Annotated in this window: 104 protein-coding genes and 1 pseudogene (1 of these 105 only partly in view); 69 read left to right on the top strand and 36 right to left on the bottom strand. The window is 68.5% G+C overall.

All coding sequences use genetic code 11. From position 1 onward, the window contains the following. On the bottom strand, nt 1-96 hold the beginning of the coding sequence (gene gatA, locus JJL56_RS01065; protein ID WP_200483850.1) for an Asp-tRNA(Asn)/Glu-tRNA(Gln) amidotransferase subunit GatA. It extends 1,386 nt beyond the left edge of the window; 96 of the gene's 1,482 nt are visible here — the first part of the coding sequence; its start codon is at nt 94-96; its stop codon lies off the left edge, out of view. Further along, the gene (gene gatC / locus JJL56_RS01060; RefSeq protein WP_014198426.1) at nt 96-383 is read right to left on the bottom strand and encodes an Asp-tRNA(Asn)/Glu-tRNA(Gln) amidotransferase subunit GatC; all 288 of its coding nucleotides are present in this window, start codon (nt 381-383) and stop codon (nt 96-98) included. The genes gatA and gatC overlap by 1 nt, the downstream gene beginning before the upstream one ends. A 267-nt stretch (nt 384-650) precedes the next feature. Here gatC and JJL56_RS01055 point away from each other — a divergent pair, with 267 nt between their 5' ends. The 6 genes and pseudogenes from JJL56_RS01055 (at nt 651) to JJL56_RS01035 (ending at nt 6,065) form a co-directional block, all read left to right on the top strand. Continuing rightward, nucleotides 651-2,327 (top strand): methyl-accepting chemotaxis protein, encoded by a 1,677-nt coding sequence (locus tag JJL56_RS01055; protein ID WP_200483849.1) that lies wholly within the window; start codon nt 651-653, stop codon nt 2,325-2,327. Nucleotides 2,328-2,390: 63 nt separating this feature from the next. Beyond that, complete coding sequence (gene ruvX, locus JJL56_RS01050; protein ID WP_200483848.1) at nt 2,391-2,972, top strand: Holliday junction resolvase RuvX; 582 nt, start codon at nt 2,391-2,393, stop codon at nt 2,970-2,972. A gap of 7 nt (nt 2,973-2,979) precedes the next feature. Beyond that, a complete protein-coding gene (locus tag JJL56_RS01045) occupies nt 2,980-3,909 on the top strand; it encodes an AEC family transporter (RefSeq protein ID WP_200483847.1) in 930 nt (309 codons plus the stop codon). A gap of 334 nt (nt 3,910-4,243) precedes the next feature. Further along, nucleotides 4,244-5,134, top strand: coding sequence for a hypothetical protein (locus tag JJL56_RS01040; protein ID WP_200483846.1), 891 nt, complete (start codon nt 4,244-4,246; stop codon nt 5,132-5,134). Between the two features lie 337 nt (nt 5,135-5,471). Next, nucleotides 5,472-5,570: pseudogene (locus JJL56_RS34035) on the top strand (calcium-binding protein); the annotation flags it as partial. A 9-nt stretch (nt 5,571-5,579) separates the two neighbouring features. Further along, nucleotides 5,580-6,065, top strand: a complete 486-nt coding sequence (locus JJL56_RS01035) for a calcium-binding protein (protein WP_200483845.1) — start codon at nt 5,580-5,582, stop codon at nt 6,063-6,065. Nucleotides 6,066-6,145: 80 nt separating this feature from the next. Here JJL56_RS01035 and JJL56_RS01030 read toward each other — a convergent pair whose 3' ends face one another. After that, entirely contained in the window at nt 6,146-6,559 is a 414-nt protein-coding gene (locus tag JJL56_RS01030; protein ID WP_145623919.1) for a GFA family protein, read from the bottom strand. A 36-nt stretch (nt 6,560-6,595) separates the two neighbouring features. After that, nucleotides 6,596-6,838, bottom strand: coding sequence for a DUF1127 domain-containing protein (locus JJL56_RS01025; protein WP_145623921.1), 243 nt, complete (start codon nt 6,836-6,838; stop codon nt 6,596-6,598). 167 nt (nt 6,839-7,005) lie between these two features. Between JJL56_RS01025 and JJL56_RS01020 the strand changes: the two genes are divergently transcribed. The 6 genes from JJL56_RS01020 to plsY are packed head-to-tail and all read left to right on the top strand — an operon-like array spanning nt 7,006 to nt 11,820. Continuing rightward, nucleotides 7,006-7,983: a transcriptional regulator GcvA gene (locus JJL56_RS01020; RefSeq protein ID WP_200483844.1), complete on the top strand. Its 978-nt coding sequence runs from the start codon at nt 7,006-7,008 to the stop codon at nt 7,981-7,983. Between the two features lie 18 nt (nt 7,984-8,001). Then, the gene (locus JJL56_RS01015; protein ID WP_200483843.1) at nt 8,002-8,358 is read left to right on the top strand and encodes a DUF6152 family protein; all 357 of its coding nucleotides are present in this window, start codon (nt 8,002-8,004) and stop codon (nt 8,356-8,358) included. Nucleotides 8,359-8,384: 26 nt separating this feature from the next. Beyond that, nucleotides 8,385-8,891 carry a hypothetical protein gene (locus JJL56_RS01010; RefSeq protein ID WP_145623926.1) on the top strand — a complete coding sequence of 169 codons (507 nt, stop codon included), beginning with the start codon at nt 8,385-8,387 and terminating at the stop codon, nt 8,889-8,891. Between the two features lie 56 nt (nt 8,892-8,947). After that, entirely contained in the window at nt 8,948-9,925 is a 978-nt protein-coding gene (locus JJL56_RS01005) for an aspartate carbamoyltransferase catalytic subunit (RefSeq protein ID WP_145623928.1), read from the top strand. Then, nucleotides 9,918-11,222 carry a dihydroorotase gene (locus JJL56_RS01000; RefSeq protein ID WP_145623931.1) on the top strand — a complete coding sequence of 435 codons (1,305 nt, stop codon included), beginning with the start codon at nt 9,918-9,920 and terminating at the stop codon, nt 11,220-11,222. The genes JJL56_RS01005 and JJL56_RS01000 overlap by 8 nt, the downstream gene beginning before the upstream one ends. Before the next feature lie 4 nt (nt 11,223-11,226). Next, nucleotides 11,227-11,820: a glycerol-3-phosphate 1-O-acyltransferase PlsY gene (plsY, locus tag JJL56_RS00995; protein WP_145623934.1), complete on the top strand. Its 594-nt coding sequence runs from the start codon at nt 11,227-11,229 to the stop codon at nt 11,818-11,820. Between the two features lie 11 nt (nt 11,821-11,831). Here plsY and JJL56_RS00990 read toward each other — a convergent pair whose 3' ends face one another. Continuing rightward, the gene (locus JJL56_RS00990) at nt 11,832-12,215 is read right to left on the bottom strand and encodes a response regulator (RefSeq protein ID WP_200483842.1); all 384 of its coding nucleotides are present in this window, start codon (nt 12,213-12,215) and stop codon (nt 11,832-11,834) included. Between the two features lie 90 nt (nt 12,216-12,305). Next, nucleotides 12,306-14,177, bottom strand: coding sequence for a DEAD/DEAH box helicase (locus JJL56_RS00985; RefSeq protein ID WP_247890893.1), 1,872 nt, complete (start codon nt 14,175-14,177; stop codon nt 12,306-12,308). A 271-nt stretch (nt 14,178-14,448) separates the two neighbouring features. Here JJL56_RS00985 and JJL56_RS00980 point away from each other — a divergent pair, with 271 nt between their 5' ends. From JJL56_RS00980 to JJL56_RS00950, 7 genes are all read left to right on the top strand, one after another. Then, complete coding sequence (locus JJL56_RS00980) at nt 14,449-14,748, top strand: cupin domain-containing protein (RefSeq protein WP_200483840.1); 300 nt, start codon at nt 14,449-14,451, stop codon at nt 14,746-14,748. Nucleotides 14,749-14,774: 26 nt separating this feature from the next. Further along, nucleotides 14,775-15,194 carry a hypothetical protein gene (locus JJL56_RS00975; RefSeq protein WP_145623940.1) on the top strand — a complete coding sequence of 140 codons (420 nt, stop codon included), beginning with the start codon at nt 14,775-14,777 and terminating at the stop codon, nt 15,192-15,194. 215 nt (nt 15,195-15,409) lie between these two features. Further along, nucleotides 15,410-16,063 (top strand): metal-dependent hydrolase, encoded by a 654-nt coding sequence (locus tag JJL56_RS00970; protein WP_145623942.1) that lies wholly within the window; start codon nt 15,410-15,412, stop codon nt 16,061-16,063. 215 nt (nt 16,064-16,278) lie between these two features. Continuing rightward, complete coding sequence (locus JJL56_RS00965) at nt 16,279-17,892, top strand: hypothetical protein (protein ID WP_145623943.1); 1,614 nt, start codon at nt 16,279-16,281, stop codon at nt 17,890-17,892. 180 nt (nt 17,893-18,072) lie between these two features. Then, complete coding sequence (locus tag JJL56_RS00960; RefSeq protein WP_145623945.1) at nt 18,073-18,609, top strand: (2Fe-2S)-binding protein; 537 nt, start codon at nt 18,073-18,075, stop codon at nt 18,607-18,609. Next, complete coding sequence (locus tag JJL56_RS00955) at nt 18,606-19,604, top strand: FAD binding domain-containing protein (RefSeq protein WP_200483839.1); 999 nt, start codon at nt 18,606-18,608, stop codon at nt 19,602-19,604. Before JJL56_RS00960 ends, JJL56_RS00955 begins: the two co-directional genes overlap by 4 nt. After that, complete coding sequence (locus JJL56_RS00950) at nt 19,601-21,877, top strand: xanthine dehydrogenase family protein molybdopterin-binding subunit (RefSeq protein WP_200483838.1); 2,277 nt, start codon at nt 19,601-19,603, stop codon at nt 21,875-21,877. Before JJL56_RS00955 ends, JJL56_RS00950 begins: the two co-directional genes overlap by 4 nt. Before the next feature lie 109 nt (nt 21,878-21,986). Here JJL56_RS00950 and ahpF read toward each other — a convergent pair whose 3' ends face one another. Next, nucleotides 21,987-23,567 carry an alkyl hydroperoxide reductase subunit F gene (gene ahpF / locus JJL56_RS00945; protein ID WP_200483837.1) on the bottom strand — a complete coding sequence of 527 codons (1,581 nt, stop codon included), beginning with the start codon at nt 23,565-23,567 and terminating at the stop codon, nt 21,987-21,989. A gap of 230 nt (nt 23,568-23,797) precedes the next feature. Continuing rightward, nucleotides 23,798-24,361: an alkyl hydroperoxide reductase subunit C gene (gene ahpC / locus JJL56_RS00940; RefSeq protein ID WP_200483836.1), complete on the bottom strand. Its 564-nt coding sequence runs from the start codon at nt 24,359-24,361 to the stop codon at nt 23,798-23,800. A 222-nt stretch (nt 24,362-24,583) separates the two neighbouring features. On the opposite strand from ahpC, the gene JJL56_RS00935 reads away from it, so the two are divergent. Beyond that, a complete protein-coding gene (locus tag JJL56_RS00935; RefSeq protein WP_200483835.1) occupies nt 24,584-25,540 on the top strand; it encodes a hydrogen peroxide-inducible genes activator in 957 nt (318 codons plus the stop codon). A 7-nt stretch (nt 25,541-25,547) separates the two neighbouring features. Here JJL56_RS00935 and JJL56_RS00930 read toward each other — a convergent pair whose 3' ends face one another. The 5 genes from JJL56_RS00930 to JJL56_RS00910 all read right to left on the bottom strand — a co-directional run bounded on the left by JJL56_RS00930 (nt 25,548) and on the right by JJL56_RS00910 (nt 30,491). Continuing rightward, nucleotides 25,548-26,144 carry a helix-turn-helix domain-containing protein gene (locus tag JJL56_RS00930; RefSeq protein WP_145623956.1) on the bottom strand — a complete coding sequence of 199 codons (597 nt, stop codon included), beginning with the start codon at nt 26,142-26,144 and terminating at the stop codon, nt 25,548-25,550. A gap of 48 nt (nt 26,145-26,192) precedes the next feature. Then, nucleotides 26,193-27,209 carry a sulfate ABC transporter substrate-binding protein gene (locus tag JJL56_RS00925; RefSeq protein ID WP_145623957.1) on the bottom strand — a complete coding sequence of 339 codons (1,017 nt, stop codon included), beginning with the start codon at nt 27,207-27,209 and terminating at the stop codon, nt 26,193-26,195. 193 nt (nt 27,210-27,402) lie between these two features. Then, the gene (locus tag JJL56_RS00920; protein WP_145623959.1) at nt 27,403-28,296 is read right to left on the bottom strand and encodes a prephenate/arogenate dehydrogenase family protein; all 894 of its coding nucleotides are present in this window, start codon (nt 28,294-28,296) and stop codon (nt 27,403-27,405) included. A 164-nt stretch (nt 28,297-28,460) separates the two neighbouring features. After that, nucleotides 28,461-29,555 carry a histidinol-phosphate transaminase gene (hisC, locus tag JJL56_RS00915; protein ID WP_145623961.1) on the bottom strand — a complete coding sequence of 365 codons (1,095 nt, stop codon included), beginning with the start codon at nt 29,553-29,555 and terminating at the stop codon, nt 28,461-28,463. Between the two features lie 24 nt (nt 29,556-29,579). Then, complete coding sequence (locus tag JJL56_RS00910; protein WP_145623963.1) at nt 29,580-30,491, bottom strand: chorismate mutase; 912 nt, start codon at nt 30,489-30,491, stop codon at nt 29,580-29,582. 145 nt (nt 30,492-30,636) lie between these two features. Here JJL56_RS00910 and metX point away from each other — a divergent pair, with 145 nt between their 5' ends. The 3 genes from metX (at nt 30,637) to JJL56_RS00895 (ending at nt 33,156) form a co-directional block, all read left to right on the top strand. Continuing rightward, nucleotides 30,637-31,833 carry a homoserine O-acetyltransferase MetX gene (gene metX / locus JJL56_RS00905; RefSeq protein WP_200483834.1) on the top strand — a complete coding sequence of 399 codons (1,197 nt, stop codon included), beginning with the start codon at nt 30,637-30,639 and terminating at the stop codon, nt 31,831-31,833. Then, on the top strand, nt 31,830-32,480 hold the full coding sequence (metW, locus tag JJL56_RS00900) for a methionine biosynthesis protein MetW (RefSeq protein ID WP_145623965.1): 651 nt from the start codon (nt 31,830-31,832) through the stop codon (nt 32,478-32,480). Before metX ends, metW begins: the two co-directional genes overlap by 4 nt. Before the next feature lie 97 nt (nt 32,481-32,577). Next, nucleotides 32,578-33,156: a PRC-barrel domain-containing protein gene (locus tag JJL56_RS00895; RefSeq protein WP_145623967.1), complete on the top strand. Its 579-nt coding sequence runs from the start codon at nt 32,578-32,580 to the stop codon at nt 33,154-33,156. Nucleotides 33,157-33,160: 4 nt separating this feature from the next. On the opposite strand, the gene JJL56_RS00890 is transcribed toward JJL56_RS00895, so the two are convergent. Further along, nucleotides 33,161-33,724: an RBBP9/YdeN family alpha/beta hydrolase gene (locus JJL56_RS00890; RefSeq protein WP_145623969.1), complete on the bottom strand. Its 564-nt coding sequence runs from the start codon at nt 33,722-33,724 to the stop codon at nt 33,161-33,163. A 61-nt stretch (nt 33,725-33,785) separates the two neighbouring features. After that, entirely contained in the window at nt 33,786-34,562 is a 777-nt protein-coding gene (locus JJL56_RS00885) for a class I SAM-dependent methyltransferase (protein WP_186452843.1), read from the bottom strand. Nucleotides 34,563-34,623: 61 nt separating this feature from the next. On the opposite strand from JJL56_RS00885, the gene gloB reads away from it, so the two are divergent. The 4 genes from gloB to catB all read left to right on the top strand — a co-directional run bounded on the left by gloB (nt 34,624) and on the right by catB (nt 37,192). Then, on the top strand, nt 34,624-35,385 hold the full coding sequence (gene gloB / locus JJL56_RS00880) for a hydroxyacylglutathione hydrolase (protein ID WP_200483833.1): 762 nt from the start codon (nt 34,624-34,626) through the stop codon (nt 35,383-35,385). Nucleotides 35,386-35,439: 54 nt separating this feature from the next. After that, on the top strand, nt 35,440-36,045 hold the full coding sequence (locus tag JJL56_RS00875) for a glutathione S-transferase N-terminal domain-containing protein (protein ID WP_145623975.1): 606 nt from the start codon (nt 35,440-35,442) through the stop codon (nt 36,043-36,045). Nucleotides 36,046-36,059: 14 nt separating this feature from the next. Continuing rightward, nucleotides 36,060-36,488 carry a cupin domain-containing protein gene (locus JJL56_RS00870; protein ID WP_200483832.1) on the top strand — a complete coding sequence of 143 codons (429 nt, stop codon included), beginning with the start codon at nt 36,060-36,062 and terminating at the stop codon, nt 36,486-36,488. Between the two features lie 62 nt (nt 36,489-36,550). Continuing rightward, entirely contained in the window at nt 36,551-37,192 is a 642-nt protein-coding gene (gene catB, locus JJL56_RS00865; RefSeq protein WP_145623979.1) for a type B chloramphenicol O-acetyltransferase, read from the top strand. A 5-nt stretch (nt 37,193-37,197) separates the two neighbouring features. Here the strand turns inward: catB and yddG are convergent, their stop codons facing one another. Next, nucleotides 37,198-38,130, bottom strand: coding sequence for an aromatic amino acid exporter YddG (gene yddG, locus JJL56_RS00860; RefSeq protein WP_145623981.1), 933 nt, complete (start codon nt 38,128-38,130; stop codon nt 37,198-37,200). Nucleotides 38,131-38,276: 146 nt separating this feature from the next. On the opposite strand from yddG, the gene JJL56_RS00855 reads away from it, so the two are divergent. Next, nucleotides 38,277-39,125, top strand: a complete 849-nt coding sequence (locus JJL56_RS00855) for a DMT family transporter (RefSeq protein ID WP_186452834.1) — start codon at nt 38,277-38,279, stop codon at nt 39,123-39,125. 63 nt (nt 39,126-39,188) lie between these two features. Here JJL56_RS00855 and JJL56_RS00850 read toward each other — a convergent pair whose 3' ends face one another. From JJL56_RS00850 to JJL56_RS00840, 3 genes are all read right to left on the bottom strand, one after another. After that, entirely contained in the window at nt 39,189-39,905 is a 717-nt protein-coding gene (locus JJL56_RS00850) for a hypothetical protein (protein ID WP_145623985.1), read from the bottom strand. Between the two features lie 155 nt (nt 39,906-40,060). After that, nucleotides 40,061-41,770, bottom strand: a complete 1,710-nt coding sequence (gene ade, locus JJL56_RS00845) for an adenine deaminase (protein ID WP_145623987.1) — start codon at nt 41,768-41,770, stop codon at nt 40,061-40,063. Between the two features lie 94 nt (nt 41,771-41,864). Next, nucleotides 41,865-42,122 (bottom strand): hypothetical protein, encoded by a 258-nt coding sequence (locus tag JJL56_RS00840; RefSeq protein WP_145623989.1) that lies wholly within the window; start codon nt 42,120-42,122, stop codon nt 41,865-41,867. A gap of 235 nt (nt 42,123-42,357) precedes the next feature. Between JJL56_RS00840 and JJL56_RS00835 the strand changes: the two genes are divergently transcribed. From JJL56_RS00835 to JJL56_RS00810, 6 genes are all read left to right on the top strand, one after another. Next, a complete protein-coding gene (locus tag JJL56_RS00835) occupies nt 42,358-44,049 on the top strand; it encodes a methyl-accepting chemotaxis protein (RefSeq protein WP_145623991.1) in 1,692 nt (563 codons plus the stop codon). A gap of 319 nt (nt 44,050-44,368) precedes the next feature. After that, nucleotides 44,369-45,532: a hydrogenase small subunit gene (locus JJL56_RS00830; protein ID WP_186452835.1), complete on the top strand. Its 1,164-nt coding sequence runs from the start codon at nt 44,369-44,371 to the stop codon at nt 45,530-45,532. A 9-nt stretch (nt 45,533-45,541) separates the two neighbouring features. Next, the gene (gene hybA, locus JJL56_RS00825) at nt 45,542-46,612 is read left to right on the top strand and encodes a hydrogenase 2 operon protein HybA (protein ID WP_200483830.1); all 1,071 of its coding nucleotides are present in this window, start codon (nt 45,542-45,544) and stop codon (nt 46,610-46,612) included. Between the two features lie 12 nt (nt 46,613-46,624). Then, nucleotides 46,625-47,794 (top strand): Ni/Fe-hydrogenase cytochrome b subunit, encoded by a 1,170-nt coding sequence (hybB, locus tag JJL56_RS00820; RefSeq protein ID WP_200483829.1) that lies wholly within the window; start codon nt 46,625-46,627, stop codon nt 47,792-47,794. A gap of 18 nt (nt 47,795-47,812) precedes the next feature. Further along, entirely contained in the window at nt 47,813-49,519 is a 1,707-nt protein-coding gene (locus JJL56_RS00815; protein ID WP_145623995.1) for a nickel-dependent hydrogenase large subunit, read from the top strand. A gap of 153 nt (nt 49,520-49,672) precedes the next feature. After that, entirely contained in the window at nt 49,673-50,152 is a 480-nt protein-coding gene (locus JJL56_RS00810; RefSeq protein WP_200483828.1) for a HyaD/HybD family hydrogenase maturation endopeptidase, read from the top strand. A 22-nt stretch (nt 50,153-50,174) separates the two neighbouring features. Here the strand turns inward: JJL56_RS00810 and JJL56_RS00805 are convergent, their stop codons facing one another. Beyond that, complete coding sequence (locus tag JJL56_RS00805) at nt 50,175-51,191, bottom strand: MBL fold metallo-hydrolase (RefSeq protein WP_145624000.1); 1,017 nt, start codon at nt 51,189-51,191, stop codon at nt 50,175-50,177. A 596-nt stretch (nt 51,192-51,787) separates the two neighbouring features. Between JJL56_RS00805 and JJL56_RS00800 the strand changes: the two genes are divergently transcribed. Beyond that, entirely contained in the window at nt 51,788-53,812 is a 2,025-nt protein-coding gene (locus tag JJL56_RS00800) for a methyl-accepting chemotaxis protein (RefSeq protein ID WP_247890892.1), read from the top strand. A gap of 106 nt (nt 53,813-53,918) precedes the next feature. On the opposite strand, the gene JJL56_RS00795 is transcribed toward JJL56_RS00800, so the two are convergent. Continuing rightward, nucleotides 53,919-54,521, bottom strand: a complete 603-nt coding sequence (locus JJL56_RS00795; protein ID WP_145627131.1) for a HupE/UreJ family protein — start codon at nt 54,519-54,521, stop codon at nt 53,919-53,921. Between the two features lie 235 nt (nt 54,522-54,756). Between JJL56_RS00795 and JJL56_RS00790 the strand changes: the two genes are divergently transcribed. The 11 genes from JJL56_RS00790 to JJL56_RS00740 all read left to right on the top strand — a co-directional run bounded on the left by JJL56_RS00790 (nt 54,757) and on the right by JJL56_RS00740 (nt 65,115). Beyond that, nucleotides 54,757-55,035, top strand: a complete 279-nt coding sequence (locus tag JJL56_RS00790) for a HypC/HybG/HupF family hydrogenase formation chaperone (protein WP_200483826.1) — start codon at nt 54,757-54,759, stop codon at nt 55,033-55,035. Continuing rightward, the gene (hybE, locus tag JJL56_RS00785; protein ID WP_200483825.1) at nt 55,032-55,736 is read left to right on the top strand and encodes a [NiFe]-hydrogenase assembly chaperone HybE; all 705 of its coding nucleotides are present in this window, start codon (nt 55,032-55,034) and stop codon (nt 55,734-55,736) included. The genes JJL56_RS00790 and hybE overlap by 4 nt, the downstream gene beginning before the upstream one ends. After that, on the top strand, nt 55,733-56,902 hold the full coding sequence (locus JJL56_RS00780) for a nickel-dependent hydrogenase large subunit (RefSeq protein WP_200483824.1): 1,170 nt from the start codon (nt 55,733-55,735) through the stop codon (nt 56,900-56,902). Before hybE ends, JJL56_RS00780 begins: the two co-directional genes overlap by 4 nt. A gap of 3 nt (nt 56,903-56,905) precedes the next feature. After that, nucleotides 56,906-57,247 carry a hydrogenase maturation nickel metallochaperone HypA gene (hypA, locus tag JJL56_RS00775; protein ID WP_145627136.1) on the top strand — a complete coding sequence of 114 codons (342 nt, stop codon included), beginning with the start codon at nt 56,906-56,908 and terminating at the stop codon, nt 57,245-57,247. After that, the gene (gene hypB / locus JJL56_RS00770) at nt 57,247-58,182 is read left to right on the top strand and encodes a hydrogenase nickel incorporation protein HypB (RefSeq protein WP_200483823.1); all 936 of its coding nucleotides are present in this window, start codon (nt 57,247-57,249) and stop codon (nt 58,180-58,182) included. Before hypA ends, hypB begins: the two co-directional genes overlap by 1 nt. After that, nucleotides 58,179-58,790 carry a LysE family translocator gene (locus tag JJL56_RS00765; RefSeq protein WP_145627139.1) on the top strand — a complete coding sequence of 204 codons (612 nt, stop codon included), beginning with the start codon at nt 58,179-58,181 and terminating at the stop codon, nt 58,788-58,790. Before hypB ends, JJL56_RS00765 begins: the two co-directional genes overlap by 4 nt. Then, nucleotides 58,787-61,162 carry a Kae1-like domain-containing protein gene (locus tag JJL56_RS32870; protein ID WP_200483822.1) on the top strand — a complete coding sequence of 792 codons (2,376 nt, stop codon included), beginning with the start codon at nt 58,787-58,789 and terminating at the stop codon, nt 61,160-61,162. Before JJL56_RS00765 ends, JJL56_RS32870 begins: the two co-directional genes overlap by 4 nt. Then, entirely contained in the window at nt 61,135-61,386 is a 252-nt protein-coding gene (locus JJL56_RS00755; RefSeq protein WP_145627143.1) for a HypC/HybG/HupF family hydrogenase formation chaperone, read from the top strand. The genes JJL56_RS32870 and JJL56_RS00755 overlap by 28 nt, the downstream gene beginning before the upstream one ends. 16 nt (nt 61,387-61,402) lie before the next feature. Further along, nucleotides 61,403-62,449, top strand: coding sequence for a hydrogenase expression/formation protein HypE (hypE, locus tag JJL56_RS00750; RefSeq protein ID WP_200483821.1), 1,047 nt, complete (start codon nt 61,403-61,405; stop codon nt 62,447-62,449). A 174-nt stretch (nt 62,450-62,623) separates the two neighbouring features. Then, nucleotides 62,624-63,346, top strand: a complete 723-nt coding sequence (locus JJL56_RS00745) for a sugar transferase (RefSeq protein WP_145627147.1) — start codon at nt 62,624-62,626, stop codon at nt 63,344-63,346. Between the two features lie 317 nt (nt 63,347-63,663). Beyond that, nucleotides 63,664-65,115, top strand: coding sequence for a S41 family peptidase (locus JJL56_RS00740; protein ID WP_145627148.1), 1,452 nt, complete (start codon nt 63,664-63,666; stop codon nt 65,113-65,115). A 189-nt stretch (nt 65,116-65,304) separates the two neighbouring features. On the opposite strand, the gene JJL56_RS00735 is transcribed toward JJL56_RS00740, so the two are convergent. Beyond that, nucleotides 65,305-65,901 (bottom strand): cold-shock protein, encoded by a 597-nt coding sequence (locus JJL56_RS00735; RefSeq protein WP_145627150.1) that lies wholly within the window; start codon nt 65,899-65,901, stop codon nt 65,305-65,307. 214 nt (nt 65,902-66,115) lie between these two features. Beyond that, nucleotides 66,116-66,613, bottom strand: coding sequence for a YchJ family protein (locus JJL56_RS00730; RefSeq protein ID WP_200483820.1), 498 nt, complete (start codon nt 66,611-66,613; stop codon nt 66,116-66,118). Nucleotides 66,614-66,761: 148 nt separating this feature from the next. Here JJL56_RS00730 and JJL56_RS00725 point away from each other — a divergent pair, with 148 nt between their 5' ends. The 4 genes from JJL56_RS00725 to JJL56_RS00710 all read left to right on the top strand — a co-directional run bounded on the left by JJL56_RS00725 (nt 66,762) and on the right by JJL56_RS00710 (nt 69,902). Next, complete coding sequence (locus tag JJL56_RS00725; protein WP_247890891.1) at nt 66,762-67,538, top strand: cyclic nucleotide-binding domain-containing protein; 777 nt, start codon at nt 66,762-66,764, stop codon at nt 67,536-67,538. Next, a complete protein-coding gene (locus tag JJL56_RS00720; protein ID WP_200483818.1) occupies nt 67,535-68,209 on the top strand; it encodes a ribonuclease HII in 675 nt (224 codons plus the stop codon). The genes JJL56_RS00725 and JJL56_RS00720 overlap by 4 nt, the downstream gene beginning before the upstream one ends. A gap of 90 nt (nt 68,210-68,299) precedes the next feature. Next, a complete protein-coding gene (locus JJL56_RS00715) occupies nt 68,300-69,385 on the top strand; it encodes a site-specific DNA-methyltransferase (protein ID WP_145627156.1) in 1,086 nt (361 codons plus the stop codon). Between the two features lie 133 nt (nt 69,386-69,518). Then, nucleotides 69,519-69,902 carry a dihydroneopterin aldolase gene (locus tag JJL56_RS00710; RefSeq protein WP_247889536.1) on the top strand — a complete coding sequence of 128 codons (384 nt, stop codon included), beginning with the start codon at nt 69,519-69,521 and terminating at the stop codon, nt 69,900-69,902. Nucleotides 69,903-70,154: 252 nt separating this feature from the next. Here JJL56_RS00710 and JJL56_RS00705 read toward each other — a convergent pair whose 3' ends face one another. Both JJL56_RS00705 and mutY read right to left on the bottom strand, forming a co-directional pair. Continuing rightward, entirely contained in the window at nt 70,155-70,898 is a 744-nt protein-coding gene (locus JJL56_RS00705; protein ID WP_200483817.1) for a DUF1194 domain-containing protein, read from the bottom strand. 21 nt (nt 70,899-70,919) lie between these two features. Further along, nucleotides 70,920-72,002: an A/G-specific adenine glycosylase gene (gene mutY, locus JJL56_RS00700; protein WP_145627160.1), complete on the bottom strand. Its 1,083-nt coding sequence runs from the start codon at nt 72,000-72,002 to the stop codon at nt 70,920-70,922. Between the two features lie 128 nt (nt 72,003-72,130). Between mutY and JJL56_RS00695 the strand changes: the two genes are divergently transcribed. The 7 genes from JJL56_RS00695 to JJL56_RS00665 all read left to right on the top strand — a co-directional run bounded on the left by JJL56_RS00695 (nt 72,131) and on the right by JJL56_RS00665 (nt 80,102). Further along, a complete protein-coding gene (locus JJL56_RS00695; RefSeq protein WP_200483816.1) occupies nt 72,131-72,610 on the top strand; it encodes a DUF721 domain-containing protein in 480 nt (159 codons plus the stop codon). 109 nt (nt 72,611-72,719) lie between these two features. Further along, nucleotides 72,720-73,415, top strand: a complete 696-nt coding sequence (locus tag JJL56_RS00690) for a DsbA family protein (protein ID WP_247889537.1) — start codon at nt 72,720-72,722, stop codon at nt 73,413-73,415. Nucleotides 73,416-73,440: 25 nt separating this feature from the next. Continuing rightward, nucleotides 73,441-76,902 carry an AAA family ATPase gene (locus JJL56_RS00685; RefSeq protein ID WP_200483815.1) on the top strand — a complete coding sequence of 1,154 codons (3,462 nt, stop codon included), beginning with the start codon at nt 73,441-73,443 and terminating at the stop codon, nt 76,900-76,902. A 110-nt stretch (nt 76,903-77,012) separates the two neighbouring features. Beyond that, nucleotides 77,013-78,158, top strand: a complete 1,146-nt coding sequence (locus JJL56_RS00680; RefSeq protein WP_200483814.1) for an FAD-dependent oxidoreductase — start codon at nt 77,013-77,015, stop codon at nt 78,156-78,158. 26 nt (nt 78,159-78,184) lie between these two features. Continuing rightward, nucleotides 78,185-78,646, top strand: coding sequence for a hypothetical protein (locus JJL56_RS00675; RefSeq protein ID WP_247889538.1), 462 nt, complete (start codon nt 78,185-78,187; stop codon nt 78,644-78,646). A 160-nt stretch (nt 78,647-78,806) separates the two neighbouring features. Then, nucleotides 78,807-79,505, top strand: a complete 699-nt coding sequence (locus tag JJL56_RS00670) for an OmpW/AlkL family protein (RefSeq protein ID WP_145627166.1) — start codon at nt 78,807-78,809, stop codon at nt 79,503-79,505. 162 nt (nt 79,506-79,667) lie between these two features. Then, nucleotides 79,668-80,102, top strand: coding sequence for a CBS domain-containing protein (locus JJL56_RS00665; protein WP_200483813.1), 435 nt, complete (start codon nt 79,668-79,670; stop codon nt 80,100-80,102). Between the two features lie 104 nt (nt 80,103-80,206). Here JJL56_RS00665 and JJL56_RS00660 read toward each other — a convergent pair whose 3' ends face one another. From JJL56_RS00660 to JJL56_RS00640, 5 genes are all read right to left on the bottom strand, one after another. Further along, nucleotides 80,207-80,851 (bottom strand): response regulator, encoded by a 645-nt coding sequence (locus tag JJL56_RS00660; RefSeq protein WP_014198344.1) that lies wholly within the window; start codon nt 80,849-80,851, stop codon nt 80,207-80,209. Between the two features lie 448 nt (nt 80,852-81,299). Next, complete coding sequence (locus JJL56_RS00655; RefSeq protein ID WP_200483812.1) at nt 81,300-83,090, bottom strand: acyl-CoA dehydrogenase C-terminal domain-containing protein; 1,791 nt, start codon at nt 83,088-83,090, stop codon at nt 81,300-81,302. Between the two features lie 17 nt (nt 83,091-83,107). Then, nucleotides 83,108-85,441: a 3-hydroxyacyl-CoA dehydrogenase/enoyl-CoA hydratase family protein gene (locus tag JJL56_RS00650; protein ID WP_200483811.1), complete on the bottom strand. Its 2,334-nt coding sequence runs from the start codon at nt 85,439-85,441 to the stop codon at nt 83,108-83,110. 27 nt (nt 85,442-85,468) lie between these two features. Beyond that, nucleotides 85,469-86,632, bottom strand: a complete 1,164-nt coding sequence (locus JJL56_RS00645; RefSeq protein ID WP_211110865.1) for a thiolase family protein — start codon at nt 86,630-86,632, stop codon at nt 85,469-85,471. Then, nucleotides 86,629-87,114 carry a MerR family transcriptional regulator gene (locus tag JJL56_RS00640; RefSeq protein ID WP_145627174.1) on the bottom strand — a complete coding sequence of 162 codons (486 nt, stop codon included), beginning with the start codon at nt 87,112-87,114 and terminating at the stop codon, nt 86,629-86,631. Before JJL56_RS00640 ends, JJL56_RS00645 begins: the two co-directional genes overlap by 4 nt. A 311-nt stretch (nt 87,115-87,425) precedes the next feature. On the opposite strand from JJL56_RS00640, the gene JJL56_RS00635 reads away from it, so the two are divergent. Continuing rightward, nucleotides 87,426-87,608 carry a hypothetical protein gene (locus tag JJL56_RS00635; RefSeq protein WP_145627176.1) on the top strand — a complete coding sequence of 61 codons (183 nt, stop codon included), beginning with the start codon at nt 87,426-87,428 and terminating at the stop codon, nt 87,606-87,608. Between the two features lie 91 nt (nt 87,609-87,699). Here JJL56_RS00635 and JJL56_RS00630 read toward each other — a convergent pair whose 3' ends face one another. The 4 genes from JJL56_RS00630 to JJL56_RS00615 form a co-directional block, all read right to left on the bottom strand. Continuing rightward, entirely contained in the window at nt 87,700-92,580 is a 4,881-nt protein-coding gene (locus tag JJL56_RS00630; RefSeq protein ID WP_200483810.1) for an alpha-2-macroglobulin family protein, read from the bottom strand. A gap of 186 nt (nt 92,581-92,766) precedes the next feature. After that, a complete protein-coding gene (locus JJL56_RS00625) occupies nt 92,767-94,395 on the bottom strand; it encodes a sensor histidine kinase (protein ID WP_200483809.1) in 1,629 nt (542 codons plus the stop codon). 147 nt (nt 94,396-94,542) lie between these two features. Next, entirely contained in the window at nt 94,543-95,730 is a 1,188-nt protein-coding gene (locus JJL56_RS00620; protein WP_200483808.1) for an aminotransferase, read from the bottom strand. 525 nt (nt 95,731-96,255) lie between these two features. After that, nucleotides 96,256-96,780, bottom strand: a complete 525-nt coding sequence (locus JJL56_RS00615; protein ID WP_145627183.1) for a helix-turn-helix domain-containing protein — start codon at nt 96,778-96,780, stop codon at nt 96,256-96,258. A 540-nt stretch (nt 96,781-97,320) separates the two neighbouring features. On the opposite strand from JJL56_RS00615, the gene fliF reads away from it, so the two are divergent. The 11 genes from fliF to JJL56_RS00560 all read left to right on the top strand — a co-directional run bounded on the left by fliF (nt 97,321) and on the right by JJL56_RS00560 (nt 110,829). Next, nucleotides 97,321-98,985 carry a flagellar basal-body MS-ring/collar protein FliF gene (gene fliF, locus JJL56_RS00610; protein WP_145627185.1) on the top strand — a complete coding sequence of 555 codons (1,665 nt, stop codon included), beginning with the start codon at nt 97,321-97,323 and terminating at the stop codon, nt 98,983-98,985. A gap of 4 nt (nt 98,986-98,989) precedes the next feature. Next, nucleotides 98,990-99,760: a FliH/SctL family protein gene (locus JJL56_RS00605; protein WP_200483807.1), complete on the top strand. Its 771-nt coding sequence runs from the start codon at nt 98,990-98,992 to the stop codon at nt 99,758-99,760. Between the two features lie 64 nt (nt 99,761-99,824). After that, nucleotides 99,825-100,154 (top strand): flagellar motor switch protein FliN, encoded by a 330-nt coding sequence (gene fliN, locus JJL56_RS00600; protein WP_014198330.1) that lies wholly within the window; start codon nt 99,825-99,827, stop codon nt 100,152-100,154. Next, nucleotides 100,151-101,017: a motility protein A gene (locus JJL56_RS00595; RefSeq protein WP_145627189.1), complete on the top strand. Its 867-nt coding sequence runs from the start codon at nt 100,151-100,153 to the stop codon at nt 101,015-101,017. The genes fliN and JJL56_RS00595 overlap by 4 nt, the downstream gene beginning before the upstream one ends. 1 nt (nt 101,018) lies before the next feature. Further along, entirely contained in the window at nt 101,019-102,557 is a 1,539-nt protein-coding gene (locus JJL56_RS00590) for a sigma-54-dependent transcriptional regulator (protein WP_200483806.1), read from the top strand. A 35-nt stretch (nt 102,558-102,592) separates the two neighbouring features. Beyond that, a complete protein-coding gene (flhA, locus tag JJL56_RS00585; RefSeq protein WP_200483805.1) occupies nt 102,593-104,755 on the top strand; it encodes a flagellar biosynthesis protein FlhA in 2,163 nt (720 codons plus the stop codon). Between the two features lie 43 nt (nt 104,756-104,798). Further along, on the top strand, nt 104,799-105,860 hold the full coding sequence (locus tag JJL56_RS00580; protein WP_145627194.1) for a flagellar biosynthesis protein FlhF: 1,062 nt from the start codon (nt 104,799-104,801) through the stop codon (nt 105,858-105,860). Then, nucleotides 105,857-106,651, top strand: coding sequence for a MinD/ParA family protein (locus JJL56_RS00575; protein ID WP_014198325.1), 795 nt, complete (start codon nt 105,857-105,859; stop codon nt 106,649-106,651). The genes JJL56_RS00580 and JJL56_RS00575 overlap by 4 nt, the downstream gene beginning before the upstream one ends. Before the next feature lie 7 nt (nt 106,652-106,658). After that, nucleotides 106,659-108,701, top strand: a complete 2,043-nt coding sequence (locus JJL56_RS00570) for a hypothetical protein (RefSeq protein ID WP_211111735.1) — start codon at nt 106,659-106,661, stop codon at nt 108,699-108,701. A gap of 14 nt (nt 108,702-108,715) precedes the next feature. After that, nucleotides 108,716-109,078, top strand: coding sequence for a hypothetical protein (locus JJL56_RS00565; protein ID WP_200483804.1), 363 nt, complete (start codon nt 108,716-108,718; stop codon nt 109,076-109,078). Nucleotides 109,079-109,203: 125 nt separating this feature from the next. Further along, nucleotides 109,204-110,829 (top strand): sensor domain-containing diguanylate cyclase, encoded by a 1,626-nt coding sequence (locus JJL56_RS00560; protein WP_200483803.1) that lies wholly within the window; start codon nt 109,204-109,206, stop codon nt 110,827-110,829. An 18-nt stretch (nt 110,830-110,847) separates the two neighbouring features. Here the strand turns inward: JJL56_RS00560 and JJL56_RS00555 are convergent, their stop codons facing one another. After that, complete coding sequence (locus JJL56_RS00555; protein WP_200483802.1) at nt 110,848-111,285, bottom strand: flagellar FliJ family protein; 438 nt, start codon at nt 111,283-111,285, stop codon at nt 110,848-110,850. Beyond that, nucleotides 111,282-112,628: a flagellar protein export ATPase FliI gene (gene fliI, locus JJL56_RS00550; protein ID WP_145627326.1), complete on the bottom strand. Its 1,347-nt coding sequence runs from the start codon at nt 112,626-112,628 to the stop codon at nt 111,282-111,284. Before fliI ends, JJL56_RS00555 begins: the two co-directional genes overlap by 4 nt. Nucleotides 112,629-112,885 lie beyond the last annotated feature (257 nt).

Raw genomic sequence — 112,885 nt, 5'->3', positions numbered from 1 at the left:
CTTGACGTGGGCCTCGGTCAGCTCAACCGCGGTGAATTCCTTCTTGGCGAGGCCGTCGAGGGCCGCCGCCATGGTCAGATGCGTAAGACCGGTCATCACTCGACCACCTTCGGAACGACGTAGAAGCCTTCGGCCGTCTCCGGGCCGTTGGAGAGGACGGCGTCGCGGTAACCGCCGTCGGTCACCTCGTCCTTGCGGCGGCGCAGCGTCTGCGCGGCCACGCTGGTCATCGGCGGCACGTCCTGCGTGTCGACCTCGCCCAATTGTTCGACGAAGGTCAGGATTTGGCTCAGCTCACCCGCCAGGTGATCCAGTTCATCGTCCGGCACCTTGATGCGGGCCAGATGCGCGATCTTGGCCACGGTGGCCTTGTCGAGCGACATGCCTTCCACTCTCTTCCGAAACGTCTGGAAAAACGGCTTGGAAGCTATCACCCGAATTCTATTACCGCAATGATTCAGGGATATCCCTTCCATCGGCGGCCCAGCCCCGGACAAGCGGCGGGAAGGCGCCGCGAGGAGGAAGCGCGGCAAAAGGTTTCCGGAACCGACGCCGCATGGCGCGGGGGCGGGTTCCCTGTTAGATTGTCCAACATACGAATCGAATTCGCGCCGAAGCCATCTCATCGCACCCAACCCGACAGGCTCCCAATGATGGCATCACTGACGCTGGCGAAACGCCTTTTCCTTGGCTTCGGCATCGGCGTGGCGGGTTTCGCCGCCGTCGCCCTGTTCAACAACATCGCCATGACGCAGCTGAGCGACCTTCAGCAGGAGGGGATGCGGCGGGTCGCCGACGCCACGACGCTGACCGAACTCGCCGGCTACGACGGGCGCCTCTACAAGATCGTGGCCGACGCGCAAATCAACGGCTATGGCCCACGACACGGCGAGCAGTGGAAGACCGTCCGCCAGAACGCCGAACTCTACATCCGCAAGACCGCCGCGGTGATGGACACGCCGGACGAGCGCGCTTGGGCGGAGAAGGCGGAACGACATTTCACGGCCGCCGTGGACATCTTCGAGAAGGAGATGCTGCCCATCCTGCGCAGCGGCCCCGCCGACGCGCGGACCCGCGCCATGGACGACCGGATCGACGGCGAGTTGGCCGCCATGTCCGACCTGTACGAGAAGATCAAGGCTTCCACCGCCCGCGAGGCCAGGGAGGCCGATGAGGAGTATGACGACACCGCCCGGCGTTACGGCGTGATCGGGGTGTCGATCTCGCTGGCGATGACGGCGATCCTGCTGCTGACCGCGCTGCTGACCACCCGCGCGGTGGCCGGGCCGGTGCGCGCCATGACGGAGGCCATGCGCCGGCTGGCCGATGGCGATCTCACCATCGCCATTCCCGCACAGAACCGGCGCGACGAGATCGGCGCGATGGCCGGCGCCATGCTGGTCTTCAAGGACAGCCTCCAGCGCAACCGCGCCATGGAGGAGGAAGCCCGGCAGGCCGACCAACGCGCCGCGGCGGAAAAGCGGCGGCTGATGAACGAATTGGCGGACTCCTTCCGGACCGGCGTCCAGGACTTGGTCAGCGCGGTCGCGGCGGCGGCGGGACAGCTTCAGGGCAGCGCGCGCAGCATGACGGCCAGCGCCGAACGGACGACGCGTCAGGCATCCTCCGTCGCCACGGTGACGGAGGATGCGTCGGGCAACGTCCAGACCGTCGCCTCCGCCACCGAGGAGTTGAGCGGCTCCATCGCCGAGATCGCCCAACAGGTCGACAGCGCCGCGCGCACCAGCCGGGCCGCGCTTGAGGAGACGCAACGCACCAACGCCACAGTGGAAAGCCTGTCCGGCACGGCGGAGCGCATCGGCAGCGTGGTTCAGCTCATCCAGCAGATCGCCTCGCAGACCAACCTGCTGGCGTTGAACGCCACCATCGAGGCCGCCCGCGCCGGCGAGGCGGGCAAGGGCTTTGCCGTCGTCGCCAACGAGGTGAAGGGCCTCGCCAACCAGACCGCGCGCGCCACCGAGGAGATCGCCGCCCAGATCCAGGCGATCCAGAAGGAGACCCACGACGCCGTGGCGGCGATCCGCGACATTGCCGACACGGTGCGGCAGGTGAACGACATCGCCGGGGCCATCGCCCTGGCCGTGGAGCGCCAGTCCACGGCGACCGGGGCGATTTCGCGCAACGTTCAGCAGGCCGCCCAGGGCACCGCCGACGCTTCGCGCAGCATTCTGGAGGTGAACGACGCTTCCCGCGCGGCCGGGCAGGCTGCGGCGGATGTGCTGGAGGCGGCCAACAGCCTGGGCGACCACGCCCAGGCCATGCGCCGGTCGGTGGACGAGTTCGTTCAGCGCATCCGCAGCGCCTGAGGCGCCCTGCTCCCTGCGCCGCCGGGCTTGCCGTTCAGGCTTGCGGCTTCTATGGTTCGCGGCATGATCCACACGCTTCCCGAACTGGCCGCCCGTTTGGGCCGGGGCCAGCGCCTGCTTGGCCTCGACGTCGGCACCAAGACCGTCGGCATGGCCGTGTCCGACCCGAACTTCGTCGTCGCCTCGCCGATCGGCACGCTGAAGCGCACGAAATTCACGCAGGACGCCCGCGAGCTGTCGCGGACGCTGCGCGACTACGGGATCGGCGGGCTGGTGATCGGGTTGCCGCTGAACATGGACGGGTCGGAGGGGCCGCGCGCCGAATCCACCCGCGCCTTCGCCAAAAATCTGATGGAACGGTCCGACCTGCTGGGCTGGGACGCCGAGATCGCCTTCTGGGACGAGCGGCTGTCGACCTCCGCCGTCGAGCGTTTCATGATCGGCGAGGCCGACATGACCCGCAAGCGCCGGGACGAGGTGGTGGACAAGATGGCCGCCGCCTACATCCTGCAAGGCGCGCTGGACGCGCTGGCCCACATCCGGCGGATGGAGCGGGAACAGCGGGAACGCGACGAGTACGACAACGACATTGGCGGCGACAGCGGCGGCGGCCACAGCGGCGGCGGCGACAACGGGGACGCCTGACGGCGCCATGCTGCCCATCGCCGGAGCGCTGGCCCCGATCTTCCTGCTGATCCTGTTCGGACAGGGATTGCGCCGCCGCGCCGTGATCCCCGAGACTGCCTGGCCGTCGCTCGACCGTCTGACCTATTTGCTGTTCTTTCCCTGCCTGATCGTGGACGAGCTGACGCGAACCGACTTGCGCGCTCTGTCCATGGGTCCCATGGGCGGAACGATGGCGGCGGGCATTTTCGCCGGGGCCGCCCTGGCGATCGCCATCCGACGCCCGATCGGGCTGGACGGTCCGGCCTTCACCTCGGTCTTCCAGGGGGCCATCCGGCCCAACACCTATGTGGGGCTGGCGGGGGCCGCCGCGCTCTACGGGTCCGCCGGGCTGACGCTGACGGCGGTGGGCATCGCCGTGGTGGTGCCGCTGGTCAACCTCCTCTGCGTCACGGCGATGGTGCGCTATGGGCGCGTGGCGGACGGAGCAGCGCAGCGCAGCGGCGTCGGCGCGGTCGTCTCCGGCATCCTGCGCAACCCGATCATCATCGCCGTCGCCGTCGGCGCCGCCCTGAACCTCAGCGGGGTCGGCCGCATTCCAGTGGTCGGGGACGTGGTGGGCATCCTGGCGCGGGCCGCCCTGCCCATGGGGCTGCTCTCGGTCGGCGCTGGGCTGGACCTCGCCGCCGCGCGCGGCGCCGGACTCGGCGTGGCGCTGTCCAGCGTCCTGAAGCTGCTGCTGGTCCCCGCCGCGACGGCGCTCGCCGGGCTGTGGCTGGGGGTGGACGGCCTGCCGCTGACCGTCGCGGTGCTGTTCAACGCCCTGCCCTGCTCGGCCAGCTCCTATGTCCTGGCCCGGCAGATGGGCGGCGACCATGTCCTGATCGCCGGCATCATCACCATTCAGACGCTCGCCTCCGCCGCCACGCTGCCGCTGGTCGTCGCCCTGGCGGGCTGACGGTTGATTTCCAGACATCCAATCCTTTGCAGCGCCATCATTACAGATGAGGCGCACTGATCACTTCAAGAAATCACGCAGAACAGAACACCATCAGTGCGTTCTGTCTATATTTTGTATGTCTAAATTATACAATAATATGCATAGAAAAAGATAGTTATATTTAGATATTACTTGATTTCATAAAAGAAATTTGAAAAATGTTGTTGGGAATTACAATAATATGCATTCTAACGATTAGATATCTAATCAAATAATTTTCCGCCGTTAACGATTCGTTGGGAATTTCGCACAATTCTACTTTTGGTAGATATTGTTAGCGATCGGGGTAACCATGAGCATCAACGCCACATCGGGATACACCCAGCCCACTCCACAGATGAACACGGGGAAAAGCTCAGGAACCGCCCCGGTTGCAAGCCCTTCGCCCTCGGCCACGCCGCCACTGACGGGAGCGCCAGCCTCCGGGCCTCTTGACACGGTCAGCCTCTCTGTCGAAGCGCAGTTCAAGATGAACGGCGCGACCAAGTTTTCCGTGACCGCCGACTCGCTGGCTCAAGCCGCGACGGCAGCAAAGAATGTACCGGGACTGAACGCGGATGCGGAACTCTTCACACCCGAAGCGTTGGCGGCCCATGCCGAGTGGCGGGAAAAGCACACCGAGTACCGGGGGAAGGTGCGCAGCCTCGTCGACCAGACCTTCGGTTTGAGCGCAGACGGGAACAGTTGGGCGGCGGGCGGAGCCGCGCTGACCGCCATAAAGAATCTGGCGGAAAAGAACGGACTGATCGAACCGGAAATGCCGCCGGCCGTAGCCAAAATGCTGCATACGACGGGTGAAAGCATGTGGACTGATAAAAGCGGCGGGTCCACCGGCATGTTCGATATCGTTTTCACGAAGAAGGGCGCGGAAAGTGGCGGAAATCTTCGCATCCTGTTTGATGGCAGCATGAAGCCCAGCGTAAACAGCTCTCCGGTCGATTTGAAAGATGGAAGCACGAATGCTCAAAGTGCTCTGTCCAAAATCAGGAACTCGGCGCTTGGCAAGCAGTTGGACACGGTGGGCGGCTGGAATCCGGGCAGTGCGGCCAATGCCTACGCCCTCACAAGTGGCAAGAACGGCGGCGACGCTGGGGTCTTTGGCATGGTCTTAACCAACAACACGGATGCTTATGCCAAAGCCAACGCCTCAAAAATACTCGAAACCATATACAAGTATCTATAGCACACGCCAGGTCATTACCGCATTCACTCACCACTGCATGAATTAACAAAACCAGAATCATGAACAGCGTCGCCAGGGCACATCCTCTGGCGACGTCACCGCTTTTAACTTTCCAAGAATAATGCAATTTTATTAGATAGCTAATAAACTAAAATATCTATTTTTATTTTAGTTTACGAGGCCAAGTTTTTTGGTAAAACATAATCTCCACCTAAAGGTGGAAAATAACAGACCGCCAGTACACAAAGGAATGAAAATGATTCACGTCCCCTTATCGAATGGAAACGATCTTTACCCTGGCTATTGATGGCCCTCGCCGCCCAACGAGGCGTGCTATATTGACGGTTTTGATGGAGACGATACAATCGCTGGCACGCCATACAGCGATGTAATCGATGGTGGAAACGGTCACGATAACCTGTTCGGGGGAAGTGGCAATGATACCATGTACGGTGCCAACGGCAACGATCGCCTTGATGGCGATTATGGCAACGATGAATTGTGGGGTGAGGCCGGATCGGATACTATCTACGGCAGCTTTGGAAACGACACCCTGATCGGAGGCGGCGCCCCGGCGGGTACAGCGGATTACCTGTACGGCGGGGAAGGGAATGACGTCTATCTTCACAACGCCAACCTGGGGGGCGTCTCTTATATTTATGACACCGACAATTATAGCCCAGGAACACAGGATCTCCTAATATTTTCAGGAGACTCGTCAATCTACGATCTTCAGTTTTTCCAAGTTAGCAACGTCGATCTGTACATTATGACAGCCACTGACGCCGCCGATTCTGTGAATGATAACGGGGTTATCATTCACAGATATTTTAACAACTCTGGAACGCCCTCGGGTATTTCCGAAGTCGAATACCTCAGGGTTGGCAGCTCAACGTATGATCTGTCCGCGCTTCTCGGCTTCGGAGCCTGATTGCCGAACCTGCGGGCGCCCTGCGGTGGAAGAGCGTTCCACCGCAGGGCGCCTTGCGTGCCGACGATCTGCCGAACGCTTCACGGCGGTTCCGGCGCACCCTGGGGGAACCGCTCCAACCCATCGTCGAGGGTGTAATAGTCCCCCTTGTCCGCCGCATAGATATGCCGCAGCGTCGTCAGGCTGGTCGGCTGGTCCAGCGTGCCGGCGGCGATGTCGAGCAACGCGCCCTCGTCGCCACTCCAGAACAGCGACGAACCGCAGCGCGAGCAGAAACCCCGCTGCGCCTTCGCCGAGGAACGGTACCAGGACAGGGTGTCCTGCGCCTCGATGACGACCGTCTCGCGCGGAATGGTGATGTAGGCTCCGAAATGGCCGTGGAAGCGCCGGCATTGGCCGCAGTGGCAGTTCACCACCCCCATGGGCCGCTCGGTCGCCCTGTACCGCACGCCACCACACAGACAACCGCCCGTCAGATCTCCGCCGTCGCTCATCGGCCCGCTCCCGTCCGTTTCCTCGATAAGATTCCGTCAGCCCTGCCAGAAGGGCTTGTCGGCCTCGGTCACCGCGTCGGCGCGGGACAGGCCGATGTCCTGCAACAGATGGTCGGGCAAAGCCTCCAGCGCACGCCGCTGGCGCCGCCGCTCGTTCCAGGTCGCCACCGTGTCGAACAGGGCGACCACCGCACCACCAATGCCCTGCCCGGGCCGGTCCTGCGCGTCGGTGCGGGTGTTCATGCTGCCGTTCATGCCGTCATTCATGCTCTGGGCCATGACCGCGTCTCCTCTTGTGTCCGGTCGTTGTCGGTGCGTGTCGCCCGACGTTCCGGACTGTGTTCCGTGACTGGAGGATGGGCCACCCGGTCCTTGCGCACAAACGACGCTTTCTCATAGTTTGGATTAGGAAAACTAATCCGAAGTTCGCTTCCCGGAGTCGCTCCATGGCCCGCCGCCTGCCGCCGCTGAACGCCCTGCGCGCCTTCGAATCCGCCGCCCGGCACCTGTCCTTCACCAAGGCGGCCGAGGAGCTTCACGTCACCCAGGCCGCCGTCAGCCACCAGATCAAGGGGCTGGAGGAATGGCTGGGCATGCCGCTGTTCCGCCGGATGAACCGCGCGCTGATCCTGACCGAGACCGGGCAATCCTATCTGCCGCCGGTGCGCGATGCGCTCGACACGCTGTCGCACGCCACGGAGCGGCTGTTCCGCATGGACGGGTCCGGCGCGCTGACCATCTCCACCATGCCCAGCTTCGCCGCGAAGTGGCTGGTCATGCGGCTCGGCCGCTTCCAGGCCCGCCATCCCGAGCTGGAGGTGCGGCTGCACACCACCCCGCAGCTCGTGGATTTCACCCAGCAGGACGTGGACATCGGCATCCGCTTCGGCGCCGGCAACTGGCCCGGCCTGCGGTGCGAGCGGCTGATGACCGAGGACATCTACCCGGTGTGCAGCCCGTCGCTTCTCAACGGCCCCCGCCCGCTGTGCTGTCCGGAGGATCTGCGCCACCACACGCTGCTCCACGATGACTATTTCATCACCTGGGGCACCTGGGGAGAGGCCGCGGGAATCGAAGGGCTGGACCACGCCCGCGGCCCGCGCTTCGACGATTCGGCGCTGCTGCTCCAGGTCGCAGCCGAGGGCGGCGGCGTCGCGCTGGCCCGCGGCGTCCTGGTGGCGGACGACGTGGCCGCCGGGCGGCTGGTCCGGCTGTTCGACGTCCATCTGCCGGGCAACTACGCCTATTACGTGGCCGCCCCGCCCCATTACTTCTCGCGCCCGAAGGTGAAGGCGTTCCGCGACTGGCTGTTCGAGGAAGCCGCCGCCGATCCCGCCTCCAAAGCCGCCCCCAAACCTGACGCCGGCCACAGCCGGGCCTTGTCCGCGGCCGAGTCCGCCACAACCTTTTCCCCAGACGCCTGAACGGGGAAAGGTTGCGCCATGACGCCCGCACGTCCACTCGCTCTCGCCGCCCTCCTGATTGCCGCCACCGTGCTGCCCGCCGCAGCCCACCATGGCTGGGGCGGCTACGAGTCGGGCAAGGAGATGACGCTGACCGGCACCGTGCAGCAAATCGCCTTCAGCAACCCGCACGCCATGCTGAACCTCCAGGCCGACGGCAAGCTCTGGCACATCGTGCTCGCCCCGCCCAGCCGCATGAGCACGCGCGGCCTGCCCGCCGATTCGATCAAGCCCGGCCAGACCGTGACGGTGGTCGGCTATCCCGCCAAGTCCGACCCGGCGGAGCTGCGGGCGGAGCGCATCACCGCCGCCGACAAGACCATCGAGCTGCGCTGACGGCGGCCCCCGCGCCCGGTCGCAGCATGGACCACGATCTCGCCCCCACCGGCCCCGGCTGGCTCGTCGCGCTGGAGACGTCCGGACTCGGCGAGTCGCTGCGTCAGTCGATCTGGCTCTACCCGATGGTCGAGATCGCGCACATCCTCGGATTTGCGCTTCTGGTCGGGGCGATCCTGGCCTTCGACCTGCGACTGATGGGGGTTCGGGCGCCGCTGCTGCCGGCGGACGCGCTGGCGCGGCTTCTGCTGCCGGTGGCGGTGGCGGGATTCGCCCTGGCGGTGCCGACCGGCCTCCTCCTCTTCACGACGGAGGCGACGGCGCTGGCCGGCAACCCGGCCTTCCTGGCGAAGCTGGCGCTGATCGGGCTGGCCTTGCTGAACATCCTGGCGTTCCACGGCCTCGCCGGGCGTCGCATGGCGGCGTGGAGTCTGTCGGACCGGCCTCCGCCGGGCGCCCGTTTCGCCGGGGCGGCCTCGCTCGCGCTGTGGGTCGGCGTCCTGGCCTGCGGGCGGCTCATCGCTTACCTGTAGAAAAGGTCATAGGGCGCGCTTGCGGGCGTCCGGGACCGCTCCTATAGTCGCGGCCCATGACCGGATCGCCCCATTCCACGACGGTTTTCCCGCACCGCCACCTCCTTGGCATCGAGGGGCTGACGGCAGGCGAGATCACCACCATCCTCGACCTCGCCGACGGCTACGTCGAGCAGAACCGCCAGCCTTCGAAGAAATCGTCGCTCCTCGACGGGCGGACGATCGTCAACCTGTTCTTCGAGAACTCGACCCGCACCCGCACCAGCTTCGAGCTGGCCGGCAAGCGGCTCGGCGCCGACGTCATCAACATGTCGTCGGACGGCAGCTCGGTGAAGAAGGGCGAGACGCTGATCGACACGGCGATGACGCTGAACGCCATGCACCTCGACGCGCTGGTCGTTCGCCACGCCGATTCGGGGGCGGTGAAGCTGCTGGCCGACAAGGTCAACTGCTCGGTCATCAACGCCGGCGACGGCCATCACGAGCACCCGACGCAAGGGTTGCTGGACGCGCTGGCGATCCGTCGCCGGCTGGGTAGCCTCGACGGGCTGATCGTGGCGATCTGCGGCGACATCCTGCACAGCCGCGTCGCGCGCTCCAACATCCACCTGCTGAACGCCATGGGCGCCCGCGTCCGCGTCGTGGCGCCGCCGACGCTGATCCCCTCGCAGATCGACCGGCTGGGCGTCGAGGTCCACCACTCCATGGCGACCGGCCTGAAGGACGCCGACGTGGTGATGATGCTGCGCCTCCAGACCGAGCGGATGAGCGGCCAATACGTCCCCTCGACCCGCGAATACTTCTACTTCTACGGCCTGGACTACGAGAAGCTGGCGGTGGCGAAGCCGCACGCCGTGGTGATGCATCCCGGCCCGATGAACCGCGGCGTCGAGATCGATTCGGAGGTCGCAGACGACCTCAAGCGCTCCATGATCCTTGATCAGGTGGAGCTGGGCGTGGCCGTCCGCATGGCCGTGCTCGACCTTCTCACCCGAGACCCTAACAGTAACGAAGGCCGGGGCACCGATGTCTAACGCCAACGCCCGCGTCGCCTACCGCAACGCCCGCCTGCTCGACCCCGCCAGCGGCCTGGACCAGCGCGGCGACCTGCTGACCGAAGGCGCGAAGATCGCCGACTTCGGCCCGTCCCTGTTCGCCGACGGCGTGCCGGAGGGGGTCGAGGTGGTGGACCTCCAGGGCCAATGCCTCGCCCCCGGCCTCGTCGACATGCGCGTCCTGATCGGCGAGCCCGGCGAGGAGGAAAAGGACACCATCAAGAGCGCGTCCCGCGCCGCGGTGGCCGGCGGCATCACCGCCGTGGTCCTGCTGCCCAACACCGACCCGGTGACCGACGAGGTGGCGAGCCTGGAGTTCATCGCCCGGCGCGCCCGCGAGGTGCGTCTGGTCAAGGTCTTCGCCTATGCCGCCGCCACCCGCGGGACCGAGGGCAACGAGATCACCGAGATGGGCCTCCTGTCCCGCGCCGGGGCCGTGGCCTTCACCGACGGCACCAAGGCGATCGCCAGCGCCAAGGCGATGCGCCGCGCGCTGAGCTACGCCCGCACCTTCGACAAGCTGATCGTCCAGCATCCGGAGGAGCCGAGCCTGGCCAGCGGCGGCATGATGAACTCGGGCGAGCGCGCCACCCGCCTCGGCCTCGTCGGCATCCCGCGGGAGGCCGAGATCATCATGATCGAGCGCGATCTGCGCCTTCTCGAACTCTCCGGCGGACGCCTGCACTTCGCCCACGTCTCGACGGGCGAGTCGGTCGACCTGATCCGCCGCGCCAAGGCGCGCGGTCTGAAGGTCACCTGCGACACCGCCCCGCATTACTTCGCGCTGACCGAGACGGACGTCGGCGACTACCGCACCTTCGCCAAGGTCTCCCCGCCGCTGCGCGGCGAGATGGACCGGCGGGCCATCGTGGAAGGTCTGGCCGACGGCACCATCGACGCCATCGCGTCCGACCACACGCCGCAGGACCAGGACCAGAAGCGCCTGCCCTTCGCCCAGGCCGCCTGCGGCGTGATCGGGCTGGAGACGCTGTTCCCGCTGACGCTGGAGTTGGTGCACAAGGGCGCGATGCCGCTGCTGAAGGCGCTGGCCTGCGTGACCGTGAAGCCGGCCGAACTCCTCGGCCTGCCACTCGGCCGCATCGCCAAGGGGGCGCCCGCCGACCTGATCGCCTTCGACCTGGACGTGCCGTGGAAGGTGGATGTGACGGCCTTCAAGTCGAAGTCGAAGAACAGCCCCTTCGAGGACCGCCCCGTCCAGGGCCGTCCGCTGCGCACCGTGGTGGACGGGCGCACCGTCTGGCAGTTCGAGGGCTGATCGGGTGACTCTCCTCATCTCGGCCCTTCTGGGCTATCTTCTGGGCTCGATCCCCTTCGGGCTGGTGCTGACGCGGCTGGCCGGTCTGGGCGACATCCGCAAGATCGGCTCCGGCAACATCGGCGCCACCAACGTGCTGCGCACCGGCAACAAGCCGCTGGCCGCCGCCACCCTGATCCTGGACAGCGGCAAGGGCGCCATCGCCGCCCTGCTCGCCCTCGCCTGGGCGGGGCCGGAAGCGGCGGTCTTCGCGGCGGGCGGCGCCATGCTGGGCCACAGCTTCCCGGTCTGGCTCGGCTTCAAGGGCGGCAAGGGCGTGGCGACCGCGCTCGGCGTGCTGCTGGCCGTGTCCTGGCCGGTCGGCGTGATCGCCTGCGCGACGTGGCTGGCGATGGCCTTCCTGTTCAAGATCTCGTCGCTGTCGGCCCTGACCGCGCTGGGCCTCAGCCCGATCTTCGGCTGGATCTTCGGCGGGCCGCTGGTGGCGGGCTTGTGCCTGTTCATCGCCGTGCTGGTCGCCATCCGCCATTCCGCGAACATCAAGCGCCTGCTGAAGGGCGAGGAGCCGAAGATCAGCTTCGGCAAGAAGAAGGCCTGATCGCCCCCCATTCAGGTCTTCAGGAACACCTGCTCCATCGCCGTCAGCAATTCCCCCGCCAGGACGGGCTTCCTCAGGATCACCAGCGGTCCGCCCTCCCCGTCCTGCAAGCCGGGGATTCCATCCTCGGGCGGCGAAGCCGACAGGACGACAATGGGCAGGTCGGGCCAGTCGAAGCGCAATTGACGGATCATCGCTTCGCCGCCCAGCCTGGGCATCACCAAGTCGGTGATCAGCGCATCGAAAGAGCCCTCGGCCAGGGCGCTCAGCCCCGCCTCCCCATCCGTCACGGTGGTGACCGTGCAATGGGCCATTTCCAGCATGCGGGCCATCGCCATGGCGGTGAGCGAGTCATCCTCCACGAGAAGAATATTGAGTGACCTCGCGAAACGCACCGGTAACCTCCACGGGTGGCGAACGGGCCGACACTCTCCACGAAGGCCGGTTGCTTCGCTCCTGCAAAAAAGTGTGGCGGCGTGCGTTATTTAGGACGCCGGCTTCACGGTACCATGGGGCGGCGTCCGGCGGGATGGTTTTGAAAAGGCCGTGACCGAACCCGCCCCACGGGCCTTGCGGCGGCTCGACCAGCGGTACTGCGGGTCGTCGGCGATCAGATGCAGATGGTCGGAAATGCGGTTGCGCTCCAGCCAGCCGAGGGCGGCCTCCAGTTCCGACAGGGTCATCTCCGACCGCGCCTTGTTCATGCAGCGCTTCAGCACGGCGTTGTAGGTGTGGTAGCTGACCGGCCCGTCGGCGACGAGGTTGTTGTCCTGGTCCTCGATCACCTGGGCCGCCACGATCTGGCCGATGCGTTGGCGCAGATGATGCTCCACGGCGCTGGGCACCTGCACCCCATCCTTCGACGGATGGTCGGCAGGATGGCCGTTGGCGGGGGGGCGGTCGGCGGAATCGCGCCCCGGCGACGGGTTGCCGAAATCGGGACCGGGTGCGACCACGGCGAAGCGCAGGGCCGTCGCGTTGGATTCCAGCGGGATGATCTCCGGCTCCGCCTCCACCGTGCGCTCGAAGGGCAGTTCATGCTGGCGCCGCGTCTTCACCATGGCCCGTGTGCCCTGCTGGGTTTCCACCATCTGGCGGAACCGCTCGAACATCATGTCGGAGGGGTGGTAGATCACCGCCCGCTGCTGCTCGTAGGCGCCGGCGTGGGGATCGACGCGGGTGGCCCGCGCGATGGCCTGTTCCAGCCAGGGGCGGGAGCGGATGTGGGTCAGGCAGGCGACGTGCGAGATGGCCGGCGCGTCCAGCCCCTCGTAGGCCATGGCGACGGACACCAGCACGGCGGGTTCGGGGCGCAGGCGGAAGGCGGCCACCACCTCCTGGGCGTCGCGCCGCTCGGAAATGGCGATCTGCGCCATCCGCGCCGCCTGAGCGCCGGGCATCCAGCCGCGCAGCGTGTCGAGGTAGTTGCGGGCGGTTTCCTGGTCCGGCGCGATCACCAGCAGCTTGCCCAGCCCTGCGCCCTCCGACCCCGGACCGTTCCCCGCCGCACGCCGCTTCGCCCGGTGCTCACGGCAGGAGCGGTAGGCCTCGCGCAGCATGGCCTGGGCGAAACCGGTGCGCAGCGCGGTGAACAGGGCGTCGCGGGTGTTCTCCCCGGCGCGGGACAGCGCGTCGACGCTGCGCGTCGTCCGCTCGGCGTCCAGCCATGTCGCGGTGCCGTCCATCGCGCCGAAGGTCACCGGCAGGATCGCCTTCTCGGCCAGCGCCTGCCGCCGCGAATAGCCGACGATGGCCCAGCCCGGCGCCTTGAAGTCGATCTCACGCACTCGCCGCACCCCCTTCGGGGTGCGGTAGGGCAGCCAGAGGATCGGGCGCCCGTCCGCCCGCTCCAGCGTGCCGCTCATCAGCAACCGGGCGGCGGCGCTTTCCATAAGCGGCAGGATGGAGCGGCTCCAGGCGGTCTCATCCTCCGCCGCGGTCGCCGTTCCGGTGTCGGCGACAGCGGGGAGGTGGTGCAACTCGTCCACGGCCAGCAGATAGCGGTGGCGGCGGAACTCCTGAAGGTGCAGGTCCGGGGCCGCGGCGACCGCCTGATAGGTGGTGACGTAGCCCTGGAGGCCGCGGCAGAGGTCGCGCCCGTTCTCCGCCGCACGCAACGCGATCCCGTGGCCCAGCGCCTCGCGCCAGCGCGGGTCCGCGAAGGCTTCCTCCGCCTGCCGGCGCAGGCTGTCGCGCGGCACGATCCAGCAGATGCGGTCGATCAGCCCGGCGCGCATCAGCGCCGCCCCCATGATCACCGGCAGCAGCGACTTGCCCCCACCCGGCGTCACCGCGGCCAGAACGTCCCGCACGTCCGTCTGCCGCTGCGCGATGGCCGCGGCGATACCGGCGACCATGGTCTGGTGGCTCCTCAACGCTGGCATGCCGGCCTGTCGCCCCTCCCTGACGGTTTTGCGCGGTACGGACCGGCAAGGCTAAGCTGCGGGGAGTCACCGGGTCACGGATTCAATCGTAGGTAGACATCCCCCAAAGGAGGGGGGCGCTCGCCAAAGGAGTCCGAAGGAAAGACGCCGGGTGCGCTTCGGTCTGGGCGCGGATCGGGCTTCGTGGTACACGAATTGTTCTTTTGAAAAGACCCAACGGGAAGAGCAAGGAGGGCACCGAGAAATGAGCACCCGTCCGCAGGCGGTTTCCACCCAGCATGTCGAGAACGAGCGCACCCGCGTCACCGAATGGCGCCTTGTGCCGGGGGCCGAGACCGGCGCCCATGTGCACGGCTACGACTATGTGATCGTTCCGGTGACGGCCGGCGCCTTCACCATCGTCGATCCGGACGGCAACGCCCGCCAATTCCCGCTGGAGCCGGGCCGCTCCTATTTCCGTAAGGCCGGTGTCAGCCACAACGTCATCAACGACGGCGACGGCGACATCGTCTTCGTCGAGGTCGAATTCCTCCAGCCCGGCTGACCCCGCAAGCCCGATCCGACTGACCAATGCACCGCGGCTCCACCATGTTCGACTATGGCCAGGACGGCGACGAGCCGCTTCCCGATGCCGTCATCCGCACCGGCGGGCCGCGGTCCGTCCAGCATTTGCTGCTCTCCCTGTCGCCGGAAAACCCGCTCTACCTCTACGCCGACGCGGCGGACGCCGGGGGCGGGGCCTATTTCCGGGACTCCCGCGAAGTCTGGCAATCGCTGGCCGACGGGGAGGGCCAGCGCTGGCGCTGGTTCGTCGGCAGCCAGGGCCGCGTCGTCGAGGCCGCCCCCGGCGACGTGCACGGCCTGCGCCGCGCCGCGCCGGTCGCACTGACCATCACCTGGTACAGCCTGCCGGACCGCGAGAGCGTCGGGCGGGTGCGCAACGCCCTGCGCGCCATCGGGGCCACCTGCAGCCGAGGCCCGGCGGGCTGACGGCGCGGGCATTTCGCAAGCACCGGCGCGAACGCATGGGCGCCATGTTATTTCGGAATCCCTCTTGATCAGGCCGTTATTGTGTGGGCGCGACTTCTGTCCTAATGTTAGGAACCAGGAATCCGGGAGCATCCGACAGAGTGGCCGTCACCCAGGCACAGCCTTTGCGCGTTCTGACGCCCTGTGCCTCATCGCTCGTTCTGCGGTGACCGGCCATGATGGCCTCTTCCCACATGATCGTCGGCGGGGCGGCGTGGTTCTACGCGTCGGCGCGCTTCGGCCTGCCTTTCGACGTGGTGGCGTTCGGGGCGGCGGTGATCGGGTCGCTGGCGCCGGACATCGACCACCCCAAATCGACGCTCGGGCAATTGATGCGGCCCCTGTCGAACGTGATTTCCGCCGTCTTCGGGCATCGCGGCGTCACCCATTCCACGCTGGCCATCGTGGGCTGCCTGTGGGTCCTGCACGAATACGCGGACTACTCGCATCTGATCCTGCCCTTCCTGATCGGCTATCTGACCCATCTGGCGGGTGACCTGCTGACCCCGGCGGGGCTGCCTCTGCTCTGGCCGATCAAGCGGCGGCGCAACTTCGCGCTCCCCATCCTGAAGACCGGCGGATTCTCGGAGCAGCTGGCGGTCACTCTGCTGGCCGGCTGGATGATCTCCGGCCTGTTTTCCGCATCCTGGCCGGGCCTGCCCCTCGACCGCCTGCCCTTCGAGAACTGGATGGCGATGGACCGCCCGTGGCGTTCCGCCGTCGTCGCGGCGCAGGGCTTCCTCGGGGAGGAAGGGCGGGAGCGTAGCGCGCCACCCATCCCCGCCCGCAAGCCCGTGGAGCCGGCAAGAAGCCGCCCGCTGAAAGGATGAGGCATGAGCGCTTGGGTTGTGTTTTTAATGTAACGGTCAATGACTCATCTTTGCTTTCGTTTCGTCAACCTTGTCACATTTCGTCATAGAGACCGCGGAAATCTGTCTTTGTCACCGCTTAGCGATTCGTTAGGCTTTTTAGGCATATTCTAACGACCATATCCAATCGATCTTAGATTGAATTTCCACACGCTTCGATGCGGATGGGTCCGACCATGGCAAAGCTCCGGATGTCGAAAGAGACGCAGGCGGCCGACGGCATGCCGCCCGATACGGCGACGGCGATGCCGCTCCACCTCGCGCTGCCCGATTTGCCCGGCGGACAGGACAACAGCCTGAAGCGTGTCTCCGACGTGCTGGCCCCGCTGGACCATGGGCAGAAGCTCCAGCTCTACAAGATGATCCGGGACGGGTATCTGGACGACATGGCCGAGCCGGTCGCCCAGATGCTGGTCACCATGCTGAACGGACGGCGATCCGAACACGCGCGCCGCGTCTGGACCGGCCTGTTCGACGCGCTGATCCTGCGCGACGATTCCCTGCTGACCAGCGGTGTCCGGCTGGCCGGCGCCCTGCATCTGGCGGATGTCAGCGCCTGGTGGTTCGCCCTGGCCCCGCGCATGGAGCCGCTGGTCGGCCGCGTCCAGGAGACGGTGGCCCGGCTCGCCAAGGACCAGCCGCTGAACGAGATCTTCGCTTCCGCCGAGGCGCAGGGCTGGGCGGATGAGTTGCGGCAGCGCAGCCTCGCCGTGCTGGCCCGCCTGCGCGCCACGCCGGCGGAAGCGACCGCCTTCCTGGCCGAGGTGTCGGGCTTCCGTGCGCAGATGTTGAAACGTCACGGCGTGCGCCAGCGCGAAGGCGTCTCCCGCGCGGAGCTGGAGCGGATGGAAACCATCCTTCAGGCCGCCCCCGCCTGGGCCGGCCAGCCCTTGCCCTCGCTGCTGCACGGCGATCCGGTGCGCCTGGCGCGGGAGATGGCGCGGCGCGGCGACTGCACGCGCGACGGGGCGGCCATGTTCGCGGTGGCCGGCCTGCACCGGCGCGACGACGCCGCCCTGGCGATCCGCCTGTTCGAAGCCTTTCCCGTCGCCGTGGCGAAGGACGCGATCATCGGCCGGCTTCTGGTCGCCGCCGAGGCGCTGAAGGCCACGCTGACCGGCAGCTTCCTCAGCAAGCCGGGCCTGCTGGTGGCGGACGCGGTGGACGACCGCGACCATCCCTCGTCCCAGCTGCAGCATTTCCTGGCCTGGTACGACGCCGTCCACGCGCTGGAGTTGGACACCACCGACCGCGAACGCAACATGGTCCATCAGGCGTTCCGCGAGCTGAGCAACGCGGTGCATGAGGATCTCGCCCCCGTCCTCGCCCGGCGGATCGAGGCGCTGACCATGCACAGCGTGCTGGACCCGCTGATGGAGCGCGTGCGCTTCGTGAACGAGTTCCAGGCGCAGCTGGCGCGGCGCGGCATCGTTTCGTCCGGCAAGCCGTGGCGGGCCGAGGACGGCAACCACGTCGCCACGGTCTTCCGCCGCCTGTCATCCACCGGCGCCGCGGAAGGGCTCAGGATGCTGGGGCAGCTCGCCGATCTGGCGGACATGCTGAGCTACCCCATCGAAATCACCGCGCTCGACATAACGCTCGCCGGGGTGATCGAGGCGGCCTTGCGGCAGCAGAAGACGTTCGGCGCCTCCGAAACCCGCCTGATCGACCGCGTGATCGCCGTGTCGAGCGACGAGCGCAAGCGCTGCCGCTGGTGGGTCGCCCCGGAGGTCGTCACCCTGCTGGACGCCGCGGAAAAGTCCGGCATATCCGGCACCGCGAAGAAGTAACGGCGACCGCCGCAACCCCGTCTTTCCCCCAGTGCGCAGGATGCGGCCTCACCCGTTCCCGGCTCGTTCATGCCGGTTGCGGAACGGCGGTGCAAACCTTCTGTTGGTCCGGACATGTGAAGCCGGCGCAGCCCTTGTTCGTGGCGGCGTCCGGCGCTCCCCCGCAGATCCGGAGTCTCCATGGCACCGCTCAAGGCCAGCCTGCGCCCGGCCCCCGCGCCGCCCCCAGCACCGATTCCAGTCACATTGAACGTCAACGGGGTGGAGCGGACACTTCACCTCGCGCCGTGGACGACGCTGCTGGACGCGCTGCGCCTGCATCTCGACCTGACCGGCACCAAGAAAGGCTGCGACCACGGCCAGTGCGGGGCCTGCACCGTCCTGGTGGACGGGCGGCGCATCAACTCCTGCCTGACGCTGGCGGCGATGCAGGACGGTCGCAAGGTCACCACCATCGAGGGGCTGACAACCGGCGACGCGCTCCACCCGCTCCAGGAAGCCTTCATCGAGCATGACGCCTTCCAGTGCGGCTACTGCACGCCCGGACAGATCTGTTCCGCCGCCGGGCTGATCGCCGAGGGCAAGGCCACCACCGACGACGAGATCCGCGAGTTGATGAGCGGCAACCTGTGCCGCTGCGGGGCCTATCCCAACATCGTCGCGGCGATCCGGCAGGCCATGGCCACCGTCGCTCCGAAGGCGGAGGGCGCGCCATGAGATCCTTCACCTATTCCCGCGCCGGCAGCGCGGCGGAGGCGGTCGGACGGGCCGCCGCCAACGGGACCGCCTTCGTCGCCGGGGGGACGAACCTGCTCGACCTGATGAAGGCCGATGTGCTGCGGCCGGAAGGGCTGGTCGACATCTCCCGCCTGCCGCTGGACCGGATCGAGGAGACGGCGGAGGGCGGCCTGCGGCTGGGCGCGCTGGCCCGCAACGCCGACACCGCTTACGACGAGCGCGTGCAGACCCGCTACCCCATGCTGTCCAAGGCGATTCTCGCGGGAGCTTCGGCGCAGCTCCGCAACATGGCGACCAACGGCGGAAATTTGCTGCAGCGGACCCGCTGCTACTACTTCTACGACACGGCCACCCCCTGCAACAAACGGCAGCCGGGGTCGGGCTGCGGGGCGATCGGCGGGGTGAACCGCATCCACGCCATCCTGGGCGCCAGCGACCAGTGCATCGCCGTCCACCCCTCCGACCTCTGCGTCGCTTTGGCCGCCCTCGAAGCGGTCGTCCGGGTGACCGGGCCGGACGGTGAGCGCAGCATCCCCTTCGCCGAATTCCACCGCCTGCCCGGCGACCGCCCGGAGATCGACACGGTCCTGCGGCCGGGCGACCTCGTCACCGCCATCGACCTGCCGGCCAGGGGCTACGCCGAGCATTCGACCTATCTGAAGATCCGCGACCGCGCCTCCTACGCCTTCGCGCTGGTGTCGGTCGCGGCGGGGTTGGAGATGGATGGGGACACCGTCCGCGACGCCCGTCTGGCGCTGGGCGGCGTCGCCCACAAGCCCTGGCGCGACCCGGAGGCGGAAGCCGCCCTCATCGGAAAGCCCGCCACGCCCGACCGGTTCCGCGCCGCCGCGCGCGTGCTGCTGCGCGACGCCAAAGGGCACGAGCACAACAGTTTCAAGATCGAACTGGCCGAGCGCGCCATCGTCCGCGCCCTGACCGAAGCCGCCGAACGCAAGGGAGCGTCCCGCCCATGATCGCCATTCCCAGCATTCCCGGCTTCCTGACGGAGCCCAACGGCCCCATCGGCAAGCCCGTCAGCCGGGTGGACGGGCGGAAGAAGGTGACCGGCAACGCCCATTACGCCGCCGAGTTCACCTTGCCGGACCTCGCCCACGGCTGCATCGTCTCCAGCGCCATCGCGCGCGGGCGGATCACCCGCATCGACACGGCGGCGGCGCTGGCCCTGCCCGGCGTCATCCACGTCTTCACCCACGAGAACCGGCCGAGCCTCGCCTGGTTCGACCGCAAATGGAAGGACGACGACGCGCCCAAGGGAGCGCCCTTCCGCCCGCTCTACGACGCGGAGATCCACCACGCGCTCCAACCGGTGGCCCTGGTGGTCGCGGACAGCTTCGAGCTGGCCCGCTACGCCGCCCGCCTCGTCCACATCGAGTATGAGGCGGCCCTCCACCAGACCGACCTGCGCGCCAACCGCGCGAACAGCTTCACCCCCGGCAAGGACAAGGGCGGCTTCCAGCCCCCGCCGAAGCCACGCGGTGACCCGGAGCAGGCCTTCCTGGCCTCGCCCGTCCGAGTGGACGCGGAGTTCACCCAGGCGGCGGAATACCACAACCCGGTGGAGATGCACGCCACCACCGTCCTGCACCACGACGACGGCACGCTGACCGTCCACGACAAGACCCAGGGCGTGCAGAACTGCCACACCTACATCTGCAACGTCTTCGGCCTGGCCAAATCCGCCGTGCGGGTAATGTCGCCCTTCGTCGGCGGTGCCTTCGGCTCCGGATTGCGGCCGCAGCATCAGCTCTTCATGGCCATGCTGGCGGCGACGCAGTTGAAACGCTCCATCCGGGTGGAGCTGTCGCGCCCGCAGATGTTCAGCTTCGGCCACCGGCCCGAAACCATCCAGCGGGTGGCGCTGGGCGCCGACCGCGACGGCACGCTGCGCGCGCTGATCCACGAGGCGGTGCAGGAAAGCTCCCGGAACGAGAACTATGTGGAGATCGTCGTCAACTGGTCGGGCCAGCAGTACGCCTGCGACAACGTCCGGCTGGACTACACGCTGTCGCGGCTGGACGTGCACACGCCGCTGGACCAGCGCGCCCCCGGTGCGGCGACCGGCGTTCCGGCGCTGGAGATCGCCATGGACGAGCTGGCCTGCAAGCTCGGCATGGACCCGCTGGAGCTTCGGCTGAAGAACTACGCGGAGACCGATCCGAACACCGGAAACCCTTTCTCCAGCAAGGAGCTGCGCGCCTGTTTCCGGCACGGGGCGGAGCGGTTCGGCTGGGCGAAGCGCAGTCCCGCGCCGCGCTCCATGCGGGACGGGCGGGAACTGATCGGCTGGGGCATGGCGGCGGGCGTATGGGACGCCATGCAGGGGCAGGCCGCCGCCAAGGCGGTCCTGGGCGTTGATGGAAAGCTGGTGGTGTCCAGCGCCACCGCCGACATCGGCACCGGCACCTACACCGTCATGACGCAGATCGCCGCCGACGTGCTGGGGCTGCCGATCGAGGAGGTGACCTTCTGCCTGGGCGATTCCTCGCTTCCCACCGCCCCCGTCGAAGGCGGGTCCTGGACCGTCTCCACCGTCGGGTCAGCGGTGAAGGCGGTGTGCGACCGGGTGCGGTCACAGCTGATCGCATTGGCCGGAAAGCTGGAGAACAGCCCGCTGAAGGGCGTGGCCGAGGAGGATATGGTCTTCGCCGACAGTCACCTGATCGTCCGGAACGACCGGTCGCGGCGGCTGTCCATCACCGAGGTGATGCGCGGCTCCGGCACCCTGTCCATCGAGGAGGAGGCGCGCGCCCTGCCCTATCTATTGGCGCGGGCCCGCCACACCTTCGCCACCCATTCCGCCGTCTTCGTGGAGGTCCGGGTGGACGAGGATCTCGGCACCGTCCGGGTGGCCCGTGTGGTCAGCGCCATCGCCGCCGGGCGCATCATCAACCCCAAGACGGCGCGCAGCCAGATCCAGGGCGCCGTGGTCTGGGGCATCGGCATGGGTCTGGAGGAGGAAGCCTTCACCGATCACCGGCTGGGCCGCGTGATGAACCACGACTACGCGGAGTACCATATCCCGGTGAATGCGGACGTGCCGAAGATCGACGTGCTGTTCGTCGAGGAGCACGACGACATGGTCAACGCGCTGGGCGCCAAGGGGGTCGGCGAGATCGGCATCGTCGGCGTTCCCGCCGCCATCGCCAACGCCATCCATCACGCGACCGGCGTGCGCGTGCGCGATTTTCCGATCACGCTGGACAAGGTGCTGGCGGGTCTGCACTGACGAGAGGGCGGGTGGTCGCGACAGGCCCCCACCCAACCGTCCCCCTGCGAAAGCGGGGGGAGGCCGGGAGGGGGGCCCTATACGACCACCCCCCAAACCATCCGCCCGCTTACGCCGCAGCGACGGCCTCGACCGGCGCCATGCGGATCAGGTAGTCGAAGGCCGACAGGGCGGCCTTCGAGCCCTCGCCCATGGCGATGATGATCTGCTTGTAGGGCACCGTCGTCGCGTCGCCCGCCGCGAACACGCCGGGGACGGAGGTCTGGCCGCGCGCGTCCACCTCGATCTCGCCGCGCGGGCTCAGCGCCACAGACCCCTTCAGCCATTCGGTGTTGGGGACGAGGCCGATCTGCACGAAGATGCCTTCCAGGTCGATCCGGTGCACCTCGCCGGTGTTGCGGTTCTTGTAGCTGAGGCCGGTCACCTTGGTGCCGTCGCCATGCACCTCGGTCGTCAGGCCCGAGGTGATGACGCGCACGTTGGGCAGGCTGCGCAGCTTTCGCTGGAGCACCTCGTCGGCGCGGAGCTGGCTGTCGAACTCGATCAGAGTCACCTCGGCGACGATGCCGGCGAGATCGATCGCCGCCTCGACGCCGGAGTTGCCGCCGCCGATGACCGACACGCGCTTGCCCTTGAACAGCGGGCCGTCGCAGTGCGGGCAGTAGGCCACGCCCTTGTTCCGGTACTCGTCCTCGCCGGGGACGCCCATCTGGCGCCAGCGGGCGCCGGTGGACAGGATCACCGTCTTCGACTTCAGCGAGGCCCCGTTGGCGAGCCGGACCTCGATCAGGCCGCCCGGACCCGAGGCGGGGATCAGCGCCTCCGCCCGCTGCAGGTTCATCACGTCGACCTCATACTCCTTGACGTGCTGCTCCAGCGCGGTGGCCAGCTTCGGACCCTCGGTGTGGGAGACGGAGATGAAGTTCTCGATGGCCATGGTGTCGAGCACCTGACCGCCGAAGCGCTCCGCCGCGACGCCGGTGCGGATGCCCTTGCGGGCCGCGTAGATCGCCGCCGCGGCGCCGGCCGGGCCGCCGCCGATCACCAGAACGTCGAAGGCGTCCTTGGCCTTGATCTTCTCCGCGTCGCGCTGCGCGGCGCCGGTGTCGATCTTGGCGAGAATCTGCTCAAGCCCCATGCGGCCCTGGCCGAACGGCTCGCCGTTCAGGAAGATGGACGGGACGGCCATGATCTTGCGCGATTCGACCTCCTGCTGGAACAGCGCGCCGTCGATGGCGACATGCTTGATCCGCGGGTTCAGAACGCTCATCAGGTTCAGGGCCTGCACCACGTCGGGGCAGTTCTGGCAGGACAGCGAGAAATAGGTCTCGAAGCTGTACTCACCCTCCAGCGCCTTCACCTGCTCGATGACCTCCGCCGACTCCTTGGAGGGGTGGCCGCCGACCTGCAGCAGGGCGAGGATGAGGGAATTGAATTCGTGGCCCATCGGCAGGCCGGCGAAGCGGACGCCGATGTCGGTGCCGGTGCGCTTGATCGCGAAGGAGGGCTTGCGCGCGTCGTCGTCGCTGCGGACGAAGGTGATCTTGTCCGACAGGGACGCGATGTCCTGCAGCAGAGCCAGCATTTCCTGCGATTTGGCGCCGTCGTCCAGGGAGGCGGCCAGTTCGATGGGCTGCGTGATCTTGTCGAAATAGGCCTTGAGCTGGCCTTTGACGTTGCTATCCAACACGGCGAGGGCTCCCGAAAGTGGTTTTTCGAAGCGAGCCCGGTGGCGCCTGGGCGGGTCCGGGCAGCAGAATCTCGTTGAAGCGTTTCTTGTTGAACGGATGACGGCCACTCGCGATCCGGGCCCGGAATCATCCGGGCCCGAAGCCGTGGCGCCGCGGCCGGCGTGGCCGCGGCCGAACCGTCCGACCGCGGTTGCGGCCGGCGGTTCCCAGAGGATCAAGCCGGAGAGGCTTAGATCTTGCCGACGAGGTCGAGCGACGGGGCCAGGGTCTTCTCACCCTCTTCCCACTTGGCCGGGCAGACTTCGCCCGGGTGCGAGGCGACGTACTGGGCGGCCTTCACCTTGCGGAGCAGCTCGCGGGCGTCGCGGCCGATGCCGCCGGCGGTGATCTCGATGATCTGGATCTTGCCGTCCGGGTCGACGACGAAGGTGCCGCGGTCGGCGAGGCCCTTCTCCTCGATCAGGATCTCGAAGTTGCGGCAGATCGTGGCGGTCGGGTCGCCGACCATGGTGTAGCCGATCTTGCCGATGGCCGGCGAGGTGTCGTGCCAGGCCTTGTGGCAGAAGTGGGTGTCGGTCGAAACGCTGTAGATCTCAACGCCGAGCTTCTGGAACTCGCCGTAGTTATCGGCCAGGTCTTCCAGCTCGGTCGGGCACACGAAGGTGAAGTCCGCCGGGTAGAAGAAGACGACCGACCACTTTCCCTTCAGGTCGGCGTCGCTGACGTCGATAAACTTGCCGCCCTTGAAAGCGGTCGCCTTGAACGGCTTAATCTCGGTGTTGATCAAGGACATGATTTCTCCATCAGTCTGAATGATTGGAGCAAGCGTCACTCCGGTGTCCTGCCAGCCTGGCGCCGTTTCCCAAATGGGCTACCGGTGCCGCGGCATCCCTGCCGGAAGTCTGCTCCCCCCTCGTTGGTCGCTTGACACCAGGGAAGTTAGGGGCAATGGGTCAGCGATGGAAGCGAAAAATACCAATCGCTTTGATCGATAAAACCGATTATTGTGCAGTGCATGAAGCCGCTTCCCACCCTGCGTCAGCTCCACTACCTCGTCGCCGTCGTCGATCGCTGCCATTTCGGCAAGGCGGCGGAGGCGTGCCTCGTCAGCCAGTCCACGCTCAGCGCAGGCATCCAGGAATTGGAGAATCTGCTGGGCGCCCCGCTGCTGGAACGCACGCGGCGCACCGTCCTGCCGACTCCGCTGGGACGGGAGATCGCCGACCGCGCCCGCACCGTCCTGAAGGGGGCGGAGGAGCTGGTGGACATGGCCCGCTCGGTGGAGGACCCGATGTCCGGGCCGCTCCATCTGGGCGTGATCCCGACCATCGGCCCCTTCCTGATCCCCCGCGTGATGCCGGCCCTGCGCGACAGCTTCCCCAAGTTGAAGCTGTTCCTGCGCGAGGACCAGACCGCCCGTCTGCTCGACCGGTTGGAATCGGGGGAGCTGGACGCGGCCATCCTCGCCCTGCCCTATCCGTCCGGCGACGTGGAATCGATCGACCTCGCCGAAGACCGCTTTTCCGTGATCTGCACGCCCGAGCACCGGCTGAGCGACGTCACGGCGCCCCGCCCGTCCGACGTGGCGCTGGAGGATCTGCTGCTGCTGGAGGATGGGCATTGCCTGCGCGACCACGCGCTGGCCGCCTGCTCGATGGAGGGGGCGCGGCAAAGCGCCACGTTCCAGGGCACCAGCCTGCACACGCTGGTCCAGATGGTCGCCAACGGTCTGGGGGTGACGCTGCTGCCGCAGATGGCGCTCGACTCGGGGATTTTGCGCGGTTTGGATGTGGTGGTCCGCCCGCTCGGCGGGGAGCGGCCGTTCCGCCGCATCGGGCTGGTCTGGCGCCGCACCTCTGGCCGCAAGGAAACCTTCCGGCAGCTCGCCGCCGCCCTGAAGACGGAGATGTCCCGCGACAGCGGACCGCAGGCCCCCGCCAACGGCGACGCCAGCGTGCGGACCGCCGCCTGACCCGATCTCAGAAGACGTAGGTCATCACGAGATACAGCAGCGCCTCGCCGTCGCCGACATTGCGGTAGGCGTGGGGCGCGTCGGCGTCAAACTGGATCGTGTCGCCCTCCTCCAGCCGGTGGGTGCCGTCGCCGGTTTCAATCTCGACCACGCCGCGCCCGACCAGGATGTTCTCCACCGTGCCGATGGTGTGGGCGTCGGCCCGCTCGTCGGTGCCGGGCGCGAGGCGCAGCTCGTAGAACTCCACCTGCCGCTCCCCACGGAAGGGAAACAGCGCCCGCGAGCTGAACCGCCCGTCACGCGAGGCCAGCGGCCGGCTGTCCACCCGCCGGATCACCGTAGTCCCGCCGCTGCCCCCGCTGCTGAGCAGGCTGGAGAAGGGAACGTCGAGCGCGCGGGCGATGGTCCACAGGAAATCGATGTTGGACGGACCCTGCCCGGCCTCGACCGCCGTCAGCTCCGCCCGGCTGTTTCCCGACAGCTTGGCGAGCGCATCGACGGACAGCCCCTGGCGGAGCCGGAAGTTGCGGATGTTCTCGGCGATCACGCCGGTCAGCGGGTTGGCGTCGCCATCCGTGGTCCGGGGGGTCGATGTCGTGCTCATGGTGTCTGGCCCTCCCGTTCTGTTGAATCCGTGCTCAAATCCTCTGGGTCAGCGGGGCGCCTGCTGGATCTGGTCGAACAGGGCGCCGTTGGCGAAGTGGGTCGCCTGGGCCTTGCGCCAGCCGCCGAAGACGTCGTCCACGGTCACCAGTGCCACCGGCGAGAAGCGCCCGGCATACTGCCGCGCCAGTTCGGGATGGCGGGGCCGGTAGAAGTTCCTCGCGGCGATCTCCTGCCCCTCGCGGGTGTAGAGATACTGCACATAGGCCTCGGCCACCTTGCGGGTGCCCTTGCGGTCGACCACGCTGTCCACCACGGCCACCGGCGGTTCGGTGAGGATGGACAGGGACGGCACGACGATCTCGAACTGGTCGGCGCCGAACTCCTGGAGCGACAGGAAGGCCTCGTTCTCCCAGGCCAGCAGAACATCGCCGACGCCCTTGCGGGTGAAGGTCAGCGCGGCCCCACGGGCGCCACTGTCCAGCACCGGGACGTGCCGATACAGCTCGGTGATGAACTGCCTGGCCTTCGCCTCGTCGTTGCCGTTGGTCTTCAGCGCGTAGGCCCAGGCGGCGAGGTAGTTCCAGCGCGCCCCGCCCGAGGTCTTCGGGTTGGGCGTGACCACCTCCACGTCCGGCTTCACCAGATCGTCCCAGTCCTTGATCCGCTTCGGGTTGCCCTTGCGGACCAGGAACACGATGGTCGAGGTGTAGGGGGAACTGTTGTTCGGCAGGCGGGTCCGCCAGTCCTTCGCGATCAGCCCGGCGTCGGCGATGGCGTCCACGTCGTAGCCCAGGGCCAGCGTCACCACGTCGGCATCCAGCCCGTCGATGACCGAGCGCGCCTGCGCGCCCGATCCGCCGTGCGACTGGTGAATGACCACCGTCTCCCCCGACGCCTCCGACCAGGTCCGGGCGAAGGCCGGGTTGAACTCCTCATACAGCTCCCGCGTCGGGTCGTAGGAGACGTTCAGGATCGTGCTGCGGCTTGCGGCGCTGGCGGTCGCCAGGGCGGCCAAGGTCACCAGCCCAACGGCGATGAGGCTCTGGCTGAAGCGGGACGGCATGAACGGTGTTCCCCAGGCTGACGGTCGATGGCGTGGTGCCGGGGATTATTGAACACGGGCGATCCCTATCAGGCAAGTCGTCTTTTGCTATTTGGTGTGTAATTAATATATGAACGATGGTCATTTATCAAAATTATAATGTGAAAACTGAGCAGCAGAAGGCGGCACCGGCCGAACGGCGCAACCGGACCGGTCAAGCTTGCTTGGCGTCGATGATGCCGCGGCGGATGGCGCGGGTCTTGGTGAAATGGTCCTGCAACTGCTCCCCCTCGCCCCAGCGGATGGCGCGCTGGAGGGCGGTCAGGTCCTCGGTGAAGCGCTGGAGGATTTCCAAGACCGCTTCCCGGTTGTTCAGGAACACGTCGCGCCACATCACCGGGTCGCTGGCGGCGATGCGGGTGAAGTCACGGAAACCGCCGGCCGAGAATTTGATGACCTCGGACTTGGTGTCGTCCTCCAGGTCGGACGCCGTGCCGACGATGGTGTAGGCGATCAGGTGCGGCAGGTGCGAGGTGATGGCCAGCACGCGGTCATGGTGGTTGGCGTCCATCAGTTCCACGGTGGAACCGATGCGGCGCCACATCGCCACCACCTTGTCCACCGCGCCCTCGTTGGCGCCGGGCGGCGGGGTGACGATGCACCAGCGGCCCTGGAACAGGGTGGCGAAGCCGGCCTCCGGCCCCGAATGCTCGGTGCCCGCCACCGGGTGGCCAGGAATCAGATGCACGCCGTCCGGGATGTGCGGCCCGACGTCGCGCAGCACCGCCTGCTTCACCGAGCCGACGTCCGTCACGATCATGCCGGGGCGCAGCAGCGGCCCGAGCTGCTCCCCCACCTCGGCGAAGGCGCCGACGGGCGTCGCCAGGACCACCACGTCCGCACCCTCCAGCGCTTCGGCCAGATCGGTGGTGGCCCGTTCGACGATGCCCAGTTCCATCGCCTTGGCGCAATGCTCCGGGCTGCGGTCCGCGCAGACGACCTGACGCGCCACCCCGTAATGCGTGAGCGCCCGCGCCAGGGACGAACCGATCAGACCGACGCCGACGATGGCGACGCGGTCGAACAAGGGAGTGGCGGTCTCGCTCATGATCTTAAGGCACCGGCTGCGGATGGGTTGCAGAACGCACCGCTATAAAGCACCAAGGCGCCCGTCGACCAAGGGAAAGTTTGGTTGGCCGGATGCTTGCCACGGCCGAAACGAAAAGGCCGGGCGCATGGCCCGGCCTGTTTCAGCTTGATCCGACGGCCCAGTTACGCCGCCAGGAAGTCCTTCAGCGCCTGCACCACCTCGCGCATTTCGGCCTCCGTGCCGATGGTGACGCGCAGGCAGCTCGGCAGGCCGTAGGCGGGCATCTGGCGGACCAGGATGCCGCGGCCTTTCAGGAACAGGCGTGCCGCCTCGGCGTCGTCCTTGCCGGCGGTCTGTCCGGCGAAATCGACCAGGACGAAGTTCGTCACGCTGGGGTGGGTCTTCAGCCCCAGCCCCTGGACCTGCTGGACGAACCACTCCCGCCATTCGGTGTTGTGGCTGCGCGAGCGCTCCAGGAACGCGGTGTCCTCCAGCGCCGCCACCCCGGCGATCTGCGCCGCGGAGGAGACGTTGAAGGGGCCGCGCACGCGGTTCAGCACATCGGCGATCCCCGCCGGGCAATAGGCCCAGCCGAGCCGGACCGAGCCCAGCGCGAAGATCTTCGAGAAGGTGCGGGTCATCACCACGTTGGGGAAGCGGTCCACCAGCTCCTGCCCCGCCGAATAGTCGTTGTGGTTCATGTACTCGGCATAGGCCGCGTCGATGACCAGGATGGCGTTCTCCGGCAGGCCGGCGTGCAGGCGGGCCATCTCGTCAGCGGTGATGTAGGTGCCGGTCGGGTTGTTCGGGTTGGCGACGAAGACCAGCCGGGTGCGCGGCGTGACGTGGGCCAGCAGCGAATCCACGTCGGTGGTCAGGTTCGTCTCCGGCGCCTGGACCGGGGTGGCGCCGACCGACTTGGCGCCGATCGGGTACATCAGGAAACCGTGCTGCGAATACAGCACCTCGTCCCCCGGACCGGCATAGGCGCGGATCAGCAGGGCGATCAGCTCGTCGGAGCCGGCGCCGCAGACCACGCGGTCGGCGTCCAGGCCGAAGCGCTCGGCGATGGCCTTGCGCAGCTTGGCGGAGCCGCCGTCCGGGTAGCGGTGCAGTTCGCCCGCGGCGGCCTTGTAGGCCTCCACGGCGCGCGGGCTGGGGCCGAGCGCGCCTTCGTTGGAGGCGAGGCGGATGTGGCCCGCATGCTCGCCGCCGACATAGGGGGCGATGTCGAGAATCCCCGGGCGGGGCGCCGGGCCGTTGTTCGGCTGGGTCATGTCAGGTCTCAGACCTTGCGGGCGTTATTGGAAAGATGAGGTGGAGAGATGGAGCGGGACGGCGTAGCCGCCCACGATGTTGATCCGCACCGGGATCTCGCCAAGCCGGCCGGCGAAGGCGGACAGGCGCGGGTCGGTGTGATCGACGAAGTCGGCGACCTCGACCAGATGGATGGACGGGCCGGACGGGTCGCGGGCGTGCCAGGTGCAGAAATAGGTCGGGGCGAGGCCGCTCGTCTCCAGATGGTCCTTGAGCCGGCCGCGGCTGAGGTCATGCCCCAGTTCGATCCCCAGGAGGGTGCGGTCGTCGCCTGTCGGCTCGTGCGGGACCAGCGCGATGGCCAGCGCGTCGCGGTCCTCGCCGCGGGCGTTGCCGCGCCCGGCGAAGGGCAGCCGCGCCACCACGCGCGGCGTGCGCGCGTCGGACGACACCAGGAAGCGCCACCAGGGGTCCGCGTCGTCCTCCGCCGGATAGGGAACGACGCCGACGGTGGCCGTGCCCTCCGACACCGCGCGGATCGCCGCGGCGGGGGAATTGACGGCGGTCATCGGAACGACGCTGCCGAAATGGTCGCGCGCCACGTCCCAGAATCCACGGCGGTCCTCCGGCGCGTAGACCGCGACGGCGAAGGGTCCCTGGAGCCGGGTGAAGGCCGTGATCATCTCCCGCCACATGCGCACGACGGCCATCGCCGGGAAGGAGCCGGCGTGGCGCGCCATCAGGCGGCGCAGGATCACCGCCTCGCGCGCCGGGCGCAGATAGATCGGGGTCTGGGGATTCCCGCTGACCTGACCTTCCGCGGCCTCGATCTGGCTTTTGACCACGCCGACGCGCTCCACCACCGCCGTGCGGCGCATCAGCAGGTCGTGGATCGTATCGTCGATGTGATCGATCTCGCGGCGCAGATCGTCAAGCGGGGACTTGGGCGGAGGCATGGTGCGGGAAACCGTCAAATCCAGGGCGAATCCAAAGCCGGATAGTAGTAGTCCGCAAGCGCCGCGAAATCAAAGAAAACGTTGACACTCCCAACCGACGATCCGTAGCTATACCGTCCCGTTTTCCGGAGGCCCCTGACCCGTCATGTCCGCGCCGAACCCCGCCGCCGTGCCTGCCAAACCCGCGACGATGCCCGGCCACCGGGTCACGCTCGGGGTGGACAAGCCCATGCGGCTGGACAGCGGGGCGGAGCTGGGTCCCTTCGAGGTCGCCTACCAGACCTACGGCGCGCTGAACGCCGACCGGTCGAACGCCATCCTGATCTGCCACGCCCTGACCGGCGACCATTACGTGCTCGACCAGCATCCGGTGACCGGCAAGTCCGGCTGGTGGGAGATGCTGGTCGGTCCGGGCAAGCCGGTCGACACCGACCGCTATTTCGTCATCTGCTCCAACGTGATCGGCGGCTGCATGGGCTCCACCGGCCCGAAGGAGATCGACCCGGCGACCGGCAAGCCCTACGGCCTCGGCTTCCCCGTCATCACCATCGGCGACATGGTGCGCGCGCAGAAGCTGCTGGTGGAGCATCTCGGGATTGACCAACTCTTCTGCGTGATCGGCGGCTCTATGGGCGGCATGCAGGTGCTGCAATGGGCCGTCGCCTATCCGGAGTCGGTCTTCGCCGCGGTGCCCATCGCCACGGCGGCCCGCCACTCGGCGCAGAACATCGCCTTCCACGAGGTCGGCCGGCAGGCGATCATGGCCGACCCGGACTGGGCCGGCGGCAATTACCTGCTGGAGGGCACCCGCCCCCACCGCGGGCTGGCGGTGGCGCGCATGGCCGCGCACATCACCTACCTGTCGGAGCCGGCGCTGCACCGCAAGTTCGGGCGCAACCTGCAGAACCGCCAGACCGTCACCTACGGCTTCGACGCCGATTTCCAGGTGGAGAGTTACCTGCGCCACCAGGGCATCACCTTCGTGGAGCGGTTCGACGCCAACTCCTACCTCTACATCACGCGGGCGATGGACTATTTCGACCTCGCGGCGGACTACGGGGGCGGCACCCTGTCCAACGCTTTCCGCAAGGACGGCAAGGGCACGCCGGTGCGCTTCTGCCTGGCCAGCTTCTCCAGCGACTGGCTGTTCCCGACCTCCGAATCGCGGGCCATCGTGCACGCGCTGAACGCGGTGGCGGCCAACGTCAGCTTCGTGGAGATCCGCACCGACAAGGGCCACGACTCCTTCCTGCTGGACGAGCCGGAATTCCATCAGGTGATCCGCGGCTTCCTGGAGGGATGCGCCGAGCACCGCGGCCTGACACGGACATCCAGACCATGAGCCCCCTCGACGACAATCAGCCATCCGCCCGCACCGCCTCCGGCAACGGCATCCGCACCGACCTGAAGCTGATCGCGGAAATGGTGGAGCCGGGCAGCCGCGTGCTGGACGTCGGCTGCGGCGACGGTGCCTTGCTGGCCTTCCTGTCCCGGCAGAAGGGGGTGGACGGGCGCGGGATCGAGTTGTCGATGGACGGCGTGCACCAGTGCGTGGTCCAGGGTCTGTCGGTCATCCAGGGCGACGCCGAAACCGACCTGAAGGACTACCCGCCGGGCGCCTTCGACTACGTGATCCTCAGCCAGACCCTCCAGGCGATGCGCGAGCCGCGGACGGTCCTGGAGACGATGACCCGCATCGGGCGGCGGGCCATCGTGTCGGTGCCCAACTTCGGCTATTGGCGCATCCGCACACAGCTTCTGCTGACCGGGCGGATGCCGGTGACGGAAAAGCTGGGCTACCAGTGGTGGGAAACGCCCAACATCCACTTCTGCACGATCAAGGACTTCGTCGTCCTGGCGGAGGAAATGGGCATCCGCATCGAGCGCTGCATGATCGTGAACCGCGCCGGCCGGGTCACCGGCCACGCCCATTCCGGGCTCGCCAACCTGCTGGGCGAACAGGGCGTCTTCCTGCTGCGCCGCGACTGATCGGTCCCCGCCGGTTCCCGGCGATGCAACCCCTGCCCCGCTGCCGCTGTTGATAGGCGAAGTCCGTTCAACATCCGTCCCGCGGGAGCCACGCACCATGCGCCTCGTCCCCCCGTCCGTCCTGGCCGCATCGGCCGCCGCCCTGCTGCTGTCCGCCGCCGCGTCGGCCCAGACTCCGCAGGCCCCGCAGGCGTCACCGGACGCCGCCCGTCCCCCGCTGATGACGGCACCGCGCCCCGACGACACCCCGGCCACCCCGCCCGCAGTCTCGCCGGAGGGAATGGGCGGCGCGGCGCCGTCGGACGAGATGCAGCGCGCGGCCCCGTCGGTCGCCGCGATCCCCCATCTGCTGACTCCCGACGAGGCGCGGACCCTGATCGGCAAGGAGGTGCGCACCCGCGACGGCCAGCCCGGCGGCTCCATCAAGGATTTCACATTGGATGGCAGCGCCGCCTCGATCGAACGGATCGTGCTGGCGCCCGCCGAGGGGAGCGGCGCGGACGGGAAATTGCGGTCCCTGCCGGTCAGCATGCTGCGCACCGACATCGCGGGCGCGGCGGCCGGTGCCGACGGCTCCACACCGCCGACGTTGGACCTTCCGGCGGCCGAACTCGCGCGGGCGCCGGAATTCACCTATGGCGAGGGCGTGAAGACGGTGACCGGTCAGCCGCAATAGCGGCTCAAGCGCCGCTGTCCACCGCGCGCAGCAAATCGAGCACGAGCCGCTCGCCGTCCGGCCAGGAACCGTAGCCGGCGGCGGTGTTGATGTGTCCAAGGTCGCCGGCATCGATGAAGTCGGCGCCCCACCCCACCGCGAACCCGCAGGAGCGCTCGGCGCGGGCATAGGGATCGTTGCGGCTGGCCAGCACCACCGTGTGGAAGGGCAGCGGGTCCGTCGGCACCGGGGCGAAGCCGTGAACCTCCGGCGGCGTGTGCTCCGCCGATTCGACGTCGGGCGGGGCAACCAGCAGGGCGGCGGCGATCTTGGCCACCGACGATCCGCTCCGCAAAGCCCAATGGGCCACCGTCATGCAGCCCAGGCTGTGGGCGACCAGAACCACCGGTTCTGCCGCGGCCGCCACGGCCTCCTCCAGCGACCGCACCCAATCCTCCAGGGCCGGCGCGTCCCAATCGGCCTGCTCGACCCGTATGAAGGACGGATGGCGCTGTTGCAGCCAGCTTTGCCAGTGGTCCAAACCGGAATTGCCGAGTCCGGGGACGATGAGAACGCTCGCCTTCGCCATGGGGTCCGATCCGCTGCGGTGAACCGAGATGTTACAAACCGCAACGGCTCGGGAGCAAGACTTACGGCTCCTCCGACACCCGCCACGCGCCGGACCCCGCCGGGCGGCGGGCCGGGGCAGCACCACCGGGAAGGGGGACGATCAGGCGGCGCTTGGCCGGCTGCTGGGTCTTGCGCGACACCCCGGCGAAGATCTGCTTGGACGCCTCGATCATCGTGACCCCGGCGAAGGCCTTGAACCAGCGGCAACCAACCTCCTCCCAGGCCGGGGCGGTCTTCATCAGGAAGCGGGAGCGCAGCGGCGGCAGGAACAGGGCGTGCCCGGTGCGCTCCGGCACGAACATGGTGTCGCGCAGAACCTGCTTCAGTTGCGAGGCCGAATAGGGGAAGCCATGGCCGAAGGGCGTCCAGTCGGCCCGCGCCCACAGGCCGCGGCGGTTCGGCACCACCACCAGCACCCGTCCGCCGCCGGCCAGCACGCGCCAGATCTCCCGCATCATCGGGCGGAGTTGTTCCGTCCCCTCCAGCCCGTGGACGAGCAGCACGCGGTCCACCGACATGTCGGCCAGCGGCAGGTCCGCCTCATCGCCCAGCGCCACCAGCCCCGGCCCGCCGGGCGGCCAGAAGGTCACGCCCTGGGTCGCCGGCATGATGGAGAACACCCGCTCCGCCTCGTCGCGGAAGGGTTGCAGGTACGGCGTCGTGTAGCCGATCCCCAGCACGATCTGCCCGCGCAGGTCGGGCCAGATGGTGCGGATGCGCCGGCGGATCATCCGCCGAGCCGCCTGACCCAGCCCGGACTCGTAGAATTCACGGAGATCGACGATATCGGTGTACATGGTCATCCCAGGCTATCACGTTTCGATCAAACGTCCATTCATGCGGGAGGGGCCCAAGGCCATGGACATCCACCTGATTCCGGCGTTCGCCGACAACTACATCTACCTCCTGCGCGACCCGGCCAGCGGCGCCGTGGGTGTCGTCGACCCCGGCGACGCGCAGCCCGTGCTGGCGGAGTTGGAACGGCGCAACTGGACGCTGACGCACATCTTCAACACCCACCATCACAACGACCACATCGGCGGCAACCACGCGCTGAAGGCGCGATACGGCGCTGACGTGATCGGCCCGCGCGCCGACGTCGCCCGCATTCCCGATATGGAGACGTGCCTGGGCGAAGGCGAGACCATTTCGTTCGGATCGCTCACCGCAAAGGTGTTTTTCGTCCCCGGCCACACCTCCGGCCACATCGCCTTCTGGTTTCCGGAGGCCAGGGCGCTGTTCTCCGGCGACACGCTGTTCGCGCTCGGCTGCGGGCGGCTGTTCGAGGGCACGCCCGCCCAGATGTGGGACTCGCTGGTCAAGCTGCGCGGCCTGCCGGACGACACGCGCGTCTATTGCGGCCACGAATACACCCTGTCCAACGCCCGCTTCGCCGTGACGGTGGAACCGGACAACACCGCCCTGACGGCCCGCGCGGCGGACATCGCCGCCCAGCGCGGGCGCGGGGAGCCGACCATCCCCTCCACGCTGGGCGTCGAGAAGGCCACCAACCCCTTCCTGCGCGCCGACGTGCCGGAGGTCCAGGCCGCCCTCGGCATGCCCGGCGCCGACCCGGTGGCGGTCTTCGCCGAGATCCGCAGCCGCAAGGATCGCTTTTGAAAATCGGCGCCGCCGCATTACCCTGACGCCCACCGAACGGGAGGAGAGATTTTCATGAAGCTGCGCTGGAGCCCGACCTCGCCCTATGTCCGCAAGGTCGCGATGGTCCTCATCGAATGCGGGCTGGATTCGACGGTCGAGAAGCAGGTGACCAACGCCTGGGCGCCCGACACCGACCTGCCGGGGGACAACCCGCTGGGCAAGGTGCCGGCCCTGATCCTGGATGACGGCTCGGCGCTCTACGACAGCCCGGTGATCGCCGAGTATCTGGACTCGCTGCACGACGGATCGCGCCTGTTCCCGCTCTCCGGCCCGGCGCGCTGGACGGCGTTGCGCCAGCAGGCCCTGGCCGACGGCATCTGCGACGCCGCCATCCTGCGCCGCCTGGAGCTTCAGCGACCGGACGGCGAGCGCTCCGACTCCTGGGCGGACCGCCAGCGCCGCGCCGTCGCCCGCGCGCTCGACGTTCTGGAGACCGAGGCCGCGGGGCTGGACAGCACGCTGACCATCGGCACACTGTCCATCCTGGTGGCGCTCGGCTACCTCGACTTCCGGTTCGGTCATGAGGATTGGCGGGTGGGCCGCCCGGAGCTGGCTGTGTGGTTCGCCTCGGCTTCCGACCTCGACAGCTTCCGCCGCACCGCGCCGCCTCCGGCGTGAAAAGGGACGACGCCATGGAGTCCCTGACCCCCGACCGCATCATCGCGATGCTGGGCATGCAGCCCCATCCGGAAGGCGGCCACTATGTGGAAACCTTCCGGGACGCTCCGCCGGGCGGTGGACGCGGGGTCAAGACCGGCATCCACTACCTGCTGCAGGCGGGCGAACGCTCCCACTGGCACCGTGTGGACGCGGTGGAGATGTGGCACTGGCACGCCGGGGGGCCGCTGGAGTTGTCCATCTCGACCGATGGGCGGTCGGTGGAGCGGGTAATCCTCGGGATGGACCTTGCGGGCGGCCAGCGCCCGCAGGGGGTCGTTCCGGCTCACGCTTGGCAGGCGGCGCGGCCCACGGAGGGTTGGGTTCTGGTGGGCTGCACCGTGTCCCCCGCCTTCGAATTCTCCGGCTTCGAAATGGCGCCGGAAGGATGGGAGCCGGGGTGAGCCATCTGCGGGCGCTTCATCGTCTTTATACTTGCCTGCATCGGTAACGGAAAATAGCAATTATGTCGAATTTTTTCGAATCACCCTTCAAAGGAAAGATGCTGTCTGAACAGGTGAGGAATCCAAATATTATCGTTGGGCGTTACAGCTATTATTCAGGGTATTATCACGGCCACTCTTTTGACGACTGCGCCCGGTACCTGATACCCGACCGAACCGATGTGGACAAGCTGATCATCGGAAGCTTCTGCTCGATTGGTTCGGGTGCCTCCTTCATCATGGCGGGCAATCAGGGACATCGAAACGATTGGGTTTCGACCTTCCCCTTCTTCTACATGAAGGAAGAAGCCGCTTTTGCCGGAGCACGCGACGGATACGCGCCCGCCGGAGACACGGTCATCGGAAACGATGTCTGGATCGGCTCGGAAGCCATGATCATGGCGGGCGTCAAAATCGGTCACGGCGCCATCATCGGCAGCCGGGCGCTCGTCACCAAAGACGTCGAGCCCTATACGATCGTCGGCGGGAACCCGGCGAAGCCGATCCGCAAGCGGTTCCCTGACTCCGACATCGCCCAACTTCTGGAGATGGCTTGGTGGGATTGGCCGATCGAACAGATCGCCGAGGCCATGCCGCTGCTCTGCGCGGGCGACATCGCCGCCCTCCACACGCAGTGGTCAAGGACCGCCGACCGCGCGCCGTAAAAGCCTCACCCGCGCAGAACGTCACGGCTGGCCAGCACGGCGCCGCCCATGATGAGCGCGCAGGCGGCCCAGACGGTCCAGCCCCCCGCCGCCTGTCCGAACAGGATCAGCAGCAGCGTGGAGGTCAGCGGCGTGGCGTAGGACAGCACGCCCAGCGCCCGGATGTCGCCGCGCTTCACCCCGTGATCCCAGACGAAGAAGGCCGCGCCGACCGGCCCGATCCCCATGGCGAGCACCGCCAGCCACTCGCCGCCCGACGGCGCCACGGTGGTTTCGAACAGCAGGTGCGACAGCCCGGCCAGCACCGCCGTGGCGAGGCAGAAGCCGCCGACCGCCTCGGTCGGGACATCGCCGAAACGGCGCGACAGCACCGAATAGGACGCCCAGAGCACCGCCGCGGCCATCGCCGACAGGTAGCCCGGCGTGTCCCCGGCGTCGAGCGACAGGCCGCGCGCGCCGCCGGTCACGATCAGCACCGTCCCGGCCAGCCCGCACAGCGCGCCCAGCACATGGCCGCGCTTCAACCGCTCCCCCGGCAGAAGGGCGGAGAACAGCACGATCAGCAGCGGCCAGAGATAATTCAGCAGATTGACCTCGACCGCCGCACCGGGAGCGAGGCGGAAGGCCAGGAAATAGAAGAAGTGGTAGCCGAACAGCCCGGCGACGCCGAGCAGCCAGACCTGCCAGGGCTGGCGCAGCACGCCGATCACGTCCTTGCCCCGCGCGGCCCCTGCCGCCGTCCCGACGATGAAGGCGACGCCGAAGGACATCGCCACGAGTTGGAACGGCGGAATGGTTCCCGACAGCGCCGTCAACAGCGCCAGCGTGGACCACATCAGGATGGCCAGCCCGCCAATGGCGGTGGCGCGGCGGACGGCGGCCGGGGCTGACGCCGCGGCGGACGGGAGGCTTTCGGTCGGGAGGCTTTCGGTCGACATGGCGAACGCTTAACGCAAAGAACGCCGCCGGGCAATCGGACTGTCGGACACCGGACCTATGCGTGTATCCTGCCATCCGGCGGGCCGCATGCGTCCCTCCTCCCGTGCCGCCCCATCCCTTCACCACTCGCCAACCGGCTCCCGCCTTGCCCACCGAAGCCCTTCTCGCCGTCCTGGCCGGCGCCCTTCTTCATGCCGGCTGGAACACCGCGCTGAAGGCCGGCGGCGGCAGCCGTTCCGACGCGGTCCTGGTGGTCGCCGGGTCCGCCTTCATCGCCCTGCTGCTGCTTCCCTTCCTTCCCTCACCATCGCTCGCCAGCGCACCTTACCTCTGTGTGACGGCGGTGCTGCACGTCGCCTATTTCCGCCTGCTCGCCGCCGCCTATCGCGACGGGGCGATGAGCCACGCCTATCCCCTGATGCGCGGCACGCCGCCGCTGATCGTGGCCCTGTGCAGCGGCGCCCTGCTGGGCGAGGGCCTGTCCGCCGGTGCCTGGACGGGAACGGTGCTGGTCTGCGGCGGCATCCTCGGGCTGACCCTGCTGGGGCGGGGATCGGCCCCGTCGGGATCGTGGCGGGGCAACGCCTGCGCGCTCGCCAACGCCCTGGTGATCGCCGCCTACACGGTGGTGGACGGCATCGGCGTGCGGCTGTCCGGCGCGCCGGCCGGCTACACGCTGTGGTGCTTCCTGCTGTTGAGCGTGCCCATGGTGGGGGGTGCGCTGCTGCGCGATGCCAAGGGCTTCCTGAGCCACGCCCGCCGGCGCTGGATGGTGACGCTGGGCGGCGGGGCGGCCAGCATCGCCTCTTACGGCCTCGCCCTGTGGGCGATGACCCTGGCGCCGGTCGCCGTGGTGGCGGCGCTGCGCGAAACCTCGATCCTGTTCGCCATGGCGCTGGCCGCCCTGGTGCTCAAGGAACGGGTCGGGCCGGTGCGTCTGGCCTCCGGTGTGGTCATCGTGCTCGGCGCCGCGTCGCTGCGCCTCGCGGCCTGACGGCGCACCAACGACAACGGATCAGCCTCGTCTGCAGGCGGAAGATGAGAACGTTCCGGCGCCTCAGAAAAGCCCGTTCAGCAGAGACCCGCGCCCGCTGTAGCCGCTGCTTCCCCCGGTGAGGATGCCCAGCGCGCCGGAGCTGGTCGTGGTGCCGCCGGTCAGCAGGGAGGTCAGGCGCTGGAGCTGCGGCGTCTGCTGGAGCGGGTTGTCGCCCTTGACCGGCTGCTTGGCGATGGTGTCGTAGTCCTTGCTGTAGTCGCCCATGCGGAGCTGGAGGCCGTAATTCTTCTCCTCCTTGGCCGCCACGCCCTTGTCGCGGGAGACGCGCAGCGTGTAGTCGCCGCGGTCGAGCGACAGGGTGCCCGCCTCGAACTTCTTATAAGCGTCGTAGGTTGAGCCGGCCTCGCTGTTGCTGTCGGCGACGATCTTGCCCTGCTTGTCCATCAACTGGACGCGCACGCCCGTGTCGCCGACCCGGCCGAGGGTGGCCTCCCCCGGCGTCGCCAGCGTGAATTTGTAGAAGTCCGCCGGATCGTTGGCGGCCAGCGTGCTGAGCACGTTGAGGCGGCTGGTGTCCTTCACCAGCGTGCCGACGTTGGTGGCGAAGGGTGCCGCGTTCAGGGCGGACTTGCGGACGGTCTGCTCATACTCCTGGACCTGGCCGCTGGGCTTGGCGTCGGTCGCCTGCTTGGCCTGCTCCTGGACGCGCTTCATCGCCGCGTCGATGGACGTCTGAAGGCTCTGCGCCAAGCCGCTGATGTCGCTCATTCCAACCATGGCACGCCCCTCCGACCGGCATTCTTCGCGTTCGTCGGGCCGCTCCTTGCAGGCGGCGGGCCAATTGGCATTCCATGATTTTCAACGGGTTGAGCCGGGGCTCCTGCCGAAGGGGCCGGCAAGATCCGCACCCCGTCCGGCAGGAATTGCCGGGGTCACGCTTCCACCAGCGCGAATGCGTCGACGTCCACCAGCCCGCGGTCGGTGATCTTCAGATGCGGGATCACCGGCAGCGGCAGGAAGGCCAGTTGCAGGAAGGGTTCGGCCAGCGGGCAGCCCATCTCCTTCACCGAGGCGCGCAGGCGGCGCAGATGGCGCTCCACCGTCTCGAAGGGCTCCAGGCTCATCAGCCCGGCCAGCGGCAGGGCGAGTTCCCCCACCACCCGACCGTTGCGCACCGCGACGAAGCCGCCCTGAAGCTCGATCAGGCGGTTGACGGCGATGGCCATGTCCTCGTCCGAGGCGCCGACCACGCAGATGTTGTGGCTGTCGTGCCCGACCGAGGAAGCCAAAGCGCCCTCGCGGATGTGGAAGCCGCTGGCGAAGCCGCGACCGACATTCTGGTTGGTGCCGTGGCGGGCGAAGACGCAGATCTTCAGGATATCGCGGTCGGGATCGGCCACCAGCTTGCCGTCCCTGGCCGGCACCTCCAGCCGCAGATGGGCGGTGATGATCTTGCCGGGCAGCACGCCGATCACCGACTGGACGGAGCCGCGGGCCGGCACCGCGAAGTCCTCCGCCGTCACCGGCTGGAGCTTGACGGAGCGCAGGCCCACCGGGCTGACCGCCGGACGGCCGGCGAAAATCTCCGGCGTCACCACCCGCCCGTTGCGGATGACCCGGTTGACCGCGCACTCCTCCAGATCATCCAGCAGGACGAGGTCGGCGCGCTGGCCCGGCGCCACCAGCCCACGGTCGAACAGGCCGAAGCCGCGCGCCGCCGACCATGTGGCCGCGCGGTAGACATGGGTCAGCGGGGCGCCCAGCCGGATCGCGCTGCGGATCAGGTGATCCATATGCCCCTCCTCGGCGATGTCGAGGGGGTTGCGGTCGTCGGTGCAGAAACCGAGGAAGGGCGAGGTTTCCGGCTGGATCACCGGGGCCAGGGCGTGCACGTCCTTCGACACCGACCCGTCGCGGATCAGCACCTGCATGCCCTTGCGCAGCTTCTCCATCGCCTCCGGGGCGCTGGTCGTCTCGTGGCAGTTGCGGATGCCGCAGGACAGGTAGGCGTTCAGCTCCCGCCCACTGAGCAGCGGGGCGTGGCCGTCGATGTGGCGCCCGTCGAAGGCGGCCAGCTTGTCCAGCACCCCGTCCACCTTGTGGAAGACACCGGGGAAGTTCATGAATTCCGCCAGCCCCAGCACCTTCGGGTGGTCCTTGTGGCGCAGCAGGTCCGCCGCCTCCAGCCGCGCGCCGGACGTCTCCAGCTCCGTCGCCGGAACGCAGGAGGAGAGCTGCACCCGCAGGTCCAGCACCGTCCCCTCGGCACAGTCGAGGAAGTAGCGCAAGCCCTTCTCGCCCAGCACGTTGCAGATCTCGTGCGGGTCGCAGATGGCCGTGGTGGTGCCGCGCGGCAGGACGCAGCGGTCGAACTCCATCGGCGTGACGCAGGTGGATTCGCAATGGACGTGGGTGTCGATGAAGCCCGGAACGACGGTCAGCCCGCGCCCGTCGATCTCCTCCGCCCCGTCGTACGACTCATAGGTGCCGACGATCCGGTCGCCACAGATGGCGATGTCGCCCGCGGCGGTCTCGCCGGTGACGACATTGAGGAAACGGGTGTTCTTGATGACCAGATCGGCCTTGGTCTCGCCCAGGGCCTGACCGATGCGCGTCTTCAGTTCGTCCCGTGTGACCGCCATCGCTCCGCCTCGTCCTGACCGTTCCAATTCATCTTTAGGTAAATGGCCGGGCGAGGCCCTTCAATCGGATTTTCCGTAACATCAAGTCGCGCGGTCAGGTCCCTGGACGACTCGCCATTTCAATCACCGGCCCGGAGCCACGGTAGTCCGGATAGTTCCAATAGCTGCGCGGCTCCAGCCGGTACGCCGGAAGGCCGAGGCCCAGCGTGTAGACCGGCTCGCTTCCGCCATAGCCGACGCCGTAACGCGCCCAACGGGTCCCGCCGTCGTCTCCGCAAGCCGTCATCGCCAGCAGCAGAACGGCAACGAAGGATTGAGCGATCTTTCCGATGATGGAGGCGATGGGTTTCATGATCCACCAGCCCGGTCCAATGCGTTGCCCCTACATGAAGACAAACACGCCGGGACCTTCGCTATTCCTCAAAAAATTAGTTCGCCTAAAAAACAATATGCGTTTCGCCCAGTTGCCGCCCAATGATGACGCGGCAACGTGTCATAGAACGATTTAACGCTTCGGAAACCTATGGGCACCTCATTATCGTCATGCACAGAGGCGGCCCAAGACCGCCGCAATGGGGACGTCCAGCATGTTGAAAGCGCTTAAGAAGCTAAAGATCGGACCAAAGGTCTATCTTCTCGTGGGGCTGCAGGCGGCGGTGGCCGCGGTGACCGGCCTGATGGGACTGGCCGCCATGCAGGATCTGGCCGGCAAGTCCGAGGCGATCGAACGCGCGTCGGACCGGCAGGTGCTGGGCGAGCAGCTCAACGGCCTCGTCCTGGCCGTCGTCATGGATTCGCGCGGGGTCTACATGGCCCGCGACCGGGCCGAGGTGGACAAGTTCGGCAAGCCCCTGCTGGACAGCCTGAACACCCTTGGCGAGCGGCTCGGCACCTTGAAGCGCCTCACCCCGGCGGAGGGGCAGGCCGCGCTGGCCCCGGTGGCGGCGAAGGCGGAGGAGTTCATCCGCTTCCGCACGGAGCTGGTGCGCCTCGCCCGTGAGAAGGGATCGGCGGAAGCCCGGACCTACGGCGACAACGACGCCAACCGCAGCAACCGTCAGGCGCTCAACGCCGCGATCCAGACGCTCAGCGCCGATCATGACGGCATGATCGACCGCCTGCACGACGAGTTGGTGTCGGCGCGCCGGCATTGGACCACCCTGATGCTCGCCATCGGCGTCGGCGGCGTGCTCTTCGGCATCCTGCTGGCCGTGCTGGTCGCCCGCGACATGATCGCGCGCCCCATCGCCCGCATGACCGCGGCGATGAAGACCATCGCCGCCGGCAACACCACGGCCGAGGTGCCCGGCACCGGCCAGGGCGACGAGGTCGGCGACATGGCCGAGGCCGTGCTGGTCTTCCGCGACGGGCTGCGGCGCGCCACCGATCTGGCCGAGCAGGAGCGCCGCGAGATCGAGGTGCGCCGCCAGCGTCAGGAACGGCTGGAAGCCCTGACCCACGGCTTCGCCCAGAAGATCGAGGGGCTGTGCCGGACCCTGAACGGGGAGGCCGACAACATCCGCAGCAGCGCCGAATCGCTCACCCATTCCGCCGCCGACGCCTCGCGCCGCAGCTCGACCGTCGCCGCGGCGGCGGAACAGGCCACCGGCAACGTCCAGACCGTGGCGGCGGCGACCGAGGAGCTGTCCACCTCCATCGGCTCGATCAGCCAACGCCTCGGCGAGGCCGCCCGCATCGCCAGCGAAGCGGAGCGGGAGGCCCAGCGCACCAACAGCACCATCCAGGGCCTCGCCCAGGCGGCGGAGAAGATCGGCGCGGTGGTCAACCTCATCACCGAGATCGCCAGCCAGACCAACCTGCTGGCGCTGAACGCGACCATCGAGGCGGCGCGCGCCGGCGAGGCGGGCAAGGGCTTCGCCGTGGTGGCGCAGGAGGTGAAGAGCCTCGCCAACCAGACCGCCCGCGCCACCGAGGAGATCTCGGCGCAGATCGTCGCCATCCAGAGCGAGACCCAGCAGGCGGTCGGCGCGATCAGCGGCATCGTCGGCACCATCGAGCGGATCAGCGACATCAGCACCAACGTCGCCGCCGCGGTGGAGCAGCAGGGCTCCGCCACCCAGGAAATCGCCCGCAACGTGCAGGAAGCCGCGATCGGCACGCAGGAGGTTTCCTCGACCATCTCCGGCGTGTCGCAGTCCGCCGACCACACCGGGGAAGCCGCCGGTGGCCTGCTGAGCGCCGCCAAGGGCCTGTCGGTCCACGCGCGCACCCTGCAAACCGATGTGGACGACTTCACCCGTCAGATGAAGGCGGTCTGACCTCCTCCCCTCCTCTCCGGCTTTCGCGCCGGAGAGGAGGCTTTTCCCGACGCATCCTTTCCGCTTATGCGTTCTCCGCGTTCGAAGCTTACCCGCCTCATACTCTATTTGATGTAGATCAATGCCGCGCCCGCATCGAAACTGGTGCAATGCCGGCGAGCGTTTCGCGCCCAAATACCCCTACAATTGATAGGGATTACGCCGCACCATGGGTTTCCCGCCTCGGGGGTTCCCAGGACGCGTCGTGGCGTGCTGCGCATCCGGCGTCCGGCAACCGGGCAGCCAGCAGATCAATGCAAAAGGGTCTTTGGGGGAAATCATGCCCGACGGACATGTGGATCTCGACGCCGAGCACATCGGCGATCTCGACGAGTATGAGGGTGCGCTGGCCGGCCTGTCCCGCCGGGAATTCCTGACCTACTGCACGGGCGTGGCCGCCACGCTGGGCCTGTCCCCCGCCTTCGGCGTGAAGATCGCCAACGCCGCCGTGGCCGCGCCGCGCCCGACGGTGATCTGGCTGTCGGGCCAGGCCTGCACCGGCTGCACCGAATCGCTGCTGCGCACCCACCACCCGTCGCTCGAGACGCTGATCCTCGACACCATCTCGCTCGACTACAACGAGACGCTGATGACCGGCTCCGGCCACCAGGCCGAGAACTGGAAGCAGCAGGCGATGAAGGACAATTGGGGCAAGTACCTGATGGTCACCGACGGCTCCATCCCGACGAAGGACGGGGGCGTCTACTGCAAGGTCGCCGGCAAGACCTACAAGGACGCCGTGCTGGAATGCGCCAAGGGCGCCGCCGCCGTCATCTCCATGGGCTCCTGCTCCTCCTGGGGCGGCTGGCCGTCGACCGGCGTCAATCCCACGGGCGCCGTCGGGCTGAACGAGATCATCAAGGACAAGCCGGTCGTCTCCGTCCCCGGCTGCCCGCCGAACCCCTACAATTTCCTCTCGCTGGTCCTGCATTTCGTCGCCTTCGGCAAGCTGCCGGAGCTGGACGACAAAATGCGCCCGAAGTTCGCCTATGGCCGCCTGATCCACGAGAACTGCGAGCGCCGCCCGCATTTCGACGCCGGCCGCTTCGCCATGGAGTTCGGCGACTACGGCCACCGCCAGGGCTACTGTCTCTACAAGCTCGGCTGCAAGGGGCCGGAGACCTACGCGAACTGTCCGTCCGTCGGCTTCAACGACGTCGGCCAGGGCACCTGGCCGGTCGGCACCGGCCACCCCTGCTTCGGCTGCACCGAGAAGGGCGTCGGCTTCACCAAGGGCATCCATGAGCTGGCCTCGCTGAAGTCGGTGGCGCCGCCGAACAGCTACCCGGCGGTCGCCGTGGACAAGGGCGAGGGCATCTCCGCCGGGGCCGCGGCGGTGGTCGCCGGCATCGCCGGCGCGGCGGTCGGCGCCGGCGCCGTCATTTCCAGCCGGCTCGGCAAGCAGGACGCGAAGACCGATTCCTCCTCCACCGCCGCCGAGTGAGGTGACGCCATGTCAAAGAACATGATGTCGAAAAGCAGGACATCGGTCTCACGGCGCGGTTTCCTGCGGAACGCGGTCAAGGGCAGCGCGGCGGCCGCCGCAGCGGCCTGCACCACGGTGGTCGCCGCCCCGCCGGAGGCCAACGCGCTGGTCCGCCCGCCCAAGCCGCTGCCGCCCGACGCGGTCGGCCTGCTCTATGACAGCACGCTGTGCATCGGCTGCAAGGCCTGCGTGACCGCCTGCAAGGAGGTCAACCACATGCCGCCCGACGTCGGCCCGGCCCAGCAGGGCTGGAACGCTGGGGGGGGCGACAAGCCGATCTACGACAGCCCGGTGGAGCTGTCGGCCAAGACGCTGAACGTCATCAAGGCCTACAGCCACGGCACCGGTGCCACCAAGGACGCGGCGGAGAACGGCTTCGCCTTTATCAAGCGGCAGTGCCTGCACTGCGCCGATCCGTCCTGCGTGTCGGTCTGCCCGGTGTCGGCGATGACCAAGGACGCGAAGACCGGCATCGTCAACCACGACCCGAGCGCCTGCATCGGCTGCCGCTACTGCGTGCTGTCTTGCCCGTTCGGCGTGCCGAAGTACGACTACAACGACGCCTTCGGCGAGATCAAAAAGTGCCAGCTCTGCAAGCAGCAGCTCGCCAAGAACGAGCTTCCGGGCTGCGCCGACGTCTGCCCCACCGGGGCGACGCTGTTCGGCCGCACGGAGGACCTCAAGGCGGAGGCCAAGCGCCGCACCGCGCTGAAGGTCGGCGAGTACACGCACTTCCCGCGCGGCGACATCGCCGGCAAGGTCGGCGGCCCGCGCTCCGGCCATGAGAAGCTCGTCGAGGCGGCCTACCAGACGCACATCTACGGCGAGAAGGAACTGGGCGGCACCCAGTGCCTCGCGGTGTCCGCCGTGCCGTTCGACAAACTGAACCTGCCCACCAACGTGCCGGAAAACGGCTATCCGACCCTGTCGGAAGGCATCCAGCACACGCTCTACGCGGGCATGATCGCCCCCGCCACGGTGTTCGCCGGTCTCGCCTATCTGGCGCACCGCAACACCAAGAACCACACCGACGAGTGAGGGGGCCGCGCCATGTCTTCGCACGTTAAAGAGCATCATGGGCATGAGCATCAGCCGCTCGGCGGCCGGGTCCTCACCCTTCCCTTCCTGATCTGCGCCACCCTGGTCGCCATCGCCGGCGTCATCCTGTTCCAGCGCTACACGCAGGGGCTGGCCGCCGCGTCAAACCTGAACGACGGCTATCCCTGGGGCATCTGGGTGGCCATCGACGTGGTGATCGGCTCGGCCTTCGGCTGCGCCGGCTACGTCATCGCGCTGCTCTGCTACATCCTGAACCGCGGCGAGTACCACCCGCTGGTCCGTCCGGCGGTGCTGGCCAGCCTGTTCGGCTACGGCCTCGCCGGTCTGGCGGTGCTGGTCGATCTGGGCCGCTACTGGAACTTCTACCACATGATGCTGCCGTGGTACGCGCAGCCGAACTCCGTGATGCTGGAGGTCGGCCTGTGCGTGGCGACCTACACGCTGGTGCTGGTGGTGGAGTTCGCCCCGGCCTTCCTGGAGCGCGTCGGGATCGAGGGGCTGCGCGCCAAGCTGAACAAGGTGCTGTGGGTCTTCATCGCGCTGGGCGTCCTGCTGCCGACGATGCACCAGTCGTCGCTCGGCACCATGATGGTCATCGTCGGGCACAAGCTGTCGCCGCTGTGGCAGTCGCAGATGCTGCCGGTCTTCTTCCTGCTGACCGCCATCCTGATGGGCTTCGCCATCGTGGTGTGGGAATCGGTCATGGCCTCGCTGAACTTCCGCCGCCCGATGGAAACGCCGGTGCTGTCGAAGCTGTCGGGCCTGATGCTGGTCGTCGCCTCGCTGTTCGTCGTGCTGCGCTTCGTAGACCTGATCGTGCGCGGCCAGATCGGCCAGATCTTCGGCGGCCCGCAGTCCGGCTGGTTCATCGCGGAAATGGTGTTGATGATCTCCGGCCTCGCGCTGCTGATCCCCAAGGCCAACCGCAACCGGTCGCGGGCGCTGTTCCTGGCGGCCTCGCTCCTGCTGGCGGCGGGCATTCTCTACCGCCTGAACGTCTATCTCATCGGCTTCACGCCGGCGGTCGGTCCTTGGCATTACTTCCCCTCGGTCAAGGAAATCATGATCACCGTCGGCGTCTTCGCGCTGGAGATCGCGCTGTATCTCCTCTTCGTGAAGAAGCTGCCCGTCATGCACGCCGTCCATCCCGAGCACGGCTGAGTTTAGGAGACTTTCGTTATGGCTCAGCGAGTTGTTGTAGATCCGGTCACCCGCATCGAGGGTCACCTGCGGGTCGATTGTGAAGTGGACGGCGGCAAGGTCACCAACGCCTGGGCGTCGGGCCAGATGTGGCGCGGCATCGAGCTGATCCTTCAGGGCAAGGACCCGCGCGACGCCTGGGTCTTCGCCCAGCGCATCTGCGGCGTCTGCACCACGGTGCACGCCATCACCTCCGTCCGCGCGGTGGAGAACGCGCTGAAGCTGGAGGTGCCGCTCAACGCCCAGTACATCCGCAACATGATCCAGGGCGCCCACAACGTCCACGATCACATCGTCCACTTCTATCACCTGTCGGCGCTCGACTTCGTGGACATCGTGTCGGCGCTGAAGGCCGACCCGGCGGCGACCGCCAAGCTGGCCCAGTCGATCTCCGGCTGGCCGAAGAACAGCACCCAGGAATTCGCCACCGCCCAGAAGAAGCTGCAGGCCTTCATCAACTCCGGCCAGCTCGGCATCTTCGGCTCGGGCTACTGGGGCCATCCGGCGATGAAGCTGACGCCGGAAGCCAACCTGATGGCGGCGTCCCACTATCTCCAGGCGCTCGACTACCAGCGGCGCATGAACAAGGTGGTGGCGATCCTCGGCTCCAAGACGCCGCACATCCAGAACATGGCGGTCGGCGGCGTCACCAACCCGATCAACATGGACAGCCAGTCCACCCTGACCCTCGAAAAGCTGATGTACATCAAGCAGCTGATCGACGAGGTGGGCGACTTCATCACCCAGGTCTACATCCCCGACGTGGCGGCCATCGGCGCCTTCTACGCCGACTGGACGCAGTATGGCCGCGGCGTGGTGAACTATCTGTCCATCCCGGACATGCCGCTGGACACCAAGGGCACCACGTTCGCCTTGCCCGCCGGCTACATCGACGGCGGCGACCTCGTCAACGGCTTCACCCCGATCAAGGACTTCCACGACCCCTACTTCGAGAAGGGCGTGAAGGAGAGCGTGAAGCATTCCTGGTACCAGGGCGGCAAGGGTCCCCTGCACCCCTACGACGGCGAGACGATCCCGAACTTCACCGACTGGCAGGACGACGGCAAGTACAGCTGGATCAAGTCGCCGACCTTCTACGACAAGCGCGCCCAGGTCGGCCCGCTGGCCAACGTGCTGGGCATGTACGCCTCGGGCCACCAGCGCACGCAGTTCTGGGTCAACGCGGTGCTCGACGCCGTGTCGGGCCATCTCGGCAGCAAGGTCGGCGTCGACGCGCTGCACTCCACCATCGGCCGCCACGCCGCCCGCGCGGTGCGCTGCGTGGTCCTGCACGAGGAGTTGCAGAACCAGTGGAAGCTGCTGATGGAGAACATCGCGAAGGGCGACACCAAGACCTTCAACAAGCCGGTGTTCCCGAAGGGAGAGATCCGCGGCTTCGGCTTCCACGAGGCGCCGCGCGGCATGCTCTCGCACTGGGTCGTGATCGAGAACGGCAAGATCAAGAACTACCAGGCGGTCGTGCCGACCACCTGGAACGCCGGCCCGCGCGACGAGGACGGGAACATCTCGGCCTACGAGGCGGCCCTGATCGACAATCCGGTGGCGGTCGCCGACCAGCCGCTGGAGATCATCCGCACCCTGCACAGCTTCGACCCGTGCCTGGCCTGCGCCGTGCACCTGACCGACACGGAAACGAAGTCGCACTATCAGGTGAAGGTCGTCTGATCCAAGCCTTCTGACCGGCCGAAAGCCCCTCTTCCCCACGGAGGAGGGGCTTTTCGCGTCGCCTGTTCAGGCCGATTGATCCAGTTCACGGCGCCCGGCGCCGATCACGCCTCATCCTTCTGTTTCAAAATCATCGAACGGAGTCCCCGCCCCATGTCCATCCTCGTCCTCGGCCTCGGCAACATCCTCCTGATGGACGAAGGGGTGGGCGTGCGCGCCATGGAGGCGTTCGACGCCGCCTGGACCGTGCCCGATCACGTCAGCGTGGTGGACGGCGGCACCTGCGGCATGGACATGCTGGACCTCATCGCCAGCCACAAGAACCTGATCGCGGTGGACGCGGTGAAGACCGGCGCCCCACCGGCCACGCTGACGGTGCTGCGCGGCGACGAGGTTCCGGCCTATTTCAAGGGCAAGCTGTCGCCCCACCAGCTCGGCCTCAGCGACCTGCTGGCCTCGCTGCGCCTGCAGGACGAGGCGCCGGAGAGCGTGACGGTGGTCGGCTGCGTGCCGATGGCGCTCGGCACCGGCCTGATGATGTCACCGGAGATCGAGGCGGTGATCCCGCGGATGGTGACGATGATCGTGGAAGAACTGGCCCGCCTCGGCGTGACCGCCACGCCCCGAAACTGAGCGTGGCGATCACGATCAATCCTCAGCGGTCGGCGCGGATCGGGCCGAACTCCACCGGGACCCAGGCGTAGCCCTTGCCTTCGGTGCGGACATGGCCGATGCCGGGGAAGGGCAGATGGGCGCCGGCCACCCACAGCTTCTGCGCCGCGGCGTCGGCGAAGATCTTCTTGCGGGAAGCGACGGCCTGCGCCTTGTCGGCGTCGAACTCGATGACGACCTCCGGGCGGGCGAACTGCACGGAGTGGCTGTGCACGATGTCACCCCACATCAGGATGCTGCGCTCCCCCGACGTGAACAGATAGCCGCTGTGCCCCGGCGTGTGGCCGTAGGCCGCCACCGATTCCACGCCGGGAACCAGGCTGTCGCCGGGCTGGTAGGGCTTCAGCTTGCCGGCCGCCGCGTAGGGCGCCACCGCCGCGCGGGCCATGGCGAAGAAGGGCTGGCTGTCGGCCGGGGCCTTGGCCGCCACCTCCTCGCTCAGCCAGAAGTCGGCGTCGGCCTTGGCGACATGGACCGTGGCGTTGGGGAACAGCATGGCGCCGTCCGGACGCAGCAGGCCGTTGGCGTGGTCCGGGTGCAGGTGGGTCAGCAGCACCGTGTCCACCTGTTCCGGGTTGTAGCCGGCGGCGCGGATGTTGTCGGCGATGAAGCCCAGCGCCGGACCGAAGGCCTTGGCCGTCCCGGTGTCCACTAGGACGAGGTTCGCGCCGGTGTGCACCAGATAGGCGTTCACCGCCGTCTGGACGCTCGGCGTGTCGGCCAGGAACATCCGGGCGAGCAGGCTCTGGATGTCATCGGCGCTGGCGCCGCTGAGGATCTTGCGGTCGAGGTCGATGAAGCCGTCATACAGCGCGGTGACCTCGAAATCGCCGATGGCCATGCGGTAGAAGCCCGGCGCCTGGGTCCGCTGCTGGCCCGGCACCTCCGCCAGGGCCGGCGCCGCGGGGGCGAGGACGGCACCGGCGGTCAAGACGGCGGGAACGGCGACAGCCAGGGTGAGCAGGGCTCTGCGCAAGGTGACGAAGGTCGGCGGAGTCATCGGCGAGGTTCCCCTTCAGAATGGTCGGCGCCCAGCATGGCCGTCCTGGCCGCGCGGCGGAAGGGCGACGGCGCGCATGACGCCAATGCATTGATCGAGACCATGGAAATGCCGTCACCGCTGCGCATGGGATCGCTCGGTGGAAGGTCTGCCGGATCATCGCCAGCGACTCGGTCCCCGCTGCACGAGGCGGCGGACACCCGCGGGGAAGTCGACATCGTCGAGGCATCGGCACGGAACGGCCACCCGGCGAGAGTTGTCTTGAGGATCAGCCCGTCACCCCCATCCGGACCGGGCGGCGCCGGATGTGTCGTGACGCAAGTCTGGCTTCAACCACCACGGGCCGGCGCGATCGATCGCGTCACGGCTGAAAGCAATCGGACAAGCACCGGGCAACGAGGAAGCAAAGCCGCTTTGCGCATCACCAAAACACCACTCACTTCCCAAAGATTTTCAATTTTAGTCTGTTTGTGAAATTATAGGAAAATTAACAATCCGAGCAGATAACAAAAAGCCGCGCAGTGTCCTTCGTCCTTGAAGGTCATAGGGAGACCGGGATGAGAATTATCGGAAAAATCATTACGGCCAACGCGATTATGGCCGTCGTCCCACTCTGCCTGGCCGGGTACATCGCGTACGACGCGGTATCCGACGTGCGCACGCAACTGGAAGCGCAACGCAACCTTGCCGCGTACGAAACCGCCATCGCGATCGGCTCCAAGGTGCCCACTGAACGGTCGGCGTGGGGCTATGCCTTCGGGGTTTCCGGCCAGTTGGACGCCGAGACGAACAAGCGGCTCGAAACGACGGGCGCCGCGCTCGACGAGTCCATTGGCGCGGCGCGGCAGCGCTTCGCGGCGGCTGGATTGCCGACGGCGACGATCGACCGTCTCACCGCGGAATTGAAGACGATGCGGACGGACGGACGGAATGCGCTGATGCAGCCTCCCTCCTCCCGTCCCGCCAACGCCTATGCCACCGTGGTCGACGGGCTTGCGAAGGCAAGCGATCTGGGAGGAAAAGCCACCGACGAAGCCTTCCGCGCGACGATAAAAGCGGATCAAACCCTGCTTTCGACCACCAGCCTCGCCCGCACGGCCCAGGACCTGCGTGACATCGATGGGGTCCGCTCCTCCTTCCTCGCCATTTTTGTCAATGGCACGGAGCAGACCCCCGAGCGCATCAAGACCCTGACCGAAATGACCGGCAAGATCGCCCTGCTCTGGCAGCAGATCGGGAAGGCGGTCGAGGCCATGGGCAGTCCTCCGGACCTCGTGAAGGCGTTGGACCATATGAAGGCGACGGTGATGTCGGATGGCGAGGCGCGCTTCCAGGCCGCCCTCGCCGCGGCGCGGGACCGCGCGCCGCCGCCCGTCACCTACGCCGAATGGAACAAGTGGGCCGGCCCGATGCTGAACAACATCCTGGTGATGCGGGATGCGGCGCTGGTCAACGCCAAGGAACAGAACGCCGACACCCTGAGCCGGGCGTGGTGGCAGTTGGGCATCGCGTTGACGGTCATCGCGGCCATTCTGGCGGCCTTCGGCCTGGCGCTGCTGCTGATGTTCCGGCAGGTCATCCGCCGCCTGCACCGGCTGACCGCCGCAATCCTGCGGCTGGCGCAAAACGATCTCGCCGTCGAGATTCCGCAGCCCACCGCCACCGACGAGATCGGCGACATGGCCCGCGCGCTTCAAGTGCTGAAGGACGGCGCCGAAGAGCGCGTCCGTCTGACCGAAACCGGCAAGGCCGAGGTTGTTAGCAAGGAAAAGCGGACGCGGGCGCTGGAGGATCTGATCCGCGGCTTCGACCGCAAGTCCGCCGACATCCTGAGCAAGCTCGGCGCCTCCACCGCCGGGATGAGCCAGTCGGCGGGCCTGATGGCGGCGCTGGCCGATCAGACCCACCGGCAATCGACCGCCACCGCCGCCGCCGCCGAGCAGACCGCCACCAACGTCCAGACCGTCGCGGCGGCCAGCGAAGAGATGACCGCCGCGATCCAGGAGATCGGCCGTCAGGTCACCCGTTCAAACGAAATCGCCGGGAAGGCGGTGGCGGAGGCCGGGCAGACCAGCGACAGCGTGCGCAGCCTGGCCAGCGCCGCCGGGCGCATCGACGACGTCGTCAAGCTCATCCAGGGCATCGCCGCCCAGACCAATCTGCTGGCGCTGAACGCCACCATCGAGGCGGCGCGGGCCGGCGAGGCCGGCAAGGGGTTCGCGGTCGTGGCGGGGGAGGTCAAGAGCCTCGCCAACCAGACCGCCAAGGCCACCGAGGAAATCTCGGCGCAGATCGCCTCCGTGCAGTCGGCGACCCAGGGCACGGTGGCGGCGATCGAAGGGATCGGCGCCACCATCGCGTCGATCAACGAGATCTCCGCCACCATCGCCGCCGCGACCGAGGAGCAGAACGCCACCGCCGGCGAGATCTCGCGCAACATCGTCGAGGCGGCGCGCGGCACCCAGGAGGTCAGCGGCAACATCGCCGACGTCAACGGCGCCGCCACGCAGGCCGGCACCGCCGCCGCCGAGGTTCTGGAGTCCGCCAGAACCCTGTCGCAATGGGCCGACGCGCTTCATCAGGAAGTCTCGACCTTCCTCGCGGCCATCCGGGCGGCCTAGGCGGAACACCGTCGATGCGCCGCGGCGCTTGAAACGCGGCATACAAAAAGGCCCGGCGGAAAAACCCGCCGGGCCTTTTCGATTGCGTCGAAGGCGGCGCGCCGGATCAGCCCAGCGCGAGCAGCGCCACGCCGGCCAGACCGACCACGGCGCCGGTGCCGCGAAGCGCCAGGGCGCCCTTGCGGCCTTCCACCAGACGACGCAGCGACAGGGCGGCGCCGATGCCCGCCCCGTGCAGCAGCGCGGTGGACAGGGCGAAGCCCAGGCCGTAGAGCAGCGGCTCCGCCGCCTCCGGCATCTCGGCGCCGTGGGCGTGGCCGTGGAACACGGCGAACAGGGCGACCACACCGGCGGAGGCCAGCAGCGGCAGCCGGGACTGCAGGGCGATCAGGGCGCCCAGGGCGACCACGGACAGGACGATGCCAAGCTCGACCTGCGGCAGGTCGATGCCGGCCACCCCCAGCAGGCCGCCGCCGATCATCGCGCCGACGAAGGCCACCGGCAGCGCCCACAGGGCCTTGCCGCCGCGTTGCGCGGCCCACAGGCCGACGGCGACCATCGCCAGCAGGTGATCCCAGCCACCGACCGGGTGCATGAACCCATGGACGAACCCGGCATCGTGGGCGCCGAAGGTGTGGGCGAGCGCCGCGTTGGGCAGCGTGGCCAGGGCCGCCGCCGCGGTGACCGACGCGAGAGCGATGCGTTTCATTCGTGAAAACCCCTGCTGTATCGTTGAGCGGCGCACGACCGACCCCTACCCCATCGCGCGCGAAGCGGTCGCCACTTTAGCAGAACCGTTCCGATTGGAAATGGCGGAGCGCCATGAAATTGCGTCGGACCGCATGTTTGACGCACATCAATGTGCGGATTCAACCCCCGGTCAAGATGCCGCGGTTAGGTCGCCAGTGTCACGACGACCGGCTTCCCCGCGTGAGGACGCGCGCATGTGTCTCGGCATCCCGATGCAGGTCCTGGAAACCGATGGCTTCACCGCGCGCTGCACCGGCCGCGGCGAGGAGCGGCGCGTCAACGTCATGCTGATCGAGGAGGTGCGGGAAGGCGGCTGGGTCCTGGTCCATCTCGACCGCGCCGTCCGCCCCCTGGAGGTCGAAGAGGTGGAGCCGCTGAACCGCGCGCTGGACGCCATCCTGCTGGCCGCGAAGGGGGAAAACGTGGACCATCTGTTCGCCGACCTCATGGAAACGGAAAAGGCAACGGCATGACCCCCGGCGCCCCCGAGGCGGGCTTCGCCGCCGACGCGCGTCCCGCCTGTGGGGCCTGTGGCGCGGTCTACGACCCCGCGGCGGGCGATCCGGGGCGCGAGGTGCCGCCGGGAACGCCCTTCGGCGGTCTGCCCGACTATTGGCGCTGCCCGGGTTGCGGCGGCCCTCAGCATGGCTTCACCGTCGCGGCCCCGCCGGGAGGCGATCCCTTGGACGCGCGCGTCGCCGCCCTGATCGCCAGCTACCGCCTGATCGCGGAGCGCGACATGGCCGGCGTTCCCATCTGCAATGCCGCCCTGGCGGTGGAGGCGCTGGGGTTCCGCCCCCACGGGCCGGGCTGGATCGGCTGCGTCATCGCCCCCTGGTTCCTGAACGCCGTGCTAATCCCGTGCGATCCCGCCTTGTGGGCGGAGCGGCGCGACGGCGACAAGATGGAGATCGCCCTGCCCTCCGGCGCCTACCGCTTCACCGCGGCGCGGGTGGGCGTTCTGGGAACGCTGGCGGTTATCCCGCTCGCCTCGGCCATGAACGTGTTCACCGATCAGGAGGACGCCCGCGCCGCCGCGGTCCTGGCGCTCGACCATCTGATGCGGGAGCCGCAGCAACTGGCGCCACAGACCGAGCCGTCGCCGGCAAGCGATGCGGAGGCGGCGAAGCCCGCCCTGTCCCGCCGCTCCCTGTTCGGGGCTGGACGCCGATGAGCGGGACGGGCGCCGGGCTGGAGGGCAACGTGTCGGTACGGCTTGGCACCGCCGCCGGGCGTGTGCGCGCCGTGTCGGTGCAGGTCCGCCGCCCCGCCGCCGCCCACGCCCTGTGCGGACGCACGCCCGACGAGGCGATGCGCCTCGTGCCGCTGCTGTTCAGCCTGTGCGGCACCGCCCAGTCGCTGGCGGCGGTCGAGGCCCTGGAGGCTGCGCTCGGCCTCGACGCCCGACCGCACACCGCCGCCCGCGCCCTGCTGGCCGACGCGGAATCCGTGACAAACCATGCGTGGCAAGTTTTGATGGACTGGCCGGCACGGCTCGGCGAAGCCCTGCAGCCCAAGGAGGTGGCGGGCCTACGCGCCACGGTCACGGCGATCCATCCCGCGCTCTACCCGGCCCGTGACGGGCTGCGTCCCGGCGGCGGCTCGCTGCGGCCCGACCGCGCCGCCCTGACCGCCGCCATTGCGGCTCTGCGCGAGGGGGTGGAGCGCGCCGTCTTCGCCGGCCCGGCTCCCACCGACAGGACGGCGTTGGAGCGCTGGGCCGGTGCCGGTGCGACGCCCGCCGCCCGTCTGATGCACCGCGTCCTGACGCCGGTCATGGCGGGTTTCGGCGCCTGCGACGTGCCGGCGCTGGAACCGCATCCCGCATTCTGGTTCGGCGAGCGGCTGTCCGCCGACGCCGCGTTTTCCGAGGTTCCCCGGCAGGACGGCGCGCCGGCCCACACCGGCCCGCTGGCCCGCCAGAGCGCGCATCCGCTGGTCGCCGGCTTGCTGGCCCGGCACGGTACCGGCCTCGCCGCTCACACCGCCGCCCGGCTGGTCGAGCTGGCGGGACTGGCGGAGCGCCTGACGACCTGGGCAGAGCGCCTGGACGACGCCGAACCGGCTCCGGACACGGGCACTGCGCGGCGCGGCGCGGGAAGCGGTGTCGTCGAAACGGCCCGCGGGCGCCTCGCCCACTGGCTGCGGCTTGAGGATGGCCGCATCGCCGATTGCCGCATCGTGGCACCGACCGAATGGAACTTCGCCACCGACGGACCGCTGGCCCAGGGCTTGGCCGGCGCTTCGGCCAACGGCGCTCTGGCCGAGCGCACGGGCCTTCTGGTGGCCGCGCTCGACCCCTGCGTGGCCTCCGTCATCACGATCCAGGACGAGGACTGACCCATGCACGAGCTGGCGCTCAGCCAGGGCATCATCGATGTGATCCGCGATCAGGCCGCGGCCCAGGGCTTCACGACGGTGAAGACGGTGCGGCTGGTCATTGGCACCCTGTCACACGTCGAACCGCAGGCCATCGCCTTCGGCTTCGACGCGGTCAGCCGCGGCACCATCGCGGAGGGCGCCGTCCTGGACATCGAACGCCCGCCGGGTCGGGCCTTCTGCCTGTCCTGCGAGAAGCCGGTCCCGCTGCCCGAGCGGTCGGCCCCCTGCCCGGACTGCGGCGGCCACCAGCTGATGGTGACCGGCGGCGAGGAAATGCGCGTCAAGGAACTGGAGGTGGAGTGATGTGCACGGTCTGCGGCTGCGCCGAAGGCGAAACGAAAATCGAAGCCGGCCATGCGCATGGCCATCACCACCACGGTCACGACCATCATCATGATCATGACCACCATCATCATCACGACCACAGCCACGAGCATGTCGGTCCGGACGGCAAGGTCTACCGGCACACGCACGGCGACGACCATGGCCATGATCATGGGCACGACCATGGGACCATCGACCTCGGCCGCGGGCCGGCGGGGACGGAGGTGCCGGGAATGTCGCAGACCCGGCTGGTCGCCATCGAACAGGACATCCTCGCCAAGAACGACAGCTTCGCCGCGGTGAACCGCCAGCTGTTCGCGGCGAAGGGCGTGTTCGTGCTGAACCTGATGTCCAGCCCCGGTTCGGGCAAGACGACCCTGCTGACCCGCACGCTGACCGACCTGAAGGGCCGCTTCCCGATGGCGGTGATCGAGGGCGACCAGCAGACCTCCTTCGACGCCGACCGCATCCGCGCCACCGGCACGCCGGCCATCCAGGTCAACACCGGCAAGGGCTGCCACCTCGACGCCCAGATGGTCACCCAGGCGGTGGGGCGCCTGCCGGTGGAGGCGGGCAGCGTCCTCTTCATCGAGAATGTCGGCAACCTCGTCTGCCCGGCCGGCTTCGACCTCGGCGAGGCACACAAGGTCGTCGTGCTCTCGGTGACGGAAGGGGAGGATAAGCCCCTGAAATACCCGGCGATGTTCGCCGGCGCCGACCTGCTGCTGGTCAACAAGGTCGATCTGCTGCCGCATCTGACCTTCGACGTGGCGCGCATGATCGCCTACGCTCGCCAGTTGAAGCCGAACCTGCGCGTGATCGAGTTGTCCGCGACCGCCGGCCAGGGGCTTGAGGACTGGTACGGCTGGATCGAGGAGGGGCTTGCGAGAGCGGTGGCGGGACGCGGCGCATGAGCCCCGCCGATTTCCTTCTGATGGCCGGGGCCTGCCTGTACTTCATGGCCACCCCCGGACCCGGCATTTTCGCCGTGGTCGCCCGCTCCCTCGCCCTGGGATGGCGGCGCAATCTGGGCTTCCTCGCCGGAATGGTGGTGGGCGACCTCGTGTTGCTGGCGCTCGCCCTCGGTGGGTTGGCCGCCGTCGCCCACGCTTTCGAGGAGCTGTTCACCCTGCTGCGCTTCGCCGCCGCCGGTTACCTGATCTGGCTGGGCGTCCGCACGTGGCGCGCGCCCGTCACCCTCGGTGGAGACCCGCCGGAGGCCGAAGGCGCGCAGTTGCGGGGCTTCGCAAGCGGGTTGGCCCTGACCCTTTCCAACCCGAAGACCATCTTGTTCTACATGGCCTTTCTCCCGGCGTTCGTGGATCTGACCCGCGTCTCCGCCACCGACGCCGTGCTGATGGCCGGCATCGTGGTGGGCGTGTTGAGCGCCGTCCTGCTGGCCTACGCCATGGCGGCGTCGCGCGCCCGTCATCTCTTCCGCAGCGAGCGGGCCATGAAGGCGCTGAACCAGGGCGCCGGCACGTTGATGATCGGCGCGGGCGTGGCGGTCGCCGCGCGGTGAAACGGCTTCGCCTCCGGGTTCGCGGGCAGGTGCAGGGGGTCGGCTTCCGGCCCTTCCTGCATGGGCTGGCGCACCGCCTCGCCCTGACCGGCTGGGTGCTGAACGACGGGGCCGGGGTGCTGGCGGAGGTGCAGGGCGAAGCCCTTCAACGGCTTCTCACGGCGCTGGTGAAGGAAGCGCCTCCACTGGCGCGGATCGACGCGGTCGAAACGGCAGAATGTCCCGTCCGTCCCGATGAGGCGGGTTTTGCGATTCTGGCTTCGCACAGCGGAGCGGTCACGACCGGCGTCGCCCCCGACGCCGCGGTCTGTCCGGCCTGTCTGGCGGAATTGTTCGATCCCGAGGATCGGCGCTACCGCTATCCGTTCCTGAACTGCACCCATTGCGGGCCGCGCTTCACCATCACGCGCGGCCTGCCCTACGACCGGCCCTGGACCGCGATGGCGGCTTTTCCCCTCTGCCAGGAGTGCGCCGCCGAATACGCCGACCCCACCGACCGTCGTTTCCACGCCCAGCCGACCGCCTGCCCAGCCTGCGGCCCACGCCTGTCCCACGCCATCGAGGAGGTGCTGGCCGCGCTGCGCAGCGGACGGATCGTCGCGATCAAGGGTCTGGGCGGCTTCCACCTCGCCTGCGACGCGTTCGACGCGGCGGCGGTGGAACGGCTGCGCGCACGCAAGCAGCGCAACGGCAAGCCCTTCGCCCTGATGGTCGCCAACGCCGTGTCCGCAGAGCGGTTCGTGGAGGTCCGAGCGGCGGAGAGGGCGTTGCTGGAGGGGGTGGCGCGGCCGGTGGTGCTGTTGCGGCGGCGTGAGACCCCAACCCTTCCCGCTTCGCGGGCCCCCTCCCTAACCCTCCCCCGCTGCGCAGGGGAGGGACTCGAATCCCCTCCCCTGCGCAGCGGGGGAGGGTTAGGGAGGGGGCCAGTGCGGACCCTTCCCGACGCCATCGCCCCCGGTCTCGACTGGCTGGGCGTCATGCTGCCCTACACGCCGATCCATCATTTGCTGTTCCACGAGGCCGCCGGACGCCTCGACGGCACGGCGTGGCTGGAGCGGCCGCAGGACCTCGCCCTGGTCATGACCTCCGCCAACCCCGGCGGCGAGCCGCTCGCCATCGGCAACGACGAGGCGCGGCGGAGGTTGGACGGCATCGCCGACCTGATCGTCGACCATGACCGCGACATCCTGATCCGCGCCGACGACAGCGTGATGCGGGTGGTGGCGGGCGCACCGGTTTTCCTGCGGCGGGGGCGCGGCCATGCGCCGGCGCCCATCCGCCTGCCATGCGCCGGGCCGCCGGTGCTGGCGGTCGGCGGGCACCTGAAGGCCACCGTCTGCCTAACCCGCGGCGACGAAGCCTTCCTCAGCCAGCACATCGGCGACCTCGACAACGCGGCGACCCTGGCGTTCCTTGAGGAGAGCGTCGCCCATCTGCGCCGCATCCTGGCGGTGGAGCCGGTAGCCGTCGCCCACGACCTTCACCCCGACTTCCAGAGCACCCGCTTCGCCGAATCGCTCGGCCTACCGACGTTGCCGGTGCAGCATCACCACGCCCACATCGCCGCGGTGCTGGCCGAACACGGCGTGAACGGCCCGGCGCTGGGGCTGGCGCTGGACGGGTTTGGGCTTGGGGCGGACGGCGGGTCCTGGGGTGGCGAGATGCTGCTGGTGGAGAGTACCCGCTTCACGCGCCTCGGCCATCTGGCGCCACTGGCCCAGCCGGGCGGTGACGTGGCGGCGCGCCAGCCCTGGCGGATGGCGGCGGCAGCACTGGCCCGCATGGGGCGCGGCGCGGAGATCGCCCAGCGCTTCGCCGCCTGCGGCCCGGCGGAGGGCGTGCGGCGGATGATCGAGGCGGGCGTCAACGCGCCGCCCACCAGCTCCTGCGGGCGCTGGTTCGACGCCGCCTGCGGCCTGCTGGGAGTCCGTGCGGTCGCCGGCTTCGAAGGCGAGGCGCCGATGGCCCTGGAATCGCTGGTCCGCCGCCCCACGGTGCTGGAAGGCGGCTGGCGGATCGACGGCGGCGTGCTTGACCTCACCCCCCTGCTGGAAAGTTTGTTGCAGATCAATGCGCAGGAGGGGGCCGACCGGTTCCATGGCACCCTGGCCGCGGCGCTGGTCGATTGGGCCATGCCGGAACTGGCGGCGCGCGGCCTCGACCGCATCGCCCTGTCGGGCGGCTGCCTGATGAACGCCGTTCTGGCGGAGGGGCTGAGCGCAGGCTTCGCGGCGCGCGGGGTCACCGCGCTGCTGCCGCGCCAGGCACCGGCCAATGACGGCGGGCTCAGCCTGGGACAGGCCTGGATCGCCATGCAGAGTTTGCTTCAGGAAGGACCACTCCCATGTGCCTCGCCGTTCCCGCCCGCGTGATCGAGCTTCTGGAGGACGACCGCGCCACCGTCAGCCTGGGCGGGGTGAAGGTCGCCTGCTCCCTGGCGCTGGTCGAGGGGGTGACGGTGGGCGACTATGTGATCGTCCATGTCGGCTACGCCCTGTCCAAGCTCGACCCGGAGGAGGCGGAGCGCACGCTCGCCCTGCTCGCCGAAACCGGCACTGGCATCGGTACCTTGCCGCCCGCCTCGGATGCCGCCTGACTTTGTGGACCCCGCCATGACCGACCGCCGCCTCTTCACCCGCAAGCTCGACCTCGCCCGCGGCACCGTGGACATGAGCCATGGATCAGGCGGCAAGGCCATGGCCCAGCTCGTCCGGGAGCTGTTCGCCGCCGCCTTCGCCAACCCGCTGCTCGACCAGGGCAACGACCAGGCGGCCTTCGACCCGCCCACCGGGCGCATGGTGATGACGACCGACGGCTTCGTTGTCTCGCCCATGTTCTTTCCCGGCGGCGACATCGGCTCGCTGGCCGTGCACGGCACGGTGAACGACGTCGCCATGGCCGGGGCGGTGCCGCTCTACCTGACCGCCGGCTTCATCCTGGAGGAAGGCTTCCCGCTGGCCGACCTGAAGCGGCTGGTGGACAGCATGGCCCACGCCGCGCGTGAGGCCGGCGTGTCCATCGTGACCGGCGACACCAAGGTGGTGGAGCGCGGCAAGGGCGACGGTGTCTTCATCACCACCACCGGCATCGGCGTGGTGCCGCCCGGCGTCGCCCCGTCCGGCGAGCGGGCGCGGCCCGGCGACGCGATCCTGGTCAGCGGCACCATGGGCGACCACGGCGTCGCCATCATGTCCACCCGCGAAAATCTGAGTTTCGAGACGGACATCCGGTCGGACAGCGCCGCGCTGCACGGGCTGGTCGCCGGCATGGTCGCGGCGGTGCCGGACGTGCATGTCCTGCGCGACCCGACCCGCGGCGGGTTGGCAACGACGCTGAACGAGATCGCCCACCAGTCGGGAGTCGGCATGCTGCTGCGCGAGGCCGACATCCCGCTGAAGACTGAGGTCGCAGCCGCCTGCGAACTCCTGGGTCTCGATCCGCTCTACGTCGCCAACGAAGGCAAGCTGATCGCCATCTGCGCAGCCGAGGACACCGAACGCCTTCTGTCGGCCATGCACGCCCATCCGCTGGGGGTCGATGCCGCGGTCGTCGGCACGGTGGTCGAGGACTCCCACCGCTTCGTGCAGATGGAGACGCGCTTCGGCGGCAAGCGCATCGTCGATTGGCTGTCCGGCGAGCAGCTTCCCCGCATCTGCTGAGCCTCCGCTTGCGCCGAAAGGGGCACCCCTTCGGCTTCGCTCACGCCACCCGGCGTACCGCAATGGAACTGCGGCGGATCGGCCCAGCCGGGGGACCCCGGACGCGCCTCACGCGTTGCCTCCCCCGGAAGGCGGTCGTGTTTCCGCCAGCCGAATTGTGAGTACGGGGGATCGATGGGTATTCCGCAGTCCATCCAGTTGGGTGCTGCACCGCTGGAGCCGGCCACGCTTGCCGGCACGGCGTCCGCCGCGGAACTGGTCGCGCGCTTGCCGGCCACGCCACCGCTGCACCTCAACCGGGTGAAACGGGCCTTCGACCTCGTGGGGGCGGTCGGGCTGATCCTGTTCTTCGGGCCGCTGATGCTGATCGTCGGTCTTCTCATCACGCTGGACGGCGGACCCGCGGTGTTCGGCCACCGGCGCATCGGGACGGAGGGCCGGGACTTCACCTGCTGGAAGTTCCGCTCCATGGTGGTCAACGCGCCGGAGGTCTTCGAAAAGCTGATCGAATCCGACGCCGAAGCCCGCGCCGAGTGGGAGGCCACGCGCAAGCTGCGCAACGATCCCCGCATCACCTGGATCGGCCGCTTCCTGCGCCGCACCAGCCTGGACGAGTTGCCGCAGCTCTTCAACGTTCTGTCCGGCGACATGAGTCTGGTCGGCCCGCGCCCCATCGTGCAGGAGGAAGTGGCGCGCTATCACGTCTGCTTCCCCTTCTACATGCGATGCCGCCCCGGACTGACCGGGCTGTGGCAGGTCAGCGGCCGCAACGACGTGGATTACGGCCGGCGCGTCCAACTCGACACCGCCTATCTGCTGGGCTGGAGTCTGTGGGGCGACATCCGCATCCTGCTGCGCACGGTCGGCGTGATGCTCAGCGGAAAAGGTGCCTATTAAGGCGTAGAATCACCGCGCTGCAGCCCTCCCCCGCCCGGAGAGTGGCGGTGCGGGGGGCGGAGACACATATCCTATCCTGGGCGATGCGACGGGTCCCGCGGCACCAGGGGGCAGGATTTGAGATTGCCCGGTCAACGTGCTAGGTTGCGGATGGACGAACGGCGGGACCGGCCGAAAGGCCATGTTCCGCCGTACGAAAGCACAGACGCACCGGCCTTGGGCGTCCGGCAGGCGAAACCCCTGGTACAATAAGGCTTGCAGTCGCGTTGATGGCTTTGATTCCGCCGGCCGGGCCGGCCAGTCAAGAGGGGCGCAGGATGGCGAAACTGCTGGCGGCGCTGTTGCTGCTGATGGTGGCGATGGGACCGGCCTGCGCGGTGGTGCCCGCCTCCCGCGCGGACACCAGCATCGCGCTGGACCATTACCGGCAGGAATTCGCGAAAACCAAGGGCACCTCCAGCCTCCCCTCCCCGGCGGACCGCAACTATCTCCTCTTCTCCGACGTCCTGCGCCGCGTGCTGGCCGAGCATGTGAAGCCGGGCACGCCGCAGATCCTGGTCGACAAGGCGGTCGCCGGACTCCAGAAAAAGAAGAAGGAGGAGCCGGGAGCCACTGACCGGGTGCTGACCGAAGCGGCGCTGGATGCGATGCTCACCTCCCTCGACCCCTACTCGGCCTTCCTCGACTCGGAGCATTTCCGCTACATGCGGGAGCAGACCCAGGGCGAGTTCGGCGGGCTGGGCATCGAGGTGACGATGGACGAGGACAGCGGCCTGATCCGCGTCGTGTCCCCCATCGACGGCTCTCCCGCCGCCCGCGCCGGCTTGCGCACCGGCGACCTGATCGCCCGGATCGACGAGGCGCAGGTCAAGGGCATGAATCTGCGCGACGCGGTGGCGCGCATGCGCGGCCCGGTCGGCACCTCCGTCGCCCTGACCATGCGCCGCAACGGCGGCAACAACGCCGCCAACAGCGGCCCCGACGCCCCGTTCCGGGTGTCGCTGACCCGCGCCATCGTGAAGATCCAGCCCGTCCGCTACCGGTTGGAGGGCGACGTCGCCTACATCCGCATCGCCGCCTTCAACCAGCAGACCTCACACGCGCTGGACGAGGCGGTGGAGGACATGCGCCGGCAGGCCCATGGCCGGCTGGCCGGGGCGGTGCTGGACCTGCGCAACAACCCCGGCGGCCTGCTCGATCAGGCGGTGAACGTCGCCGACCGCTTCCTGGAGGCGGTGGACATCGTGTCGGTACGCGGCCGCGATCCGGACGAGAACCGCCGCTACACCGGCACGCCGGGCGATCTGCTGGCCGGGTTGCCCATCGTCCTGCTGGTCAACAGCGGATCGGCCTCGGCGTCGGAGATCGTGGCCGGCGCCCTTCAGGACCACAGCCGGGCGCTTTTGTTCGGCACGCGCAGCTATGGCAAGGGGTCGGTGCAGACCATCTCGTCGCTGTCCGGCGACATCGGCATTCGGCTGACCACCGCGCGCTATTTCCGCCCGTCCGGCGGGCTGGTCGACTGCTTCGGCGTGTCGCCGAACCTGGAGATCAAGCCGGCCAACGACAACAGCGAGGAAACCCACCCCGACCCGGCGACCTGCGACCCGCACGCCACCCCGCCGCCGCCGCCGCGCGCCTGGCGGATCGAGGACCTGTGCCCGGACGTGGCCGCCGCCCCGTCGAAGCCGGACGCCGACCGCCCGCTGGACTGCGCCGTCGCCGCCATCCGCACCCGCCTGATGGGCACGCTGATCGGGCGGCCGTAAGCCCCTCCCTCGGCGCGGCCCAACAAAAAAGCCCTCCGTTCCAGTGGAACGGAGGGCTTTTTCTTTGTGCCCCACTCACCGTCTCGAACCCTGTTGACGGATCGCGACGGCAGGGGAAATGGTGCTGCTTCCGCGACCGGACGTGAGGGGATGGGTCCGCCCCGCCCCCTCAGACCCGGCTGTTCGACGTCAGACCACTTCGACGCGCTGCGCTTCCGGACCCTTGACGCCCTGGCGGACGGTCACCCGCACCTGCTCGCCGTCGGCGAGCACGTCCAGGCCCGAACGCTCCAGAGCGCGGATGTGGATGAAAATGTCCTTGCCGCCGGTGGACGGGGCAATGAAGCCGAAGCCCTTGGACACGTTGAACCACTTCACGGTGCCGTCGACCGTCTCTTCGGCGCCGCCGGCGCCGCCGCCGTAGCTGCTGCCGCCGCCGTAGCTGCCGCCACCGCCGTAACCGCCGCCGTAGCTGTCGCCGCGGGGAGCACGCGCCGCCGGGCGCGGGGACTCACTGGCGGTCGAGGTGTCGACGTCGTGGATGGTGGCGACCTGCGGGCCCTTCGGGCCGCGGGACAGGTCACAGGTGATGGTGGCACCCTCGGGCAGGCTGTCGTGTCCGCAGAACTGCAGAACCGTGGAATGCAGGAAGGCATCCGGCGAGCCGTCTTCGGGCGTGACGAAGCCGAAGCCCTTCGTCGCGTTGAACCACTTGACGGTGGCGCGGATGTTGCGCTGGGTGATCTCGGGAGCGCGGAAGCTGTTGCGCTGCGGACGGTCGAACATACGTGGTCTCATCTGTCGTGATAGGCCATGCCCCAACAGGCGGAACATGGCCCCCCGAAGATGATCCGTTCCGCCGCGCTTTTCAATTGAGATCGCGCGCGTTGGAAAGAAAGATTCGGCAAAACCCGACCGAAGGCCGCCCGGCGGTGTCCAGGCGGCCAAAAATATCGCAATTGCTGCGATAATCGGCGCAATGCCGGTCAAGTCTGGACGGTCAGGCCGCCCCGCAGCACTTCTTGTACTTCTTGCCGCTACCGCAGGGGCAGGGATCGTTCCGCCCGACCTTGGGACCGCTGCGCGGGCGGGCGCCCAGCGTGCCGTCCACATAGTACCAGCGGCCGTCCCGCTTGGTGAAGCGGCTGGTCTCGTGGTGCTTCTGCGGCCTGCCGTTCATGGTGAAGTGGGCGACGAACTCGACCACGCCGTCCTTGTCCTCCGCCCCGCCGGCTTCGGCGCTGCGGACTTCTAGGCCGGTCCACAGGCTGTTGGCGGCCCAGGTTTCGATCTCCTTGCGGTCGAAGTCCTCGCGGGTTTCCGGGAGCAGCGTCTCCTGCAGATAGTCGATCCTCCCGCAGGCGAAGGCCGAATAGCGAGACCGCATCAGCGCTTCGGCGGTCGGCGCCGACGCGGTGCCGTCCAGATAGGGGCCGCAGCAGGCGTCCAGGGGCTTGCCGGAACGGCAGGGGCATTCGGTGGTGGCGGTGGTGGTCATGACTTCCGGCCTCTCGATTTGAGGGCGCCATGCATAGCGCAGCCGGCGTCCCCCGCCAAGCGTCACCGGAAATTCGCCTGAACCGGACCGGCATTCGCGCTAACCTGTACGGAACACGGGCGGCAGGCCCGGACTGATGGAACCGGCGATGACGAGACGCGGACCCGACCTTCCCACGCGGCGCATCGCCGCCGACACCGTGCTGATCCGCCAGGGCGAGGCCGGGGATTGCGCCTGGCTGATCCAGTCCGGGGAGCTGGAGGTTCTGCTGGACGGCCCGGACGGCCCCCGCCGCCTGGGCACCGTCGGCGCCAACGCCATCGTCGGGGAGATGGCATTGCTGGACGACGGGCTGCGCAGCGCCACGGTGCGCGCCCTGACCACCGTCGAAACGGTGGAACTGTCGCGCGACACCTTCCGCGCGCTACGCGGGCGCTGCCCGCCGCTGGCCTCCTATCTGCTGGAGAGCCTCGTCGCCGCGATCCGCCGCAGCTATGGCCTGTCCCAGCCCGAACGGCAGGAGGGAGGCTCCGCGATCCGCTCCACCGACTCCTTCGCCACGGTGGCCGACCGCCGCATGTTCCGCCGCGGCCACAGCTTCTTCCGCCAGGGGGACGCCGGAACGGCGGCCTATCTGATCCAATCCGGCTCGGTCGGCGTGCAGCGCGACGGGGCCGACCTCGGCGTGCTGGGACCGGGGCGGATCTTCGGGGAACTGGCCCTTCTCGCCAACCGCCCCCGCGCCGCCACCGTCGTTGCGCTGGAGGCCACGGTCTGCGAAATCATCCGCAAGGACCAGTTCGCCAAGGCCATCGAGACGATGCCGCCCATCCTGCGCTCGCTGACACGCATCTACATCGAACAGCTGTCCGGCGGACGGCTCCTGCCCCTCCACGCCGAACCCGCAAGAACCGACTCCCCATGACTTCCAAGGCAACCACCAAAGCCGTCCGCGTCAAAGTTCCCCGCCCGCAACCCGACCTGTCCTTCGAAACCGCGCTGGGCCAGGGGCGGCTGGTCTGCGGCATCGACGAGGTGGGGCGCGGCCCGCTCGCCGGCCCGGTGGTCACCGCCGCCGTGGTGCTGCCGGCGGGCGGCCTGCCCGACGCGCTGGCCCGCGCCATCAACGACAGCAAGGCGCTGAGCCTGCGCGCCCGCGAGGCGCTGGAGCCGGAGATCCGCGCCCACGCCCTGGCCGTCGCGCTGGCCGAGGCGTCCGCGGCGGAGATCGATGACCTCAACATCCACAAGGCCACTCTGCTGGCCATGAAGCGCGCCTACGAGGCGCTGCCCGGCGAGCCGCCCGCCGTCGCGCTGATCGACGGGAAGTTCAAGCCGGACCTGTCCTGCCTGATGGAGGCCATCGTCAAGGGCGACGGGCGCAGCCAGTCGATCGCCGCCGCCTCGATCGTCGCCAAGGTGGCCCGCGACCGCGAAATGATGCGGCTGGCGGAGCTTCACCCGCAGTATGGCTGGGACCGCAACGCCGGCTACCCGACGCCGGAGCATCTGGAGGCGCTGCGCCGCCACGGCGTGACGCCCCATCACCGAGTCACTTTTGCACCAGTCCGCGCCCAAATCGAACGGGCCGGCTGACCGCCGCGATTCCGGGATAAGAAATCAGTTGACGGCGACTCGGCGGCGAATCATTGTCCCAACGACTGATTCGCTGTTTTGGTTTCGTCAATGCTCCCCCTGAACAAAATTCTCGTGGGCGATTGCATCGCCCTCATGAATGAAATGCCGGCTGAATCGGTAGACCTTGTCTTTGCCGATCCGCCTTATAACCTCCAACTGGGGGGCGAACTCTTGCGCCCGAACCACTCCCGTGTCGAAGGAGTGGAGGAGGACTGGGACAAGTTCGAGGATTTCGAGACCTACGACCGCTTCACGCGGGACTGGCTCGCCGCGGCCCGCCGCATCCTGAAGCCCGAGGGATCGTTGTGGGTGATCGGCAGCTACCACAACATCTTCCGTGTCGGCGCCACGCTGCAGAATCTGGGCTTCTGGATTCTGAACGACATCGTGTGGCGCAAGACCAACCCGATGCCGAACTTCCGCGGCACGCGCTTCGCCAACGCGCATGAGACCATGATCTGGGCCTCGCGCGAGAAGGACGCCCGCTACCGCTTCAACTACGACGCCATGAAGGCGCTGAACGACGACCTGCAGATGCGCAGCGACTGGCTGCTGCCGATCTGCAACGGCGCGGAGCGCCTGCGCGACGAGGACGGCCGCAAGGCCCACCCGACGCAGAAGCCGGAATCGCTTCTCTACCGCGTCATCCTGTCCTCCTCCCGCCCCGGCGACACGGTGCTGGACCCCTTCTTCGGCACCGGCACCACGGGCGCCGTGGCGAAGCGGCTGGGCCGCAACTGGATCGGGCTGGAGCGCGACCCGACCTACGCCAAGGCGGCCACCGCCCGCATCGAGGCGGTGGAGGAAGCGCCCGACGCCGCCGTCCTGGACACGCCGCCGAAGCGGTCCGCCCCGCGCATTCCCTTCGGCTGGGTGGTGGAGCGTGGCCTGCTGCGCCCCGGCACGTCGCTGTTCGACCTGCGCCGCCGCGTGGTCGCCCGCGTGCGCGCCGACGGCACCTTGATCGGGGCCGGCCCGCGCGGCGAACATCGCGGGTCGATCCATCAGGTGGGGGCCGCCATGGCCGGGCTGCCGGCCTGCAACGGCTGGACCTTCTGGCACTATGAGGACGGCGGCGACCTGCGTCCCATCGACGTGCTGCGCGAGCGCATCCGCTCCGAAGCCTCCGCCTGATTCCCGGCGCCGGACTCGAAGCGGGGAGGCCGTTCACGCCGCCCCGCTCCCGCAAGTTCGGCATTGGAGCCCCTCATCGAGCGCCGCCCGCATGCCTTGGCAGGACGGGGACGGCGTGATAGGCGTGTGCGCCATGAACAAGCTCTTCGCCACCGTCACCGCTCCGGCGCCCCGTTCGGCCCCGGCGGCGCTTTCCACCCGTTGCTTCGTGCGCGATCTGGTCATGGACGCGCTGATCGGCGTCTATGCCCACGAGCGGATCAAGCCGCAGCGCATCCGCCTGAGTCTCGATCTGGACGTCGTCGCCCCCGGCGTCACCGGCGAGGACATGGCGGCGGTGGTGAAGGGGTTGGTCAGCCAGGGGCACGTCACCCTGATCGAAACGCTGGCCGAACGGATCGCCGAGCGCTGCCTGTCCGACGAGCGCATCGCCAGCGCCAAGGTGCGGGTGGAGAAGCTGGACGTGTTCCCGGACGCCGCGAGCGTCGGTGTCGAGATCGAGCGCGCCCGGGCCTGACGTTCGGAAAGAATGCCGCGCCTTTCGGCAGCGGTGCCCGGAACCATCGCCGTCCCGGTCCAAGGGGGCGGGCTGCCGGCGCGCACGGCGCTCGGTGCACGGCCCAGCCTCTTCAGGTCACTCCGCCCAACGGTCGGGCAAACCGACGGAACAGCGCTTCGGTTTCATCCAAGCACGCGTGGGCAATGCAGACCGATCCGGCTTCATTCCCCCAAAAGACTTTCCAGATTTTGGACCGGCCGAGCCGCTCACTCAAAGATCAGCCACAGCAACAACCGAGCGCGGCTCCCGAACCTCGGCGATTTCCTGGATGAGTTTTTGCCGAAGCGCCTCGACGAAGCTGCTGCGGTCCATCGCCGTCTTCACGAATCCGTTCATGCCGCCGACGACATTTTCCTGATAGTACTCCTCCAGCCACGGAAACTCGTCGAGGATGGCCAGGGCGTTGATGGTGATCCCCTGCCGCTCCACCCGGTCGCGGACGCCCGCGGGGTCCGGGCCGCTGTTGGAAAAGCCGTTCGACACGATGTCGATGACCTTGCGCTCGGCGTCGAATCCGTTGCCGGCGAACAGCTTCGCCGAATCCTCGATGGCGCTGCCCAGCGCCGTCGAATCCCCCTGGAAGCCACGCGGCGCCTTGTCGATCCGGCTCGCGAAGGCGGCCACCTCCTCCGCGCTGGTCAGGGGCGTCCAAGGCACCAGGACGCGCAGGCTGTGCGGACCGGAGAAGACCACCAGGGTCGCCGCGGCTCCGCCCGCGGTCACCGCGTCGCTGACATCCGGATCGCGGAAGGCCGCGGCGTGGCCCTGCAACTGGAACTCCAGATCCCCATCGGTGATCGAGGCCGACCCGTCCACGGCCAGCACCAGCTCCAGGGCGACGCGACGCCCGCCTGGGGCCGGAGCCTTCTTCGCCTTAGGCTCTGCCCGCAGGGGTCCGGCAAGCCACACTCCGGCCAGGAAAGCCGGCAAGGCCAGGATCGTTCGCCGCCTCATGTCGCTCCGTACACCTTCCGTTTATGCATGCGCCAGCGCGTGACGCACCACCTTCATCATGACGGAGGGAAGAGCCTGCCCGCCCAGCCGGTCCACCGGAACCCACAACCCCTCGGCCATCCGCCAGCCATCGCCGGCCTTGGCCGCGACGATCTCAAGTTCGAGGTGAAAATGGCTGAAAGTATGGCGGACCACGCCCGGCAGGCGGCGCCAGGACAAATCCAGCGGGGCCGCCGCCGCGATCTCCGCATCGCTCGGCGCGTGACCGGCCCAGGGGGTGGAGGGCACCTCGGTCATGCCGCCCAGCAGCCCCTCCTCCGCCCGGCGGCGCAACAGCACGGCGCCCTCCGGGTTCAGCAGCCAGAAGGCGACGCCGCGCCGGGTCGGCTTGTCCGCCTTGGCGGCCTTGCGGGGAAGCTGCTCCTGGACGCCGGCGGCGCGGGCGGCGCACCAGTCCGACCAGGGGCAGAGCATGCATTTCGGCTTGCGCGGCGTGCAGACCGTGGCGCCCAGATCCATCATCGCCTGGGCGTAGTCGCCGGGCCGCTCGTCCGGCGTCAGCAGGGCGGCCAGCGCGCGCAGCTTGGGCTTCACGCCGGGAAGCGGCTCCTCCACCGCGAACACGCGGGAGATTACCCGCTCCACATTGCCGTCCACCACCGTCGCCTTGCGGCCGAAGGCGATGGCGGTGATCGCCGCCGCGGTGTAGGCGCCGATGCCCGGCAGCTCCAGCAGGGCCACCTCCTTGTCGGGGAAGCGCCCTGCCCGCTCCGCCGCCACCACCTGCGCGCATTTGTGCAGGTTGCGCGCCCGCGCGTAGTAGCCGAGCCCCGCCCAGGCCACCAGCACGTCGTCCAGCGGGGCCGCCGCCAGATCGCGCACCGTCGGCCAGCGCTCGGTGAAGGCGCGGAAATAGGGCGCCGCGGCGGGCACCGTGGTCTGCTGCAGCATGATCTCCGACAGCCAGACCCGGTAGGGGTCGGCGACTTCGCCCGGCTTGGCGCGCCAGGGCAGGTCGCGGCGGTTGTGATCGTACCAGGAGAGCAGCCGTGGGGCGGCATCCCTAGGGGCGTTCTTGGGGGCGTTGTGGGGAGGCGTCGTCATGGCGGCAAGACATAGGGCGAACCCGGACGCCGATAAAGGGCTGCCGATAAAGGGGCACCCGCGGGGGCGCTGGCGAAGTCCCGTCCGCTTGCGCTAGGGTGCGCGGACCATCACCAGGAAGCCCTGACATGAACGGACCGCGGCGAATCGGCCAGACCGTCCCCGAGGTGGCCGGCAAGGCGCTGGGCAAGCGCGGGCTGGCCTTCGGCTCGCTCATCAACGACTGGCCGTCCATCGTCGGCCACCAGTTGAGCCTGCGCACCGCCCCCGACAAGCTGAGCTTTCCGCGCGGCAAGCGGGAGGACGCCGTCCTGCACATCCGCGCCATGGGCGCCATCGCGCTGGAGCTTCAGCATCTGGAGCCGCAGATCGTGGAGCGGATCAACAGTTTCTTCGGCTACCGCGCGGTGGCGAAGATCAAGCTGATCCACGCCGCCCCGCTGTCCATGCCGAAACCGGTGGCGCGTCCGCGCGACCTGACCATGGACGAGGAGTTGTCGGTGATGACCACCGCCGCGACGGTGGAGGACGAGGAATTGCGGGCCACGCTGGAGCGCTTCGGGCGGTCGCTGCTGGCCCGCCCGCGTCCGGCGCTGCGGCGCCGTTGAAGAGCGTCCGATGCCCCTGGCGCAAGAGCCGGCTCGGGCTGGGCCATACTCTTGCCGCAAAAGGGGAGTTTCGATTATACCATCAACATCTGGTAGGGATGAGGCCAAAGTGAACCGCAACCTTTTGGGCATCGTTGCTCTGATCGCGGTCGGCATGACGCTGATCATCGGGCTCGCCGTCGCTGGCTCCCGGCCGTCGAACGGGCAGACTCTGCCGGTTCAGACGGGGCCGGCGCAGCCGCCCATGCAGACCGCACAGGCTCCCGCCGCTTCGACCGCCGATCTGCTGGCCGACCGGGTACTCGGCAACCCCAACGCGCCGGTGACGATCCTCGACTATTCGTCGATGACCTGCCCGCACTGCGCCACCTTCCACACCGAGACGCTGCCGAAGATCAAGGAAGCCTACATCGACACCGGCAAGGCGAAGCTGATCTTCCGCGACTTCCCCTTCGATCAGGCGGCGCTGCGCGCCTCCATGCTGGCCCGCTGCGCCCCGGCGGAGCGCTACTACCCGCTGCTCGACGTGCTGTTCAAGAGCCAGGGCCAGTGGAGCCGCGCCGCCGACCCGGTCAAGGCGCTGGCCCAGTACGGCAAGCTCGCCGGCATGAGCGAGCAGGTCATCAATGCCTGCATGGCCAACCAGGCGCTGGCCGACGGCATCCTGCAGAGCCGTCTGGTCGGCCAGGACAAGTACAAGGTGGAGGCCACCCCGACCTTCGTCCTCAACGAGGGCGCGGCCACCATCAGCGGCGCGCAGTCCTTCGAGACCTTCGCCGCCGCCATCGACAAGCTGGTGAAGTAAGGACCGGGCAGAAGGCTTCGATCCCGTGCACTTCACGCGCCTCCGCCTGTCCGGCTTCAAGTCGTTCGTCGACGCCACCGATCTGGTGATCGAGCCGGGCATGACCGGCATCGTCGGCCCCAACGGCTGCGGCAAGTCGAATCTGGTGGAGGCGCTGCGCTGGGTGATGGGGGAAACCTCCGCCAAGCGCATGCGCGGCGACGACATGGACGACGTCATCTTCGGCGGCACGGCCAATCGTCCGGCGCGCAATCTGGGCGAGGTCGCCCTCCTCATCGACAACCGCAAGCGCACCGCCCCCGCCGGCTTCAACGAGCACGACGAGCTGGAGGTCACGCGGCGGATCGAGCGGGGCAACGGCTCCGACTACCGCATCAACGGCAAGCTGGTGCGCGCCCGCGACGTCCAGCTCCTCTTCGCCGACAACGCCTCGGGCGCCGGCTCCCCGGCGCTGGTCAGCCAGGGCAAGGTCGGCCAGATCATCAACGCCAAGCCGCAGGACCGCCGCATGCTGCTGGAGGAGGCGGCGGGCATCACCGGCCTGCACTCCCGCCGGCACGAGGCGGAGCTGCGGCTGCGGGCGGCCGAAGCCAACCTCATGCGCCTCGACGACGTGATCGGGGCCATGGACACCCAGCTTCAGAGCCTGAAGAAGCAGGCGCGGCAGGCCGCCCGCTACCGCAACCTCTCCGAACAGATCCGCAAGGCGGAAGCGGTGCTCTGGCACCTGCGCTGGATCGCCCATGAAGGTGAGCTGGCCCGCGCCCGCGGCGCCTTCGCCAAGGCCGAGGGCGCGGTGCGGGAATTGATGCTGGCGGTCACCCGGCTCACCACCCGCCGCACCGACGACGCCGCCGGGTTACCGGAAAAGCGCCAAGCCGAAGCGGCGGCGGCGGCGGCCCTGCAACGGCTGGTCATCGCCAAGGAACAGCTCGACGCCGAGGAGAAGCGGGTCGCCGAACAGCAGCGCGTCCTGCTCTCCCGCCTGCAGCAGATCGCCGGCGACCTCGGCCGCGAGGAGGCGCTGGCCGCCGACGCCGGAGATGCCCTGTCCAGGCTGGAGGCCGAGCGCGACCGCCTGCTCGAAGCCCAGGCCGACGAGGAGATGCTGGAGGAGGCCGCGCGCGAGGCGCTGGCCGACGCGCGGGAGGCGGTGGACGCGCTCGACCGCGAGCTGACCCGCCTGACCGAGCAGACCGCCGCCGACGAGGCCCGCCGCGCCGCCACCCAGCGGCAGGTCGCTGATTTTGAAACACGGGCTTCAGGGCTTGCCAGGCGCCTCGCCGAGCAGCAGGTCCAGCGCGAGACTCTGGAGCGCGAGATCGCCGCCCGCGCCGACGTGGCCGAGTCCGAACTGGCGGTCGAACTGGCCGAGCAGCGTCTGGAGGAGGCGCGCGAGGCCGCCGAGCGGGCCGAGCGGGCAAAGTCCGACGCCGAACCCGCCCAAGCCCGCGCCCGCGAGGCCCTGCAAACCGCCGAGTCCGCCCGCGCCAAGCTGAAGGCGGAGGAAAGGGCATTGGCCGAGCTGCTGTCCGCCGGGGCGGGCGACCTGTTCCCGCCGCTGGTGGATGCGGTGACCGTCGCTCCCGGCTATGAGGGCGCCCTGGCCGCGGCGCTGGGCGACGCGCTGACCGCCCCGCTGGACGAGGCCGCTCCGGTCCACTGGCGCCACCTGCCGCCCTACCCCAACGCCGCTCCCTTGCCTGCCGGGGCCGAACCGCTGGCCGCCCGCGTCCAGGGACCGGAGGCCGCCGCCCGCGCCCTGTCGCACATCGGCGTGGTGGCCGACAACGCGGCGGGTGCCGCTCTGGCCGCCGGCCTCGTCCCCGGCCAGACCCTGGTCAGCCGCGACGGCGGGGCGTGGCGCTGGGACGGGCTGACCGTTCAGGCCGGCGCGCCGACGGCCGCCGCCGTCCGCCTGAAGCAGCGCAACCGCCTGAACGAGCTGCGCGGCGAGCTGGACCTCGCCGACGAGCGGCTGGACGTCGCCCGTGACGCCCTGGACGAGGCCAAGCGCGCCGTCGAGGAGGCCGCGCAGGCCGACCGCCGCGCCCGCGACGCGGTGCGCGAGGCCTTCGCCGGGGTGACCGCCGCCCGCGACCGTCACGCCAAGCTGGCCCGCGAGGCCGACGCCGCCGCGTCGAAGCTGGCGGCGGTGGTCGAAGGCATCGCACGGCTGGAGATCGACCGGCAGGAGGCCGAGGCCGCTCTGGAGGAAGCGCGGGAGCTGCTGGACGCCCTGCCCGACCCGCGCGAGGGCCGCGACGCCGTCAACGACCGCCGCGCCACGCTCGCCGAGCACCGCGCCGTCCTGGCCGAGAAGCAGAACGCGCTGGACCGCCTGACCCGCGAGGCGCAGTCCCGCCGCCAGCGTCTGGCCGCCATCCAGCAGGATGTCGCCTCCTGGGGCACCCGCTCCGCCGGGGCGGGCGGGCGCGTGGCCGAGTTGAAGGAGCGCGCCGCCGCCGCCGAAGCCGACCTCGCCCAGCTGCAAAGCCGCCCGGCGGCGATCGAGGCCGACCGGCAGGCCCTGCTCGGCCGGATCAGCGAGGCCGAGCGCGCCCGCAAGCGCGCCGCCGACGCCTTGGCCGAGGCGGAGAACCGGTTGGCCGAGACCGAGAAGCTGCTGAAGCAGGCCGAATCCGGTCTGGCCGACGCCCGCGAGGCCCGCGCCCACGCCGAGGCCGCCGTCTCCGCCGCTCTGCAGAACGGCCAGTCCCTGACCGAGCGGATCGCCGAGCGGCTGAATTGCCGCCCCGAGCAGACCCGCGCCGCCGCCGACCTCCCTCCCGACGAGGCGATGCCCGACGTGACAGTCGTGGAGTCGCGCCTCGACAAGCTGACCCGCGAGCGGGAGAACATGGGTCCGGTGAATCTGCGCGCCGAGATCGAGGCCGCCGAGCTGGAAACGCAGATCGGCACGCTGCAGACCGAGCGCGAGGATCTGGTCAGCGCCATCGCCCGCCTGCGCCAGGGCATCGCCAGCCTGAACCGCGAGGCGCGGGAGCGTCTGGTCGCCTCCTTCGACACGGTGAACCGCAATTTTCAGGAGCTGTTCATCCGCCTGTTCGGCGGCGGCAAGGCGCATCTGGAACTGGTCAACGCCGAGGACCCGCTGCAGGCCGGGTTGGAAATCTATGCCAGCCCGCCGGGCAAGAAGCTTCAGGTGCTGTCGCTGCTGTCCGGCGGCGAGCAGGCCTTGACGGCGCTGTCGCTGCTGTTCGCCGTCTTCCGCTCCAACCCCGCCCCGATCTGCGTGCTGGACGAGGTCGACGCCCCGCTGGACGAGGCCAATGTCGGCCGCTTCTGCGATCTGGTCGAGGACATCGCGCGGGAGGGCAACACCCGCTTCCTGATCATCACCCACCACCGGCTGACGATGGCCCGCGTGGACCGGCTGTTCGGCGTGACCATGGTGGAGCGGGGCGTGTCGCAACTGGTCAGCGTGGACCTGCAGAAGGCCGAGGAACTGCGCGGGGCGGCGTAACGGGCCCCAATCCCCCATCCGCAGGCTTTCACGGCTTCATTCCGCTCTCCCGGACGCATAAGATAAGGCGGATGAACGACCGGCCCGGTCGCCGGAATGGGAGAGGCAAAGTGGAACGGGTGGATTTCCTGATCGTCGGCGGCGGCATGGCCGGCGCCTCGGCGGCCTATGAGCTGGCGGCGCACGGCAGCGTTGCCGTGCTGGAGCGGGAGAGCCAGCCCGGCTACCACTCCACCGGCCGGTCGGCGGCGCTCTACACCCAGACCTACGGGCACCCGGTGGTCCGCGCGCTGACGGTGGCGAGTTGGGATTTCTACATCAACCCGCCGGAGGGCTTTTCGGAGCACCCGCTGCTGACTCCGCGCGGCGTCCTGCTGATCGGGCGGGCCGACCAGAGCGCCGCGCTTGACCGCGACTTCGCCGAGGGGCGCCGGCTGACCCCGACCGTCGAGCGCCTCGACTGCGCCCAGGCGCTCGCCCGCGCCCCCTTCCTCAAGAGCGATTACGTGGATGGCGCGGTGTGGGAGCCGACGGCCATGGACATGGACGTTCACGCCATCCACGGCGGTTATCTGCGCGGGCTGAAGGCGCGGGGCGGGCGGCTGGTGACCGACGCCGGGGTGACGGCGCTGGAACGGCGCGACGGGCTGTGGATCGCCACCACCCCGGCGGGCGATTTCGCCGCCCCGGTGCTGGTCAACGCGGCGGGCGCCTGGGCCGACGTTCTGGCGGGGATGGCCGGGGCGCGCCCCGTCGGTCTGGTGCCGAAGCGCCGCACCGCCATCACGTTCGATCCGGTGTTCGCCGATCCGGCGGACGCGACGGGACTCGCCGGCTGGCCGATGACCATCGATGTGGACGAGCGGTTCTACATGAAGCCGGAATCGGGCCGGCTGCTGCTTTCCCCCGCCGACGAGACGCCCGTGGAGCCCTGCGACGTGCAACCGGAGGAGTTGGACGTCGCCGTCGCCATCGACCGCATGGAACAGGCGGTGCGCTTCTCCGTTCGACGTATCACGCACAAATGGGCGGGCCTGCGCAGCTTCGTCGCCGACAAGGTGATGGTGGTGGGCTACGACGAATCCGCGGACGGCTTCTTCTGGCTCGCCGGCCAGGGTGGCTATGGCATCCAGACGGCGCCGGCCATGGGCCGCACCGCGGCGGCCCTGGTCACCGGAAGCGGCTTGCCGGCGGAGGTTGCGGCGCTTGGCGTGCGTGCGGAGGATCTGGCGCCGGCCCGGCTGCGGCGCCCCTGACGGGAGACACGGCGATGCGCGGGACGATGACGAGGATCGGATTCGGTGCGGCTCTTCTGGCCGCCGGCCTTCTGGGCGGCTGCGCCAATCCGGCCGCCGATCAGGCAATGGTCGCGCAGAACGCGCTGGTCGGCATGCCGAAGCAAACCCTGCTGTCCTGCGCCGGGGTTCCGGAACGGCAGGCCACTGCCGGTGACTTGGAATTCTTCACCTACCGCAGCAACCGTCTGATCTCCTACCCGTCCTGGGGCGGTTACGGCGGCTACTGGGGCTATCCCTACGGTGGCTGGGGCGGTTACGGCTATGATGTGACCAGCGTCGATTGCGAGGCGACCTTCACCCTACGCAACGGCGCGGTGGAGCGCATCGTCTATGGCGGGTCGTCCAGCGGCGGAAGCCGACTCGGCCAATGCTACGCGATCGTACAGAACTGTCTGGCGCAAGTCCCTTCACAGTCCCCACAACCCTCCATGGCCCCAGCGCGGTAAGAGTTCCAGTCCATGCGACAACTCGTCGCTGTTGCAAAGCCGCCTCACTATGACGTTTTGGTTGAGGCGGCATAGCAACCCTAAAAAAACTCTGGTAATACATCTCCAGGCTTTAAGCCAAAAAAACGACATCAGCTAATTCTGCCCTGGAGCGAATCCCATGACTTTCCTGAAGCGCGCCGCCGCCGCCCTGCTGGCGACCACGGCTCTCGCCGCCGTTTCCTCCCCGTCGCTGGCCCAGGATTTCAAGGGCAAGTCCGCCGGTGACATCCTGGTGCGCGCGCGCGCCCTGGCCGTGATCCCGCAGGAAAATGGTGACCTGATCGGCGGCGGCCCGTTCGGCGGCAGCAACATCGGCAGCGTGGACATCGAGAACGACTACATCCCCGAACTCGACGTCTCCTACTTCATCACCGACAACATCGCTCTGGAGCTGATCGCCGGCACCACCCGTCACAAGGTTTCCGGTTCGCTGATCACCGGCAACGACATCGACGTGGGCAAGGTGTCGCTGCTGCCGCCGACCCTGACGGCCCAGTACCACTTCTTCACGAAGGAGCGTGTCAGCCCCTACGTCGGCGCCGGCATCAACTACACCTGGTTCTACGACGAGACCGCCGCCCGGAGCACCAACGCGGACGGCTTCACGACCAACACCGTCGACTACAAGAACCGCTTCGGCTGGGCGCTTCAGGCTGGTGTCGACGTTGCCCTGACCGGCAACTGGTCGCTAAACCTCGACGTCAAGAAGATCTTCCTGAAGACTGACGTTACCGCCAACGTCAGCGGCGTCCCGGTCACCTCGGACGTCAAGATCGATCCGTGGCTGATCGGCATCGGCGTCGGCTACCGTTTCTAATCGGCATTTCCGGAGCCTCTCACGGGAGGCTTCGCGAAACCGCTGGATTCAGGCCGGTTACTCCGAAAGGAGTAGCCGGCCTGTTCCTTTTTGCGACTTCCTACAGCGGCAACTGTGGGTGAGCATACCCTTTCGTGAATCCGCGCGGGAGGAAGCGCAACCATGCACATTGCCGCCGTCTTGAAAAGGAAGGGCACGGGGATTATCACCGCCAGTCCGGAGGACCGGATCGACGCGGTCGCCCGCAAGCTCGCCCATCACAAAATCGGCGCCGTCCTGGTGATGAGGGATGACGGCCGGCCCGCTGGAATCCTGTCCGAACGCGACATTGTCCGCGCCGTGGCCGCGGACGGGGCCGCCGCCCTGGAAAGGCCCGTCGGTGACCTGATGACACGCGACCTCGTCACCGGAAGCCCGTCCGACACGGTGTCCCAGATCATGGGCGTCATGACGCAGCGCCGCATCCGCCATCTGCCGATCCTGGAGGACGGCGAACTCGTTGGATTGGTCAGCATCGGCGACATCGTGAAGGCGCGGCTGGACGACGCGGAACTGGAGGTCGAGTCGCTGCGCGGCTACGTCGCCGGGATGGGATAAGGCGCCACCGCCGGCTCAAAACCGAAAACGCCCGCGGGAGATCCCGCGGGCGTTTTCAATGGTGGAACTGCCGGACGGTTGGTCTGGGCAGTCGGTCCAGACGGTCAGGCGGAGTGCGACTGTGGAAAGGCCATGGCGGCCTGGGTGCGGTTGCGCACACCCAGCGATTTGAAGATCGCCGTCATGTGGATCTTCACCGTGCCCTCCGACAGGCCCAGCTCATGAGCGATCTGCTTGTTGGACTTGCCTTCGCGCAGGCGGTCCAGAACCTCGCGTTGCCGCTGGGTCAGCAGATGGTCGAGCTGCGGATCGCTGGGCGGGATGGCGCCAACGCGCACCTCGGCCTCCCCGGACTCGCGCAGCACGGTCGGCGGCACATAGACGCCACCGGAGAAGATGAGGTCCAGCGCGCTCAGCATGATCTTCACGCTGGAGGATTTCGGGATGTAGCCTGCGGCGCCATGCTCCAGCGCGTCGCGCACATCGTGATGCGCCTCGGACGCAGACACGACCACGACCTTGGAGTCGGGCTGCTTTCCCCGCAGGTCTTGGATGCCGGAGAAGCCGGGCCAACCGGGCATGCGCAGATCGGTCAGGACGAGGTCGTAGGTCTCGCCCTTGCCAGCCTTTTCCAGAAGCTCATCAAAGTTGCTGGCTTCCTCAAAGCTGGCACCCTCCTTCAGCTGCTCGAGCAGCCTGCGCAATCCCTCCCGGAAAAGCACATGGTCGTCTCCGATCAGGATTTTCATCTGGTGGTGCCCCCGTACTCAGTGCTTTCAATGGTCCGAACGTACAGCCCTGACACAAGGCCAGTGTTCCAACCCTCAGTTTCGGAAAAAATGCAGGTCATTTTCAAGCATCATATGACCCAATTCCAAAAGGTATAGAAAGTCCTTATGCAGAGTAATGTCACATCAGATGTACCACGTTTCGGTGGGGGTGGACAACCCGAATTTAACCTTTGTCACATTGCAAGCTCTGAGCAATGGCATTGCTGCGCGACAGCAATATCCATTTCACGCGACATCCACCCATGACGAAAGTGAGCACGAATGTATCAAACCATAGGGTTGCTCATGACAAAGAACCGTTGTTTTCATACTTTCTATCTTTCGCATCTCTCGAAGCGAAAAGGCCGGAACGGGTGAAGCATACACCGATCCCGGCCCAAAGGCATAGACCCCGTATGGCTGATCCTCAGAAGGCGTTCTCCTCCATCTCCATCAGAGGCTTGGACCCGGCCATGATGGTGATGAACAGGGCGTTCGTCTGCGGCAGCAGTTTCGTCATGTAGAATCGGGCCGTCCTGATCTTGGCCTCGAGGAAGGTCGCATTGCCCTCCCCCGCCGCCAGTTTCGCCTGCGCGACCTTGACCATCCTCAGCCACATCCAGCCGAGCGCCACCAGACCGAACAGCCGCAGGTAGTCGGTGGCGGCGGCCCCTGCCTCCTCCGGGTCCTTCAGCCCCTTCTGCGCGATGATGGCGGTCGCCTGCTGGAGCTTGGCGAAGGCCTTGGCGAGCGGCAGGACAAACTCGGCCAACTCCTCCTTTTCCATGTCGGCCTCGATCTCGGCGCCGACGGGGTGGAAGAAGCGGCGCAGCAGCCGGCCCATGTCCTGCGGCAGCTTGCGCCCCACGAGGTCCAGCGCCTGGATGCCGTTGGTGCCCTCGTAGATCTGGCAGATCCGGGCGTCGCGGACATACTGCTCCACGCCGGTTTCCCAGATGAAACCATGCCCGCCATGCACCTGCACCGCGATGTTGGCCGACTCGAAGCCGATGTCGGTGAACAGCGCCTTGACGATCGGCGTCATCAACTGGACGAACTCGTCCGCCTCCCTGCGCGTCTTTTCGTCCGCGTGCTTCTCCGCCACGTCCAGCTTGTAGCCGACCAGCGCGCCGAGCGCGCGGGCACCCTCGGTGTAGGCGCGGGCGGTCAGCAGGTTCCGCCGCACGTCGGGATGCACGATGATCGGGTCGGCGGGTTTGTCGGGATGCGCAGTGCCCTTCAGGGAGCGGCCCTGGAGCCGTTCCCTGGCGTAGGCCACGGCATTCTGGTAGCTGACCTCGGCCACCCCCAGCCCCTGGATGCCGACGGCGAGGCGGGCCGCGTTCATCATCACGAACATCGCCCGCATGCCCTTGTGCGGCTCGCCGACCAGCCAGCCGGTGGCGTCCTCGAAGTTCATGACGCAGGTCGCCGACGCCTTGATGCCCATCTTGTGCTCGATGGAGCCGCAGGCGACGCCGTTGCGCGGACCGACGGTGCCGTCCTCGTTGGGCAGGAACTTCGGCACCAGGAACAGGCTGATGCCGCGCGTTCCGGCCGGCGCGTCGGGCAGGCGCGCCAGCACCAGATGCAGGATGTTCTCGGTCAGGTCATGCTCGCCGGCGGAGATGAAGATCTTCGTGCCGGTGATCCTGTGGCTGCCGTCCTCCTGCGGAACCGCCTTGGTGCGGATCAGCCCCAGGTCGGTGCCGCAATGCGGCTCCGTCAGGCACATGGTGCCGGCCCAGGTGCCGTCGACCAGCCGGCCGAGGAAGCGCTGCTTCAGCGGGTCCGATCCGTACATGGACAGGGCGTTGTAGGCCCCCAGCGACAGGCCGGGATACATGCCGAAGCTGAGGTTGGCGGAGCAGATGAACTCCTCCAGCATGGTGTTGACCAGCTTCGGCAGCCCCTGCCCGCCATAGGCCGGGTCGCAGGACAGCCCCTGCCAGCCCGCCTCGATGTAGGTGGCGTAGGCCTCCTTGAAGCCCTTGGGCGTGCGCACCACGCCGTTCTCGAACGTGCAGCCCTCGCCATCGCCGGGCTGGTTCAGCGGGAACAGCACCTCCTCGCACAGCTTGGCGCCTTCCTCCAGGACCTGGGCGATCAGGTCGGGGGTGGCGTCCTCGTAACCCGGCAGTTCGGCCAGCTTGCCCGCGCCGACGATCTCGTCGAGGACGAAGCGGACATCCTCCAGCGGAGCCTTGTAGATCGGCATTGCTCAGTCCTCCCCCATCAGTTCCGCAGCGGCTTGCCGGTGGTCAGCATATGCTCCACCCGGTCGATGGTGCCTTCGGTCCGCACCAGCTCCATGAAGGCCCGGCGCTCCAGCGCCAGCATCTGGTCCTCGGTCACCGGCTGGGTGACGTCGGCCTTCGGCCCGCCGGTCAGGATTCCGGCCAGCTTGCCGCAGATCACCATGTCGTGGGGCGTCGCCTTGCCCTGGAGCGCGAAGCCTTCGAGGAACAGCTCCAGCGCCGCCCGCCCGTTGGGGCCGGGAAGCGTGTAGGTGACCTTCTCGGGCGGGGTGTAGTTTGCGGCCAGTTCCAGCGCCTTGGCCTTGGCGTCGGCCAGCAGGCGGTCGCGGTTCATGGTGATGCCGTCGCCGGGGCGCAGGTACAGCAGGTCCTTGGCCTCCGCCGCCGACTTGGCGACCTTGGCGAGGCTGATGGTTTCGAAGGCCCCGGCGATGGGCGGCATCGGCCCCTTGGGGGTCCGCGGGTTGGCGGCGTGGCGGGCCAGCATCTCGGTGCAGCCGCCCCAGCCGGGGATCAGCCCGACGCCGACCTCGACCAGCCCCACATACGTCTCGGCATGGGCCTGCACATGGTCGGAATGCAGCAGGATCTCGCAGCCGCCGCCGAGCGCCATGCCGCTGGGCGCAGACACCACCGGGAAGGGGGCGTATTTCAGGGCGCGGTAGGCGCGCTGCCCGCCCTCCACCAGCTCCTCGATCTGCGGCCACAGCCCGACGTTCAGGGCGAACAGGGCGAGGCCCAGATTGGCGCCGACCGAGAAATTGTCGGACTCGTTGTGGATGACCAGGGCCTTCCAGTCCCCTTTCCCGTCCCCGATCAGCTTCATCGCCTTGCCGTAGGCGGCCATGACGTCGCCGTCCAGAGCGTTCATCTTGCTGGTGAACTCGACACACAGCACGCCGTCGCCGATGTCCCACAGGCTGGCCGAGCCGTTCTTCCACACCGGTTTCGACGCCCGCTTGATGTCGGACAGCAGCAGAACGCCGTCCGGCCGCACCACCGTGTCGTAGAGTCCGGCAACGGTCAGGTGTTGGAGCTTGCCATCCTCCACCCGGTAGAAGGGCCGCCCGGCGGCCTGTTCGACCAGCGGCGGGACGGGGATGCCCTCGCTGCGGCAGAGGTCGGCGAACCAGGCGGTGCCCAGCCGGTCGATCAGCTCGAAGGGACCCTGCTTCCAGTTGTAGCCGAGCCGCATCCCCTCATCGACCGCGACGATGCTGTCGGCGATCTCCGGCACCAGCGACGCGGCGTAGGACAGCGTGTGGGCCAACACCCGGCGGGCGTACTGCCCGGTCTTGTCGGGGAACTCGGCCAGCGCCCGCAGGTCGCGCCCGGCGGCGGACACGCTCTCCAGCCGCGGCTTGTCGGAGCGGCGGTAGGCGCCGGTGGACAGGTCGATGGCCTCCTTGACCTTCGCCCCGCCGTCCCGGTTCAGGCGGTAGAATCCGCCCTTGCCCTTGCGCCCCGTGTAGCCCTCCGCGATCATCCGGGTGATGACGGGGTGCTCGCGGAAGGCGGCGCGGTAGGGATCGTTGCCGGGCAGGGTCGCCAGCAGGCTCTTCGCGATGTGCGGCATCAGGTCGAGACCGACGAGATCGACCAGACCGAACACGCCGGTCTTCGGGATGCCCATCGGGCGGCCCGCGATGGCGTCGGCCTCCTCCACCGTCAGGCCGAGATCGACGGCCGCGTTGATCGCCGTTTGAATCCAGTAGACGCCGATGCGGTTGGCGATGAAGCCCGGCGTGTCCTTGCAACGGACCACCCCCTTGCCCAGCGCGCGGTCGCCGACCTCGGCGACGGCGGCCAGAGCGTCGGGCCGGGTGGCCTCGCCCCCCACGATCTCCAGCAGCCGCATGTAGCGCGGCGGGTTGAAGAAGTGGGTGATCAGGAAGTCGCGCTTGAAGGCGTCCGACTGCCCCTCGACCAGCACGCCCAGCGGGATGGTCGAGGTGTTGGACGACACCACGGAGCCGTCCTTGCGCACTGGGTCGATGCGCCGGTAGAGGTCGGCCTTGACCGCCGGATTCTCGACGATCGCCTCAACGATCCAGTCGACGTCGGCCAGCAGGGCGAGGTCGTCCTCCAGATTGCCCGGAGTCACCAGCCGGGCGTTCTTCGGGTGCATGAAGGGCGCGGGGTCAGTCTTCAGAAGCCTCTGGATGGCCCCCTTGGCGATGGCGCTGCGGTCGTCACCCTCCTTGGCGGGGATGTCGAGCAGGACGACGGGGATGCCGGCGTTCGCGAAATGGGCGGCGATGCCGCTGCCCATCACGCCGGAGCCGATCACGGCGGCGCGTTTGATTTCCATGGTCGTTGCCTCCCTGTCCCGCCGCCGTCAGACCGCTTCCAGGATGGTGGCGATGCCCTGGCCGCCGCCGATGCACTGGGTGGCGAGAGCGAATTGCTTGCCCTCGCGCTTCAGAAGGGCCGCGGCCTTGCCGGTGATGCGGGCGCCAGTGGCGCCCAGCGGGTGGCCGAGCGCGATGGCGCCGCCGTCCAGGTTCACCTTGGCCGGGTCGATGTCGAGGTCGCGCATGCAGGCGATGGCCTGGGCGGCGAAGGCCTCGTTCAGCTCGATCACGTCGATGTCCCGGATGGACAGGCCGGCGCGCGCCAGCGCCTTCTGCGCCGCCGGGACAGGACCCAGCCCCATCACCTCCGGCGCGCAGCCGGCCACCGCAACGGAGCGGATGCGGGCGAGGATCGGCAGGCCGTTGGCCTTGGCGTAGGCCTCCGTCGTGACCAGCACCGCCGAGGCACCGTCCGTCAGGGGGGAGGAGGTGCCGGCGGTGACCGAGCCGTCGGCCAGGAAGGCGGGCTTCAGGCCGCTCAGCGTCTCGCCGCTGGTGCCGGGGCGGATGCAGCCGTCGCGCTCCACGAGGCCGGCCGCGGTCTGGATGGCGACGATCTCCTCGGCGAGGCGCCCGGCCTGCTGCGCCGCGGCGGCCTTGGCGTGGGACTCGGCGGCCATCGCCTCCTGGTCCGCGCGGGAGATCTCGTAACGGCGGGCGACATTCTCCGCCGTGACGCCCATCGAGCAGTAGGCTTCCGGATAATGGTCCTTCAGGCCCGGATGGGGCAGCGGGTTGTAGCCCATCATCGGGACGCGGCTCATCGACTCGATGCCGCCGCAAAGGAAGACCTCGCCCGCCCCCATCTGGATGGCCCCCGCCGCCTGATGGATCGCCTGCATGGAAGACCCGCAATAGCGGTTGATCGTGGTGGCCCCGGCGGTCAGCGGCAGCTTCGCCAGGAAGGACACGGTGCGGGCGATGTTCATGCCCTGCTCGCCCTCGGGGAAGGCGCAGCCGACGACGACGTCCTCGATGTCCTGCGGGTTGACGCCCGTGCGCTCGACCAGCGCCGCGACGACGTGGGCCAGCAGGTCGTCAGGACGGACCTTCGCCAGTTCGCCCTTGTTGGCGAAGGCGAAGGGGGAGCGGGCGTAGCCGGCGATGACGACCGGATTGGCGGGCGTGGTCAAAGGCGCCAGGGTCATGGTTGCGTGTCCTCCGTGGTCGGCGTCTCCGTGATTCCGTTCTTGCGGAAATGGTCGGAGATCTGGGTGTCGATGATGCGCAGCTCGCCCAGCGTCTGCTGGACGTCCTGGAGTTGCCGTTCCAGGTCGGCGATGCGGCGGCGGGCGATGCGCTGCATGAAGCGCATCTGTTCCTTCTGGATCTCGTCCGCGTCGTAGAGGGTGAGGAATTCCTTGATCTCGGCGAGGCTGAAACCCAGCCGCTTGCCCCGGCAGATCAGCGCGAGTCGCGCGCGGTCGCGGTGGCCGTAGACGCGGGCGGTGCCGTCGCGCTCCGGCGCCAGCAGCCCTTCGTCCTCGTAATGGCGGATGGTGCGGTGGGTCAGCCCGAACTCGTCGGCCAGTTCCCCGATGGCGAAGGAGCGCCCGGCACCCTCCGCGTCGGGCTCCGGCCCGGCATCGTCGCGCGCGCCCAGCCCCATCAACCTTGCGGGTTGCGACATCCTCCCACCCTTCCCTTGATCGTCATTGCCCTTTATCGTCACGGGTTGACGTTTACGTAAAGGTAAGGCGCTTGCCATTTGCTGTCAAGCGGGCAACCCGCTCCCATTCCGGTGCCCTCCCGGTGCCCATCGGGGTGCGGCGCGGGCGCGCTGTGACAGCATGCCACGGGCGATGGGCCTCCCCAGCTATGGCAGGCTCGGGTCATTCAACAACAAGCCGCCGGCGAACCCGGGCCATGAATGGCCGGACGCAACGGCCGGTCACAGGGCAGGACAAACCGGAGTCACGGCAAACAGGGTTGGGACAGCCGATGTCGTCGCGCGCCATCGTTTCGCTGGGCGTCTGGATACTCGCCATGGTGCTGATCGGCACTATGACGGTCGGGGTCGCGTTGCTGTTCTATGTGGCGCTGACCGCCTTCTGCGCGGTCGTGGTGGCCATCCTGATGCTCATCACCCGGCAGCGCGACGACGACCACAAGACGATCGTCTGACACCGGCGCGGGCCGGAAAAGCCAGTCCGGAAAAGGCAAAAGCCCCACCGCCCGCGCGCGGCGGACGATGGGGCTTTTCCGTTCGGTCCGCTTACTCCGGCAGGACGCGCAGGCGCGACGCGGCGGTGCGGGCCGACTGGTGCGGGCGGTAGAGATCCTCGACCACGGCGCCGGGCTGGGCGTAGTCGCCGGGCGTCACCGCGCGCACCAGATAGACCAGCCGGAAGCGCGGCGCCTGCTTCGTCATGTCAAGCGCGGCGACGAAACGGTCGTCGCGGTAATCGACGGCGCGCGGCGTGGTCAGCTCGCCCAGCCAGGACAGGTCGCCCAGCGGCGCCCCACCCCCGGCGAAGCGGGCGGCCTCGATCTCGAAGCCGGCGGGCAGCGGATCGGACACCAGAACCTGCCGGTCCACCGGATCGGCGGCGCTGCCCTCCAGGATCACCACCAGCCGGTCGTTCGGGCGGACGGCGCCCGGATCGGCGGGCCGCCCGGTCATGTCGAACAGGCTGCGGGTGACGGTCATGCCCTGCTCCTCCGCGCCCGGCGCCGCGTCGGCGATGCCGGACACCGACAGGATCTGGCGCAGCGGTTCGCCCCCGGCGTTGCGGATGGCCGGCGGGGCCGCCGGATCGATCCGCTGGAACAGCGGCTTGGCGCCTTCGGTGACCTGATCGTTCCCCTGCTGATCCTTCCGGGCGATCTTCATCGGCGGCGCCCGGTCGATCAGCGCCCTGACGGCCTGGAGAAGCCACGCCTGCTCCTGCACGCCGGTCGTGCGGACGGCGGCGTAGGTCTTGGACAGGCGCTCGGTCGCCTGGGTCAGACGATCGCGCTCGACCACGCCGCTTTCGGCCATCAGCGCCACCACGCCGGCCTCGTCGCGCAGCGACGAGCCGTAGTCGCGCAGGCTGGCCGACACGACGCGGGCGCCGGACAGCCGCCCGAAGGCTTCCGCCGCGCGGTCCTTGTCGCCCAAAGCGGCGATGGCCGTGGCGACCTGGGCGCGGGCGAAGTCGGTCTGCAGCTTGTCCCAGAAGGTTTCCTGGAAGTAGCGGACCGCGCCGGCATCGACCATCTTGGCGCGGGCCAGCACATAGAGCGCATAGGCGCGGGCCGGCTGCTCGTCGGCCTCCACCCAGGCGTTGTCGAGCGCCCCGCGCAGCCCGTCCAGCCCCTTGCGGTAAGGTCCTTCCGGCACGCGGTAGCCGGCGGCCTTGGCTCGGCCGAGGAAGTCCAGCGCGTAGGCGGTCAGCCAGGAATCGGCCTCTCCCTTCGGCGACCAGGCGGCGAAGGCGCCGTCCATCCGCTGGAAGGTCAGCACGCGGTCCACCGACCGCTGCACCCGCGCCTTCACCCGCTCGTCCGAGGCGACGCCCAGCGCGACCGCCTCGTCGCCCAGCGACAGCAGGGGCAGCGCGCGGCTGGCCGTCATCTCCAGCCCGCCGGGGCCGCCGCGCTCCAGCGCGGTCAGCAGGCCGGGCAGGTCGAGGTCCGGCAGGTTGCCGAGCGACAGGGCCGCCGTCGCGGTCTCCGGGCGCAGGCCGTTCAGCAGGTCGGCGGGAAGCTCGACGCTGCGCTCCGGAGCCAGCATGGAGGCGGTGCGGCGGGTGACCAGCGGCGAAGCCGGGCGCACCGGGATCTCCCACTGGCGCGTGATGCGCAGGCCGTCCGGCCCGGTCACGTCCAGCGCGATGTGCCCCGTGCCGACGCCGTTGGCGGTCAGCACCCGCCCGGCGGTGGCCCGCTTGCCCCGGCCCAGCTCGGGCACGGCGATGGTCCCCTCGCTGAGCGACACGGCGCCGCTGGCGATCAGCGAGACGCTGTAGGCGCCCGCCGGCCCGCCGACGTTGTCGAGCGTCATCGGAACCACCGCCCGGTCCCCCGGCGCCAGGAAGCGCGGCAGGCCCAGGTCGGCCAGCACCGGATCGGCGACCAGCATGGAGGATTCGGAGCGGCCCAGCTTGTCCCCGCTCCAGGCCACGGCCATCAGGCGCAGCCGGCCCTGGAAGTCGGGGATGTCCAGCGGCACCACTACCTTGCCCTCCGGCCCCACGGTCAGCACGCCGGAGAACAGGGAGACGACGCGTTCCGACTTCTGCGGGACGGTGACGCCGACCTGACGCAGCCGCGGAGCGGCGCCGGGGCGCGTGCGGGTGGCATCCAGGACCGCCGGGTCGATCAGCCGCCCGAAGGAATCGCGCAGCTCCACGCCCAAGCGGCGCTTGCCCAGATAGTGGTCGATGGGATTCGGCGAATGCTGGTCGGTGAGCTGGAGCACGGCGTCGTCCACCGCGGCCACCGTCACATAGGCGGGCTGGCCTTCCGGCGCGCCCGCCACCACCACCTCCGCGGTGACGGCGCGGCGGGGCTCGGTCTGCGCCGGGGCGGCGACGCGCACGTCCAGCGCCCGCTCGTCCCCGTCCACCGCCAGCCAGGACAGGCCGACGGCGCGGCGCGCCACGCCCTTCGACGGGCCGCCCGCGGCGTCCGGCGCGCCGAAGGCGGTCGCCAGCACATAGACGCCGCCGGTCCAGGTCGGATCGACGGGGATTTCCAGGAAGGCGCCCTCCGGTCCGATGCGTCGGGTGGAGGCGTGACGGATCTTGCGGTCGGCGACGGCGATCAGCACCTCGCTGTCGTAGGGCGGCTTGATGTAGATCCAGGCCGTCTCGCCGCCCTTGTAGGCGGGCAGCATGACGGTGACGTCGACTTGGTCGGGACGTTCGCCGGCGGTCGGGGTCATCCACCAGCCGGCGGCGAAGCGCAGGCTGCTCGCCACGCCGGTCTTGGGGTCGAAGACCTCCAGCCGGTAGCGCCCGGCGGTCACCGGGGCTTCCACGGAACCCGGCTTGGCCGCCTGGGCGGCGAGCGTGCCGCCGGTCACCCGCTGGTCGCGCACCGTGACCTTGTAGTCCCAGCGCCCATTGGCCTCGAACCAGGCGTAGTCGTACTCCTCCTCGAACAGCTCGTAGGAGAGATCCTCCTTGTCCATCGGCTGGCCGTCCGGCCCGACCGCCACCACGTCGAAGCCGGCGGTGGCGCCCTCCGGCACCCCGTCGCCCTCGAAGCGCGGGCGGATGCCGATGGCATAGGGCTGGTGGCGCACCGGCAGGACCAGATCGCGGCTGACCGAGCGGCCCCCGATGTCGAGCAGGGTGGCGCGGACGACCGCTTCCAGCGGCTTGGTGCTCTCCGGCACCTTGGGCAGCGCGAGGTCGGCCTTGGCCTGCCCGTTGCGGTTGGTGGTGAAGCCCGGCATGTCCGCCCGCAGCGGCTTCACCTCTTCCTGGGCAAGGCCGAAGCGGTAGCCGGGCAGGTTCGGGTAGGGATTGCCCGCGGCGCGCAGCGTCACCGCCAGCTCGCCCGGCAGGCCCGTCGCCGGGGCGCCGTAGAGGAAATGCCCGTCGACGGTCAGGGTCGTCTTGCCGTCCGCCGGAAGCTCCGCCGCCTCGGCGGTCAGGGCGACCTCAAGCCGCGGCGGCACGAAGTCCTCGACCAGGAACTCGGCGCGGCCCAGCACCGGACCCATCGTGTTCGGCCCCGTCGTGCTTGATTGCGCGCCGGCCTCCGGCTCGCCGTGGGCGGTGACGGCCCAGGTGCCGGTCATGGCGTTGGCCGGGATCTCGACACGGGCGGCGAAGCTGCCGCCGCCGGATTCGGCGAGCGGGCGGCGGTCCACCTCGAAGCCGTCCGGGCGTTGGATCTTCAGCGTGACGGGACGGCCGGTGACCGGCTTGGCGTCGGCGTCGCGCAGCAGCATCGCCAGATGGACCGTCTCGCCGGGGCGGTAGATGCCGCGCTCGGTGTAGAGGAAGGCGTCGGGCTGGCCGGGAACCGGGCGCGCCGGGACCACCGCCGCGACACCACCCGGCGCCGCGTTCGGCGCCCCGCCCGCCGGAGGCGTGTTGGCCAGAGTCGGCGTCACGAGGTCGAGGAAGCCGAAGTCCCCCGCCCCGCGGTAGGCGAACAGCGCCTGCACCGGTTCCCGCCCGGCGGCGCGCAGGGCGGCGAGGTCGAATCGCGCCAGCCCGTCCGCTCCGGTCAGCGCCTTGCCGAGTTCCTCGTTGTTGCGGGCGAGCAGGCGCAGTTCCACGCCGGCTTCCGGGGTCGCGCCCTTCACGGAGCGGGCAAAGACGACCAGCGCGTCCTCGCCGGTGATGGCGTTCAGGCCGAGGCCGGAGACGACGAACCACTGGGTCGCCTTGTGGTCCCAGCCGCCGGGCTTGATGTCCTCGGTGCTGGCCACGGCGATGTAGACGCCGGGCTCCAGCCGGCCCAGGACGGCGTCGATCGGAAAGGGCGTCACCACCGCCTGGTTGCGGCTGTTGCTGATCGCCATCTCGCCGCGCCACACCTCCTGGCCGGAGCGGTCGAGGATCTCGCCGACCTCGTGGTCGGACATCTGTTGGCCGATGCGGCCGAAATAGATCTTCTCGACCAGGCTGCGGTCGTTGATCCGCAGCACCTGGAGCTTCGCCCGGTCGAGATTGATGGAGCGCAGCGGCAACCCGTCGGCACCGATGCGCGGCAGGATGTAGCCCGCCCCGCGGAAGGCCAGCGCCGGCTTGCGGTTCGGCACCTCGATGTCGCGCGCGTCGGGGTTCGGCAGGCGCTTCCCGTCGCTGCCCGGCAAGCCGTCGCGCAGGGTGACGCGGTAGCTCTGCCCGTGCTTCAGCCCCTCGACGCAGAGCGTGCGGTCGCGGGCGACGGCGGTCCCGTCGAAGGCCGCCCCGCCACCGCCCCCCCCATTGCCGGCGGGCGTCACCTCCACATAATCGCGGTAATTCACCGCCCGCGACTTCTCCAGCCGGTCGGTGAAGGTGAAGCAGGCCTGCGGCACGTCGCGCTCCGCCACCACCTCGGCGGAGGAGACGCCGAAGGGCACCGGCTCGGGCGGCGCGTCGGCGGCGATGACGGGGGTTGAGGACGCGACGAGGACGGCACAGACACGCGCCACTGCACGCAACATTCGATCTTCCCTGGACCAGCCGCCCGGCGCGGCGCGCGCGGGCCTATGCGAATACGTCGGGCCTGCGAAAACGCCGTTTTCGGCAAACCGGCGCGGAGTATGCCGAAGCGCCCCTGGTTTCGCCACGGCTTTGCGGCACCGCCCGGAAAATCCCGCAAGGTGGACGGGGTTCGGAGCGGGCGGGGATCAGGCGGCGAATTCCAGCGTGAACTGGCTGCCCTCGCCGGGCCGGCTGTCAATGCGCAGGCGCCCGCCATGGGCCTCCATCAGGGACTTGACGATGGACAGCCCCAGCCCACCGCCCTGCCCCGGAAGCGCCACGTGCACCGCGGGCTGACCGAAGGGCTCCGCGGCTTGGTGGAGCTGTTCCGGCGTCATGCCGATGCCATTGTCCGTCACCCGCACGCGGCATCCGCCGTCCGCTCCGCCCCCGACCGTCACCAGGATGCGCCCGCCCTCCGGCGTGAAGGTGACGGCGTTGGCCAGCAGGTTCAGGAGCATTTGCTTCAGGGCGCGCTCGTCCGCCGAGACGCTGTGGTGCCCCGGCTCGACATGCATGTCCAACCGGATGCCCTTGGCGTCGGCCTGCGGCGCCACCATGCGGAACGCCCACTCGACGACCGGGGCGACGTCGAGATCCTCCGGATGCAGGGTCAGCGTCCCCGCCTGGAGCCGCGACAGATCCATGATGTCGTTGATCAACCCCAGCAGGTGCCGCCCCGATTCATGAATGTCGCGGGCGTAGTCGGCGTAACGCCCGCCGGCCTGCGGCCCCAGCATCTGATCGCGGATGATCTCCGAAAAGCCGAGGATGGCGTTCAGCGGCGTGCGCAACTCGTGGCTGACGCGGGCCAGGAAGTTGCGGTTCAGCGCCAGCGCGGCGCGCAGCCGCTCCGCGGTGCGGTGCTGCACCAGAAGGAACAGCGTCACCAGCAGGATGCATGCGGTCAGGATCGCCGCCAGCAGGAACAGCGTGTTGCGCAGGTCGGCCACCCCCGCCTCGATGTCCACCTGCGCGACGCCGACGGTGGCGACCAGCGGATAGCTCTCCACCACGCGATAGGCGAAGGCGCGCAGGACGCCGTCGGTCTGCGACTCCTGCCAGTAGACACCGGCGAGCGACCGGCCCAGCTCTCCCCACAGACGGGACTGGGGGATGGCGAGGCCGACCGCCTCGACACCGCGCGAGGCGCCGCGGGCGCGGATCATCGTATCCATCCCGATCAGGGTCACCGCCCCCTGCGGCCCCAGATTGGCCTGCTGGTAGAATTCCGCCAGGATGTCGGGGTCGATGTTGGCGATCACGATGCCCGCGAAGCCGCCATCCCCGTCGGTCAACCGCCGGCTGAGGCGCAGCAGGGGGCCGCCGCCGGTTGTTCCGGGAAAGGGCGTTCCGATGTGCATCAGGTCGCGGCCGGTGCCCTGGTGGAAGGCGAAGGCCGTCTCGTCCCGCTCGTTCGTCCGCCCGCCCGGCCCTTCGCTGCGCAACAGCACGGTCCCGTCGGCGTCAAGCACGGTGAAGTGATGGATCAGCGTCGGATCGTAGAGCGTCTGGTCGAGGAAGTTGCGGATGCCGGGCAGCCCGCTCTCGCCGAATTCCAGCGACAGGGAACGCAGCGTGATGTCCACCTCGTGCACCGCGCGGTGGGTGCTCTTGGCGAAGGCCCGGACCATGACCTCGGCCTTCGCCACCGCTTCCCGCGTCTGGGTATCCAGCAGCTCGCGCACCACCTGCGCGTAGGCGCCCCAGACCACCGTGATCGCAACGGCGGCGATGGCGAACACGCACCAGCGGAACGAGATCGGCAGACGCATCCCGGCCTTTCCACAGGCGGTCCACCGGGGCGGGTCCGGACGCTGATCCGTTCCGGCCCGGTATCGACCCTATATTGCAAGGGTTATCACGCCGTCGAAGGTTCCGGCAAGCCTCTCCATCCCGCGTTGACGGCGGACGCCCTCATGTCATTTCCGCGAGAAATACGATCCAAGTCGCTCAACCGCGCCGTCGAGGATCTCGTCCCTCTTGGAGAAGCAGAAGCGGATGAAGCTCCGCGGCGCATCCTGGACGAAGAAGGCTCCGACGGGGATGGCCGTCACCCCGGCCTCGACGGTCAGGCGGCGGCAGAAATCCTCGTCTTTCCCGTCGAAGCCGAAGGGCGACACGTCGGCGACCACGAAATAGGTGCCGGCGGACGGCAGCACCTCGAACCCCACGGCACGCAGCCCATCGGCCAGCCGGTCGCGCTTGGCCTGGAGCCCGCCGGCCAACCCGGCAAAATAGGCGTCGTCCTTGCCCAGCCCATAGGCGACCGCCGCCTGGAGGTTGGGCGGCGTGGTGAAGGTGATGTACTGGTGCGCCTTGGCGACGGGCTGGAGAAGGTGCGGCGCGCCGGTGACGTAGCCGACCTTCCAGCCGGTCAGCGAGAAGGTCTTGCCCGCGGAACCGATCTTCAGGCAGCGGTCGCGCATGCCGGGCAGCGTCATCAGCGGAATGTGCTGACGTCCATCGAAGACGATGTGCTCGTACACCTCGTCGCAGACGGCGAAGGCGTCGAATCGCTGGACGAACTCCGCCAGCAATTCCAGTTCGGCTCGGGTGAAGACCTTGGCGGCGGGATTCAGCGGGTCGTTGATGAGGACCAGCTTGGTCTTCGGCGAGAAGGCCGCCTCCAGGTCCGCCCGTGTGAAGCTCCAGTCCGGGGCCTTCAGGCTGACGAAGCGCGGCACGCCGCCGGCCAGCCGGACGATCGGCAGGTAGCTGTCATACATGGGCTGGAACAGCACCACCTCGTCACCCGGCTCGATGAGGCCGAGCAGGCTGGCGGTCAGCGCCTCCGTGGCGCCGGAGGTCACCAGCACCTCGGTCCTCCAATCGATGTCCAGCCCGTAGAACCGCTTGCCGTGGGCGGCCAGCGCCTGCCGCAGGTCCGGCGTCCCCATCATCGGCGGGTATTGGTTCCACCCTTCGAGGATGGCCCTTGCCGCCACGTCCAGCACGTCGGCGGGGCCGCGCTCATCGGGAAAGCCCTGACCGAGATTGATCGCCTTGTGCTCGTCCGACAGACGGGACATCACCTCGAAAATGGTTACCGGGAGGTCAAGCTCCCGCCGACCAAGGAAGCCTGTCTTCGGTTCTCCGGAATTTTGCATCGAACACCGTCGGTGTGGTTTGGTGAGGTCCGTGGTGACTGGTTGGTGACCGGCCAGACCGAGACGGCGCCACCCGTCACGGATCGCGGATCGCACGGGCGGATTCCGGCGGTCGTCGCAACAGCCTTGTTCCGGCCTGCCTTATCGACGGATTGCGGCCGTTCGTCCAGCGCCACGGCGGAAGTTTCCCGACCGGGGGGCTTGCGCGGCTTCATGCTGCAGGCGAATGCGACGGCCACCGGGGAGTTTGCGGGACCGGCCGGACACGATGGGCTTCAGCAAAGTCCCCGCCCGCTCGCCTTGGGTTCCGTCATCGAGCGCCGACGTTAACGGCCGACGCGAACCCATTCGAATCAACAGCTTCCAATCAACAGCGCGCGCGCCCGACCGCCTCACGGGGGGCCGAGGCGGCAAGGCGGCGCGAACCGACGCGGCCCAGCAATGAAGCCGGGGCCGGTCCTTCCCACGAAACCGGGCGGGTGAACCGCGCGGGGCCGGGCCCCCACGGCTGCGCCGCCCGCTTCCTCACGCCTGCCCAACGCTGTGGCCGGTGCTGCGCCCGCGGCGCCCGCGGACGGCGGACGGGTCGATCACCTCCGCACCCTCGTCGAGGGCCGCTCCGCCGACGCCGTCGGTCTGGTCGGCGCAGCGCTCCGCCAACTCGCGGATCGCCCCGCGGATCTGCGGGTCGCGGATGTTCTGGAAGTAACGGGCGAGCATCAGCGCCTCGCGGGACCGCAGAGTGCCCTCCGACTCCTCCGTCTGCGGGCTGGCGATTCCCGCCGCCTGTGCGGCGTGGCGTTCCTCCAGCCCCTCGAAAAATACGGACACCGGCACCCGGAAGAACTGGGCCAGCTTGAACAGCCGGCTGGCCGAAACCCGATTGAAGCCGCGCTCGTATTTCTGAAGCTGCTGGAACGTCAGCCCCAGAGCCGACGCGACGTCGCTCTGACTCAGGCCGGCGAGCATGCGCAGTTCGCGCAGGCGCTGCCCAACAAAGACATCGACCTCGTTGAGGCCTTCCTTCTTCTCACGTCCACGTTTTTTCACAACATTCCCCCATCAGGAAAAGTGGCAAAGCCCCATGTTGCGCGAAGCAACATTCGGTTTTGCGTTGGAAAGATTCCAACGCGCTTGTGCCACGATCTTTTTGGTATCGGACCAGCGACCATTGCAACTCAGCTATGACGTCGGCGGTGCAAAGTCAACCACCGTTGCAGCATTTACTACCTACGTCCCAGCAAACCACAGAAATAGAAGGGTTATGCACGCGCGCATTATTCCTTCTTTCGAGGTAATTTTAAATTGCTCGCGCCAACAACAATCCGCAAAACGCTCCTTCGCAGAGAATCACTCCTTCCATCCTCGCGCACAGATGGGCAGAAGAGCGTGGCAGGCGCGCATCGATAGGCACATTTTGCCGGGCACTGGGCAATTTCTGCCCATGAATTAACGCTCTCTTCATCAAGACAGCCCAGCATGCGCGCCTAAGACAAGGACCGGCGCGGTTTTTGCAAATTCCATATTTTGCGTCTGCGAAATCAAGAACTTCCCGGAGATCCACCGGGGCATCCGATCGGGGACTGGCGCGTGAACAACCTTCTGCAGACCTTGCGCAACCTGGGTCCCGCGCGCCTGGCCGCCATCGGCGGCGTCGGCCTGCTCCTGATCGGATTCTTCGTCTATCTGATGACGCGCCTCTCCACCCCGGAGATGGAGCTTCTCTACGCCGAACTCCAGCCCACCGAAGCCGCGGCCATCGCCAAGAAGCTGGAGGAGGCGAAGGTCCCCTTCACCGTGGACAAGACCGGCACGAAGATCATGGTCTCCGCCGAGCAGGTGGGGCCGACTCGCATGCGGATGGCCGCCGCCGGCCTGCCGTCGGGCGGCTCCATCGGCTACGAGCTGTTCGACAAGGGCGAAGGCTTCGGCGCCACCAGCTTCATGCAGAACATCAACCACCTGCGCGCCCTGGAAGGCGAGATGGCCCGCACGGTGCAGACGCTGAACGGGGTGCAGAGCGCCCGCGTCCATCTGGTGCTGCCCAAGCGCGAGCTGTTCGCCCGCCAGCAGAACCCGGCGACGGCCAGCATCTTCATAAAGTTGCGCCCCGGCGCCCAGCTGTCGCGCGAGAACATCCAGGCGATCCAGCACCTGATCGCCGCCTCGGTGCCGAACCTCGACCCCAGCCGCATCTCCATCGTCGACGACAAGGGCACCCTGCTCGCCCGCGGCACCGGCAACGACAGCGCGGACGCCATGCTCGCCTCGGCGGAGGAGAAGAAGGTCGCCTACGAGAGCCGCGTCGCCCGCATCATCGAGGATCTGCTGGGCCGCACCGTCGGCTACGGCAAGGTGCGGGCGGAGGTTTCGGCCGATCTCGACTTCGACCGCATCACCACCCAGTCGGAAATCTTCGATCCGGAAAGCCAGGTCGTCCGCTCCACCCAGACGGTGACGGAGGCGAATGAGAGCCAAGACCGCGACCCGCTGTCGCCGGTCACCGTGGACCAGAACCTGCCGACCGCGCAGTCGGGCAACAGCGCCGGGCCGATCTCCCAGAACAAGCAGAACCGCAGCGAAGAGACGATCAACTACGAAATCAGCCGGACCACCAAGAACCACGTCCGCGAATCCGGGCAGGTCCGCCGCCTGTCGGTCGCCGTGCTGGTCGACGGCACCTACAGCCTGCCCAAGGACGGCAACCCGGCAGCCTACCAGCCGCGGCCGGAGCAGGAGCTGGAAAGCATCAAGGCGCTTGTCCGCTCCGCCGTCGGCCTCGACGCCGTGCGCGGCGACACGCTGGAAGTCATCAACATGCGCTTCTGGTCGCCGGAAGACGACGTCCAGAAGCCGGAGGAGCTGTTCCTCGGCATGACCAAGGACGACCTGTTCCGCATCGCGGAGATGGTCGTGCTGGGCATCGTCGCCGTCCTCATCATCCTGCTGGTCATCCGCCCGCTGATCACCCGCGCCTTCGAGAAGGCCGACCAGCAGGAGGAGGACGACATGGACCGCCTGCTGGCCGACCAGAGCGGCATGCCCGCCGCCCTGGCCGCGCCGACCGGCGCGCTGGCCCAGGATCTCGCCCTGGAAGCCGCCCAGGCCGACGAGGAGCTGGAGCAGATGATCGACATCAACCGCGTCGAAGGCCGCGTCCGCGCCTCCTCGCTGCGCAAGGTGGGCGAGATCGTGGAGAAGCATCCGGAGGAAGCGGTGTCGATCCTGCGCAACTGGCTGTATCAGGAGAGCTGACGCGATGAGTTCGGTCCGCAAATTCCTGTTCGACGAGTCCTTCGACGTGGACGCGCCGCCGCGCCGGCAACTCCAGGCCGACGACGACTATTTCGACAACATCCCCCTGCCGGAGCCGGAGCCCGAACCGGAGCCGGAGCTGCCGCCCGAGCCGCCGCCGCCGGTGTTCGGCGAGGCCGATCTGGCCGCCGCCCGCGCCGCCGGCTTCGCGGAGGGCGAGACCGCCGGCAAGTCGACGGGCTACGGCAAGGGCTTCGTGGACGGCAACAACGCCGGCCGCAAGGACGGCTACGAACAGGCCCGCGTAGAGATCGAGGCGACGGTGCAGGCGCGGATCGCCAACGCGCTGGAAACCGTCGGCAACGGCGTGCAGCATCTGCTGAACGAGCATTACGCCACCAGCGCCCAGCGGGCCGACCAGCCCGTGCACATCGCGATGGCCATCGTGCGCAAGCTGATGCCCGAACTGGCGCGGCGCGGCGGGCTGATGGAGGTGGAGGGGCTGGTGCGCGCCTGCCTGACCGACCTGATCGACGAGCCGCGTCTGGTGGTGCGCGTCACCGACGGCATGGTGGACGCCGTGCGCGAGCATCTGGATCAGGTGATCGCGGCCCGCGGCTTCGGCGCGAAGCTGATGGTGGTGGACGATTCCGGCCTCGCGCCGGGAAGCTGCCGGATCGAATGGGCGGAAGGCGGGGTGGAGCGCGACACCGCCGGCCTGCTCGCCCAGATCGAACGGCGGATGGCCGGCCTGCTGGAGGCGCCGCCGGGCTGACACCCCTGCGGGTTGGACAGCGGACAGGATTTTTTAAAGGTTCCAAGGGCTTCTGGAGACTTCGATGGCCAAGGACAGCTTCTCCCTCGACGAGTTGGACGGCGGCGGCCGCAGCGACATTGCGGAGTATGAGACCGGCCTGGGTCCGGCCAAGGATCTGGAAGCGGTCTACGACATCCCCGTCCAGATCTCCGCCGTGCTCGGCAAATCGACCATGCAGGTCAGCCAGTTGCTCAAGCTCGGGCGCGGCGCGGTGGTGGAACTGGACCGCAAGGTCGGCGAGGCCATCGACATTTACGTGAACAACCGTCTGGTCGCCCGCGGCGAAGTCGTGGTGGTGGAAGACCGGCTGGGCATCACCATGACCGAAATCATCAAGTCGGACCGCGGATGAGCCTCACACGAGACAGCGCCGAATCGTCCCGCCGGGGTGGGCGTTCCGCCCGGCCGCGCGGCGGGCTGGACATGGCGACACTGGTCGGCCTGGCCGCCGCCGCCGTGGTCATCTTCGTCGCCATGGCGTCGGGCGGCAGTTTGCGCGCCTTCGTCGATCCGCCGTCGCTGATCATCGTGCTGGGCGGCACGCTGGCGGTCACCACCGCCTCCTTCTCGCTGCCCGACGTGGCCATTGCGTGGCGCGACGCCGGGGCGGTGCTGATCCACCGCACCAGCGACCCGCGCGGCGTGGCCCGGCAGGTGCTGCTGCTGGCCGAGGCGGCGCGCCGCGCGCCGGAAACGCTGCGCAACGTCCTGCCGGAGTTGAAGCACGAGTCCTTCCTGCACCGCTCGGTCACGCTGGTGGCCGAGGGGCTGCCGCCCGACGACATCGAGCGGATGCTGATCGGCGAGGTCGAGGCGTCGGGCGCCGGCAAGGTCAAGAGCGCCGGCGTGCTGCGCCGCGCGTCGGAGGTGGCGCCGGCCATGGGTCTGATCGGCACGCTGGTCGGCCTCGTCCAGATGCTGGGCAGCCTGAACGACCCGTCGAGCATCGGCCCGGCCATGGCCCTGGCCCTGCTGACCACCTTCTACGGGGCGGTGCTCGGCAACGTCGCGCTCGCCCCGCTGGCCGCCAAGGTGGAGCGGACGGCGGAGGAAGACGCGCTCGTCAAGACTCTCTACACCATCGGCGCGGTATCCATCGCGCGTCAGGAAAATCCGCGGCGTCTGGAGATGCTCCTGAACGCCGTTCTTCCGCCTGGAAAGCGGATTCAGTACTTCGACCGGGACTCCGACCGGGGTTCTCCGAGGGGAGCGTAAGATGCGTCTGCTGATCGTTGGAACGTTGGAAGGGTACATCACCGCCGCTGGCAAGATCGCCATGCAGCGCGGGGCGAAGGTGTCCCACACCGACAGCATCGAGGGCGCCCTGAACGCCCTGCGCGCGGCGGCGGGGGCGGACCTCGTGATGATCGACGTCAAACTCGACATCGCGACCTTCATCGAAAGCCTGAAGGCGGAACGGATCACCATCCCGGTGGTGGCCTGCGGCATCGGCACCGACGCGGCGGCGGCGGTGAAGGCGATCCGCGCGGGTGCCAAGGAATACATCCCCCTGCCCCCCGACGCGGAGCTGATCGCCGCCGTGCTGGAAGCGGTGGCGGAGGAGAGCCACGCCATCGTCTGCCAAGACCCGGCCATGCTGGCGACCCTGCGCCTGGCGGATCAGGTGGCGCCCAGCGACGCCTCGGTCCTGATCACCGGCGAGAGCGGCACCGGCAAGGAGCTGATGGCCCGCTACATCCACCGCAAGAGCCGTCGCTCCGACGCGCCCTTCGTCGCAGTGAATTGCGCGGCCATCCCGGAAAACCTTCTGGAATCGGAGCTGTTCGGCCATGAGAAGGGCGCCTTCACCGGCGCCGTCGCCCGCCGGCTGGGCCGCTTCGAGGAGGCCAACGGCGGCACCCTGCTGCTGGACGAGCTGTCGGAGATGCACCCGCGGCTCCAGGCCAAGCTGCTGCGCGCCATCCAGGAGAGGGAGATCGACCGCATCGGCTCGTCCCAGCCGGTGAAGATCAACGTCCGCCTGATCGCCACCTCCAACCGCAACCTGGAAAACGAGGTCCGCGCCGGCAATTTCCGCGAGGACCTGTATTTCCGCCTGAACGTTTTCAGCGTCGCCATTCCGTCCCTGCGCGAACGGCCGGCCGACATCCCGATGATCGCCGACCATTTCCTCAAGAAATACGCGCAGGCCAACGGTCTGGGCGAGAAGCGGCTGTCGGACGACGCGCTGCTGATGCTGCGTGCCCATCACTGGCGCGGCAACGTGCGCGAGCTGGAAAACACCATGCACCGCGCCGTCCTGCTCTCCAAGTCGGAGACGGTCGGGCCGGACGCGATCATGCTGACCAGCCAGTTGCTCGCCCCGGAAGGCTCGGCGCAGGCGTCGATCCCAACCAACTCGCCGGTCGCCAACCCCTTCGCCGGGCCGGGCGGCACGGTGCCGCAAGCGCCGCGCGGCTATGGGCAACCGGCTCCCGGCTATCCCACATCCTACGCGCCGCCGCAGGGCCACGCCGCGGGGGCCGCGGCCTACGGCAACGCCGGAGCGGCGTCCTATGGCAACGCCGGAGCGGCGTCCGGCGCCCCCGCCGTCCAGGGCCTCGTCGGGCGCACGGTGGCGGAGGTCGAACGAGACCTGATCATCGGCACGCTGTCGCATTGCCTGGGCAACCGCACCCACGCGGCGAACATCCTGGGCATTTCGATCCGCACGCTGCGCAACAAGCTGAAGCAGTACAGCGAGGAGGGGGTGCCGGTGCCGCCGCCGGGCAGCGAGGAACGGGCGGCCTATTGATCCGCTGATCGGAGGAAAGGCGGAGGAGCGGCGGCATGGCACTGACCGAACACAATCCCGGAGCGCGAGCAGGCGGCGGCAACATGTCCGCGCTGACCGACATGGTGGCCGTCGCCAAGGGCGCGCTGAAGCGCGGCGACCTCATCATGGCGGCCGGCATCATGCTGATCGTCGTCGGCTTGATTCTGCCGCTGCCGCCGATGCTGCTCGACATGATGCTCGGGCTGAACGTCACCATCTCGATCCTGATCCTGATGGTGGTGCTGTTCATCGAAAAGCCGCTGGAGCTGTCGTCCTACCCGACGATCCTGCTGATCACGACGCTGCTGCGCCTGTCGCTGAACATGGCGTCCACCCGCCTGATCCTGACCCAGGGGCATGAGGGGACGTCCGCAGCGGGTCATGTCATCGAGGCCTTCGCCGGCTTCGTCATGGGCGGCGACTTCATCATCGGCGTGATCGTCTACGCGATCCTGACGATCGTGAACTTCAAGGTCATCACCGCCGGCTCGGGCCGCATCGCCGAAGTGGCGGCGCGCTTCACCCTGGACGCCATGCCCGGCAAGCAGATGGCCATCGACGCCGACCTGTCCGCCGGCATGATCGACGAGACCACCGCCCGCGCCAAGCGCAAGGAGCTGGAGGACGAAAGCGCCTTCTTCGGCTCCATGGACGGTGCATCGAAGTTCGTGAAGGGCGACGCCGTCGCCGGCCTGATGATCATGTTCATCAACATCATCGGCGGCGTGTCCCTGGCGGTCCTGCGCTACGACATGCCGATCCTGCAGGCGCTGGACACCTTCACCAAGCTGACCATCGGCGATGGCCTCGTCTCGCAGATCCCGGCGCTGGTCATCTCCATCTCCGCCGGCTTCCTGGTGTCGAAGGCCGGCACCGGCGGCTCCACCGACAAGGCCGTCGTCGGGCAGCTCACCAACCACATCAGCGCTCTCGGTCTGTCGGCGGGCGCCATCACCCTGCTGGCCCTGATGCCGGGCATGCCGGTGCTGCCCTTCCTGCCGGTGATCGCCATTGTCGGCGCCGCCGCCTGGTATCTGCCGAGGATGCGCGCCAAGAAGGAGGCGGAAGAGGCGGAGGCCGCCGCCGCGGAGGCCGCGGGCATGGGCGGACCGGGCGGCGGGGCCGCCCCGGTGGCCGACGAGCCGATCGCCACGGCGCTGGCCATCGACCTGATCCGGCTGGAGCTGGGCTACGGCCTGCTGTCGCTGATCAACCAGCCGCAGGCGGGCAGCCATCGGCTGACCGACCAGATCAAGGGGCTGCGCCGCCAGATCGCCGGCGAGGTCGGGTTCGTCATGCCGGCGGTGCGCATCCAGGACAATCTCCAGCTTCCGCCCAACTCCTACATCATCCGCGTCAAGGAGATCGAGGCGGGGCGCGGCGACATCCGCCCGAACATGCTGCTGGTCATGGACCCGCGCGGCGAGGCGATGAGCCTGCCCGGCGAGCAGACGGTGGAGCCGACCTTTGGCCTGCCGGCCATCTGGATCGAGCCGGGCTACCGCGAGGAGGCGCTGTTCAAGGGCTACACGGTGGTCGACCCGTCCACGGTCATCACCACGCATCTGACCGAACTGATCAAGGACAACATGCCCGAGCTGCTGTCCTTCACCGAGACGCAGAAGCTGCTGGACGAGCTGGACAAGGAACACCAGAAGCTGATCGCCGACGTGGTGCCGGCGCAGATCACTGTGGGCGGATTGCAACGGGTGTTGCAGAACCTGCTTGCAGAACGGGTTTCGGTACGCGATCTTGCCACCATTCTGGAGGGCGTGTCCGAAGCGGCAAGCCAAACCCGCAGCATCACGCAGATCACCGAGCATGTGCGCACGCGCCTGGCGCGGCAGATCTGCGACGCGAACATCAACGAGATGGGAGTCATCCCGCTCGTCACCCTGTCCCCCGAGTGGGAGCAGGCGTTCGCGGAATCGCTGGTGGGCGACGGCGACGACCGGCAACTGACGATGGCGCCGAGCCGGCTTCAGCAATTCATCACTTCGGTCCGCCAAACCTTCGAGCGACACGCCATGATGGGCGAGACCCCCGTCCTGTTGACCAGCCCGCTGATCCGTCCCTTCGTCCGCTCGATCGTCGAGCGGTTCCGGCCGGCCACCGTGGTGATGTCGCAGAACGAGATCCACCCCAAGGCGCGGATCAAGACCCTGGGGCAGATCTGATGCAGGCCATGACGAACCAGTGTGACGGGCGGGGAGCGAGCCGATGCGGCTGAAGTCGTTCCACGCCAAGTCCATGTCCGAAGCCATGCGCATGGTCCGCCAGACGCTGGGCGACGATGCCATCATCGTCGCCACGCGCGAGGAGGAAGGCGGCGGCGTTCGCGTGACCGCGGCGGTGGAGGACGACGATCTGCTGATGGCGCAGGCGCGCACGGCCCAGCCCGCCAGGACCGCCCGCCCCATGGTGGTGGTCGAGGAGGAGCCGGAGATCGACGTGGGCGAGGTGGTGGCCGACGTGCTGCACCGCCACGGCGTTCCCGCCGCGCTGGCCGAGCAGCTGATCGACGCCGCCGCCGGGCTGGACACCGACGACCCCGCGCTGGCGCTGGGCGCCGCGCTCGACTCCATGTTCACCTTCAGCCCGCTGCAGGACCGGCGCGGCGGCAACAAGCCGCTGATCCTGGTCGGCCCGCCGGGCAGCGGCAAGACGCTGATCGTCGCCAAGCTGGCCGCCCAGGCGGTGTTCCGCAAACGCTCGGTCGGCGTGATCACCACCGACACGGTTCGCGCCGGCGGCATGGAACAGTTGGCCGCCTTCACACGTCTGATGAAAATCAAACTGGCGACGGTGGAAGACCCCGACGCGCTCGCGGGCGCGTTCGAGGTCAGCCGTGGCGCCGACGTCGTCCTGGTGGATACCGCCGGACGCAACCCCTACAACCGGGAAGACATGGCCGACCTCAAGGCCCTGCTGTCCGCCGGGGTGGCCGAGCCGATCCTCGTGCTGCCCGCCGGGCTGGACGCCATGGAAGCCGCCGACATCGCCCAATCCTTCAAGGCGCTGGGCGTGCGGCGGATGCTGATCACCCGGCTCGACATGGCGCGTCGGCTGGGCAGTCTCCTGGGCACCGCGCACCGCGCGCGGATGGCCTTCTGCAACGCCAGCGTTTCCTCCAAGGTGGCCGAGGGGCTGACACCGTTGAACCCGGTGGCCTTCGCCCGCCTGATGATGCCCGCCGAGGACAAGGCGGCGCGCAACCGGCCCAAACCGGCGGCCGCCACCAAGACCAAAGCCGTTCGTTCTTCGTCGAGGACCATCCCATGACCGATCCGGTGTTTCCGGCCGCCCTCAAGAACGTTCACCCGCTGCGCGGTGCCAACGTCATCGCCGTGGCCAGCGGAAAGGGCGGCGTCGGCAAGACGTGGTTCTCGATCACGCTCGCCCACGCGCTGACCAAGATGGGCAAGAATTCGCTGCTGTTCGACGGCGACCTCGGCCTTGCCAACGTCGACATCCAGCTCGGCTTCCAGCCCAAGAACGATCTCGGCGCGGTGATCAACGGCGACGTGACGCTGGGCCGCGCGGCCCAGCGCTACACCGAGGGCGGCTTCGACATCATCGCCGGCCGCTCCGGCTCCGGGACGCTCGCCCAGTTGCCGAGCCAGCGCCTGTCCGGCCTGCGCAACGACCTGATGGAACTGGCGCGGCGCTACGACTGCGTCATTATGGACATGGGCGCCGGCGTGGACCGCACGGTGCGCACCCTGTCCGGCCCGGCCGGGACGACGCTGGTGGTGACGACGGACGAGCCGACGTCGCTGACCGACGCCTACGCCTTCATCAAGCTGACCCACGCCACCAACCCCACCGCCGACCTGCGCGTCGTGGTCAACATGGCGCAGAGCGTGAAGGACGGGGAGCGCACCTACGGCACGATTCTGAAAGCCTGCCAGAACTTCCTGAAATACAAGCCCGCCCTGGCCGGCATCATCCGCCGCGACCTGAAGGTGCGCGACGCCATCCGCAACCAGTCGCCGCTGCTGACCCGCTCCCCGAGCTCCGACGCCGCGCGGGACGTGCTGGCCATCGCCCAGCGGCTTCTGAACGGCCAGTAAGTCGGGGATGGGGGGCGCCCTTCCACCCCCGGCCGGCGGCACGCCCGCCGCCCCCGTGGCGGCCACCCCCGCGCCCGCGCCGGTGGCGGTCGCCGAGGGCACGGTCAAGGCCCTGCCTGAGCGCTTGCAGGACATCGTCCGCCCGGTGGTGCTGACCGGCACCGTCGTCGGCACCACGCCGGAGGGCGTAACCCGCGTGCGCACCCAGGCCGGCGAGGTGCTTGTGCAAACGCCGACGCCGCTGCCCGCCGACAAGCCGGTGACGCTCCAGATCACCCCGGCGCAGGTGTTGCTGGAACAGGCCGCATCGACCGATCCAGCCGCGGCGTCCCCCAGCCAGAGCCTCGCGGCGAAGGTGCTGGTGCTGACCCAGGGCACTCAGACCGCCCCCTCGACCACCGCGCCGAACGTTTCGACGCCACCGCCGACGAGCGGGCCGGCGCAGACCATCCCCGGCCAGACCGGTGCGGCGCGGCCTCAGGGCTCGGCGACGCCGGTCGTGATCCTGCCCACCCCGACGCCCGCCACGCCGACGGTGGGACCGGCGGGCCAGCCGCTTCCCCTGCTGCTGCCGGGCACCATCGTTCCCGCGCTGGTCATCGCCGCGGCGCCGAAGCCCCCGGCTCCGCCCGGTGCGGCCCCGGCCCTGCCCGGCCAGGCCACCACCTCCCCGGCAACTCCACCACCCCATTCCATCATGGACGGCGGCACCAGCCCAGCACCGTCACCGACCAGTCAGCCAAGCGCCGCCCCCGCTCCTCCGCAGGCACCCCCCACCCCGTCGGGAACGATGCCGCCTCTCCCCGGCAAGCCGATGCTCGACGCCACGGTGGAACTCGGCGGCGACGCGGCGCATCCCGGTGGGGAACTTCCTGAGCCCGCACCCTCTTCGAAGCCGGCCTCTTTGAAGCCAGCCGGGGAGCCGGTCCTGACCCAGGGCGGCACCGTCGCGCTAAAGATCCTGACCGTCACCCCACCGCCGGACCAGCCGCAGGCCGCCCCGCCGGACGACGGGTCTCTCCCACCGGACGGCCAGAACGCCGGCAACCCGCCCCGCAAGGACGGTGCTCCACCCCAACCCGCTTCCGCGCCCCCCACCCCACCGCGCGGCGCCGCAGCCCCGACCGCAACGCTCACGATGCCCAGTGTGGACCCCGGCGCCTCCCCGGCGACTCCGGAGACGCCCGACGGGCCGGTTCTGAAGGGCATGGTGGCCGGCAGCACGCCGCAGGGGCAGCCGATCCTCGCCACGCCGCAGGGCATGCTGGCGCTGAACGTCCAGGCGAGCCTGCCGCCGGGCAGCGCCGTCACCGTCGCCCTGACCGACCCGGCCAGAGCCCTCCAGACCGCTCCGCCCCCGCTCACCGCGGAACCGGGGCCGCTGAGCGAGCGGGACTGGCCCGCCATGCGCCAGCTCCTTACCGCCCTGGCCGGGGTGGACCGCTCCGCCGCGCAGGCGCTGATCGGCACGGTGATGCCGCAGCCGAACCGCAAGCTTGGCGCTGCGATGAGTTTCTTTCTCTCGGCGATCCGCGGCGGCGACGCCCGCGGCTGGTTGGGGGAGGACGCCGCCTCCGCCCTGGAAAGATCCGGCCAGGGAAGCCTGCTGTCCCAGCTGGAGCGCGAGTTCCGCAGCCTACAGCAGCAGGCCGGCGATCCCCTCCCCGGCGACTGGCGCCCCTACACCCTGCCGATGATGGACGCCAACGGGTTGCTGCCGATCAAGCTGCATATCCACCCCATCCATTCCGACGAGGACGGCAAGAAGCGCGGCAAGGCCGGCGAAACGGGCAGCCGCTTCCTGCTCGACCTGGACCTCAGCCGCCTCGGTCCCATGCAGCTCGACGGGCTGGTGCAGCCCAACCGGTTCGACCTGATCCTGCGCAGCCACACCCCGCTGACCCCAGCAATCCGTCTGGACCTGATCCAGATTTTCGCGGACAGCATCCGCGCCGTCGGCTACATCGGCGGCCTGTCCTTCCAGTCCGGCGCCAAGTGCTGGGTCAAGCTGACCCGGACCGGGGCCGGCGGCAGCAGCTACACCGCCTGACGAGCCTGGACGCCATGCACCGCCGCGAGCTTCTGACCACCGCCGCCAACCCGGACGCCCGCCACGACTATCTGGTGGAGCTGCACGGGGAACCGGCGCCCGGCACCCGCCTGACCCTGCGCTACGTCCCCGACCGCGCGGTCGCCACGCCGGACGGCGTCGCCGCCTATCTCGGCGCCCTGTCCGACACCGCGGCGGCCGCCGGGCCGGAAGCGCTGGCCATCGCCGTGCTCGACGACCTGAACAACGAGTTGATCCCCCGCTGGGTGGAGGTCACGGTGGAGCGGACCCTGCCCGTCCCCCAGCGTGTGGTCATCGAGGACCGCCAGCCCGGTTGGGACAACCCGCATCTTTTCGCCCGGATGCGGCGCGTCTGATCCCCCGATCCCCGCCTCACCACCCGTCGAGCATGGCTGCACCGCGCCGCGCCACAGCGTTCACCGCTTGATTTCCTCAACCCGCATGAGAATAAAGCGGGTCGGTCGGCGCGTGGAAGAGTCCGTTGAAACGTACACGAATATTAAGGCGCGCCCAAAGCCTGTGGGCGCGCGTTGGGCTTCGCGCACGCCTCGAAGCCTTCATCCTGCTCGCCCTTCTTCCAATGGTGGGTCTGGTCGTCGTCCTTCTGCTCCAGGAACGCAGCCAGGACATCGAGCGGGCGCGCGAGGCCACCCGCCTGCTGGCCGACCGGGGGGCGCAGCAGCAGGCGCAGATCGTGCAGCAGGCCCGCAGCGTCCTCCAGCTTCTCACCCTCGTTCCCGACATCCGGGAGGCGAGCCCCGGACGTTGTGCGACCTTGTTGAAGCAGGCGACCGACCTCTATCCCTGGGCCTCCGGTTTCGGAGTGTTCAATCCCGACGGGAGGCTGCTGTGCAGCAGCAACGACAACCGGCCGGCAAATCTCGCCGAGCGTGACTATTTCCAGAAGGCTCTGGCGACGCGCGACTTCACGGTCAGCAACTTCCTGATCGGCCAGAACAGCAAACAGCCCCGTGTGGTCGCCGCCCTGCCGATTCTCGGCGATGACGGGTCGGTCATCCGCGTGCTGGTGGGCGGGGTGGATCTGAGCTGGCTTGCGGAACTGTCCGCCGAGATTGCCCGCGAGTCCGGCGGGATCGTCTCGCTGTTCGATTCCCAGGGGACGACCCTCGCGCGCGTGCCGGACCCGCAGGGGATTGTCGGGCGATCAATGGCCGATCATCCGATGATCGGCAAGATCCTGCGGGAAGAGGCGGGAATCATCGAAGACGACGGGCTGGACGGCGTTCCCCGGATCAGCGGTTTCTCGACCCTGGAGGAAACCGGCGCCAAGATCGTCGTCGCGGTCGCGCGCGACGACATCCTGGCGGCGGCCGACCGGAACCTGCTGCTGGGAACCGGCATCATGACCGGCGTGGTGCTTCTCATCGTCGGAGGGGTTTGGGTGCTGATGGAGGTGATGGTCCTGCGCGGCCTGCGGGACCTCAAGGCGTCGGCGGCCTTCCTGTCGTCGGACTTCTTCGATCCCCATGCCCCCTGCACGCCCGCGCCGGTCCACACGTCCGAGTTCAGCCAGGTTGCCCTGGCGATGCGGACGATGGGGCGGACGCTGAGCGCCATCGCCTTCGAGGATCGCCTGACCGGGCTTGCCAACCGGCGCTTCTTCGAAGCCCACGTGGAGCGCCTTCAGGATCAACCGGTGCAGGATCGCGATCCGCTGGCGATCCTCTACATCGACCTCGACGGGTTCAAGCCGATCAACGACCAGCACGGCCACCACACCGGCGACATGGTGTTGAAGGAGATCGGCAACCGGTTGGCGCGTTGCGTGCGTCACGGCGATTTCGCCGCGCGCCTCGGCGGCGACGAGTTCGCGGTGCTCCTCTCCGTGCCGGACGGCCAACAGGGGCATTATGCGCGGGACGTTGCCAGACGGATCATCGACAGCGTATCCGCCCCGATCATGGCCGACGGGCTCGACATCCGGATCGGGTGCAGCATCGGCACCGCGCTTTGGCCGTCGGACGCGGCGGACCTCACCATGGCGCTTCAGAACGCCGATCGGGCGCTGTACGCCGCCAAGCGCGCCGGCCGTGCGCGCGTGGTGTCCTATTCGGATCTTCCCGCCGACAACGCCATGGCGACCTGATGGGAACAGGCCAGCGCGTCAGGATTCGACGCTGCTCTCCTCCTGCTGGCGGCGGCGGAAGCCGACCAGAGCCGTTTCGTCCAGCATGTTGGCCTCCTTGCGCTTCAGCTTCTCCTTCTCGCGCTTCAGCCGCTCCTCCTCGGCCAGTTCGTAGCGCTTCAGCTCCTGGAAGGCTTCGGCCATCTCGTCGGTGGCGACGGCGATCTGTGCCTCCACCTGCCCCATGGACTGGGTCAGGCGCTTGCCGCGCTCCATCGCCGCCTGGATGTAGTTGCTGTATGTGAAGGCGTATTCGACGTTGCCGCGGGCGGTATCACGCTCCGCGGCGATCTCTTCCTTCAGCCGCTCGATCTCGGCCTGGAGTCGGTCGGCAAGGCTCTGGAGTTCCGCCAGCGCCCGGCGCTTCTCGTCGAGTTTCCATTTCTGGAGGCGGATGATGGTCTTCAGACTGCTCATTCTTGCGGCGGCCACTGTTCAATGCCGAAAATGGCGGCAAGCTGGGCGTAGCTGTTGTCGAGGTCGGTCGCCTCGCGCTTGCCCTGCTTCAGGAAGGCCTCCAAGGCCGGCTGGAAATGGATGGCCTCGTCCACCTGCGGGTCGGTGCCCTTGCGGTAGGCGCCTAGGCGGATCATCTCCGCCATGTTGTCGTACGACGACATCAGCCGCCGCGCATGGTTCACCAGCTCATTCTCCATGGGGGAGTTGCAGCCGGGCATGGTGCGCGACACGCTGCGCAGGATGTTGATGGCCGGGTAGCGCCCGCGCTCTCCGATCTGGCGCTCCAGGACGATGTGGCCGTCCAGGATGCCGCGCACGGCATCGGCGATGGGTTCGTTGTGGTCGTCGCCCTCGACCAGCACGGTGAACAGGCCGGTGATGGAGCCCGACCCGCTCAGGCCCGGCCCGGCGCGCTCCAGCAGGCGCGGCAGCTCGGCGAAGACGGTCGGGGGATAGCCCTTGGTCGTCGGCGGCTCGCCGGCCGACAGGCCGATCTCGCGCTGGGCCATGGCGAAGCGGGTCACGCTGTCCATCATGCACAGCACGTTGCAGCCGGCGTCGCGGAAGGCCTCCGCCACGGCCAGCGTCATGTAGGCGGCCTGGCGGCGCATCAGCGGCGCCTCGTCGGAGGTGGCGCAGACCACGACGCTGCGCGACAGGCCTTCCTCCCCCAGATCCTCGGTGATGAACTCCTGAAGCTCGCGCCCGCGTTCGCCGATCAGCCCGATCACCGCGACCTCCGCGGCGGAGAAGCGCGCGAGCATCGACATCACCGACGACTTTCCGACACCGGAGCCGGCGAAGATGCCCATGCGCTGGCCGCGGCAGCAGGTGAGGAAGGCGTTGATGGCGCGGATGCCCAGGTCCAGCTTCTCGCCCACGCGGGCGCGGGAATGGGCGGGCGGCGGGTTGTTGCGGATGGGAACGCCGTGGGTCCCCTTGGGCAGCGGTCCCTTGCCGTCCACCGGCTCGCCCAGCGCGTTGATGACGCGGCCGAGCCACGCCTCCGTCGGGAAGACCATGGGCTGGCTGTCCGACACCAGCGCGCGGCAGCCCAGCCCGACCCCGTCGATGGAGCCGAAGGGCATCAGCAGCGCGCGGCCCTGGCGGAAGCCCACCACCTCGCAGGGGACCTGCCGACCGTCGCGGGATTCGACGATGCAGCGGCCGCCCACCGACAACTCCTTCTCGATCCCCCCGACCTCGACCAGCAGGCCGAGCACGGCGGTGACCCGCCCGAACCGGCTGCAACCGGACACGGACTCGATTTCCTGAAGGATGCGGGCGACGTCGGCGGGCACGGTCTTGCGGATCAGCGGACGGAATTGGGACGGGTGAGCCGGGCGCGGACGGCGCAATTTGCGGTGGGCCGAAAGCTCGCCGCCATGCCGCCCGCGTCATGCTCGTCCAAAAACATTAACGTTAAATGAAGTGCTATGCCTCTGGCGTTAAGCTGAATCGTCTGTTAACCTGTGTAAACAGACGAGCGGATCTGTTAAGGGAATTGGTTAAGGAACTGCGGGACAGCAACGCCGCTTCGGAAGCCAGAAACGCGCCA

The organism is Azospirillum aestuarii (genome assembly GCF_016632405.1).
In the GTDB taxonomy this organism is placed as follows: domain Bacteria; phylum Pseudomonadota; class Alphaproteobacteria; order Azospirillales; family Azospirillaceae; genus Azospirillum; species Azospirillum aestuarii.
The sequence above is the reverse complement of the archived record's forward strand: the minus strand, read 5'-3'. Positions and strand labels throughout refer to the sequence as shown.

Bases quoted from the DNA above. Each gene is read 5' to 3' on its own strand.
- gatC (WP_014198426.1), bottom strand. From the start codon at position 383: ATGTCGCTCGACAAGGCCACCGTGGCCAAGATCGCGCATCTGGCCCGC.
- JJL56_RS01055 (WP_200483849.1), top strand. From the start codon at position 651: ATGATGGCATCACTGACGCTGGCGAAACGCCTTTTCCTTGGCTTCGGC.
- ruvX (WP_200483848.1), top strand. From the start codon at position 2,391: ATGATCCACACGCTTCCCGAACTGGCCGCCCGTTTGGGCCGGGGCCAG.
- JJL56_RS01045 (WP_200483847.1), top strand. From the start codon at position 2,980: ATGCTGCCCATCGCCGGAGCGCTGGCCCCGATCTTCCTGCTGATCCTG.
- JJL56_RS01040 (WP_200483846.1), top strand. From the start codon at position 4,244: ATGAGCATCAACGCCACATCGGGATACACCCAGCCCACTCCACAGATG.
- JJL56_RS01035 (WP_200483845.1), top strand. From the start codon at position 5,580: ATGTACGGTGCCAACGGCAACGATCGCCTTGATGGCGATTATGGCAAC.
- JJL56_RS01030 (WP_145623919.1), bottom strand. From the start codon at position 6,559: ATGAGCGACGGCGGAGATCTGACGGGCGGTTGTCTGTGTGGTGGCGTG.
- JJL56_RS01025 (WP_145623921.1), bottom strand. From the start codon at position 6,838: ATGGCCCAGAGCATGAATGACGGCATGAACGGCAGCATGAACACCCGC.
- JJL56_RS01020 (WP_200483844.1), top strand. From the start codon at position 7,006: ATGGCCCGCCGCCTGCCGCCGCTGAACGCCCTGCGCGCCTTCGAATCC.
- JJL56_RS01015 (WP_200483843.1), top strand. From the start codon at position 8,002: ATGACGCCCGCACGTCCACTCGCTCTCGCCGCCCTCCTGATTGCCGCC.
- JJL56_RS01010 (WP_145623926.1), top strand. From the start codon at position 8,385: ATGGACCACGATCTCGCCCCCACCGGCCCCGGCTGGCTCGTCGCGCTG.
- JJL56_RS01005 (WP_145623928.1), top strand. From the start codon at position 8,948: ATGACCGGATCGCCCCATTCCACGACGGTTTTCCCGCACCGCCACCTC.
- JJL56_RS01000 (WP_145623931.1), top strand. From the start codon at position 9,918: ATGTCTAACGCCAACGCCCGCGTCGCCTACCGCAACGCCCGCCTGCTC.
- JJL56_RS00985 (WP_247890893.1), bottom strand. From the start codon at position 14,177: ATGGTCGCCGGTATCGCCGCGGCCATCGCGCAGCGGCAGACGGACGTG.
- JJL56_RS00980 (WP_200483840.1), top strand. From the start codon at position 14,449: ATGAGCACCCGTCCGCAGGCGGTTTCCACCCAGCATGTCGAGAACGAG.
- JJL56_RS00975 (WP_145623940.1), top strand. From the start codon at position 14,775: ATGCACCGCGGCTCCACCATGTTCGACTATGGCCAGGACGGCGACGAG.
- JJL56_RS00970 (WP_145623942.1), top strand. From the start codon at position 15,410: ATGATGGCCTCTTCCCACATGATCGTCGGCGGGGCGGCGTGGTTCTAC.
- JJL56_RS00965 (WP_145623943.1), top strand. From the start codon at position 16,279: ATGGCAAAGCTCCGGATGTCGAAAGAGACGCAGGCGGCCGACGGCATG.
- JJL56_RS00960 (WP_145623945.1), top strand. From the start codon at position 18,073: ATGGCACCGCTCAAGGCCAGCCTGCGCCCGGCCCCCGCGCCGCCCCCA.
- JJL56_RS00955 (WP_200483839.1), top strand. From the start codon at position 18,606: ATGAGATCCTTCACCTATTCCCGCGCCGGCAGCGCGGCGGAGGCGGTC.
- JJL56_RS00950 (WP_200483838.1), top strand. From the start codon at position 19,601: ATGATCGCCATTCCCAGCATTCCCGGCTTCCTGACGGAGCCCAACGGC.
- ahpC (WP_200483836.1), bottom strand. From the start codon at position 24,361: ATGTCCTTGATCAACACCGAGATTAAGCCGTTCAAGGCGACCGCTTTC.
- JJL56_RS00935 (WP_200483835.1), top strand. From the start codon at position 24,584: ATGAAGCCGCTTCCCACCCTGCGTCAGCTCCACTACCTCGTCGCCGTC.
- JJL56_RS00930 (WP_145623956.1), bottom strand. From the start codon at position 26,144: ATGAGCACGACATCGACCCCCCGGACCACGGATGGCGACGCCAACCCG.
- JJL56_RS00925 (WP_145623957.1), bottom strand. From the start codon at position 27,209: ATGCCGTCCCGCTTCAGCCAGAGCCTCATCGCCGTTGGGCTGGTGACC.
- JJL56_RS00920 (WP_145623959.1), bottom strand. From the start codon at position 28,296: ATGAGCGAGACCGCCACTCCCTTGTTCGACCGCGTCGCCATCGTCGGC.
- hisC (WP_145623961.1), bottom strand. From the start codon at position 29,555: ATGACCCAGCCGAACAACGGCCCGGCGCCCCGCCCGGGGATTCTCGAC.
- JJL56_RS00910 (WP_145623963.1), bottom strand. From the start codon at position 30,491: ATGCCTCCGCCCAAGTCCCCGCTTGACGATCTGCGCCGCGAGATCGAT.
- metX (WP_200483834.1), top strand. From the start codon at position 30,637: ATGTCCGCGCCGAACCCCGCCGCCGTGCCTGCCAAACCCGCGACGATG.
- metW (WP_145623965.1), top strand. From the start codon at position 31,830: ATGAGCCCCCTCGACGACAATCAGCCATCCGCCCGCACCGCCTCCGGC.
- JJL56_RS00895 (WP_145623967.1), top strand. From the start codon at position 32,578: ATGCGCCTCGTCCCCCCGTCCGTCCTGGCCGCATCGGCCGCCGCCCTG.
- JJL56_RS00890 (WP_145623969.1), bottom strand. From the start codon at position 33,724: ATGGCGAAGGCGAGCGTTCTCATCGTCCCCGGACTCGGCAATTCCGGT.
- JJL56_RS00885 (WP_186452843.1), bottom strand. From the start codon at position 34,562: ATGTACACCGATATCGTCGATCTCCGTGAATTCTACGAGTCCGGGCTG.
- gloB (WP_200483833.1), top strand. From the start codon at position 34,624: ATGGACATCCACCTGATTCCGGCGTTCGCCGACAACTACATCTACCTC.
- JJL56_RS00875 (WP_145623975.1), top strand. From the start codon at position 35,440: ATGAAGCTGCGCTGGAGCCCGACCTCGCCCTATGTCCGCAAGGTCGCG.
- JJL56_RS00870 (WP_200483832.1), top strand. From the start codon at position 36,060: ATGGAGTCCCTGACCCCCGACCGCATCATCGCGATGCTGGGCATGCAG.
- catB (WP_145623979.1), top strand. From the start codon at position 36,551: ATGTCGAATTTTTTCGAATCACCCTTCAAAGGAAAGATGCTGTCTGAA.
- yddG (WP_145623981.1), bottom strand. From the start codon at position 38,130: ATGTCGACCGAAAGCCTCCCGACCGAAAGCCTCCCGTCCGCCGCGGCG.
- JJL56_RS00850 (WP_145623985.1), bottom strand. From the start codon at position 39,905: ATGGTTGGAATGAGCGACATCAGCGGCTTGGCGCAGAGCCTTCAGACG.
- ade (WP_145623987.1), bottom strand. From the start codon at position 41,770: ATGGCGGTCACACGGGACGAACTGAAGACGCGCATCGGTCAGGCCCTG.
- JJL56_RS00840 (WP_145623989.1), bottom strand. From the start codon at position 42,122: ATGAAACCCATCGCCTCCATCATCGGAAAGATCGCTCAATCCTTCGTT.
- JJL56_RS00835 (WP_145623991.1), top strand. From the start codon at position 42,358: ATGTTGAAAGCGCTTAAGAAGCTAAAGATCGGACCAAAGGTCTATCTT.
- JJL56_RS00830 (WP_186452835.1), top strand. From the start codon at position 44,369: ATGCCCGACGGACATGTGGATCTCGACGCCGAGCACATCGGCGATCTC.
- hybA (WP_200483830.1), top strand. From the start codon at position 45,542: ATGTCAAAGAACATGATGTCGAAAAGCAGGACATCGGTCTCACGGCGC.
- hybB (WP_200483829.1), top strand. From the start codon at position 46,625: ATGTCTTCGCACGTTAAAGAGCATCATGGGCATGAGCATCAGCCGCTC.
- JJL56_RS00815 (WP_145623995.1), top strand. From the start codon at position 47,813: ATGGCTCAGCGAGTTGTTGTAGATCCGGTCACCCGCATCGAGGGTCAC.
- JJL56_RS00810 (WP_200483828.1), top strand. From the start codon at position 49,673: ATGTCCATCCTCGTCCTCGGCCTCGGCAACATCCTCCTGATGGACGAA.
- JJL56_RS00805 (WP_145624000.1), bottom strand. From the start codon at position 51,191: ATGACTCCGCCGACCTTCGTCACCTTGCGCAGAGCCCTGCTCACCCTG.
- JJL56_RS00800 (WP_247890892.1), top strand. From the start codon at position 51,788: ATGGCCGTCGTCCCACTCTGCCTGGCCGGGTACATCGCGTACGACGCG.
- JJL56_RS00795 (WP_145627131.1), bottom strand. From the start codon at position 54,521: ATGAAACGCATCGCTCTCGCGTCGGTCACCGCGGCGGCGGCCCTGGCC.
- JJL56_RS00790 (WP_200483826.1), top strand. From the start codon at position 54,757: ATGTGTCTCGGCATCCCGATGCAGGTCCTGGAAACCGATGGCTTCACC.
- hybE (WP_200483825.1), top strand. From the start codon at position 55,032: ATGACCCCCGGCGCCCCCGAGGCGGGCTTCGCCGCCGACGCGCGTCCC.
- JJL56_RS00780 (WP_200483824.1), top strand. From the start codon at position 55,733: ATGAGCGGGACGGGCGCCGGGCTGGAGGGCAACGTGTCGGTACGGCTT.
- hypA (WP_145627136.1), top strand. From the start codon at position 56,906: ATGCACGAGCTGGCGCTCAGCCAGGGCATCATCGATGTGATCCGCGAT.
- hypB (WP_200483823.1), top strand. From the start codon at position 57,247: ATGTGCACGGTCTGCGGCTGCGCCGAAGGCGAAACGAAAATCGAAGCC.
- JJL56_RS00765 (WP_145627139.1), top strand. From the start codon at position 58,179: ATGAGCCCCGCCGATTTCCTTCTGATGGCCGGGGCCTGCCTGTACTTC.
- JJL56_RS00755 (WP_145627143.1), top strand. From the start codon at position 61,135: ATGTGCCTCGCCGTTCCCGCCCGCGTGATCGAGCTTCTGGAGGACGAC.
- hypE (WP_200483821.1), top strand. From the start codon at position 61,403: ATGACCGACCGCCGCCTCTTCACCCGCAAGCTCGACCTCGCCCGCGGC.
- JJL56_RS00745 (WP_145627147.1), top strand. From the start codon at position 62,624: ATGGGTATTCCGCAGTCCATCCAGTTGGGTGCTGCACCGCTGGAGCCG.
- JJL56_RS00740 (WP_145627148.1), top strand. From the start codon at position 63,664: ATGGCGAAACTGCTGGCGGCGCTGTTGCTGCTGATGGTGGCGATGGGA.
- JJL56_RS00735 (WP_145627150.1), bottom strand. From the start codon at position 65,901: ATGTTCGACCGTCCGCAGCGCAACAGCTTCCGCGCTCCCGAGATCACC.
- JJL56_RS00730 (WP_200483820.1), bottom strand. From the start codon at position 66,613: ATGACCACCACCGCCACCACCGAATGCCCCTGCCGTTCCGGCAAGCCC.
- JJL56_RS00725 (WP_247890891.1), top strand. From the start codon at position 66,762: ATGACGAGACGCGGACCCGACCTTCCCACGCGGCGCATCGCCGCCGAC.
- JJL56_RS00720 (WP_200483818.1), top strand. From the start codon at position 67,535: ATGACTTCCAAGGCAACCACCAAAGCCGTCCGCGTCAAAGTTCCCCGC.
- JJL56_RS00715 (WP_145627156.1), top strand. From the start codon at position 68,300: ATGCTCCCCCTGAACAAAATTCTCGTGGGCGATTGCATCGCCCTCATG.
- JJL56_RS00710 (WP_247889536.1), top strand. From the start codon at position 69,519: ATGAACAAGCTCTTCGCCACCGTCACCGCTCCGGCGCCCCGTTCGGCC.
- JJL56_RS00705 (WP_200483817.1), bottom strand. From the start codon at position 70,898: ATGAGGCGGCGAACGATCCTGGCCTTGCCGGCTTTCCTGGCCGGAGTG.
- mutY (WP_145627160.1), bottom strand. From the start codon at position 72,002: ATGACGACGCCTCCCCACAACGCCCCCAAGAACGCCCCTAGGGATGCC.
- JJL56_RS00695 (WP_200483816.1), top strand. From the start codon at position 72,131: ATGAACGGACCGCGGCGAATCGGCCAGACCGTCCCCGAGGTGGCCGGC.
- JJL56_RS00675 (WP_247889538.1), top strand. From the start codon at position 78,185: ATGACGAGGATCGGATTCGGTGCGGCTCTTCTGGCCGCCGGCCTTCTG.
- JJL56_RS00670 (WP_145627166.1), top strand. From the start codon at position 78,807: ATGACTTTCCTGAAGCGCGCCGCCGCCGCCCTGCTGGCGACCACGGCT.
- JJL56_RS00665 (WP_200483813.1), top strand. From the start codon at position 79,668: ATGCACATTGCCGCCGTCTTGAAAAGGAAGGGCACGGGGATTATCACC.
- JJL56_RS00660 (WP_014198344.1), bottom strand. From the start codon at position 80,851: ATGAAAATCCTGATCGGAGACGACCATGTGCTTTTCCGGGAGGGATTG.
- JJL56_RS00655 (WP_200483812.1), bottom strand. From the start codon at position 83,090: ATGCCGATCTACAAGGCTCCGCTGGAGGATGTCCGCTTCGTCCTCGAC.
- JJL56_RS00650 (WP_200483811.1), bottom strand. From the start codon at position 85,441: ATGGAAATCAAACGCGCCGCCGTGATCGGCTCCGGCGTGATGGGCAGC.
- JJL56_RS00645 (WP_211110865.1), bottom strand. From the start codon at position 86,632: ATGACCCTGGCGCCTTTGACCACGCCCGCCAATCCGGTCGTCATCGCC.
- JJL56_RS00640 (WP_145627174.1), bottom strand. From the start codon at position 87,114: ATGTCGCAACCCGCAAGGTTGATGGGGCTGGGCGCGCGCGACGATGCC.
- JJL56_RS00635 (WP_145627176.1), top strand. From the start codon at position 87,426: ATGTCGTCGCGCGCCATCGTTTCGCTGGGCGTCTGGATACTCGCCATG.
- JJL56_RS00630 (WP_200483810.1), bottom strand. From the start codon at position 92,580: ATGTTGCGTGCAGTGGCGCGTGTCTGTGCCGTCCTCGTCGCGTCCTCA.
- JJL56_RS00625 (WP_200483809.1), bottom strand. From the start codon at position 94,395: ATGCGTCTGCCGATCTCGTTCCGCTGGTGCGTGTTCGCCATCGCCGCC.
- JJL56_RS00620 (WP_200483808.1), bottom strand. From the start codon at position 95,730: ATGCAAAATTCCGGAGAACCGAAGACAGGCTTCCTTGGTCGGCGGGAG.
- JJL56_RS00605 (WP_200483807.1), top strand. From the start codon at position 98,990: ATGAGTTCGGTCCGCAAATTCCTGTTCGACGAGTCCTTCGACGTGGAC.
- fliN (WP_014198330.1), top strand. From the start codon at position 99,825: ATGGCCAAGGACAGCTTCTCCCTCGACGAGTTGGACGGCGGCGGCCGC.
- JJL56_RS00595 (WP_145627189.1), top strand. From the start codon at position 100,151: ATGAGCCTCACACGAGACAGCGCCGAATCGTCCCGCCGGGGTGGGCGT.
- JJL56_RS00590 (WP_200483806.1), top strand. From the start codon at position 101,019: ATGCGTCTGCTGATCGTTGGAACGTTGGAAGGGTACATCACCGCCGCT.
- flhA (WP_200483805.1), top strand. From the start codon at position 102,593: ATGGCACTGACCGAACACAATCCCGGAGCGCGAGCAGGCGGCGGCAAC.
- JJL56_RS00580 (WP_145627194.1), top strand. From the start codon at position 104,799: ATGCGGCTGAAGTCGTTCCACGCCAAGTCCATGTCCGAAGCCATGCGC.
- JJL56_RS00575 (WP_014198325.1), top strand. From the start codon at position 105,857: ATGACCGATCCGGTGTTTCCGGCCGCCCTCAAGAACGTTCACCCGCTG.
- JJL56_RS00570 (WP_211111735.1), top strand. From the start codon at position 106,659: ATGGGGGGCGCCCTTCCACCCCCGGCCGGCGGCACGCCCGCCGCCCCC.
- JJL56_RS00565 (WP_200483804.1), top strand. From the start codon at position 108,716: ATGCACCGCCGCGAGCTTCTGACCACCGCCGCCAACCCGGACGCCCGC.
- JJL56_RS00555 (WP_200483802.1), bottom strand. From the start codon at position 111,285: ATGAGCAGTCTGAAGACCATCATCCGCCTCCAGAAATGGAAACTCGAC.